General features: G+C 71.4%; 98 protein-coding genes, 1 tRNA gene and 3 pseudogenes (2 of these 102 cut by a window edge). 65 read left to right on the forward strand and 37 right to left on the reverse strand.

The annotated features are described in order from the left end of the window. The 15 genes and pseudogenes from AC5WRT_RS09425 to AC5WRT_RS09495 form a co-directional block, all read left to right on the forward strand. Positions 1-1,717 carry the 3' portion of a peptidoglycan D,D-transpeptidase FtsI family protein gene (locus AC5WRT_RS09425; RefSeq protein WP_496092500.1) on the forward strand. Its footprint begins 251 nt before the window's first position, so 1,717 of the gene's 1,968 nt are visible here — the last part of the coding sequence; its start codon lies beyond the left edge, outside the window; it ends in the stop codon at positions 1,715-1,717. A 163-nt stretch (positions 1,718-1,880) separates the two neighbouring features. Continuing rightward, complete coding sequence (locus tag AC5WRT_RS09430; protein ID WP_496092501.1) at positions 1,881-3,401, forward strand: UDP-N-acetylmuramoyl-L-alanyl-D-glutamate--2,6-diaminopimelate ligase; 1,521 nt, start codon at positions 1,881-1,883, stop codon at positions 3,399-3,401. Positions 3,402-3,429: 28 nt separating this feature from the next. Continuing rightward, positions 3,430-4,845 carry a UDP-N-acetylmuramoyl-tripeptide--D-alanyl-D-alanine ligase gene (locus tag AC5WRT_RS09435; RefSeq protein WP_496092502.1) on the forward strand — a complete coding sequence of 472 codons (1,416 nt, stop codon included), beginning with the start codon at positions 3,430-3,432 and terminating at the stop codon, positions 4,843-4,845. After that, positions 4,842-5,915: a phospho-N-acetylmuramoyl-pentapeptide-transferase gene (gene mraY / locus AC5WRT_RS09440; RefSeq protein WP_330340593.1), complete on the forward strand. Its 1,074-nt coding sequence runs from the start codon at positions 4,842-4,844 to the stop codon at positions 5,913-5,915. Before AC5WRT_RS09435 ends, mraY begins: the two co-directional genes overlap by 4 nt. Beyond that, entirely contained in the window at positions 5,897-7,339 is a 1,443-nt protein-coding gene (murD, locus tag AC5WRT_RS09445) for a UDP-N-acetylmuramoyl-L-alanine--D-glutamate ligase (protein ID WP_496092503.1), read from the forward strand. The genes mraY and murD overlap by 19 nt, the downstream gene beginning before the upstream one ends. An 85-nt stretch (positions 7,340-7,424) precedes the next feature. Continuing rightward, positions 7,425-8,786, forward strand: a complete 1,362-nt coding sequence (gene ftsW, locus AC5WRT_RS09450; RefSeq protein WP_496092504.1) for a putative lipid II flippase FtsW — start codon at positions 7,425-7,427, stop codon at positions 8,784-8,786. Positions 8,787-8,792: 6 nt separating this feature from the next. After that, entirely contained in the window at positions 8,793-9,884 is a 1,092-nt protein-coding gene (gene murG / locus AC5WRT_RS09455) for an undecaprenyldiphospho-muramoylpentapeptide beta-N-acetylglucosaminyltransferase (protein WP_496092505.1), read from the forward strand. An 80-nt stretch (positions 9,885-9,964) separates the two neighbouring features. After that, complete coding sequence (locus tag AC5WRT_RS09460) at positions 9,965-10,759, forward strand: cell division protein FtsQ/DivIB (RefSeq protein WP_496092506.1); 795 nt, start codon at positions 9,965-9,967, stop codon at positions 10,757-10,759. 280 nt (positions 10,760-11,039) lie between these two features. Next, the gene (gene ftsZ / locus AC5WRT_RS09465) at positions 11,040-12,251 is read left to right on the forward strand and encodes a cell division protein FtsZ (RefSeq protein ID WP_496092507.1); all 1,212 of its coding nucleotides are present in this window, start codon (positions 11,040-11,042) and stop codon (positions 12,249-12,251) included. Positions 12,252-12,268: 17 nt separating this feature from the next. Continuing rightward, a complete protein-coding gene (pgeF, locus tag AC5WRT_RS09470) occupies positions 12,269-12,976 on the forward strand; it encodes a peptidoglycan editing factor PgeF (RefSeq protein WP_496100116.1) in 708 nt (235 codons plus the stop codon). 6 nt (positions 12,977-12,982) lie between these two features. Then, positions 12,983-13,702, forward strand: coding sequence for a YggS family pyridoxal phosphate-dependent enzyme (locus tag AC5WRT_RS09475; protein ID WP_496092509.1), 720 nt, complete (start codon positions 12,983-12,985; stop codon positions 13,700-13,702). A gap of 128 nt (positions 13,703-13,830) precedes the next feature. Continuing rightward, positions 13,831-14,472 carry a cell division protein SepF gene (locus AC5WRT_RS09480; RefSeq protein ID WP_496092510.1) on the forward strand — a complete coding sequence of 214 codons (642 nt, stop codon included), beginning with the start codon at positions 13,831-13,833 and terminating at the stop codon, positions 14,470-14,472. Positions 14,473-14,532: 60 nt separating this feature from the next. Next, a complete protein-coding gene (locus AC5WRT_RS09485) occupies positions 14,533-14,820 on the forward strand; it encodes a YggT family protein (RefSeq protein WP_023551437.1) in 288 nt (95 codons plus the stop codon). A 55-nt stretch (positions 14,821-14,875) separates the two neighbouring features. Beyond that, positions 14,876-16,024: a DivIVA domain-containing protein gene (locus AC5WRT_RS09490; RefSeq protein WP_496092511.1), complete on the forward strand. Its 1,149-nt coding sequence runs from the start codon at positions 14,876-14,878 to the stop codon at positions 16,022-16,024. 449 nt (positions 16,025-16,473) lie between these two features. Next, a pseudogene (locus AC5WRT_RS09495) lies at positions 16,474-16,788 on the forward strand (transposase); the annotation flags it as partial. Between the two features lie 85 nt (positions 16,789-16,873). Here the strand turns inward: AC5WRT_RS09495 and ileS are convergent. Continuing rightward, complete coding sequence (gene ileS / locus AC5WRT_RS09500) at positions 16,874-20,017, reverse strand: isoleucine--tRNA ligase (protein WP_496092512.1); 3,144 nt, start codon at positions 20,015-20,017, stop codon at positions 16,874-16,876. Between the two features lie 603 nt (positions 20,018-20,620). On the opposite strand from ileS, the gene AC5WRT_RS09505 reads away from it, so the two are divergent. The 6 genes from AC5WRT_RS09505 to AC5WRT_RS09530 all read left to right on the forward strand — a co-directional run bounded on the left by AC5WRT_RS09505 (position 20,621) and on the right by AC5WRT_RS09530 (position 26,658). Beyond that, on the forward strand, positions 20,621-22,021 hold the full coding sequence (locus tag AC5WRT_RS09505) for a TraR/DksA family transcriptional regulator (protein WP_496100117.1): 1,401 nt from the start codon (positions 20,621-20,623) through the stop codon (positions 22,019-22,021). 59 nt (positions 22,022-22,080) lie between these two features. Further along, the gene (gene lspA, locus AC5WRT_RS09510) at positions 22,081-22,650 is read left to right on the forward strand and encodes a signal peptidase II (RefSeq protein ID WP_496092514.1); all 570 of its coding nucleotides are present in this window, start codon (positions 22,081-22,083) and stop codon (positions 22,648-22,650) included. A 73-nt stretch (positions 22,651-22,723) separates the two neighbouring features. Next, complete coding sequence (locus tag AC5WRT_RS09515; protein WP_496092515.1) at positions 22,724-23,668, forward strand: RluA family pseudouridine synthase; 945 nt, start codon at positions 22,724-22,726, stop codon at positions 23,666-23,668. Continuing rightward, positions 23,665-24,132, forward strand: coding sequence for a GNAT family N-acetyltransferase (locus AC5WRT_RS09520; protein ID WP_496100118.1), 468 nt, complete (start codon positions 23,665-23,667; stop codon positions 24,130-24,132). Before AC5WRT_RS09515 ends, AC5WRT_RS09520 begins: the two co-directional genes overlap by 4 nt. A gap of 96 nt (positions 24,133-24,228) precedes the next feature. After that, positions 24,229-25,815, forward strand: a complete 1,587-nt coding sequence (locus AC5WRT_RS09525) for a Na+/H+ antiporter (protein WP_496092517.1) — start codon at positions 24,229-24,231, stop codon at positions 25,813-25,815. Between the two features lie 102 nt (positions 25,816-25,917). Continuing rightward, on the forward strand, positions 25,918-26,658 hold the full coding sequence (locus tag AC5WRT_RS09530) for an SDR family NAD(P)-dependent oxidoreductase (RefSeq protein ID WP_496092518.1): 741 nt from the start codon (positions 25,918-25,920) through the stop codon (positions 26,656-26,658). Positions 26,659-26,671: 13 nt separating this feature from the next. Here AC5WRT_RS09530 and AC5WRT_RS09535 read toward each other — a convergent pair whose 3' ends face one another. Next, a complete protein-coding gene (locus AC5WRT_RS09535; protein ID WP_496100119.1) occupies positions 26,672-27,778 on the reverse strand; it encodes a mechanosensitive ion channel family protein in 1,107 nt (368 codons plus the stop codon). Between the two features lie 104 nt (positions 27,779-27,882). Here AC5WRT_RS09535 and AC5WRT_RS09540 point away from each other — a divergent pair, with 104 nt between their 5' ends. Next, complete coding sequence (locus tag AC5WRT_RS09540) at positions 27,883-28,461, forward strand: dienelactone hydrolase family protein (RefSeq protein ID WP_496092520.1); 579 nt, start codon at positions 27,883-27,885, stop codon at positions 28,459-28,461. A 21-nt stretch (positions 28,462-28,482) separates the two neighbouring features. Here the strand turns inward: AC5WRT_RS09540 and AC5WRT_RS09545 are convergent, their stop codons facing one another. The 4 genes from AC5WRT_RS09545 to AC5WRT_RS09560 form a co-directional block, all read right to left on the reverse strand. Continuing rightward, complete coding sequence (locus AC5WRT_RS09545; RefSeq protein ID WP_496092521.1) at positions 28,483-30,150, reverse strand: alkaline phosphatase D family protein; 1,668 nt, start codon at positions 30,148-30,150, stop codon at positions 28,483-28,485. A 132-nt stretch (positions 30,151-30,282) separates the two neighbouring features. Next, the gene (locus tag AC5WRT_RS09550; protein WP_496092522.1) at positions 30,283-31,095 is read right to left on the reverse strand and encodes a DsbA family protein; all 813 of its coding nucleotides are present in this window, start codon (positions 31,093-31,095) and stop codon (positions 30,283-30,285) included. A gap of 131 nt (positions 31,096-31,226) precedes the next feature. Next, positions 31,227-31,916, reverse strand: coding sequence for a hypothetical protein (locus tag AC5WRT_RS09555; protein ID WP_496092523.1), 690 nt, complete (start codon positions 31,914-31,916; stop codon positions 31,227-31,229). Between the two features lie 68 nt (positions 31,917-31,984). Further along, positions 31,985-33,310 carry a DUF2252 domain-containing protein gene (locus AC5WRT_RS09560; RefSeq protein ID WP_496092524.1) on the reverse strand — a complete coding sequence of 442 codons (1,326 nt, stop codon included), beginning with the start codon at positions 33,308-33,310 and terminating at the stop codon, positions 31,985-31,987. A gap of 210 nt (positions 33,311-33,520) precedes the next feature. On the opposite strand from AC5WRT_RS09560, the gene dnaE reads away from it, so the two are divergent. Beyond that, the gene (gene dnaE / locus AC5WRT_RS09565) at positions 33,521-37,060 is read left to right on the forward strand and encodes a DNA polymerase III subunit alpha (protein WP_496092525.1); all 3,540 of its coding nucleotides are present in this window, start codon (positions 33,521-33,523) and stop codon (positions 37,058-37,060) included. A gap of 80 nt (positions 37,061-37,140) precedes the next feature. On the opposite strand, the gene AC5WRT_RS09570 is transcribed toward dnaE, so the two are convergent. Continuing rightward, complete coding sequence (locus AC5WRT_RS09570) at positions 37,141-37,320, reverse strand: hypothetical protein (protein WP_330340615.1); 180 nt, start codon at positions 37,318-37,320, stop codon at positions 37,141-37,143. Positions 37,321-37,545: 225 nt separating this feature from the next. Between AC5WRT_RS09570 and AC5WRT_RS09575 the strand changes: the two genes are divergently transcribed. From AC5WRT_RS09575 to AC5WRT_RS09590, 4 genes are all read left to right on the forward strand, one after another. After that, positions 37,546-38,760, forward strand: coding sequence for an NYN domain-containing protein (locus AC5WRT_RS09575; RefSeq protein ID WP_496092526.1), 1,215 nt, complete (start codon positions 37,546-37,548; stop codon positions 38,758-38,760). Between the two features lie 163 nt (positions 38,761-38,923). Continuing rightward, positions 38,924-39,937 (forward strand): ABC transporter ATP-binding protein, encoded by a 1,014-nt coding sequence (locus tag AC5WRT_RS09580; RefSeq protein ID WP_496100120.1) that lies wholly within the window; start codon positions 38,924-38,926, stop codon positions 39,935-39,937. A 64-nt stretch (positions 39,938-40,001) separates the two neighbouring features. Further along, positions 40,002-40,823: an ABC transporter permease gene (locus AC5WRT_RS09585; protein ID WP_496092528.1), complete on the forward strand. Its 822-nt coding sequence runs from the start codon at positions 40,002-40,004 to the stop codon at positions 40,821-40,823. Positions 40,824-40,857: 34 nt separating this feature from the next. Then, the gene (locus AC5WRT_RS09590) at positions 40,858-41,508 is read left to right on the forward strand and encodes an AAA family ATPase (RefSeq protein WP_496092529.1); all 651 of its coding nucleotides are present in this window, start codon (positions 40,858-40,860) and stop codon (positions 41,506-41,508) included. Positions 41,509-41,719: 211 nt separating this feature from the next. Here AC5WRT_RS09590 and ybaK read toward each other — a convergent pair whose 3' ends face one another. The 4 genes from ybaK to AC5WRT_RS09610 form a co-directional block, all read right to left on the reverse strand. After that, positions 41,720-42,223, reverse strand: a complete 504-nt coding sequence (gene ybaK / locus AC5WRT_RS09595) for a Cys-tRNA(Pro) deacylase (protein WP_496092530.1) — start codon at positions 42,221-42,223, stop codon at positions 41,720-41,722. A 17-nt stretch (positions 42,224-42,240) separates the two neighbouring features. Further along, entirely contained in the window at positions 42,241-42,981 is a 741-nt protein-coding gene (locus AC5WRT_RS09600) for an LON peptidase substrate-binding domain-containing protein (protein ID WP_496092531.1), read from the reverse strand. Positions 42,982-42,992: 11 nt separating this feature from the next. Next, positions 42,993-44,051: a hypothetical protein gene (locus tag AC5WRT_RS09605; RefSeq protein ID WP_496092532.1), complete on the reverse strand. Its 1,059-nt coding sequence runs from the start codon at positions 44,049-44,051 to the stop codon at positions 42,993-42,995. Between the two features lie 143 nt (positions 44,052-44,194). Further along, positions 44,195-45,772 carry an oxidoreductase gene (locus tag AC5WRT_RS09610; RefSeq protein WP_496092533.1) on the reverse strand — a complete coding sequence of 526 codons (1,578 nt, stop codon included), beginning with the start codon at positions 45,770-45,772 and terminating at the stop codon, positions 44,195-44,197. Between the two features lie 174 nt (positions 45,773-45,946). Between AC5WRT_RS09610 and hisD the strand changes: the two genes are divergently transcribed. From hisD to hisF, 8 genes are read left to right on the forward strand one after another with little or no spacing between them, the layout of a single operon-like run. Continuing rightward, positions 45,947-47,272 (forward strand): histidinol dehydrogenase, encoded by a 1,326-nt coding sequence (gene hisD / locus AC5WRT_RS09615; protein ID WP_496092534.1) that lies wholly within the window; start codon positions 45,947-45,949, stop codon positions 47,270-47,272. Then, positions 47,269-48,369, forward strand: coding sequence for a histidinol-phosphate transaminase (locus AC5WRT_RS09620; RefSeq protein WP_496092535.1), 1,101 nt, complete (start codon positions 47,269-47,271; stop codon positions 48,367-48,369). The genes hisD and AC5WRT_RS09620 overlap by 4 nt, the downstream gene beginning before the upstream one ends. A gap of 3 nt (positions 48,370-48,372) precedes the next feature. Further along, complete coding sequence (hisB, locus tag AC5WRT_RS09625) at positions 48,373-48,966, forward strand: imidazoleglycerol-phosphate dehydratase HisB (protein ID WP_496092536.1); 594 nt, start codon at positions 48,373-48,375, stop codon at positions 48,964-48,966. A gap of 4 nt (positions 48,967-48,970) precedes the next feature. Then, positions 48,971-49,135 carry a hypothetical protein gene (locus AC5WRT_RS09630; protein WP_496092537.1) on the forward strand — a complete coding sequence of 55 codons (165 nt, stop codon included), beginning with the start codon at positions 48,971-48,973 and terminating at the stop codon, positions 49,133-49,135. Beyond that, complete coding sequence (gene hisH / locus AC5WRT_RS09635) at positions 49,126-49,770, forward strand: imidazole glycerol phosphate synthase subunit HisH (protein WP_496100121.1); 645 nt, start codon at positions 49,126-49,128, stop codon at positions 49,768-49,770. The genes AC5WRT_RS09630 and hisH overlap by 10 nt, the downstream gene beginning before the upstream one ends. A gap of 4 nt (positions 49,771-49,774) precedes the next feature. Then, on the forward strand, positions 49,775-50,497 hold the full coding sequence (gene priA, locus AC5WRT_RS09640; protein ID WP_496092539.1) for a bifunctional 1-(5-phosphoribosyl)-5-((5-phosphoribosylamino)methylideneamino)imidazole-4-carboxamide isomerase/phosphoribosylanthranilate isomerase PriA: 723 nt from the start codon (positions 49,775-49,777) through the stop codon (positions 50,495-50,497). A 16-nt stretch (positions 50,498-50,513) separates the two neighbouring features. Beyond that, positions 50,514-50,909 (forward strand): RidA family protein, encoded by a 396-nt coding sequence (locus AC5WRT_RS09645; RefSeq protein WP_496100122.1) that lies wholly within the window; start codon positions 50,514-50,516, stop codon positions 50,907-50,909. Between the two features lie 6 nt (positions 50,910-50,915). Further along, a complete protein-coding gene (hisF, locus tag AC5WRT_RS09650; RefSeq protein WP_496092541.1) occupies positions 50,916-51,671 on the forward strand; it encodes an imidazole glycerol phosphate synthase subunit HisF in 756 nt (251 codons plus the stop codon). A gap of 60 nt (positions 51,672-51,731) precedes the next feature. Here hisF and AC5WRT_RS09655 read toward each other — a convergent pair whose 3' ends face one another. Continuing rightward, entirely contained in the window at positions 51,732-52,367 is a 636-nt protein-coding gene (locus AC5WRT_RS09655) for a TIGR03085 family metal-binding protein (protein WP_496092542.1), read from the reverse strand. A 146-nt stretch (positions 52,368-52,513) separates the two neighbouring features. Here AC5WRT_RS09655 and hisI point away from each other — a divergent pair, with 146 nt between their 5' ends. The 11 genes from hisI (at position 52,514) to lgt (ending at position 61,474) form a co-directional block, all read left to right on the forward strand. Beyond that, entirely contained in the window at positions 52,514-52,975 is a 462-nt protein-coding gene (gene hisI, locus AC5WRT_RS09660) for a phosphoribosyl-AMP cyclohydrolase (RefSeq protein ID WP_496100123.1), read from the forward strand. 11 nt (positions 52,976-52,986) lie between these two features. Further along, the gene (locus tag AC5WRT_RS09665) at positions 52,987-54,483 is read left to right on the forward strand and encodes an anthranilate synthase component I (RefSeq protein ID WP_496092544.1); all 1,497 of its coding nucleotides are present in this window, start codon (positions 52,987-52,989) and stop codon (positions 54,481-54,483) included. A gap of 52 nt (positions 54,484-54,535) precedes the next feature. Next, the gene (locus AC5WRT_RS09670; RefSeq protein ID WP_496092545.1) at positions 54,536-55,174 is read left to right on the forward strand and encodes a TIGR02234 family membrane protein; all 639 of its coding nucleotides are present in this window, start codon (positions 54,536-54,538) and stop codon (positions 55,172-55,174) included. 171 nt (positions 55,175-55,345) lie between these two features. Then, a complete protein-coding gene (locus AC5WRT_RS09675) occupies positions 55,346-55,606 on the forward strand; it encodes an HGxxPAAW family protein (protein WP_496092546.1) in 261 nt (86 codons plus the stop codon). Between the two features lie 140 nt (positions 55,607-55,746). Continuing rightward, a complete protein-coding gene (locus AC5WRT_RS09680; protein WP_496092654.1) occupies positions 55,747-56,187 on the forward strand; it encodes a DUF2752 domain-containing protein in 441 nt (146 codons plus the stop codon). A gap of 133 nt (positions 56,188-56,320) precedes the next feature. After that, positions 56,321-57,130, forward strand: coding sequence for an indole-3-glycerol phosphate synthase TrpC (gene trpC, locus AC5WRT_RS09685; protein ID WP_496092547.1), 810 nt, complete (start codon positions 56,321-56,323; stop codon positions 57,128-57,130). 20 nt (positions 57,131-57,150) lie between these two features. Further along, positions 57,151-57,384 carry a tryptophan biosynthesis modulator TrpM gene (gene trpM / locus AC5WRT_RS09690; RefSeq protein ID WP_496092548.1) on the forward strand — a complete coding sequence of 78 codons (234 nt, stop codon included), beginning with the start codon at positions 57,151-57,153 and terminating at the stop codon, positions 57,382-57,384. Between the two features lie 67 nt (positions 57,385-57,451). Then, entirely contained in the window at positions 57,452-58,735 is a 1,284-nt protein-coding gene (gene trpB / locus AC5WRT_RS09695) for a tryptophan synthase subunit beta (RefSeq protein WP_496092549.1), read from the forward strand. Then, the gene (trpA, locus tag AC5WRT_RS09700; protein WP_496092550.1) at positions 58,732-59,550 is read left to right on the forward strand and encodes a tryptophan synthase subunit alpha; all 819 of its coding nucleotides are present in this window, start codon (positions 58,732-58,734) and stop codon (positions 59,548-59,550) included. The genes trpB and trpA overlap by 4 nt, the downstream gene beginning before the upstream one ends. Positions 59,551-59,661: 111 nt before the next feature. Then, positions 59,662-60,438, forward strand: coding sequence for a DsbA family protein (locus AC5WRT_RS09705; protein ID WP_496092551.1), 777 nt, complete (start codon positions 59,662-59,664; stop codon positions 60,436-60,438). 100 nt (positions 60,439-60,538) lie between these two features. Then, entirely contained in the window at positions 60,539-61,474 is a 936-nt protein-coding gene (lgt, locus tag AC5WRT_RS09710) for a prolipoprotein diacylglyceryl transferase (RefSeq protein ID WP_496092552.1), read from the forward strand. Positions 61,475-61,651: 177 nt separating this feature from the next. Here lgt and AC5WRT_RS09715 read toward each other — a convergent pair whose 3' ends face one another. From AC5WRT_RS09715 to AC5WRT_RS09745, 7 genes are read right to left on the reverse strand one after another with little or no spacing between them, the layout of a single operon-like run. Beyond that, positions 61,652-62,464, reverse strand: a complete 813-nt coding sequence (locus tag AC5WRT_RS09715; RefSeq protein WP_496092553.1) for an HpcH/HpaI aldolase/citrate lyase family protein — start codon at positions 62,462-62,464, stop codon at positions 61,652-61,654. After that, positions 62,461-63,657, reverse strand: coding sequence for a CaiB/BaiF CoA transferase family protein (locus AC5WRT_RS09720; protein ID WP_496092554.1), 1,197 nt, complete (start codon positions 63,655-63,657; stop codon positions 62,461-62,463). The genes AC5WRT_RS09715 and AC5WRT_RS09720 overlap by 4 nt, the downstream gene beginning before the upstream one ends. Next, positions 63,654-64,547: a ribokinase gene (rbsK, locus tag AC5WRT_RS09725; RefSeq protein ID WP_496092555.1), complete on the reverse strand. Its 894-nt coding sequence runs from the start codon at positions 64,545-64,547 to the stop codon at positions 63,654-63,656. The genes AC5WRT_RS09720 and rbsK overlap by 4 nt, the downstream gene beginning before the upstream one ends. Further along, a complete protein-coding gene (locus AC5WRT_RS09730) occupies positions 64,544-65,923 on the reverse strand; it encodes an ADP-ribosylglycohydrolase family protein (protein ID WP_496100124.1) in 1,380 nt (459 codons plus the stop codon). Before AC5WRT_RS09730 ends, rbsK begins: the two co-directional genes overlap by 4 nt. Beyond that, positions 65,911-67,113 (reverse strand): ADP-ribosylglycohydrolase family protein, encoded by a 1,203-nt coding sequence (locus AC5WRT_RS09735; protein WP_496092557.1) that lies wholly within the window; start codon positions 67,111-67,113, stop codon positions 65,911-65,913. Before AC5WRT_RS09735 ends, AC5WRT_RS09730 begins: the two co-directional genes overlap by 13 nt. A 7-nt stretch (positions 67,114-67,120) precedes the next feature. Next, complete coding sequence (locus tag AC5WRT_RS09740; RefSeq protein WP_496092558.1) at positions 67,121-68,239, reverse strand: ADP-ribosylglycohydrolase family protein; 1,119 nt, start codon at positions 68,237-68,239, stop codon at positions 67,121-67,123. Continuing rightward, positions 68,236-69,705, reverse strand: coding sequence for an ADP-ribosylglycohydrolase family protein (locus AC5WRT_RS09745; protein ID WP_496092559.1), 1,470 nt, complete (start codon positions 69,703-69,705; stop codon positions 68,236-68,238). Before AC5WRT_RS09745 ends, AC5WRT_RS09740 begins: the two co-directional genes overlap by 4 nt. A 278-nt stretch (positions 69,706-69,983) precedes the next feature. On the opposite strand from AC5WRT_RS09745, the gene AC5WRT_RS09750 reads away from it, so the two are divergent. From AC5WRT_RS09750 to AC5WRT_RS09760, 3 genes are all read left to right on the forward strand, one after another. Continuing rightward, positions 69,984-70,715, forward strand: a complete 732-nt coding sequence (locus tag AC5WRT_RS09750; RefSeq protein ID WP_496092560.1) for a VIT1/CCC1 transporter family protein — start codon at positions 69,984-69,986, stop codon at positions 70,713-70,715. A 478-nt stretch (positions 70,716-71,193) separates the two neighbouring features. Further along, a complete protein-coding gene (gene gltB, locus AC5WRT_RS09755; RefSeq protein ID WP_496092561.1) occupies positions 71,194-75,792 on the forward strand; it encodes a glutamate synthase large subunit in 4,599 nt (1,532 codons plus the stop codon). Then, a complete protein-coding gene (locus AC5WRT_RS09760; RefSeq protein WP_496092562.1) occupies positions 75,785-77,248 on the forward strand; it encodes a glutamate synthase subunit beta in 1,464 nt (487 codons plus the stop codon). Before gltB ends, AC5WRT_RS09760 begins: the two co-directional genes overlap by 8 nt. A 110-nt stretch (positions 77,249-77,358) precedes the next feature. Here the strand turns inward: AC5WRT_RS09760 and AC5WRT_RS09765 are convergent, their stop codons facing one another. Then, positions 77,359-78,036: a hypothetical protein gene (locus AC5WRT_RS09765; protein ID WP_496092563.1), complete on the reverse strand. Its 678-nt coding sequence runs from the start codon at positions 78,034-78,036 to the stop codon at positions 77,359-77,361. A gap of 119 nt (positions 78,037-78,155) precedes the next feature. On the opposite strand from AC5WRT_RS09765, the gene AC5WRT_RS09770 reads away from it, so the two are divergent. Beyond that, on the forward strand, positions 78,156-78,881 hold the full coding sequence (locus AC5WRT_RS09770; RefSeq protein ID WP_496100125.1) for a VWA domain-containing protein: 726 nt from the start codon (positions 78,156-78,158) through the stop codon (positions 78,879-78,881). Positions 78,882-78,904: 23 nt separating this feature from the next. Further along, positions 78,905-79,516, forward strand: coding sequence for a TetR/AcrR family transcriptional regulator (locus tag AC5WRT_RS09775; protein ID WP_496092565.1), 612 nt, complete (start codon positions 78,905-78,907; stop codon positions 79,514-79,516). A 199-nt stretch (positions 79,517-79,715) separates the two neighbouring features. On the opposite strand, the gene AC5WRT_RS09780 is transcribed toward AC5WRT_RS09775, so the two are convergent. Beyond that, positions 79,716-80,204, reverse strand: coding sequence for a MarR family winged helix-turn-helix transcriptional regulator (locus tag AC5WRT_RS09780; RefSeq protein ID WP_496092566.1), 489 nt, complete (start codon positions 80,202-80,204; stop codon positions 79,716-79,718). Between the two features lie 135 nt (positions 80,205-80,339). On the opposite strand from AC5WRT_RS09780, the gene AC5WRT_RS09785 reads away from it, so the two are divergent. Beyond that, complete coding sequence (locus AC5WRT_RS09785) at positions 80,340-80,489, forward strand: hypothetical protein (RefSeq protein WP_496092567.1); 150 nt, start codon at positions 80,340-80,342, stop codon at positions 80,487-80,489. Positions 80,490-80,532: 43 nt separating this feature from the next. Here the strand turns inward: AC5WRT_RS09785 and AC5WRT_RS09790 are convergent, their stop codons facing one another. Next, the gene (locus AC5WRT_RS09790; protein ID WP_496092568.1) at positions 80,533-81,414 is read right to left on the reverse strand and encodes a hypothetical protein; all 882 of its coding nucleotides are present in this window, start codon (positions 81,412-81,414) and stop codon (positions 80,533-80,535) included. 58 nt (positions 81,415-81,472) lie between these two features. Then, positions 81,473-81,652 carry a hypothetical protein gene (locus tag AC5WRT_RS09795; protein ID WP_496092569.1) on the reverse strand — a complete coding sequence of 60 codons (180 nt, stop codon included), beginning with the start codon at positions 81,650-81,652 and terminating at the stop codon, positions 81,473-81,475. A gap of 61 nt (positions 81,653-81,713) precedes the next feature. Here AC5WRT_RS09795 and AC5WRT_RS09800 point away from each other — a divergent pair. From AC5WRT_RS09800 to pyk, 6 genes and pseudogenes are all read left to right on the forward strand, one after another. Beyond that, positions 81,714-82,630, forward strand: a pseudogene (locus tag AC5WRT_RS09800) (helix-turn-helix domain-containing protein). Positions 82,631-82,635: 5 nt separating this feature from the next. Next, on the forward strand, positions 82,636-82,983 hold the full coding sequence (locus AC5WRT_RS09805; RefSeq protein WP_496092570.1) for a chorismate mutase: 348 nt from the start codon (positions 82,636-82,638) through the stop codon (positions 82,981-82,983). A gap of 189 nt (positions 82,984-83,172) precedes the next feature. Further along, complete coding sequence (pepN, locus tag AC5WRT_RS09810) at positions 83,173-85,689, forward strand: aminopeptidase N (protein ID WP_496092571.1); 2,517 nt, start codon at positions 83,173-83,175, stop codon at positions 85,687-85,689. A gap of 417 nt (positions 85,690-86,106) precedes the next feature. After that, positions 86,107-87,465 carry a pyridoxal phosphate-dependent decarboxylase family protein gene (locus AC5WRT_RS09815; protein WP_496092655.1) on the forward strand — a complete coding sequence of 453 codons (1,359 nt, stop codon included), beginning with the start codon at positions 86,107-86,109 and terminating at the stop codon, positions 87,463-87,465. Then, positions 87,462-88,874 (forward strand): lysine N(6)-hydroxylase/L-ornithine N(5)-oxygenase family protein, encoded by a 1,413-nt coding sequence (locus AC5WRT_RS09820; protein WP_496092572.1) that lies wholly within the window; start codon positions 87,462-87,464, stop codon positions 88,872-88,874. The genes AC5WRT_RS09815 and AC5WRT_RS09820 overlap by 4 nt, the downstream gene beginning before the upstream one ends. 359 nt (positions 88,875-89,233) lie before the next feature. Then, on the forward strand, positions 89,234-90,670 hold the full coding sequence (gene pyk / locus AC5WRT_RS09825; protein ID WP_496092573.1) for a pyruvate kinase: 1,437 nt from the start codon (positions 89,234-89,236) through the stop codon (positions 90,668-90,670). A gap of 3 nt (positions 90,671-90,673) precedes the next feature. Here pyk and AC5WRT_RS09830 read toward each other — a convergent pair. After that, positions 90,674-91,361: pseudogene (locus AC5WRT_RS09830) on the reverse strand (transcriptional regulator). 107 nt (positions 91,362-91,468) lie between these two features. Then, positions 91,469-91,543 (reverse strand) — tRNA-Leu (locus AC5WRT_RS09835). 101 nt (positions 91,544-91,644) lie between these two features. Here AC5WRT_RS09835 and AC5WRT_RS09840 point away from each other — a divergent pair. After that, positions 91,645-92,304 (forward strand): ANTAR domain-containing response regulator, encoded by a 660-nt coding sequence (locus tag AC5WRT_RS09840; RefSeq protein WP_496092574.1) that lies wholly within the window; start codon positions 91,645-91,647, stop codon positions 92,302-92,304. A 71-nt stretch (positions 92,305-92,375) separates the two neighbouring features. Here AC5WRT_RS09840 and AC5WRT_RS09845 read toward each other — a convergent pair whose 3' ends face one another. From AC5WRT_RS09845 to AC5WRT_RS09885, 9 genes are all read right to left on the reverse strand, one after another. Continuing rightward, positions 92,376-93,092, reverse strand: coding sequence for an ABC transporter ATP-binding protein (locus AC5WRT_RS09845; protein ID WP_496092575.1), 717 nt, complete (start codon positions 93,090-93,092; stop codon positions 92,376-92,378). After that, positions 93,089-94,036 (reverse strand): ABC transporter ATP-binding protein, encoded by a 948-nt coding sequence (locus AC5WRT_RS09850; RefSeq protein WP_496092576.1) that lies wholly within the window; start codon positions 94,034-94,036, stop codon positions 93,089-93,091. The genes AC5WRT_RS09845 and AC5WRT_RS09850 overlap by 4 nt, the downstream gene beginning before the upstream one ends. A gap of 5 nt (positions 94,037-94,041) precedes the next feature. Further along, on the reverse strand, positions 94,042-95,883 hold the full coding sequence (locus AC5WRT_RS09855; RefSeq protein WP_496092577.1) for a branched-chain amino acid ABC transporter permease: 1,842 nt from the start codon (positions 95,881-95,883) through the stop codon (positions 94,042-94,044). Between the two features lie 5 nt (positions 95,884-95,888). Next, positions 95,889-96,821 carry a branched-chain amino acid ABC transporter permease gene (locus tag AC5WRT_RS09860; protein ID WP_496092578.1) on the reverse strand — a complete coding sequence of 311 codons (933 nt, stop codon included), beginning with the start codon at positions 96,819-96,821 and terminating at the stop codon, positions 95,889-95,891. Positions 96,822-96,935: 114 nt separating this feature from the next. Then, entirely contained in the window at positions 96,936-98,174 is a 1,239-nt protein-coding gene (locus tag AC5WRT_RS09865) for a branched-chain amino acid ABC transporter substrate-binding protein (RefSeq protein ID WP_496092579.1), read from the reverse strand. Between the two features lie 272 nt (positions 98,175-98,446). Continuing rightward, a complete protein-coding gene (locus AC5WRT_RS09870) occupies positions 98,447-99,100 on the reverse strand; it encodes a Tat pathway signal sequence domain protein (RefSeq protein ID WP_496092580.1) in 654 nt (217 codons plus the stop codon). Continuing rightward, a complete protein-coding gene (locus tag AC5WRT_RS09875) occupies positions 99,097-99,504 on the reverse strand; it encodes a hypothetical protein (RefSeq protein WP_496100126.1) in 408 nt (135 codons plus the stop codon). Before AC5WRT_RS09875 ends, AC5WRT_RS09870 begins: the two co-directional genes overlap by 4 nt. A 125-nt stretch (positions 99,505-99,629) precedes the next feature. Next, complete coding sequence (locus AC5WRT_RS09880; protein WP_496092582.1) at positions 99,630-100,121, reverse strand: hotdog fold thioesterase; 492 nt, start codon at positions 100,119-100,121, stop codon at positions 99,630-99,632. Positions 100,122-100,169: 48 nt separating this feature from the next. After that, a complete protein-coding gene (locus AC5WRT_RS09885; protein ID WP_496092583.1) occupies positions 100,170-102,482 on the reverse strand; it encodes an FdhF/YdeP family oxidoreductase in 2,313 nt (770 codons plus the stop codon). 179 nt (positions 102,483-102,661) lie between these two features. Between AC5WRT_RS09885 and polA the strand changes: the two genes are divergently transcribed. Together polA and AC5WRT_RS09895 are read left to right on the forward strand one after the other, a co-directional pair. Next, a complete protein-coding gene (polA, locus tag AC5WRT_RS09890; protein ID WP_496092584.1) occupies positions 102,662-105,388 on the forward strand; it encodes a DNA polymerase I in 2,727 nt (908 codons plus the stop codon). 624 nt (positions 105,389-106,012) lie between these two features. Beyond that, positions 106,013-106,444, forward strand: coding sequence for a hypothetical protein (locus AC5WRT_RS09895; RefSeq protein ID WP_496092585.1), 432 nt, complete (start codon positions 106,013-106,015; stop codon positions 106,442-106,444). Here the strand turns inward: AC5WRT_RS09895 and AC5WRT_RS09900 are convergent. Then, on the reverse strand, positions 106,341-107,222 hold the full coding sequence (locus AC5WRT_RS09900) for a DUF4184 family protein (protein ID WP_496092586.1): 882 nt from the start codon (positions 107,220-107,222) through the stop codon (positions 106,341-106,343). The two genes, AC5WRT_RS09895 and AC5WRT_RS09900, sit on opposite strands and share 104 nt — an antisense overlap. Before the next feature lie 318 nt (positions 107,223-107,540). Between AC5WRT_RS09900 and AC5WRT_RS09905 the strand changes: the two genes are divergently transcribed. The 3 genes from AC5WRT_RS09905 to pgfA all read left to right on the forward strand — a co-directional run bounded on the left by AC5WRT_RS09905 (position 107,541) and on the right by pgfA (position 110,614). After that, a complete protein-coding gene (locus AC5WRT_RS09905) occupies positions 107,541-109,304 on the forward strand; it encodes a lytic transglycosylase domain-containing protein (RefSeq protein ID WP_496100127.1) in 1,764 nt (587 codons plus the stop codon). Positions 109,305-109,459: 155 nt separating this feature from the next. Continuing rightward, complete coding sequence (locus tag AC5WRT_RS09910; RefSeq protein ID WP_496092588.1) at positions 109,460-109,594, forward strand: SPW_0924 family protein; 135 nt, start codon at positions 109,460-109,462, stop codon at positions 109,592-109,594. A gap of 27 nt (positions 109,595-109,621) precedes the next feature. Next, the gene (pgfA, locus tag AC5WRT_RS09915; RefSeq protein ID WP_496092589.1) at positions 109,622-110,614 is read left to right on the forward strand and encodes a cell envelope lipid trafficking protein PgfA; all 993 of its coding nucleotides are present in this window, start codon (positions 109,622-109,624) and stop codon (positions 110,612-110,614) included. Here the strand turns inward: pgfA and hrpB are convergent. Together hrpB and AC5WRT_RS09925 are read right to left on the reverse strand one after the other, a co-directional pair. Further along, on the reverse strand, positions 110,604-113,129 hold the full coding sequence (gene hrpB, locus AC5WRT_RS09920; RefSeq protein ID WP_496100128.1) for an ATP-dependent helicase HrpB: 2,526 nt from the start codon (positions 113,127-113,129) through the stop codon (positions 110,604-110,606). The genes pgfA and hrpB overlap by 11 nt on opposite strands. Positions 113,130-113,195: 66 nt before the next feature. Beyond that, complete coding sequence (locus tag AC5WRT_RS09925) at positions 113,196-114,032, reverse strand: class I SAM-dependent methyltransferase (protein WP_496092656.1); 837 nt, start codon at positions 114,030-114,032, stop codon at positions 113,196-113,198. A gap of 372 nt (positions 114,033-114,404) precedes the next feature. On the opposite strand from AC5WRT_RS09925, the gene rpsA reads away from it, so the two are divergent. Continuing rightward, positions 114,405-115,343, forward strand: partial view of a 30S ribosomal protein S1 gene (rpsA, locus tag AC5WRT_RS09930; protein ID WP_496092591.1) — the 5' portion only. 552 nt of this gene lie beyond the right edge of the window; only the first 939 of its 1,491 coding nucleotides appear in the window; its start codon is at positions 114,405-114,407; its stop codon lies off the right edge, out of view.

Genomic DNA, 115,343 nt, shown 5'->3' on the forward strand with positions numbered 1-115,343 from the left:
CGCCGGTGCGTACGCCGCCCGGGCCGAGCAGAACCGGTATGTCGTGCACACGCTGGCCGCCGAGCGCGGCGGGATCACCGACCGCAACGGCGTCGCCCTCGCCATCAGCGAGGACGCGTACGACATCACGGCCGATCCGACGATGTTCAGCAGGAAACAGCTGAAGATCGACGACGGCCCCGAGCAGGCCGCCGCGCTGCTCTCGCCGATCCTCGGGCAGAGCCGGGCCGCCCTCGTGAGGAAGCTGCGGCCCAAGAACCCCCACTCCCGCTACGCCCGGCTCGCCACCCGGCAGACCCCGCAGGTCTGGCAGCAGATCAAGGACCTGAAGACCGCCCTCGCCGGCAGGGCCGAGACCGACAAGAACGCCGTCAACGTGCTCGCCGGCGTCTTCGCCGACCCCAGCAGCCAGCGCGTGTATCCGAACGGCGACCTCGCCGCCGGGATACTGGGCTGGGTCAACGCCGACGGCAAGGGCGGCGGCGGCATCGAGCAGGAACTGGACAAGCAGCTCTCGGGGAAGGACGGCAAGATCCGTTACGCCCAGTCGGGCGGCCGCGAGGTGCCGACCGCGGGCTCCAACGAGACGCCCGCCGTGCCCGGGTCCGACGTCGAGCTGACCATCGACCGCGACATCCAGTGGGCCGCGCAGAACGCCATCGCCGAGCAGGTGAAGAAGTCCAAGGCCGACCGCGGTTACGTCATCGTCCAGGACACCCGCACCGGCCAGGTCCTGGCCATGGCCGACGCGCCCGGCTTCGACCCCAACGACCTGTCGAAGGCCGACAGCGCCGCCCTCGGCAACGCGGCCCTCCAGGACGCCTACGAGCCCGGCTCCACCGCCAAGGTGATGTCCATGGCGGCCGTGCTGGAGGAGAACGCGGCGACGCCGCTCACCCATGTCGTCGTACCCAACCGGTTGCACCGCGGCGACCGGCTGTTCTCCGACGACGTCGACCACGGCACCTGGTACCTCACGCTGAACGGCGTCCTCGCCAAGTCGAGCAACATCGGCACCATCCTGGCCACCGGCCAGCTCGGCAGGACGCAGTCCGAGGCCGACAAGGTCCTCTACTCGTACCTGCGCAAGTTCGGCATCGGCAGCTACACCGGGCTCGGCTTCCCCGGCGAGACCCCGGGCATCCTCGCGCCGTACCAGAAGTGGTCCACCTCGCAGCAGTACACGATTCCCTTCGGCCAGGGTTTCTCCCTCAACGCGATGCAGGCCGCCTCCGTGTACTCGACCATCGCCAACGGGGGGGTGCGGATCCAGCCGACGCTGGTGCGTGCCACCAAGGGGCCCGACGGGCGCTTCATGCCCGCTCCCAAGCCCAAGGAGACGCGGGTGATCAGCGAGAAGACCGCCAAGGCCCTGGCGCAGATGCTGGAGTCCGTGGTGGACGACGAGCAGGGCACCGGCATCAAGGCGCGCATCCCCGGCTACAACGTCGCCGGCAAGACCGGCACGGCCAACCGCGTGGATCCGGCCACCGGACGGTACCGCGGCTACACGTCGTCGTTCGCCGGATTCGCGCCCGCCGACAACCCGCGGATCACCGTCTACTGCGCCATCCAGAACGCCACCTCGGGCAGCTACTTCGGCGGCCAGATCTGCGGCCCCATCTACAAGCAGGTGATGGAGTTCGCCCTCAAGACCCTCCAGGTGCCGCCGACCGGCGCGCCGGCCGCGGACCTGCCCGTCGACTACAAGCCCTGATCAGCACCGGAACACCAGGAACGAGTCCGTGACGACGATCACCCCGGAACCCGGGAACCAAGGCGCCCGCAGCCCCTCGCTTCGCTCCGGACGGGGTACGCCCGGTACGCTCACCGCCGTGCCACACGCTGATCAGTCCCAAAACACCCAGAAGGGCGCTTCCGTGACATATCCGGGACCGCCGCGACCGGTCGAGGTCTCCGCCACACCCCTCGCGGAACTGGCCGATCAGCTGGGTGCCGCCGCTTCGCAGGCCGCCGCCGAGGTCACGGGGATCACCCACGACTCGCGCGCCGTACGCCCCGGCGACCTGTACGCCGCCCTCCCGGGCGCGCGCCTGCACGGCGCCGACTTCGTCACCCAGGCCGCCGGGCTCGGCGCGGCCGCCGTGCTGACCGACCCGACGGGCGCCGAGCGCGCCGCCGCGACCGGACTGCCGGTCCTGGTCGTCGACGACCCGCGCGCGCGGATGGGCGAGCTGGCGGCGACCATCTACGGCCACCCGGGCCGTGACCTGCTCCAGATCGGTATCACCGGCACCTCCGGCAAGACCACCACCGCCTACCTCGTCGAGGGCGGCCTCAGGACCGCGAAGTCCACCGGTCTCGTCGGCACGGTCGAGATGCGCATCGGCGACGAGCGCATCAAGTCCGAGCGCACCACCCCCGAGGCCACCGACCTGCAGGCCCTGTTCGCCGTCATGCGCGAGCGCGGCGTCGAGGCGGTCGCCATGGAGGTCTCCAGCCACGCCCTGGTCCTCGGCCGGGTCGACGGCTGTGTCTTCGACATCGCCGTGTTCACCAACCTCAGCCCGGAACACATGGAGTTCCACTCCGACATGGAGGACTACTTCCGGGCCAAGGCGCAGCTGTTCACGTCGCAACGCAGCAAACTCGGTGTGGTCAACGCCGACGACGAGTACGGCCGCCGTCTGGTCCGGGAGGCCACCGTGCCGGTCGTCACCTTCTCCGCCGAGGGCCACCCCGACGCCGACTGGCGCGCCGAGCACGTCCAGGTCGGCCCCATGGACTCGACGTTCACCGTGCTCGGCCCGAACGGCGAGCGGATCCACGCCAAGTCGCCGCTGCCGGGCCCCTTCAACGTGGCGAACACCCTCGCCGCCGTCGTCGCCCTCGCCGCCGCCGGTCTGGACCCGCAGACCGCCGCCGACGGCATCGCCGCCGTCCCGGGCGTCCCCGGTCGGCTCGAGCGCGTCGACGCCGGGCAGCCCTACCTCGCGGTCGTCGACTACGCCCACAAGACCGACGCCGTCGAGTCCGTGCTCAAGGCGCTGCGCAAAGTCACCAAGGGCCGCCTGCACGTCGTCCTCGGCTGCGGCGGCGACCGCGACCGGACCAAGCGGGCCCCGATGGGCGCCGCCGTGGCGCGGCTCGCGGACACGGCCGTACTGACCTCCGACAACCCCCGCTCCGAGGACCCGCTCGCGATCCTCGCGACCATGCTCCAGGGCGCCGCCGCCGTGCCCGCGCACGAGCGCGGCGAGGTGCTCCTTTTCGAGGACCGGGCCGCCGCGATCGCCGCCGCCGTGGGGCGTGCCCGGGCCGGTGACACCGTCCTGGTCGCGGGCAAGGGCCACGAGCAGGGCCAGGACATCGCCGGCGTGGTCCGTCCCTTCGACGACCGCCAGGTGCTCCGCGAAGCCATCCAGAAGACCCAGGGATGAAAATCCCGAAGATCCAGGGGATGAACTTGTGATCGCCCTCTCCCTCGCCGAGATCGCAGCAGTCGTCGGCGGGCAGACGCACGACATACCGGATCCGTCCGTCCAGGTCACGGGACCGGTCGTCCGGGACTCACGCGAAGTGGTGCCCGGCAGCCTGTTCGCCGCCTTCGTCGGCGAACGCGTGGACGGCCACGACTTCGCCGCGCAGGTCGTCGAGGCCGGCGCGGTCGCCGTACTGGCGTCCCGCCCGGTCGGGGTGCCCGCGATCGTGGTCGAGGACGTGCAGACCGCGCTCGGCGCCCTCGCCCGGCACGTCGTACGCCGGCTCGGTGCGACGCTCGTCGGCCTGACCGGCTCGGCGGGCAAGACCAGCACCAAGGACCTGATCGCCCAGGTCCTGCGGCGCAAGGCGCCGACGGTGTTCACGCCCGGCTCGCTCAACAACGAGATCGGGCTGCCGCTGACCGCCCTGTCCGCCACCGAGGAGACCCGGTTCCTGGTCCTGGAGATGGGCGCCCGCGGGATCGGGCACATCCGCTACCTCACCGAGCTGACCCCGCCGAAGGTCGGTCTGGTACTGAACGTCGGCAGCGCCCACATCGGCGAGTTCGGCGGCCGGGAGCAGATCGCCCAGGCCAAGGGCGAGTTGGTGGAGGCGCTGCCCGCCGCGGACGAGGGCGGGACGGCGATCCTCAACGCCGACGACCCGCTGGTGCGGGCCATGGCCTCCCGTACCAAGGCGAAGGTGGTCCTTTTCGGAGAGTCGGCCGAAGCGGACGTACGTGCCGAGAACGTGCGACTCACGGACAGCGGACAACCCTCCTTCAGGCTCCACACACCCTCCGGTGCAAGTGATGTGACCATGCGCCTGTACGGTGAGCACCACGTGTCGAACGCGCTCGCCGCGGCCGCCGTCGCCCATGAGCTGGGCATGTCCGCGGAAGAGATCGCCACCGCGCTCTCCGAGGCGGGCTCCCTCTCCCGCTGGCGCATGGAGGTCACCGAGCGCCCGGACGGCGTGACCATCGTCAACGACGCCTACAACGCCAACCCCGAGTCCATGCGGGCCGCCCTTCGGGCGCTCGCGGCCATGGGCAAGGGGCGCCGCACGTGGGCGGTGCTCGGCAGGATGGCCGAGTTGGGGGACGAGGCGCTCGCCGAGCACGACGCCGTCGGACGGCTCGCCGTCCGGCTCAACGTCAGCAAGCTCGTCGCCGTCGGGGGGATTGAGGCCTCCTGGCTGCAACTGGGCGCATATAACGAGGGTTCGTGGGGTGAGGAGTCGGTGCACGTGTCCGACGCACAGGCGGCGATCGACCTGTTGCGCAGCGAGTTGCGCCCGGGGGACGTCGTGCTCGTGAAGGCGTCCCGTTCGGTGGGTCTGGAGAGCGTTGCCCAGGCGCTCGCCGAGACCGGTGCCGAGGGCGAGGTTGCCGCCCGATGATGAAGCAGATCCTGTTCTCAGGAGTCATTGGCCTCTTCCTGACGCTGATCGGCACCCCACTGCTGATCAAGCTTCTCGCCCGCAAGGGCTACGGCCAGTACATCCGTGACGACGGCCCGCGCGAGCACGCCAGCAAGCGCGGTACGCCGACCATGGGCGGTATCGCCTTCATCCTGGCGACCATCGCGGCGTACTTCCTGAGCAAGCTCATCACCGGTTACCCGCCCACCTACTCCGGGCTGCTGGTGCTCGGCCTGATGTTCGGCATGGGCCTGGTCGGCTTCCTCGACGACTACATCAAGATCGTCAAGCGGCGTTCGCTGGGCCTGCGGGCCAAGGCGAAGATGGCAGGACAGCTGATCGTCGGCATCGCCTTCGCGGTGCTGTCGCTGATGTTCTCCGACGCGCGCGGCAACACCCCGGCCTCCACCAAGCTGTCCTTCATCACCGACTTCGGCTGGTCGATCGGCCCGGTGCTGTTCGTGATCTGGGCGCTGTTCATGATCCTCGCGATGTCGAACGGCGTGAACCTCACCGACGGTCTGGACGGCCTGGCCACCGGCGCCTCCGTGCTGGTCTTCGGCGCCTACACGTTCATCGGTGTCTGGCAGTTCCAGGAGTCCTGCGCCAACGCGCAGACCCTGACCAACCCGGCCGCCTGCTACGAGGTGCGCGACCCGCTCGACCTCGCCGTGATCGCCTCCGCGCTGATGGGCGCCTGCCTGGGCTTCCTGTGGTGGAACACCTCGCCGGCGAAGATCTTCATGGGCGACACCGGCTCGCTCGCCCTCGGCGGTGTCCTCACCGGCCTGGCCATCCTCTCCCGCACGGAGCTGCTGCTGGCCATCATGGGCGGCCTGTTCGTCCTCATCACCATGTCGGTCGTCATCCAGGTCGGCTCGTTCCGCCTCACCGGCAAGCGTGTCTTCCGGATGGCACCGCTCCAGCACCACTTCGAACTCAAGGGCTGGTCCGAAGTCCTGGTGGTGGTCCGATTCTGGATCATCCAGGGCATCTGTGTCATTGTCGGACTGGGCCTCTTCTACGCAGGATGGGCAGCGGACAAGTGACCACCGGCTCGGAGCTCTTCGACTTCCAGGGCAAGCACGTCACCGTCGCCGGGCTCGGCGTCTCCGGCGTGCCGGCGGCCAGGGTGCTGCACGCGCGGGGGGCGGTCGTCACGGTCGTCAACGACGGCGCCGACGCACGCGCGCGTGAACAGGCCGCGGAGCTGGAGGCGCTCGGCGTCACCGTGCGCCTCGGCGACGGCGCGACCCTGCCGGAGGGCACCGAGCTGATCGTCACCGCGCCCGGCTGGAAGCCCGACAAGCCGCTGTTCCGGGCGGCCGAGGATGCGGGTGTGCCCGTCTGGGGCGATGTGGAGCTGGCCTGGCGGCTGAGGGGCCCGGACGCGGCCCCGTGGCTCGCCGTCACGGGCACCAACGGCAAGACCACGACCGTCCAGATGCTCGCGTCGATCCTGAAGGCCGCGGGGCTGCGCACCGCCGCCGTCGGCAACATCGGCGTCTCCCTGCTGGACGCGGTCCTCGGCGAGGAGGAGTACGACGTCCTCGCCGTGGAGCTGTCCAGCTACCAGCTGCACTGGGCGCCCTCGCTGCGCGCCCACTCGGCGGCCGTCCTCAACCTCGCCCCGGACCACCTCGACTGGCACGGCTCCATGGAGGCGTACGCGCGCGACAAGGGTCGTATCTACGAAGGCAATCGGGTCGCCTGCGTCTACAACACGGCCGACAAGCGCACCGTGGAGCTGGTGCGGGAGGCCGACGTCGAGGAGGGCTGCCGCGCCGTCGGCTTCACCCTCGGCACGCCCGCGCCCTCCCAACTCGGCGTCGTGGACGGCATCCTGGTCGACCGCGCCTTCGTGGAGAACCGGCAGAAGCACGCCCAGGAGCTGGCCGAGGTCTCCGACGTCGACCCGCCGGCCCCGCACAACATCGCCAACGCCCTTGCCGCGGCGGCCCTCGCGCGTGCCTTCGGGGTGCCCGCCAAGGCCGTACGCGAGGGCCTGCGGGCCTTCCGTCCGGACGCGCACCGCATCGCGCACGTCACCGACCTCGACGGGGTGGCGTACGTGGACGACTCCAAGGCGACCAACACGCATGCCGCGGAAGCCTCGTTGGCGGCATATGAGCAGATCGTATGGATTGCGGGCGGTCTGGCGAAGGGTGCGACCTTCGACGAGTTGGTCGCCAAGTCGGCGAAGCGACTTCGCGGTGCCGTCCTGATCGGCGCCGACCGTGCCCTGATCCGCGACGCCCTCGCGCGACACGCGCCGGAAGTACCCGTGGTCGACCTCGACCGGACCGACACTGGGGCGATGCTCCAGGCGGTGACGGAAGCGAAGCGGCTCGCACAGCCCGGCGACACGGTGCTGCTGGCCCCGGCCTGCGCCTCCATGGACATGTTCACCAACTACAACCAGCGCGGTGACGCGTTCGCGGCGGCGGTCCGCGAACTCGAAGCGGGCGCCTGACCGCGGGTCTCGGCCACACAGGGTGCTTCGGGACCCTCGGAGGAACGGGAGACTCGGATGTGGCTGAGGTCGGGAGGAGCCGGTGATGTCCGGTAGCCGTACAGGTCGTCCTCCGGTCGGGCGGGCCGTCAAGCGGCCCCCCGCGCCGCGCCTTCCCCGCGAGAACCCCGTACAACGTTTCTGCACCCGCGCCCGCAAAGCCTGGGACCGGCCGCTGACCGCCTACTACCTGATCGTCGGCGGCACCCTGCTGATCACCGTGCTGGGTCTGGTGATGGTCTACTCGGCCTCCCAGATCACCGCGCTGCAGCTCTCGCTGCCCGGGTCGTACTTCTTCCGCAAGCAGTTCCTCGCCGCGCTCATCGGCGGCGTCCTGCTGCTCGCGGCCTGCCGCATGCCGGTGAAGCTGCACCGGGCGCTCGCCTATCCGATCCTCGCCGCCGCCGTCTTCCTGATGGTCCTGGTGCAGATCCCCGGTATAGGGATGGCGGTCAACGGCAACCAGAACTGGATCTCCCTCGGCGGCTCGTTCCAGATCCAGCCCAGCGAGTTCGGCAAGCTGGCCCTGGTGCTGTGGGGCGCGGACCTGATCGCCCGCAAGCAGGAGAAGAAGCTGCTGAGCCAGTGGAAGCACATGCTGGTACCCCTGGTCCCGGTCGCCTTCCTGCTGCTCGGACTGATCATGCTCGGCGGCGACATGGGTACGACCATCATCCTGACGGCGATCCTCTTCGGACTGCTCTGGCTCGCGGGGGCGCCGACCCGGCTGTTCTCCGGGGTGCTGAGCGTCGCCGGGCTGCTCGCCGGGCTCGCCATCTGGTCCAGCCCGCACCGGCTCAACCGGCTCAGCTGCATCGCCGCCACCGACCCCGGTCCGAACGACATGTGCTGGCAGGGCGCGCACGGCATCTACGCCCTCGCCTCCGGCGGACTCTTCGGCTCCGGTCTCGGGGCAAGTGTGGAAAAATGGGGTCAACTCCCGGAGGCGCACACCGACTTCATCTTCGCCGTCACCGGTGAGGAACTGGGCCTGGCGGGGACGCTGTCGGTGCTCGCCCTGTTCGCGGCTCTAGGCTATGCGGGTATCCGCGTGGCCGGACGCACGGAGGACCCCTTCGTGAGGTACGCCGCGGGAGGCGTGACCACCTGGATCACCGCCCAGGCGGTGATCAACATCGGTGCGGTGCTCGGTCTGCTGCCGATCGCCGGTGTGCCCCTCCCGCTGTTCTCCTACGGAGGGTCCGCCCTGCTGCCGACCATGTTCGCCATCGGGCTGCTGATCGCCTTCGCGCGCGACGAGCCCGCTGCGCGGGCGGCGCTTGCGATGCGGCAACCTCGCTTTGGTAGAAAGCGGAGGACTGGGGGCTCCGGGTCCGGTCGGAGTCCCCGGAGATGGAACACGATGCGACGGCGCGCCTCGGCGGCGCGTCCGTCCGGAGAGCGGTGAATTTCGGTGCATGTCGTACTCGCCGGTGGGGGGACCGCCGGCCACATCGAGCCCGCGCTCGCCCTCGCGGACGCCCTGCGCAGGCAGGACCCGACCGTGGGGATCACGGCCCTGGGCACGGAGCGCGGCCTGGAGACCCGGCTCGTCCCCGAGCGCGGCTACGAACTGGCGCTGATCCCGGCGGTGCCGCTGCCCCGCAAGCCGACCCCCGAGCTGATCACCGTCCCGGGCCGGCTGCGCGGCACCATCAAGGCCGCCGAGCAGATCCTGGAGCGCACCAAGGCGGACGTCGTGGTCGGTTTCGGCGGTTATGTCGCCCTGCCCGGCTACCTGGCGGCCAAGCGCCTCGGTGTGCCCATCGTGATCCACGAGGCCAACGCCCGTCCCGGCCTGGCCAACAAGATCGGCTCGCGGTACGCGGCCCGGGTCGCCGTCTCCACGCCGGACAGCAAACTGCGCGACGCCCGCTACATCGGCATTCCGCTGCGCCGCTCCATCGCCACCCTGGACCGCGCCGCCGCGCGCCCGGAGGCCCGGCACCGCTTCGGCCTCGACCCGAACCTTCCCACGCTGCTCGTGTCCGGCGGCTCCCAGGGCGCCCGGCGCCTGAACGAGGTGACGCAGGCGGTCGCCCCCTGGCTCCAGCAGGCCGGCATCCAGATCCTGCACGCGGTCGGCCCGAAGAACGAACTGCCGCAGGTGCAGCAGATGCCGGGAATGCCCCCCTACATCCCGGTAAGTTACCTGGATCGGATGGACCTCGCCTACGCCGCGGCCGACATGATGCTCTGCCGCGCGGGCGCGATGACCGTCGCCGAACTCTCCGCCGTCGGGCTCCCGGCCGCCTACGTCCCGCTGCCCATCGGCAACGGCGAACAGCGGCTCAACGCCCAGCCGGTCGTGAAGGCCGGCGGCGGACTCCTCGTCGACGACGCGGACCTCACGCCCGAGTGGGTGCAGCAGAACGTCCTGCCCGTGCTCGCCGATCCGCACCGGCTGTACGAGATGTCCCGCGCGGCAAGCGAGTTCGGCCGCCGGGACGCCGACGAGCTGCTCGTCGGCATGGTGTACGAGGCGATCGCCTCGCGCCACCACTAGCATCGGCGAGTGAGCCGAAGGGGCTCTCGGCACCGGCTTGGGCGCCCCGGAGGTGAACCGAGCCAAGAAAGGGAGCGCGCGTGGCCGGACCGACGACCGCCGAGCGCGGTGAACGCCAGCAGGAGTCGTCCGGCCCGCCGCTCGTCCGCGGGCTGAGGCGGCTGCGCCTTCGTACGATCGTCGTTCTGGCCGTAGTTGGTGTCCTGCTCGGCGCCGGTGGCGTCTGGGTGCTGTACGGCTCCTCCTGGGTGCGCGTCGAGCACGTCTCGGTGTCCGGCACGCGCGTGCTGACCCCTGCCGAGGTACGGGACGCGGCAGCCGTACCGGTCGGGGCGCCGATGATCTCCGTCGACACCGACGGCATCGAGGCCCGGCTCCGCCGGAAATTGCCCCGGATCGACACCGTTGACGTGGTCCGCGCCTGGCCGCACGGAATCGGTCTGAAGGTGACCGAGCGCAGTGCGGTGCTGCTGGTCCGCAAAGGGCGGGACTTCATCGAAGTCGACCGCGAAGGTGTTCGGTTCGCCATGGTTTCGCGGGCGCTGAACGGTGTGCCCCTGCTGGAACTGTCCGCTTCCCGCACGGGCTCGGGTGCCGCGAGCCTCCGCCGCTTCGGCACCGGCAGGCTGGTGCGCGAGGCCGTCCAGGTCGCGGCCGACCTGCCGGACGCGGTGGCGGGGGACACCCGGACCGTCCAAGTCCGTTCCTACGACGACATCTCGCTGGAGTTGGCCGCCGGGCGGACGGTCGCCTGGGGCAGCGCCGAGAACGGCCACGCCAAAGCACGGACCCTCACAGCTCTCATGAAAGCAGCTCCCGCCGCACGGCACTTCGATGTCAGCGTCCCCACCGCCCCTGCCACTTCGCGGAGTTGACGCACATCAGCGCAGGCCAGCACCCTGGTTGGGCACTGCTACGCCTGATCACATAGGGTGAAAAGAAAAACGGGAGGTTCGGCGTGTTCGTTGAACGGGCGCCACTTGTCGACTTAGTGTCCTGTTCAGAAGACTCCAGGGAACAGACACACTGGTAACCCTAAACTTCAGGGTTAGGGTTCGGGTCGGCGCTACGGACCGTCCCATTCGGCATCCGTCGTCCCGGCGCGGGGCAACCGCACGGCGACGACAACGTAATTCGAGGCGAGAGGCCTTCGACGTGGCAGCACCGCAGAACTACCTCGCAGTCATCAAGGTCATCGGTGTCGGCGGCGGTGGTGTCAATGCCATCAACCGGATGATCGAGGTCGGTCTCAAGGGCGTCGAGTTCATCGCCATCAACACCGACGCACAGGCGCTGTTGATGAGCGACGCCGACGTCAAGCTGGACGTGGGCCGCGAACTCACCCGCGGACTCGGCGCCGGAGCCAACCCGGCCGTCGGCCGCAAGGCCGCCGAGGACCACCGCGAGGAGATCGAGGAGGTCCTCAAGGGGGCCGACATGGTCTTCGTGACGGCCGGTGAAGGCGGCGGCACCGGCACCGGCGGCGCACCCGTCGTGGCCAACATCGCGCGCTCGCTCGGCGCCCTCACCATCGGCGTGGTCACGCGCCCGTTCACCTTCGAGGGGCGGCGCCGCGCGAACCAGGCGGAGGACGGCATCGCCGAACTGCGCGAAGAGGTCGACACCCTCATCGTCATCCCCAACGACCGGCTGCTGTCCATCTCGGACCGCCAGGTCTCGGTCCTGGACGCCTTCAAGTCCGCCGACCAGGTCCTGCTCTCCGGTGTCCAGGGCATCACCGACCTCATCACCACGCCGGGCCTGATCAACCTCGACTTCGCCGACGTGAAGTCGGTCATGTCCGAGGCGGGTTCGGCCCTCATGGGCATCGGCTCGGCCCGCGGCGACGACCGTGCGGTGGCCGCCGCCGAGATGGCGATCTCCTCGCCGCTGCTGGAGGCCTCCATCGACGGCGCCCGCGGTGTGCTGCTCTCCATCTCCGGCGGCTCCGACCTCGGCCTGTTCGAGATCAACGAGGCCGCCCAGCTGGTCAGCGAGGCCGCCCACCCCGAGGCCAACATCATCTTCGGCGCGGTCATCGACGACGCCCTCGGCGACGAGGTGCGGGTCACCGTGATCGCGGCGGGCTTCGACGGCGGCCAGCCTCCGGCCCGCCGGGACAATGTCCTCGGCTCGGCCTCGACGTCCACGGGCTCCCGCCGCGAGGAGTCCGCCCCGGTACGGCAGCCCGAGCCCAGCCGCCCCTCCTTCGGTTCGCTCGGCAGTGTCAAGCCCAGGGAGGAGCCGGAGCCGGTGACCGAGCCGGCGGCCGACATCCCGGTGCCCCCGCCGGTCACCCCGGCGCCGCGGACCCCCTACGCGGACAGCGCGGCCGAGGAGCTGGACGTCCCGGACTTCCTCAAGTGATAAGACGGCGCGAGAGCGTGAGCGGCGCGCACTTCGCCTTCACCGACCGGTGGGGCGGGGTGAGCGCCGCTCCGTATGAGGAGCTGAACCTCGGCGGCGCGGTCGGCGACGGCCCGGAGGCCGTACGGGCCAACCGGGTCATCGCGGCCGAGTCGCTCGGTGTCGACCCGGACCGGGTCGTGTGGATGAACCAGGTGCACGGCGCCGACGTGGCCGTGGTGGACGAGCCCTGGGGCGAGCACCCGGTGCCCGAGGTCGACGCGATCGTCACTCCCCGCCGCGGGCTCGTCCTCGCCGTCCTCACCGCCGACTGCGTGCCGGTGCTGCTGGCCGATCCGGTGGCCGGGGTCGCCGCGGCGGCGCACGCGGGCCGGCCCGGCATGGTCAAGGGCGTCGTCCCGGCCGCCGTACGGGCGATGGTCGACCTCGGCGCCGAGCCGGGCCGGATCGTCGCCCGCACCGGACCGGCCGTGTGCGGGCGGTGCTACGAGGTGCCCGAGGAGATGCGCGCCGAGGTGGCGGCCGTCGAGCCGGCGGCGCACGCCGAGACCAGCTGGGGCACGCCGGCGGTCGATGTGAGCGCCGGCGTGCACGCGCAGCTCGACCGGCTCGGGGTGTGCGACCGGGCGCAGTCGCCGGAGTGCACGCTGGAGTCGGACGATCACTTCTCGTACCGCCGTGACCGCACCACCGGGCGGCTCGCGGGCTACGTCTGGCTGGACTGATGGGGCATGACGGACCGTAAGACCGAACTCGCCGCAAATCTGGCGAAAGTGGAGGGGCGCATCACCGCCGCGTGTGTGGCGGCCGGACGCAAGCGGGAGGAGGTGACCCTGATCGTGGTCACCAAGACCTACCCGGCGAGCGATGTGCGGATCCTGGCCGGACTCGGTGTGCGCCATGTCGCCGAGAACCGCGACCAGGACGCGGCGCCGAAGGCTGCCGCATGTGCGGATCTGCCCCTTAAATGGCATTTTGTGGGTCAGTTGCAGACCAACAAGGTGCGTTCTGTGGTCGGTTACGCCGATGTCGTGCAGTCCCTCGACCGCGCCAAGCTCGTCACCGCCCTGTCGAAGGAGGCCGTACGGGCAGGCCGTGAGATCGGCTGCCTGATCCAGGTCGCGCTGGACGCGGAGGAGAGCGGCCGTGGGGAGCGCGGAGGCGTGGCCCCGGACGGAATCGAAGAGTTGGCCGACCTCGTCGCACGGGCGCCGGGGCTGCGACTCGACGGGCTGATGACCGTCGCTCCGCTGGCCGGACGGTACGCGGGGCGCGAACGAGCGGCGTTTGAACGGCTCATGGATTTGTCGACCGACCTGCGCCGAGCCCATCCGGCTGCAACCATGGTGTCGGCAGGGATGAGTGCGGACCTCGAACAGGCCGTGGCTGCCGGGGCGACACATGTGCGCGTCGGCACTGCGGTACTCGGAGTCCGCCCCAGGCTCGGGTAACGTCGCCAAGAAGTCGGACCACAGCAGAAAATATGGTCAGTGCCTGTGAAGGCGGGCGCAACGACCTCGTGGATCGCGGGCACTTGGCAGTCGTCAGCCGATCCACCACAGAGCGGAGGACTCAGAGCATGGCCGGCGCGATGCGCAAGATGGCGGTCTACCTCGGCCTCGTGGAGGACGATGGGTACGACGGCCGCGGATTCGACCCCGACGACGACTTCGAGCCCGAGTTGGACCCGGAGCCGGAACGGGACCATCGACGGCACGAGTCGTCACATCAGTCACATAACGCACATCAGCCCCAAAGGGACGAAGAGGTGCGAATCGTGCAACCGCCCGCGCCGCGCGAGCCGGTGGCCCGTTCGACTTCGCTCGCCGCTGAATCCGGGCGTCCGGCGCGGATCGCGCCCGTGGCATCCATCACACAAGAACGCCAGTCCCTCGAGAAGAACGCACCGGTGATCATGCCCAAGGTCGTGTCCGAGCGAGAGCCTTACCGGATCACCACGCTTCACCCCCGGACCTACAACGAGGCCCGTACCATCGGGGAACACTTCCGTGAGGGCACCCCGGTGATCATGAATCTGACTGAGATGGATGACACAGACGCGAAGCGACTTGTCGACTTTGCGGCCGGTTTGGTGTTTGGTCTTCACGGCAGCATCGAGCGGGTGACGCAGAAGGTGTTCCTGTTGTCTCCTGCTAACGTCGATGTCACGGCGGAGGACAAGGCCCGCATCGCAGAGGGCGGGTTCTTCAACCAGAGCTGAGACGCAGGCAACCGGATCAGGTTCGGAAGAGCACGGACAGGGGAGAGGGAAGCGCAGGCCATGAGCGTGTTCATCACGGTGGTCCACACCGCGCTGCTGGTGTTCCTCGTCGTGCTCATCTTCCGGCTCGTGATGGACTACGTGTTCCAGTTCGCCCGCTCGTGGCAACCCGGCAAGGCGATGGTGGTCGTACTGGAGGCCACCTACACTGTCACCGATCCACCGCTGAAGCTTCTGCGGCGGTTCATCCCGCCGCTGCGTCTCGGGGGCGTGGCGCTCGACCTGTCCTTCTTCGTACTGATGATCATCGTCTACATCCTCCTCTCCATCACGGGGAGCTTCATGTGATGAGGGTGGACGATACGGTCTTGCCGACTGCCGATGACTACGTTGAGGTGAAGAGATGCCGTTGACCCCCGAGGACGTGCGGAACAAGCAGTTCACGACCGTCCGCCTCCGAGAAGGCTATGACGAGGACGAGGTCGATGCCTTCCTCGACGAGGTCGAAGCCGAACTGACCCGTCTGCTCCGCGAGAACGAGGACCTGCGTGCCAAGCTGGCCGCGGCGACCCGTGCGGCGGCCCAGAACCAGCAGAACATGCGCAAGGGCCCGCCGGAGCAGGACCAGCAGCACCCCCAGCATCCCCAGCACCCGCAGCACCCGCAGCAGCAGGGCATGCGAGGTCCCGGCGCTCCGGTGCCCGCCGGGATATCGGGCCCGCCGCAGCAGCAGATGGGCGGCCCCATGGGGGGCCCGCCCCAGCTGCCGAGCGGTGCCCCGCAGCTGCCCGCCGGTCCCGGCGGTCAGGGCGGCCCGCAGGGTCCCGGCCCGATGGGTCAGGGTCCGATGGGTCAGGGTCCGATGGGTCAGGGCCCGATGGGCGGCCAGCCGCCCATGCAGCAGCCGATGGGCGGCCCCATGGGTGGTCCCATGGGCATGCCCGGTCAGGGCCCCGGCGGCGACAGCGCCGCCCGTGTCCTCTCGCTGGCCCAGCAGACCGCCGACCAGGCGATCGCCGAGGCCCGCTCCGAGGCCAACAAGATCGTCGGTGAGGCCCGCAGCCGCGCCGAGGGTCTGGAGCGTGACGCCCGTGCCAAGGCCGACGCCCTGGAGCGGGACGCGCAGGAGAAGCACCGCGTCGCGATGGGCTCCCTGGAGTCCGCCCGCGCCACGCTGGAGCGCAAGGTCGAGGACCTGCGCGGCTTCGAGCGCGAGTACCGCACGCGCCTGAAGTCGTACCTCGAGTCCCAGCTGCGCCAGTTGGAGACCCAGGCCGACGACTCCCTGGCCCCGCCGCGGACTCCGGGGACCGCGTCGCTGCCGCCGTCCCCGGCGCCCTCCATGGCCCCGGCCGGCGCGAGCGCCCCGTCCTACGGCGGTAACCAGACGATGGGCGGCAACCCCGGTCCGTCCCCGTCCTACGGCGGTCAGCAGCAGATGACCCCGGCCATGACCCAGCCCATGGCCCCGGTTCGCCCGCAGGGCCCGTCCCCGATGGGACAGGCACCCTCGCCGATGCGCGGGTTCCTGATCGACGAGGACGACAACTGAGCATCGGGCACTAGTACGACAACGGCGTCGGCAGCGCTCAACAGGGCGGGCCCCCGGACTTCGGTCCCGGGAGCCCGCCCTGTTTTACGCGGGTTGAGAGGCAAGTGCCGGACGGGACCATGAAGAGGGCCCGGCTCCTTCACGGGATGCTGTTGGTTCGTTCGGGCCTGCGTGTGACGTCGGCCTTCGAGACCCGGTTGTGGTCTTGAAGGCCGACGTTGTCGTATGGGGCGGGTGCGGATGTCGATGCAGCCGAAGGGGTCTGGAGAGGTCCCGTCGGAGACGGTGCGGGTGGCGCGGGCTGCGTTCCCGAAAGGGAGTCTGGCGGTTCGGGTGCGGGACGAGCCGGGGCCGTTGTTCAGCGACGGGCAGTTCGCTGGCCTGTTCCCGGCGCGGGGGAAGCCTGCCTGGTCACCGGGGCGACTGGTGCTGGTGCTGGTGTTGCAAACTCGCCCAACGGAATCCAGCGCGAACTCAACCTGCGGCCCCGCGAGGAATACCACGCTCCCCAACAGGCCCGTGCCCTCCAGGCCACAGACGGCTGGAAGGCCCGCTACAGGATCCGGGCTGGCGTCGAAGGCACCATCTCCCAGGCAGTCCAAGCCTGCGACTTGCGCAGAACACGCTACCGAGGCCTCGCCAGGACCCGCCTCCAGCACCAGCTCACCGGCGCCGCCGTCAACCTCGTCCGTATCAACGCCCGGCTCACCAACACGCCCCGAGCCCGCACCCGAACCAGCCCCCTTACAGCACTTCGCCCCGCCGTACAACGACGGGGCGAAGCAACCAGGCCCGAATCAACCAACAGCAGCCTTCACGGAGTCCGGGCCCTCTCGGCTCGCCGGGTGCTTACGCCTTCCGCAGGCGGAACGCCAGCGACAGACCCTCGTCGGTGAACGGCTCGCCGAAGGTGTCGTCGGCCTCACCCTGGGCGAAGTCGGTCGACAGGACCTCCTCGGCGATCAGCGCGCTGTGCTCGGCCAGCGCCGCGACCACCGTCGGGTCGGTGGAGGTCCAGCGCAGAGCGATCCGGTCGGCCACGTCCAGCCCGCTGTTCTTCCGGGCCTCCTGGATCAGCCGGATCGCGTCCCGGGCCAGGCCCGCCTGCCGCAGCTCCTCCGTGATCTCCAGGTCCAGGGCGACCGTGGCACCCGAGTCGGAGGCCACCGACCAGCCCTCGCGCGGGGTCTCGGTGATGATCACCTCGTCCGGGGCGAGGGCGACCGTCTCGCCGTCGACCGTCACGGAGGCCGTGCCCTCGCGCAGCGCCAGGGACAGCGCCGCCGCGTCCGCGTCCGCGATCGCCTTCGCCACGTCCTGCACCCGCTTGCCGAACCGCTTGCCCAGCGCCCGGAAGTTGGCCTTGGCGGTGGTGTCCACCAGCGAGCCGCCGACCTCGGACAGCGACGCCAGCGAGGACACGTTCAGCTCCTCGGTGATCTGGGTGTGCAACTCGGGGTCCAGGGAATCGAAGCCGGCCGCCGCGATCAGCGCGCGGGACAGCGGCTGACGCGTCTTGACACCCGACTCCGCGCGCGTGGCGCGGCCCAGCTCCACCAGCCGACGGACCAGGACCATCTGCTTCGACAGCTCCGGGTCGATCGCGGACAGGTCGGCCTCAGGCCAGACGGCCAGGTGCACCGACTCCGGCGCGCCCGGGGTCACCGGCACGACCAGGTCCTGCCACACCCGCTCGGTGATGAACGGGGTGATCGGCGCCATCAGCCTGGTGACCGTCTCCAGCACCTCGTGCAGCGTGCGCAGCGCGGCCTTGTCGCCCTGCCAGAAACGGCGGCGCGAGCGGCGGACGTACCAGTTGGACAGGTCGTCGACGAACGCGGACAGCAGCTTGCCGGCGCGCTGGGTGTCGTACGCCTCCAGGGACTGCGTCACCTGGTCGGTCAGCGCGTGCAGCTCGGACAGCAGCCAGCGGTCCAGCAGCGGGCGCTCGGCCGGGGCCGGGTCCGCGGTGCTGGGCGCCCACTGGGACGTACGCGCGTACAGCGCCTGGAAGGCGACCGTGTTCCAGTACGTCAGCAGCGTTTTGCGGACGACCTCCTGGATGGTGCCGTGGCCGACCCGACGGGCCGCCCAGGGGGAACCGCCGGCCGCCATGAACCAGCGCACCGCGTCCGCGCCGTGCTGGTCCATGAGCGGGATCGGCTGCAGGATGTTGCCGAGGTGCTTGGACATCTTGCGGCCGTCCTCGGCCAGGATGTGGCCCAGGCAGACGACGTTCTCGTACGACGACTTGTCGAAGACGAGGGTGCCGACGGCCATCAGCGTGTAGAACCAGCCCCGGGTCTGGTCGATGGCCTCGGAGATGAACTGCGCCGGGTACCGGCTCTCGAACAGCTCCTTGTTCTTGTACGGGTAGCCCCACTGCGCGAACGGCATCGAACCCGAGTCGTACCAGGCGTCGATGACCTCCGGAACGCGCGTGGCCGTCTGTCCGCAGCCCTCGTGCGGGCAGGCGAAGGTGACCTCGTCGATGTACGGGCGGTGCGGGTCCAGGTCCGACTGGTCGCTGCCGGACAGCTCGGTCAGCTCCGCGCGGGAGCCGACGCACGTGAGGTGGCCCTCCTCGCAGCGCCAGATCGGCAGCGGGGTGCCCCAGTAGCGGTTGCGGGACAGCGCCCAGTCGATGTTGTTGTTCAGCCAGTCGCCGTACCGGCCGTGCTTGACCGTGTCGGGAAACCAGTTGGTCTTCTCGTTCTCCTGGATGAGGCGGTCCTTGATCGCCGTCGTGCGGATGTACCAGGAGGGCTGCGCGTAGTAGAGCAGCGCGGTGTGGCAGCGCCAGCAGTGCGGGTAGCTGTGCTCGTACGGCAGGTGCTTGAAGAGGAGGCCGCGCTGCTTCAGGTCCTCGGTGAGCTTTTCGTCCGCCTTCTTGAAGAAGACGCCGCCGACCAGTGGTACGTCCTCCTCGAAGGTGCCGTCCGGGCGGACCGGATTGACCACCGGCAGACCGTAGGAACGGCAGACCTTGAGGTCGTCCTCACCGAAGGCGGGGGACTGGTGGACCAGACCCGTACCGTCCTCGGTCGTCACGTACTCGGCGTTCACCACGAAGTGCGCCGGCTCCGGGAACTCCACGAGCTCGAACGGACGTCGGTACGTCCAGCGCTCCATCTCCGCGCCGGTGAAGGTCTGGCCCGTGCTCTCCCAGCCCTCGCCGAGCGCCTTGGCGAGCAGCGGCTCGGCGACGACGAGCTTCTCCTCGCCGTCGGTCGCGACGACATAGGTCACCTCGGGGTGCGCGGCGACGGCCGTGTTGGACACCAGGGTCCAGGGGGTCGTCGTCCACACCAGGAGCGCGGCCTCGCCGGCGAGCGGACCGGAGGTGAGCGGGAAGCGGACGTACACGGACGGGTCGACGACCGTCTCGTAGCCCTGCGCCAGCTCGTGGTCCGACAGGCCGGTGCCGCAGCGCGGGCACCAGGGGGCGACGCGGTGGTCCTGGACGAGGAGCCCCTTGCCGAAGATCTCCTTCAGCGACCACCAGACCGACTCCACGTACTCGGGGTCCATGGTCCAGTAGGCGTCGTCCAGGTCGACCCAGTAGCCCATGCGGGTCGTCAGCTCGGCGAAGGCGTCGGTGTGCCGGGTCACGGACTCGCGGCACCTGGCGTTGAACTCGGCGATGCCGTAGGCCTCGATGTCCTGCTTGCCGGAGAAGCCCAGCTCCTTCTCGACCGCGAGCTCGACGGGCAGGCCGTGGCAGTCCCAGCCGGCCTTGCGGGCCACGTGGTAGCCGCGCATGGTGCGGAAGCGGGGGAAGACGTCCTTGAAGACGCGCGCCTCGATGTGGTGGGCGCCGGGCATGCCGTTGGCGGTGGGCGGCCCTTCGTAGAACACCCATTCAGGGCGGCTGTCGGACTGCTCCAGGCTCTTGGCGAAGATCTTCTGGTCGTGCCAGAAGTCGAGCACGGCGTGCTCAAGAGCGGGCAGGTCGACCTGTGCGGGCACCTGGCGGTACGTCGGCGCTGTCATCTGCGAGCATCCTCCAACGGACTTGCTGCCTTCCGTCGGAGGGACGAGAGCCTTCGATCCTGCCTACGCCGTGTGCGGCGCGCTCCCGCGGTACCACCCTCCTTGGCCCTCCGCCGCGCGTACGCGCCGGTGAGCCCCCTCATTGGGGTCGCGAAGCCGGTTCTACTCGCCCTCGCCCAGTGGCTCCGGCTTTCTTCCGGCGGCTCCGGGGTGATCTTCACGTCGCGCTCGCCCCCGGGCTCACACCGTCCCCGGGTCGCTCTGGGCCGCGTACGCCGCTACTCGTCCCCATCCACGCTTTTCGCTCCGCCCAGTGTACGGCGCCGAGCGGACAGCGGCTGACCGGTTTCCACGCGGTGCGGCCGAGGGCTCCACGGCGGCCCGGGATGACCCGAACGGCCAGGGGGCGGGCGCCCGGATCCGGGGAGGCCGGGCACGGCGGATTACCCGGCGGGGAGCTGGGCACAACCGATGCAGGCCCGCTGCGCCGGGGGTGCGGGCGGGCGAATCAGGCGGTGTGCCCCGTTGCCGCGGGACTCAAGTCGATTTATCGTCCCAGCACGATTCGCGAACATGATCACAATATGTGAAGGGGTCGCGGCCATGGTGGCGAAAAAGACCGCCGTACAGCAGCCGGCGACCGGCCGACGCCGGGACGCGGCCGCCTCCGGCGCCGCGGCCGCCTCGGGCGGCGAGGCCAGGCGAGCGGCCGGGAAGAAGAGGCTGACCGGCGGCGGGAACGCGGAGCCGGCCGGGAGGAGGACGGCGCTGAGAGACCCGGCACCGAAGGAGCCGGCCGCCCGGAGGACGGCGGGCAGCGGGGCCGCGGCCGGTGCCGGGGCCACGGCCGGGAAGAGGACGGCCCCCGGGAAGTCCGCCGCCAAGACGTCGGCGGCCAGGGCATCCGCAGCGAAGAGGTCCGCTGCCGGGGGCACGGTCGCTGAGAAGACCGTGGCCAGGAAAGCCGCGCCCGAGAAGGCCTCGGCCGGAAAGGCCGCCGCCGGTCAGGGCACCGCCGAGGCGGCGGCTGCCCAGAGGGCGGCAGCGAGGGTTACGGCCGCCAAGAAGACCGCCGTCAAGGAGACAGCCGCCGAGAAGTCCGCCGCCAAGCGGACCCCGGCCAAGGAGACCTCGCCCGGGACCTCGGGAGGGAGGGCCGCGGCGGGGAAATCCGCTGCCAGGACGGCGGCCGGTGAGAAAGCCTCGGCGTCCGGCAAGAGGACGGCGGCCAGGACCGCGTCGGCCGGGAAGGCGGGAACCCGCGACGCGGCGACGGAGGCGGCTCCTCCCGAGAAGGCGGCTCCGTCCGAGAAGGCGGCTCCGTCCAGGAAGGCGGCGGCCGAGAAGACCGGCGGCAGGAAACCGGTGGCGAAGGGAGCGGTGGACGAGACGGCCGTGGAGAAGCCGGCGGCCGGGAAGGCCGGCGGCGGGAAGGCGGCCGCACCGGGCGTCTCCCCGGAGGCGGCCGACACGAGCAGGGCCAAGACAGCGGGCGCGGCGCGGGCCGCCAAGCAGACGGGAGCCACGACAGTGGTTGCGAAGAAGACTCCTGGCACGGCCACGGCGGAAACCGCCGTTCCCAAGGCGCGGGACGCCGCGGTGGAGCCCGGCGAGCTGGCGGTGCGCCCCGGCGAGGATCCCTGGACGGCAAAGGAGGTCGCCGAGGCCCGTGCCGAACTGCTGTCCGAGGCGGAGCGGCTGCAGGAGGAGATCAGCTCCTCCGAGGCGTCTCTCGCGGGGCTGATGCGGGACTCCGGGGACGGCGCGGGCGACGACCAGGCCGACATCGGCGCCAAGAACATCACGCGCGAGCACGAGATGGCGCTGGCCGCGGGCGCGCGCGACATGCTGATCCAGACCGGGCGCGCCCTGGACCGGCTGGACGCGGGCACCTACGGCCTGTGCGAGAGCTGCGGCAACCCCATCGGCAAGGCCCGGATGCAGGCCTTCCCCCGGGCCACCCTGTGCGTCGAGTGCAAGCAGAAGCAGGAACGCCGCTCCTGAATGAGCGCGGCCGTGTCGTAGTCTCGTCCTCAGTCAGGCACCTAGGTTGAGGGACTCACGTGGCAGAGGCGGAGCGCATCATCGGTACGCCGGACACCCCGGACGGCAGCGGCGAGCAGGCCCCGGCTCAGGAGCGGGGGCGTCGCGGGCGCCGGATCGCCCTGCTGTTCGCGGTGGCCGCGTTCGCGTACGCCCTCGACCTGACCAGCAAGTTGCTCGTGGTCGCCAAGCTGGAGGGCCACGAGCCGATCAAGCTCGTCGGGGACTGGCTTGAGCTGAGCGCCACCCGCAACCCGGGGGCGGCCTTCGGCTTCGGCCAGGCCTTCACGGTCATCTTCACCCTGATCGCCGCGGCCGTGATCGTGGTGATCATCCGACTGGCCCGCAAGCTGTACAGCTATCCCTGGGCCATCGCCCTCGGCCTGCTGCTCGGCGGCGCGCTCGGCAACCTCACCGACCGGATCTTCCGGTCGCCCGGCGTCTTCGAGGGCAAGGTCGTCGACTTCATCGCGCCCAAGGGCTTCGCGGTGTTCAACCTGGCCGACTCGGCGATCGTGTGCGGCGGCATCCTGATCGTGCTGCTGTCCTTCCGGGGCCTCGACCCGGACGGCACGCTCCACAGGGACTGAGGCCGGCGCCGTCCGCGGCGGGTTTTCCACAGGCTCGTGCGGGCCGGTTCCACCCGTCCGGCATACTCGACGGGTGAGCACGATTCCCGAGATCCGTACCCTGCCCGTGCCCGACGGTCTGGAGGGCGAGCGCGTCGACGCCGCCATCTCCCGCATGTTCGGCTTCTCCCGCACCAAGGCGGCGGAGCTGGCCGCGGCCGGCAAGGTCCAGGTCGACGGCACGGTGGTCGGCAAGTCCGAGCGGGTGCGCGGCGGCGCCTGGCTGGAGGTCGAGATGCCTCAGGCGCCCGCGCCGGTGCAGATCGTCGCCGAGCCGGTCGAGGGCATGGAGATCGTGCACGACGACGAGGACGTGGTCGTGATCGTCAAGCCGGTCGGCGTGGCCGCTCACCCCTCGCCGGGCTGGAGCGGCCCCACCGTCATCGGCGGCCTCGCCGCCGCCGGATACCGGATCTCCACCTCCGGCGCCGCCGAGCGCCAGGGCATCGTGCACCGCCTCGACGTGGGCACCTCGGGCCTGATGGTGGTCGCCAAGTCGGAGCGGGCCTACACCTCGCTCAAGCGCCAGTTCAAGGAGCGCACGGTCGACAAGCGCTACCACACGCTGGTCCAGGGCCACCCGGACCCCACGAGCGGCACGATCGACGCGCCGATCGGCCGTCACCCGAACCACGACTACAAGTGGGCGGTCACGGCCGACGGCAAGCCCTCGGTGACGCACTACGACCTCATCGAGGCGTTCCGCGCGGCCTCGCTGCTGGACGTGAAGCTGGAGACCGGCCGGACCCACCAGATCCGCGTCCACATGGCCGCCCACCGTCACCCCTGTGTCGGCGACCTCACCTACGGCGCCGATCCGACGCTCGCCAAGCGGCTGCGCCTGACCCGCCAGTGGCTGCACGCCGTGCGCCTCGGCTTCGAACACCCCGCCGACGGCCAGTGGGTGGAGTTCGAGAGCGAGTATCCCGCGGACCTCCAGAAGGCCCTCGACCAGGTGCGGGAGGAGACGTACGCATGAACGTGCCGTACACGGTCCGGGTCGCCGAGGACGCCGTCGACCGCGAGGCCTGCTTCGCGGTCCGCAAGGAGGTCTTCGTCCGCGAGCAGGGCGTCGCCGAGGACATCGAGTACGACGCCTACGACGCGGTCGCCGTGCATGTGCTGGCGGTCCGCGAGGACGGTGTGCCGCTGGGCACCGGGCGGCTGCTGCACGGCGAGACCGCGACGGCGAAGACCGGCGGGGATCCCTCGGTGGGCTCCCTGGGGCGGCTCGCCGTCGCCGGCGAGGCCCGCGGACTCGGCGTCGGCGCGGCCCTGGTGCGGGCCATCGAGGACGCGGCACGCGCGCGTGGCCTCACCACGGTCGACCTGCACGCGCAGACCCCCGCGCTGGGCTTCTACGAGCGCCTCGGCTACACGGCGTACGGTCCGGAGTTCCCGGACGCCGGCATCCCGCACCGGGCGATGCGCCGCGCCGTGTAGACCTCGCGCCGCGCCCGGCGTAGGCAGGTGTCAGTGTTGCCGCCGGGCGGACGGCAGGCTTGAAGTCCATGTGATCGTCGACCCCGGAGCCCGTCCGTGGATCAGTTGGCTCTGCTGTTCGTCCTGCTGCTCGGGGCCCTGGTGAGCGTCCCGGTGGGGGACCGGTCGGGGGTGCCGGCGCCGGTGCTGATGACCCTGTTCGGCGGGGTCCTCGCGGTGGCGGACTTCGTGCCCGACGTGAACATCCCGCCGGAACTGATCCTGCCGAGTCTGCTTCCGCCCCTGCTCTACGCCGCCGTACGGCGCACCTCCTGGCGGCAGTTCGCGGCCAACGTCCGCCCCATCCTCCTGCTGGCCGTGGCCCTGGTCTTCGTGACGACGGTGTGTGTGGCGGTCGTCGCCCACGCGATCGTGCCGGGACTGCCGATCGCCGCCGCCGTCGCGCTGGGCGCGCTGGTCGCCCCGCCCGACCCGGTCGCCGCGACCAGCGTCGCCGGACAACTGGGGCTGCCGCGCCGCCTGGTGTCCATCCTGGAGGGCGAGGGGCTCTTCAACGACGTCACCGCCATCGTGCTGTACCACGTGGCGATCGCCGCGGTGCTCAGCGGGTCGTTCTCGGCCTGGCGGGCCGGCCTGGACTTCGTGCTGTCCGCCGTCGTCGCGCTGGTCGTGGGCCTGGTGCTCGGCTGGGGTGCGAACAGGCTCATGGACCTGCTGGGCGATCCGACCCTGCAGATCGGCATGACCCTACTGGTGCCGTACGCCTCGTACGTGCTCGCGGAGAAGCTGCACGGCTCCGGGGTGCTCGCCGTGCTCACCACGGCGTTGTTCCTCGCCGAGTACGCCACCGACGCCGACGACGTGATGACGCGGCTGGCCGGGCACACCTTCTGGGACATCATCGACACCCTGGTCACCGGGGTGGCCTTCGGACTCATCGGTCTCGAACTGCACAACGCCGTCCGCACGGCCCAGGGCCGCTGGGGAGAGCTGCTCGGCTGGGCCGGCACCGTCGTGGGCGTGGTGATCGTCGTACGGCTGGTGTGGCTGCTGCCCGCGACCTGGCTGACCAAGCGGCTGCACGCGCGGCGGGACTACGACGAGGAGATCCCGGTGAGCTGGCGCGAGACCGTCGTGATGTGGTGGTCCGGGATGCGCGGGGTGGCCTCGGTGGCGCTGGCGCTGGCCGTGCCGCTGAAGACCGACGTCGGCGCCCCGTTCCCCGCCCGCGACGAGATCGTCTTCATCGCCTTCGGGGTCATCATCGTCACGCTGGTCCTGCAGGGGCTCACGCTGCCGTCCCTCGTCAGGTGGCTCGGGGTGCGGGCCGACTCCGAGCGGGAGAAGGAGTTCGAGAAGGAGCTCGCGGTGCGGGCCGCGAAGGCGGCCAAGCACAGGCTGCGGGAGATCGAGCAGGTGGAGGATCTGCCCGAGGAGCTGTCCGAGCAGATGCTGCGGCGCGCCTTCGACATCGGGATCCGGATCAGCCCCGACATGGGGGAGGAGGAGCGGCGGGAGGCGCATCACCAGCGGGCCGAGCGGCTGAGGCACATCCGGAACATCCAGAACGAGATGCTGAGCGCGGCACGGCACGAAGTGCTCTCGGCACGCAGCGAGCCGGGCGCGGATCCCGAGATCGTGGACCGGGTGCTCAGGCACCTCGACGTGCGCAGCCTGCGGTGATCACCGAAGGCCCGTAGCCCCTGTGGATGAACGGTCATACAAACATGGCGGCCCTGTGGATGAAACCGGGCACGTCCGGCGCCCGGCTCCTACTCTCGGATCATGACTCGCAACATCGTGATCAGTGGTGGCGGCACGGGCATCGGGCTGGCGACGGCGCAGACGTTCGCGGCGGACGGCGACCGGGTGCTGCTGCTCGGGCGGCGAGCGGAGGTGCTGGAGAAGGCCGCGGTGCCCGGGGCGCTGACCCACGCCGCCGATCTGACCGTGCCCGACCAGGTGCGCCGAGTGGCCCGGTTCGTGGCCCAGGAGCTGGGCACCGTCGACGTTCTCGTGCACGCGGCCGGTGGCGCCGGGAACCGGGAGCACCCCGCCGCGAGCGACGACCCCCTGGACGGGGTGGCCCACCGCTGGACCGTCAACTTCCGGCAGAACGTGCTGACGGCAGCGCTCCTCACGGAAGCGCTCAAGGACCGGCTCGCCGCGCCGGGCGGCCGGGTCCTCTTCATCAGTTCCATCGCCGCCTACCGCGGCTCCGGCAGCGGTGCCTACGCGGCGGCCAAGGCCGCGCTGCATCCCTACGCGCACGATCTGGCCCGGCAACTGGGGCCGCGCGGCGTCACCGTGAACGTGGTCGCGCCGGGGTTCGTCGAGGACACCGAGTTCTTCGGGGACTCCATGGACGCGGAGCGGCGGGCGCGTCTCATCGGGGAGACGCTGACCGGCCGCGCCGGGATACCGGGCGACGTGGCCGCGACCCTGCACTGGCTGGCCTCGCCCGGCGCCGCGCATGTCACCTCGCAGATCGTCCAGGTCAACGGCGGGGCCGAGCGCGGTCACTGAGACGCGGCGCCGGTCAGCCCCGGCCGGTGCGCGGCAGGTCGTGGCCCTTGCGCAGTGACGTGCCGTCGGGCGACGGGCGTCGCTGCGGCGGGAGCACCGCGTCGGAGTGGTTGACGCGGGGGAGCGCGTACGGGTGCTCCGCGGTCAGCCAGGCGATCATCTGCTCGCGGACCGTGACCCGGACCGTCCAGATGTCGTCGGAGTCCTTCGCGGTCATCAGGGCGCGCACCTGGACGGTGTTCGGCGTGCTGTCGGTCACCACCAGGCCGTAGGCGCGGCCGTCCCAGGCGGGGCTCTCGCGCAGGATGTCCCGCAGCTTGGCGCGCATCGCCTCGACGGGCGCGCTGTGGTCGAGGTGCCAGAAGACGGTGCCGGTCATCTGCGGGGTGCCCCGCGACCAGTTCTCGAAGGGTTTGGAGGTGAAGTAGGACACCGGCATCGTGATCCGGCGTTCGTCCCAGGTCCGTACCGTCAGAAAGGTCAGGGTGATCTCCTCGACCGTGCCCCACTCACCGTCCACGACGACCGTGTCGCCGATGCGCACCATGTCCCCGAAGGCGATCTGCAGGCCGGCGAACATGTTCGCGAGGGTCGACTGGGCGGCCACACCGGCGATGGCGGCGACGATGCCCGCGGAGGCCAGCAGCGAGGCGCCGGCGGCGCGCATCGCCGGGAACGTCAGCAGCATGGCGGCGACGGCGACGACGATGACGATCGCGGACACGACCCGCATGATCAGCTCCACCTGTGTGCGCACCCTGCGCACCCGGGCCGCATCCCGGTGCGCCCGGGCGTAGCGACTGTAGGTGGTCTCGACGATCGCCGCGGCGATGCGGATCATCAGCCAGGCGGCAGAGCCGATCAGCACCAGGGTCAGGGCCCGCCCGATGCCCACCTGGTGCTGCTCCAGCAGTTTCGCCTGGTCGTAGGAGCCGCGGAGCAGGGCGGCGCACAGCACGAGCTGATAGGGGATGCGGCCGCGGCGCAGCAGTTCCCACAGGGGTGAGTCGTGGTCGCGTTCGTCGGCCTTGCGCAGCAGCCGGTCGGTGGCCCAGCCGACGGCCAGGGTGAGCAGCACCGAGCCACCGATCACGATCACAGGGCGGACGAGATTCTCCATGCCACCGCTCCTAACCGGTGCCCGGCGGCGATGAACATGTGAGTTCCGCGCGTTCCCGGGTACGGCGGCTCCGGCACCGCGGCACCGGCTGGCACGATTGCCTCATGAACATCATGCTTTTTCACTCGACGTACGGCCTCAGGCCCGCGGTGCGCGACGCCGCGGACCGGCTGCGCAGGGCGGGCCACGAGGTGTGGACGCCGGACCTCTTCGAGGGGCGCACGTTCGACACCGTCGAGGAGGGCATGGAGTTCAAGGAGTCGATCGGCAAGGAGGAGCTGCTGAAGCGGGCCGTGCTGGCGGCGGCGCCGTACTCGGACCGCGGTCTGGTGTACGCGGGGTTCTCGCTCGGCGCGTCCATCGCCCAGACCCTCGCGCTCGGTGACGACAAGGCGCGCGGGCTGCTGCTTGTGCACGGCACCTCGGACATCGCGCCGAACGCCCATGCGGAAGGGCTGCCGGTGCAGCTGCACGTGGCCGAGCCCGACCCGTTCGAGACGGACGACTGGTTGACCGCCTGGTATCTGCAGATGGGCCGGGCCGGAGCCGATGTGGAGGTCTACCGGTACGCCGGGGCCGGGCACCTCTACACCGACCCCGGCCTTCCGGACTACGACCGCGAGGCCGCCGAGGCCACCTGGCGGGTGGCGCTCGGCTTCCTCGACGGCTTGCGAGCCGGGTAGCCGAAGACCGAGCGGGACCTGCTACACCGGGTCGTAGGTCCGCTCGACCTTCTGCGTGCCGCTGCGGGTGCGGTAGGAGCGGACCCACTGCGCTGTCGCGTCCCGGTCGGTGCGGTCGGACAGGACGTAGTAGTCCATCTGCGCGTGGTCGGCGGTGATGTCCAGCACGCCGTAGCCGTGCCGGTCGGTGTCCACCCAGTGCACGTGCCGGTTGGCGGCCTCGATGAGCGGCGCGGCGACGGCGCAGACCGTGCCCTCGGGGACCTTGACGATGTCGTCGAGGTTGTCGGAGGTGACCGAGGTGATCACGAACTCGGTGGCCGCCGACGGCGACAGCGGATAGGTGCCGGCGTCCACCGGCACGTCATTGGCCCAGGACATGTGGATGTCACCGGTCAGGAAGACGGTGTTGCCGATGCCGTTGGAGCGCAGATGGTCGAGGAGTTCGCGGCGGTCGTGGGTGTAGCCGTCCCACTGGTCGGTGTTGACGCCGATGCCGTCCTGTGGCAGGTCCAGCAGCCTGGCGAGCGGCTTGAGCAGGTCGGCGGTGAGGGAACCGATGACGAACGGTGCGATCATCACCGAGTTGCCGACCAGCCGCCACTTCGTGTCCGAGGCCTTCAACCCGGCCTTCAGCCAGTCCAGTTGGGCCCGGCCCGTGATCGTCCGGTGGGGGTCGTCCACCGAGCCGCTGCCCGCGGAGGCCTGCTGGGAGCGGAAGGAGCGCAGGTCCAGCAGGGACAGGTCGGCGAGCTTGCCGAAGCGCAACCGTCGGTAGGTGGTCCCCTCGATCGCGGGGCGGACGGGCATCCACTCGAAGTAGGCCTGCTTGGCGGCGGCCTTGCGGGCGGTCCAGGTGCCCTCGGCGCCCTCGGTGTGGTTGACCGCGCCGCCCGACCAGGCGTTGTCGGCGAACTCGTGGTCGTCCCAGATCGCGATGACCGGTGCCTTCAGGTGCAGGGCCTGCAGGTCTGGGTCGGTCTTGTACGTGGCGTGCCGGATCCGGTAGTCGGCGAGCGTGATGATCTCGTTGGCCGGCGTGTGGGGGCGGACGACCGTGCCGCGCGCCGCGTACTCGCCGGACTTGTACTCGTAGATGTAGTCGCCGAGGTGGAGCCAGGCGTCCAGGTCGCCGCGGGCCGCGAGGTGACGGTAGGCGGCGAAGTAGCCGGCCTCCCAGTTGGCGCAGGTGACCACGCCGAAGCGCAGGGAGGGCACGTTCGCGTCCGCCGCGGGCGCGGTGCGGGTGCGGGCGACCGGGGAGTCGGTGCCGCCGGCCGAGAAGCGGAACCAGTAGTCGGTCGCCGGGGCGAGACCTCGGACGTCGGCCTTCACGGTGTGGTCACGGGCCGCGGTCGCGGTGACCGAACCCTTGGCGACGATGCCGGTGAACGCCTTGTCCCTGGCGACGACCCAGCTCACCTCGGTGTCCGGGCCGAGCCCGGAGCCGGGTACGGCCTCGGGGGTCGGGGTCACCCGGGTCCACAGCAGGACCCCGTCGGGCAGTGGGTCGCCGGAGGCGACACCGTGCAGGAAGGCGGGGGCCTGATCGGCGGCGCGCGCCGGAAGGGAGGCGGCGAGCGGGCCGGCCAGAACAGCGGTCGCCGCCGCGGCCTTGACGACCGTACGGCGGCGGGGTGAGAGGGTGCGGCCTTCGGAGGCCGGAAGTGATCTGTATCGACTGGTCACGACCGATCAGGTTACTGATCGGTACGCACGCGAGCGGGCGAACTCCCGAAGTTCGCCCGCTCTTCACGCGACGGTCGGTTTCCGGCGGGCCGTCGGCCCGTGACGGCGGCCCTCAGCCCATGGAGGCGGTCATCAGCCCTTGAGGGCCGCGTCGACGGCCGTGTCGAACTCGGCCACGGTCATCGGCGGGTTCTTGCCGTCGGCGCCCGTCAGCGTCTTGCCGTCCATCTTCAGGGTCGGGGTGCCCTGGATGCCGTCCTTGTCGAAGATCTTGGACTCCTCCAGCGCCCACCGGTCGTAGGTGCCGTCCTTGACCGCCTTCTGGAACGCCGCGTTGCCCTTCAGCGCGGGCACCGTGTCGGCGATCTTGATCAGGTAGGCGTCGTCCTTGAACTTGTCGTCGTTCTCGTCGGGGTGCCACTTCGTCGAGTACATCGCGGCCTTGTACTCGAGGAATGCCTCGGGGCTGACGTTGAGTGCGGCTCCCAGGGCGCTCAGGCCGTTCTTGGAACCCACACCGGGCAGGTTCTTGTCGAGGAAGGTGGCACCGACGTACCGCAGCTTGAACTTGCCGTCGTCGACGTCCTTCTTCACGGTCGCGCCGACCGTCTGCTCGAACTGCGCGCAGATCGGGCAGCGCGGGTCCTCGTAGATGGTGAGGGTCTTCTTGGCGGTGCTCTTGCCTATGAGGACGGTCGTGCCGTCCGCGCCGGTGGTGTTGGCCGGCTTCACGAGCGGCTCGGTCTTCGCGGCGTCCCACCCGGTGGGCTTGTTCGCCTGGACGACGGCGTAGCCGATGCCGCCGGCCGCGGCCAGGACGGCCACCACCGAGGCGGCCACGATGATCTGCCGCTTGGCCTTGTCGCGCTTGGCCTGCCGCTCGCGCTCCTGGCGCAGCCGCTCCCGGGCCGCCGTCTTCGCCGTCTGGCTGTTCCGCTTGCTCATGTTGGTGATCTCCGTGTGGGACGCGCACATGCCGTACGCGGGATACGTGTGGGGGACTGGGTGTGCTCGGTACCGCCGTCCGGGCCGTCCGTACGGGCGCCGCGGAGCCGGTGTCGATCGGGCGGCGCCGCTCAGCGGACGGCGAGGGCGGGGGAGCACGGCGGTCCACGCCGTCCCAGGGAGTGCACGAGAAGCCGGTCGCGGGCGGCGACCCGGCGTGGGGCCGGGCGCGGCAGCCGGCGCACCGTGGCGGGCCGCACAGCGACCGAGGCCGCCGCGAGCAGCAGCGGCCGGAAGGTGGTGGCGGCGACCGCGCGCAGCAGCTGCACCAGCGCCCGCTCGCCCCGGCGCAGCCAGGCGGCGGCGAGCAGGCCCACGCCGACGTGCGCGGCCAGCAGCAGCCAGGCGGCCGCCGGAGTGGCGTGCGCGAGCAGCGCCTCGGGGCGCCCCTGCGCCCCGGTCATCCGGGCGAGCGGGGAGCCGACGGCACCGCCCTGGCACAGCACGTTGAAACCGAAGGCGTGCAGCGGGCCGGCGACCGGGCCGCCGGCCCGGCCGTAACAGGTCTGCTGCCCCGTGGTGAAGACGGTGTCGGCGGCCAGCTCCAGCGGGACCAGCAGGGCCGCGATCCGGCCGAAGCGGCGCTCGCGGCCCGCCAGCGCGTACGCGGTGACGAACACCCCGGCACAGACCGCCAGCACCGTCGCCACCGGCAGCGGGGCCCGGGACAGCAGGACGTGCGACGCGGTGCTGAGCGTTACGACGACAGCCGTGAACAGCGCCGCGCGCACGGCTCTGAGCTGGGTCCCGGATATGTCCATGGTGAGAGAAGAGTGTGTCACGTACGCGGTTAAAGGACCCTTAAAGGGTGCCTGTGGGTCCGCGAAGCCTACAGCCCCGGAATCCGGCCGTTGCGGAAGAGGTCGACGAAGATCTGGTGGTCGGCACGCGCGCGTGCGCCGTAGGCGTGCGCGAAGTCCACCAGGAGGGGCGCGAAGCCCTCCTCGTCGGCCGCGAGGGCCGCGTCGATGGCCCGCTCGGTGGAGAACGGCACCAGGGACTCGCCGGAGGTGTCGTCCGCCGCCGCGTGCATCGTGGCCGTCGCCCGGCCCAGGTCGGCGACGACCTGCGCGATCTCCTCGGGGTCGTCGATGTCGTCCCAGTCCAGGTCGACCGCGTACGGCGAGACCTCGGCCACCAGCTGGCCCGCCCCGTCCAGCTCGGTCCAGCCCAGCCACGGGTCGGCGTGCGCCTGGAGGGCACGCTGGGAGATCACCGTGCGGTGGCCCTCGTGCTGGAAGTAGCCGGCGACGGCCGGATCCGCGATGTGCCGGGAGACGGCCGGGGTCTGGGCCTGCTTGATGTAGATGACGACGTCGTTCTCGAGGGCGTCGCTGTGCCCCTCCAGGAGGATGTTGTACGACGGCAGGCCCGCCGAGCCGATGCCGATGCCGCGGCGGCCGACGACGTCCTTCACGCGGTAGGAGTCCGGGCGGGTCAGCGAGGAGTCCGGCAGCGTCTCCAGGTAGCCGTCGAAGGCGGCCAGCACCTTGTAGCGGGTCGCCGCGTCCAGCTCGATGGAGCCGCCGCCCGGCGCGAAGCGGCGCTCGAAGTCGCGGATCTCCGTCATCGAGTCCAGCAGCTCGAAACGGGTCAGCGAGCGGGCGGCGCGCAGGGCGCCCAGCAGCGGGCCCTCGGCGGTGTCCAGGGTGAACGGCGGCACCTCGTCGCTCTTCGCGCCCGTGGCCAGGGCGTGGATGCGCTCGCGGTAGGCGCCGGCGTAGGTCCGCACCAGCTCGGTGATCTGCTCGTCACTGAGCGCCTTCGCGTACCCGATGAGCGCGACCGACGCCGAGAAGCGCTTCAGGTCCCAGGTGAACGGGCCGACGTAGGCCTCGTCGAAGTCGTTGACGTTGAAGACCAGGCGGCCGTTGGAGTCCATGTACGTGCCGAAGTTCTCCGCGTGCAGATCGCCGTGGATCCACACGCGCGAGGTGCGGTCGTCCAGAAAGGGACCACCGCGCTTGTCGGCGTCGAGGTCGTGGTAGAAGAGGCACGCCGTGCCCCGGTAGAACGCGAACGCCGAGGCCGCCATCTTCCGGAACTTCACCCGGAACGCGGCCGGGTCGGCGGCCAGGAGCCGGCCGAAGGCGGTGTCGAAGACGGCGAGGATCTCCTCGCCGCGCTGCTCGTCGTTGAGCCGGTGGACCGACATCGCTGGGTGCCTCCTGGTGCTGTGCCTGAATGACCTGTACGACAGCGTTTCTGTCGTCTCCAACGGGCGACGCCACGCGGGAGTGCCCGGTTCCCGGATGAAGGTACGCGGGGAAGCCCGCCGAGTGTCAGTGCCCCGGCATAGACTTCGACGCCGACCCCAGAACTGTCCGCCAGCCCGTCGCCGAATGTTTCCCCCGGAGGCTCAACCGTGTCGAAGCCGCCCTTCACGCACCTGCACGTCCACACCCAGTACTCGCTGCTGGACGGTGCCGCGCGGCTGAAGGACATGTTCAACGCGTGCAACGAGATGGGGATGACGCACATCGCCATGTCCGACCACGGCAACCTCCACGGGGCGTACGACTTCTTCCACTCCGCGAAGAAGGCCGGAATCACGCCGATCATCGGGATCGAGGCGTACGTCGCCCCCGAGTCCCGGCGCAACAAGCGCAAGATCCTCTGGGGCCAGCCGCACCAGAAGCGGGACGACATCTCCGGTTCCGGTGGTTACACCCACAAGACCATGTGGGCGGTGAACAGGACGGGCCTGCACAACCTCTTCCGTCTCTCCTCCGACGCCTACGCCGAGGGCTGGCTGCAGAAGTGGCCCCGGATGGACAAGGAGACCATCGCCCAGTGGTCCGAGGGCATCGTCGCCTCCACCGGCTGTCCCTCGGGCGAGGTGCAGACCCGGCTGCGCCTCGGCCACTTCGACGAGGCCCTGAAGGCCGCCGCCGACTACCAGGACATCTTCGGCAAGGACCGGTACTTCCTGGAGCTGATGGACCATGGCATCGAGATCGAGCGCCGGGTCCGCGACGGCCTGCTGGAGATCGGCAGGAAACTCGGCATCCCCCCGCTGGTCACCAACGACTCGCACTACACGTACGCGCACGAGGCGACCGCGCACGACGCCCTGCTGTGCATCCAGACCGGCAAGAACCTCTCCGACCCGGACCGCTTCAAGTTCGACGGCACCGGCTACTACCTGAAGTCGACGGAGGAGATGTACGCCATCGACTCCTCGGACGCCTGGCAGGAGGGCTGCGCCAACACGCTCCTCGTCGCCGAGATGGTCGACACCACCGGCATGTTCGAGAAGCGCGACCTCATGCCCAAGTTCGACATCCCCGAGGGCTACACCGAGGTCACCTGGTTCCAGGAGGAGGTCCGCCGCGGCATGGAGCGCCGCTTCCCGGGCGGCATCCCCGAGGACCGCCAGAAGCAGGCCGAGTACGAGATGGACGTCATCATCCAGATGGGGTTCCCGGGCTACTTCCTCGTGGTCGCCGACTTCATCATGTGGGCCAAGAAGAACGGCATCGCGGTCGGCCCCGGCCGAGGCTCCGCCGCAGGTTCGATCGTCGCCTACGCCCTCGGGATCACCGACCTCGACCCCATCCCGCACGGCCTGATCTTCGAGCGGTTCCTCAACCCCGAGCGCATCTCGATGCCCGATGTCGACATCGACTTCGACGAGCGCAGGCGCGTCGAGGTGATCCGGTACGTGACCGAGAAGTACGGCGCCGACAAGGTCGCCATGATCGGCACCTACGGCACCATCAAGGCCAAGAACGCCATCAAGGACTCCGCGCGCGTGCTGGGTTACCCGTACGCGATGGGCGACCGCATCACCAAGGCCATGCCCGCCGACGTCCTCGGCAAGGGCATCCCGCTGTCCGGCATCACCGACCCCGGCCACCCCCGCTACTCGGAGGCCGGCGAGGTCCGCTCGATGTACGAGAACGAGCCGGACGTCAAGAAGGTCATCGACACCGCGCGCGGCGTCGAGGGCCTGGTCCGGCAGATGGGCGTGCACGCGGCCGGCGTGATCATGTCCAGCGAGACCATCACCGAGCACGTCCCGGTCTGGGTCAGGCACACCGACGGTGTGACGATCACGCAGTGGGACTACCCGAGCTGTGAGTCGCTCGGCCTGCTGAAGATGGACTTCCTGGGCCTGCGCAACCTCACGATCATGGACGACGCGGTCAAGATGGTGAAGGCCAACAAGGGCCTCGACATCGACCTGCTGTCCCTGCCGCTCGACGACCCCAAGACCTTCGAGTTGCTCCAGCGCGGCGACACCCTCGGCGTCTTCCAGTTCGACGGCGGCCCGATGCGCTCGCTGCTGCGCCTGATGAAGCCGGACAACTTCGAAGACATCTCCGCCGTGTCGGCCTTGTACCGCCCGGGCCCGATGGGCATGAACTCCCACACGAACTACGCGCTCCGCAAGAACGGGCAGCAGGAGATCACGCCGATCCACCCCGAGCTGGAGGAGCCGCTCAAGGAGGTCCTGGACGTCACCTACGGCCTGATCGTCTACCAGGAGCAGGTGCAGAAGGCCGCCCAGATCATCGCGGGCTACTCGCTTGGCGAGGCCGACATCCTCCGCCGCGTGATGGGCAAGAAGAAGCCAGAGGAACTGGCGAAGAACTTCACCATCTTCCAGGCCGGCGCCCGCAGGAACGGCTACAGCGACGAAGCCATCCAGGCCCTGTGGGACGTGCTGGTTCCCTTCGCCGGCTACGCGTTCAACAAGGCGCACTCCGCCGCGTACGGCCTGGTGTCGTACTGGACGGCGTACCTGAAGGCGAACCACCCCGCCGAGTACATGGCCGCGCTCCTCACCTCGGTCAAGGACGACAAGGACAAGTCGGCGGTCTACCTCAACGAGTGCCGCCGCATGGGCATCCGGGTGCTCCCGCCGAACGTCAACGAGTCCGAGGCGAACTTCGCGGCCCAGGGCGACGACGTGATCCTCTTCGGCCTCTCCGCCGTCCGCAACGTCGGCACCAACGTCGTCGAGTCGATCATCAAGTGCCGCAAGGCGAAAGGGAAGTACGCCTCCTTCCCCGACTACCTCGACAAGGTCGAGGCGGTGGTCTGCAACAAGCGCACCACCGAATCGCTGATCAAGGCGGGCGCCTTCGACACCATGGGTCACACCCGCAAGGGGCTCATGGCGCAGTACGAGCCGATGATCGACAACGTGGTCGCGGTCAAACGCAAGGAGGCCGAGGGGCAGTTCGACCTCTTCGGCGGCATGGGCGAGGACACCGGCAGCGAGCCCGGCTTCGGACTGGACGTGGAGTTCTCCCCCGACGAGTGGGACAAGACGTATCTGCTCGCCCAGGAGCGGGAGATGCTCGGTCTGTACGTCTCCGACCACCCGCTCTTCGGTCTGGAGCACGTGCTGTCCGACAAGGCCGACGCGGGCATCGCCCAGCTCACCGGCGGCGAGCACGCGGACGGCGCGGTCGTCACCATCGGCGGCATCATCTCCGGCCTGCAGCGCAAGATGACCAAGCAGGGCAACGCCTGGGCCATCGCCACGGTCGAGGACCTCGCCGGCTCCATCGAGTGCATGTTCTTCCCGGCGACCTACCAGCTGGTGTCCACCCAACTCGTCGAGGACGCGGTGGTGTTCGTCAAGGGACGCCTCGACAAGCGCGAGGACGTGCCCCGGCTCGTCGCCATGGAGCTGATGGTCCCGGACCTCTCCAACGCGGGCACCAACGCCCCCGTGATCCTCACCATCCCGGCCGTGAAGGTCACTCCGCCCATGGTCAGCCGCCTCGGCGAGATCCTCAGTCACCACAAGGGCGACAGCGAGGTCCGCATCAAGCTCCAGGGCCCGCGCAAGACCACCGTGCTGCGCCTGGACCGGCACCGGGTCAAGCCCGATCCCGCGCTCTTCGGCGACTTGAAGGTGCTGCTCGGCCCGTCCTGCCTGGCCGGCTGACCCTTCAGCACGCGAGCACGCACGAAGGGGCGCACCCGCACAGGGTGCGCCCCTCCTGTGTGCCTGGGCTTCAACTGCCCTTAGTTGTGGCCGAAGCTCTTCCGCTTCTTACCAGCAGCATCCGCGGGGCTGCTCGCGACGCCCGCCATCGGGGACTCGTGCTCCTCCGCCGACGGACGCTGTGCGCGCTCCTGCGTGTGCTCGCTGTGCTGAGCGCGGTTCTGCGGGCCAGCCTGCTTGCGGTTCTTGTTCTTGGCCATGGTGATCTGCCTCCTGTGGGGGATCTAGGGGCCAGGGCCGGGACCAGATTCACATACGCTGACATCAAGCGCATGTCGGATAATTACCGTGTGTGACAGGGCAGGTGGGCGAGCGGGTCCCGCAAACGCCACGCCGAAGATCGAGTTCGGGCCGTTAAGCCCCGCACGGTCGGGCAGACTCGAAGGAAGTCCGAAGCAAAACCTGCCGGGAAGAGGGTGAGTCGCGTGGACCGCTGCATCGTCCTGGTGGACGCCGGGTACTTGCTGGGAGCCGCCGCCAGCCTCCTCGCCGGTGAGCCGTCCAGGTCCCGGATCACCGTCGACCACACCGCACTGATCCAGGCGTTGCGGGTACGCGCCGAGTCGGAGACCGAGCGTCCGCTGCTGCGCATCTACTGGTTCGACGGCGCCCCCGACCGGGTCCCCCAACCGGAGCATCGCCGCCTGCGCGTGATGCCCCGGGTCACCGTCCGGCTGGGTGCCCTCACCCGCAGCGACGGACGGTGGGCCCAGAAGGGCGTGGACGCCGCCATGCACGCGGAGCTGACCGAGCTGGCCCGCAACCGTGCCTGCTCCGACATCGTCCTCGTCACGGGCGACGGCGATCTGCTGCCCGGCATGATGGCCGCCAAGGAGCACGGTGTCGCCGTCCACCTGTGGGCCGTACAGGCAGCCGACGGCGACTACAACCAGTCCGAGGACCTGGTAGCCGAGGCCGACGAGCGGCGCGTGCTGGACCGGGCCTGGATCACCCAGGCCGTCCGCGCCAAGGAACTGACCGGCGTCTGCGCTCCTCCGCCGGCGCCCCGGCCCGAGATCGCCGCGATCCTGTCCGCGCCGCTGCCGGAGTCGGCCCTCGCCGCGGCGGCCGAGCGGCCGGCCGGCCAGGGCGCGCCCCAGCCGGCCGCTGCGACGGAGAACGGCACCCACGAGCGGGCCACGGCCCCCAAGGGCGTCCCCACCCCCAAGGACCTCGCGGCCCTGCGCGCTCCCGGCGGCCAGCCCGCCCAGCACCCGGCGACCGCGACCCTGCGCTGGTCCTCCGACAAGGGCTGGGTCGACCGGCCGGGCGTGGTCGCCGAGCCTCCCGACGTCGCATCGATGCCGACGCTGGCCCAGCTCACCACCGCCGAGCAGCGGTGGGCCGACCGGGAGGAGGACATCACCGCCGTCGGCGGCGACCCGTACGAGGTGGGACAGGTCTTCGCCCGCCGCTGGATCTCCCGGCTCGGCGACCAGAGCCATCTGCAGAAGCTGTCGCAGATGTACCCGCGCATCCCGCACCGCATCGACGGGGAGCTGCTGCGGTACGCCGCCCGGTTCGGGCTGCTCGCCCACAAGGACGACCAGATCGACGAGCACGACCGCTACGCCATTCGGGCGGGGTTCTGGCGGGAGATCGACGTGCCGGCGGCAGCGGAGAGCACGACGGGGGAATGACCCGGGGCCGGCGGGCACGACGGAGAGGGCCAGCAGAGCGGCCGGCCGCTGAGTGCCGTCGCTGCGGGAATTCCTGCACGGCGATTTCCGGACGGCGGTGGAGCGCCCCTGGAAACAGCCCCAAAGACGAGTAAAGGGCTCCGACCCCGTACCCTCGTCCCTTGTGAGTACGCGCGCGGCACAGGCACTTCGGCAGGACGAGGTCGTCCGTGTGCGCGGACTCGGCAAGACCTATCCGGCCGTGAAGGGCCGGCGGGGCACGCCCGGCACCCCCGCGGTGCGGGCCACCGACGGGATCGAGCTGGACGTGCGGCGCGGGGAGGTCTTCGGACTGCTCGGGCCGAACGGCGCCGGCAAGTCCACCCTCGTACGGCAGCTCACCGGGCTGCTGCGGCCGGACACCGGCAGAATCGAGATCCTCGGGCACGACATCGTCCGGCACCCCGAGCGGGCCGCGCGCCTGCTCGCCTACCTGGGCCAGGAGTCGTCCGCCCTGGACGAGCTGACCGTCTCCCTCGCCGCCGAGACCACCGGGCGCCTGCGCGGCCTGCACGTGGCGCGGGCGCGGGCAGAGCGGGACGCCGTACTGGAGGAGCTGGGGCTCACCGCGATCGCCGGGCGGGCGCTGAAGAAGCTGTCCGGTGGGCAGCGGCGGCTGGCCTGCTTCGCCGCCGCCCTGGTCGGGGAACGGCCGCTGCTCGTGCTGGACGAGCCGACCACCGGCATGGACCCCGTGGCCCGGCGCGCGGTCTGGGCGGCCGTGGACCGGCGGCGCGCGGAGCGCGGTACGACCGTGCTGCTGGTCACCCACAACGTCATCGAGGCGGAGACCGTGCTGGACCGGGTCGCCGTCATCGACCAGGGCCGGGTCATCGCCTGCGACACACCCGCCGGGCTGAAGGAACAGGTGGCCGGCGAGGTGAGGGTCGAGCTGGTGTGGCGGGAGCGAGCACCGCTGGAGGTGCCCGAGGTGGCCGTGCTGCGGGAGCGCGCGGTGGAGTCCGGCCGGCGCTGGACGCTGCGGCTCGCGCCCGAGGAGGCGCGTGCCGCCGTCGCCACCGTGACCGGTGGAGCCGCCTTCGCCGCTCTGGACGACTTCACACTGGCCACGCCCAGCCTGGAGGATGTCTACCTGGCGCTGGGCGGAGCGGCCCGGCAGGGACTGGTGAAGGCGTGAGCGCGCGGACAGCCGCATCCGTATGGGTGAGGGCGACCGCCGTACGGAAAGGGAGCAGCTCGTCGTGAGTGTCGTACCCGCGCAGGTGCTGCCGGGCAGCGGCCGGGTCGTGCCGGAGACGGCGCGGGGCGCGGCCGAACTCGGGCCTGCCGCGCGGCTGTGGCCGTCGCTGGCGGCCGTCTACCGGGCGCAGCTGTCCCGGGCCCGCGTGGCGCGGATCCCGCTGCTGTTCGTGGCCACCTTCCAGTCCGTCGGCATCGCCGTGATGATGCGGGGCGTCGTCGACAGCACCGGGGAGGCCCGGTCCGTGGTGGCCGGGTCGTCGGTGCTGGTCGTCGCGTACGTGGCGCTGAACCTGCTGGCGCAGTACTTCGGGCAGCTGCGGGCGAGCGGCGGGCTCGACCACTACGCCACGCTGCCGGTGCCGCCTGCCGCGGTGGTACTGGGCGCGGCGGCGGCGTACGCCTCCTTCACCGTGCCGGGGACCCTGGTGACGGCCGTCTTCGGATGCGTGCTGTTCGGTCTGCCGCTGGGCAATCTGTGGATCCTGCTGGCCGTGATCCCGCTCGCCGGGGCCGCGCTGTCCGGACTGGGGGCCGCCTGCGGGCTGCTCGCCCCACGGCCCGAACTGGCCACGCTGCTCGGCCAGCTGGGCATGTCGGCGGCGCTGCTGCTGGGGGTGCTCCCGGCCGACCGGATGCCGCAGATCGTACGGCTGGCGCGCGATCTGCTGCCGTCCACGTACGGCGTGGAGGCCTATGCCCGGACCTTCGCGGCCCGTCCGGACTGGGCTGTCGTCCTTGTCGATCTGGGGGTGTGCGCGGGTGTCGGAGTCGTCTCGCTGGCCGTGGCGACGTGGGCGTACCGCAGGGCCGCCGTCCGGTGACGCGGCGCACAGCTCGACCTGGCACGATGTCAGAGTGACCGCACCGTTGACTCCGCCCACGCCGCCGCACAACCAGTCCCCGGACGACGTCCGGGCGACGCCGCCGCCTGCCGGTGCCCCCGGGGGCGAGTACGAACAGGACGGCCCCGGTATGAAGACCGAACTGCGGGAGGCCGCCGTGATCACGGCGGCCGTGGCGCTGGGCGGGGCGCTGCTCGGGCTGCTGTGGTGGTGGCTCGCGCCGCACGTGCCGCTGGTCGGCGACCAGGCCGGCGAGAGCTGGGTCGTCTATCTCAAGGACAGCGAGGGCGAGCAGGCGGCGGGGGTGGACGGCACCTTCACCCTGCTGGGGCTGGGCTTCGGGCTCGTCAGCGCGGTGCTGGTCTTTCTGCTGCGGCGGCGCGGGGGAGTGCCGCTCGTCGTCGCGCTGGGGCTCGGCGGGCTGCTCGGGTCACTGCTGGCGTGGCGGCTCGGTGTCTGGCTCGGGCCCTCGACCGACGTGCTCGCGCATGCCAAGCACGTGGGCAAGGGCGTCACCTTCCCGGCGCCGCTGAAGCTCTCGGCCAAGGGTGTGCTGCTGGCGTGGCCGCTGGGCGCGCTGCTCGTGCACCTCGGACTCACGGCGCTGTTCGGGCCCCGGGATCCCGAGCCGACGTATCCGCAGGAGGCCCAGGGGGTTTCGTGATCGGCCCGGGTCCGCGGCGCCCGGCACGGCACCTCGCCGCGTCGTCGGACCACCCGGGGACGCCCGGTACGCGAGTGATCCTCCGCCGCACCGCACCGGACGCCGCGGCCTGTCGGACCTGATCCACGAAACCCCCAGGTACGTCGTCGAACCCCCGTCGCCCGCCCCGAAGAGCGGGCGGGAGTTCGACGGCACGGCCTGTCCGGGCGTCTCAGCACCGTCCGATGGGTGCCAGCACCGCTCCCGTGAGCTTCGCCAGGTCCTGTGGGGCCAGTTCGACCTCCAGGCCCCGGCGTCCCGCCGAGACGCAGATCGTCCCGTGGGCCTCGGCGGAGTCGTCCAGGACCGTCGGCAGCCGCTTGCGCTGGGCGAGCGGGGAGATGCCGCCGCGGACGTAGCCGGTCGTGCGCTCGGCCAGCGCCGGGTCGGCCATCGTCGCCCGCTTGCCGCCCACCGCCGCCGCCAGGGCCTTGAGGTCGAGGGAGCCGGAGACCGGTACCACGGCCACGGTCAGGGCGCCGTCGACGTCCGCGACCAGGGTCTTGAAGACGCGGTCGGGGGAGACGCCCATCGCCTCCGCCGCCTCCTCGCCGTACGAGGGGTGGGAGGGGTCGTGGCCGTAGGAGTGGACCGTGAAGTCCACGCCGGCCGACGACAGGGCGACCGTCGCGGGGGTGCCCCCGGACTGCTGCTGCTTCTTCGGCTTCTTCGCCATCGGTGCGTGCGGGTCCCTCAGTTCAGACTGGTCGGCGTCCGCGTCAGCTCGAACGCGGGCAGTGACGGCAGACTACGGATGATGGCCGTCTCCGCGCGAAGGAGTTTCAGCTCGTCCCGCAGCCGGGAGGCGGTGTCGGGGGCTTGCAGCAGCCGCTGCTTCGTCGGAGTGTCGTGCACCATCGCCGCCGCCACCAGGTAGGACACCACGGACGGGTCGTCGGGCAGGTCCGCGCCCGTGGACAGCGAGCGTTCCCGCGCGCCCGCCAGCCGCTTCTGGTACTGGCGGAAGGAACGCAGCACCCCTTCGGCCAGCGCGCCCGCCTCGTCGCCCGGCTCCTCCGCCAGTTCCTCCAGCTCCGCCGTCAGGAACGGACCCGACGCGTCGACGGACAGCAGCCGCACCCGGGTCGTCCCCGTCGCCAGCACCTCGAACGTACCGTCGGCGCGCTCGCGGACGGTCGCCGCGTCCGCGACACAGCCCACCCCGTGAAAGGCCTTGAGCGGGTCGGGGCCGAAGCCCGCGGCCGGTCCCCGCTCGGGCTGTGCCGTGGTGTCCGGCATGCCGGGGGCGCTCGGTGCGACCTCGTGCCCGTCGCGGATGGCCACGACGGCGAACCGGCGCGGCTCGTCCTCCGGTGTCTTGAGCAACTCGCGCATCATCGCGCGATAGCGCTCCTCGAAGACGTTCAGCGGCAGCACGAGTCCCGGGAACAGCACGGTGTTCAGCGGGAAGAGCGGGAGACGGACGGTGGTCACGACGCCCCAGCCTAGTGGTCACCGGCGCGCGTGTGTCCGCCGCGCTCACCGAGCGGCGCCGACGGCGGGCTCACCAGGCCCGCCAGCTCCGCGGCCTCGGCCCGCCGCCCGGGCGTCAGCAGATGCTCGCGCAGCCGCAGGAAGTGCCCGAGCGGATCCTCGGAGAACCGCTCCCAGGGGAAGGACGTGGCGTACGGGCCGATGAGCCGCAGCTGGGCACGGGCGTCCTCCCAGCGGTCCAGGCGGATCAGTACGTACACGAGTTTGTTGCGGATCTGGGCGGGCCACGGGTCGGCCGCCGGGAAGCGGGCGGAGAGCGCGAGCGCCCGGTCGGCCGCGGCGTCCAGCCGGGCGCGCGGGATCCCGGTGCCGCCGTTGAGCAGGTAGCCCGAGGCCGCCCGGGCCGGAAGGCCCTGGACGAGCGAGTCGGCCGGGGCGTCCTGCGCGGCCCCGTCGGCGAAGTCGAAGCATTCGCGGTGGGAGCCGCGCCAGCTCGCGGCCAGATAGCGCAGCGCGGCCACATGGCAGCCGTAGTGGTGCGGGACACGGCGGACCGCCGCCTCCCACAGCTCCTCGAAGTACCGGTGCCCTGCGCGCGAGCCGCGCGCGTGGTCCAGGGCGATCCGCCAGGGCACCGGATCGCGGTCGTCGGCGCGGGCGGCGGCGGTGATCAGCGGACTCGCCTCGCGCAGCAGCTCGGCCCGGGCCGGCGAAGGCCAGGCGCGGTCCACTGCCAGCTGCGCCCCGACCAGCAGGACCCCGGGATCCTCCGGGGCGGCCGTGCGCCAGGCGTCGAACCACTCGGGGCGCAAGCGGGCGAAGGCGGCCAGATGCCGGACGTACCGGTCGCGGTTCTCCCACTCGGCACCGGCGCGGGTGGCGACGAGCAGCGCGGCGGCGACCGGGTACTCGCCCCGGCCGGCCGCGACCAGCGCGGGCGAGAGACGGTCGTCGGGCGCGTCGAGCACCACCTCGTCACCGGCGGGCGGCCGGCCGGACGGACGGGCGAAGCGTTTGGCCATCCGGGCGGGGCGGATGAACGCGGGGAGCGGAACCATGGTGCCGACCATTGAAAGTCCGCAGGTCGGCGGCGCGCCAGAGGCTTCCGCCAAGTCATGGAAAGTTGTACGGCGGACGGTCAAGGAACGGTAAAGGCGATGGTGCGACTCTTGTCCACGCCTGATGCCACTGCCCTGGGGCTCCGCTGCCGCCTTCAGCTCCGGCGCAACAGTCGTGTCGCCCCCGCCGCCACCGTCGTGGCCAGGATCCAGCCCAGCAGGATCATCACGGCCGCCAGCCACTGCCAGCCGCCGCGCAGCTGCCACTGGCCGACCTGGCCCAGGTCGATCACCGGCAGCAGCAGGTCCAGCGTGAACAGGGCCGGGCTCCAGTAGGGATGCGAGTCGTGGTTCGTCGGCGGATGACCGGCGTGCGCGAACGCCAGCGTGCCCGCCGCCCACAGCACCGCCATCCACACCGCCGCCCGGCCGGGACGGTAGCCGTAGGCGACCGTCCAGTCCTGGACGTACCCCCAGAACTTCCCGGCCAGCGGCAGCGTCTCGCGGCGCCGGCGCTGCTTGGCGAGCAGCACCTCCCGCGCGTCCTCGTCCTCGCCCGCCGCCCGCAGCACCGCCGCGAGGCGCTCGTAGGGCTCCGGGGCGTACTCGGCGGTGGCCGCCGCCAGCCAGTCCAGCCGGCCGGCGAGGGGGAACGGGCCGCGCGGCACGAGGTTCTCGTAGACGAAACCACCCATGTGCAGATTCCCGGGACCCGGCCAGCTCGCCGCCCGGTCCACCAGGTTCACGATCCGTGCGCCGGACAGCACCACCTTGCCCCGCTGCGGCCCGTCGCCCAGGAAGCGCAGCTCCGGGGCGTGCACCCGGCGCAGCGACAGCTCCTGGTCGTCGGTGAGGGTGAACCGGGCCCGCTCGAGGTCGACGGCGTCCCCGAACCGCCCGTCGTCCAGGCGCACCCCGCCCCGGCACTCGAAGCGCTGGATCCGCGTCCCGCGCGCCGGCGTCGTGCCGCTCAGCAGGGGACTGCCCACGCCGGCCGGGGTGAGGTACAGGGTGCGCTCGACGGTCAGCTGCGGGGCGTTCAGGGCGTAGCGGGAGTACGGGTTGTCCAGGCTCGCCCCGCGCAGGCTGAGCGACACGCCGACCTTGGCGCCGCGCAACCGCAGCTCGCCGTGCGACTGGAGCATCTCCGCCTGCAGGTCCTGGCCGACGGTCACGCCGTCACCGGATATCGACCGCCCGCTGCGGTCGCGGTACACCACCGCCTCGTTGAGCAGCAGATCGGTGCCTATGTGCGCGTCCGTCAGGCGGACCCCGTTCTGGAAGCGGCAGCGCGGCAGATGCAGATCGCCCTCGGTGTGCACCCGGGCCGCCTCCAGCCGGGGCACCGCACAGTCCACCAGGCGCAGCGTGGTGAACCGGGCCTCCGGCAGCAGCACCTCGTCGTCGAAGCGGCAGCCGCGCAGCTCGACGTACGGCCGTACCGTGCCGCCCGAGAGGTCCAGCGGGCCGGTGATCCGCACGCCGGTCAGCTTCAGCGAGGACACCCGGCCCGCGAGCGCCGGCGGGCCGTCCAGCATCAACCACGCCACGGTCCGCGCCCGGACGGTGCGCTCCGGACCCCACGGGTGCCCGCCGTGCGGATCGTCCACCACGGCGTCGCCGCAGCTCAGGTCGTACACACTGCCGTTGCGGAAGGCCTGCCACATGCCCGCCTCGGCCGCGGTCAGGTCGTCCGGCAGGTCTCCGGCGGCGAAGCCGGCCCCCTCGGTCACCTCTGTCCTCTCCCGATCCCCGTGTCGTCCCGTGCTGTCGTCCAGCCGTTCATGCCCGCTGAGTGACGTCCGGAACACCGTACGTGAAGGTGATCTTCCAAGTCGCGCCACGTTCTGTATCAGCCATTGATACGCGCCACCGGCCCGGGACGGCGGTCTGAGAGTATTGAGACTGTGATTTCCCGAATCGATCTGCGTGGCGACGCCCTTCCCGAGGGCCCCGCCCTGCGCGACCTGCTGCCCCGAGCCGACTTCGACGTTCAGGCCGCCCTGGAGAAGGTGCGTCCGATCTGCGAGGCCGTGCATCATCGCGGCGACGCGGCGCTGATCGACTTCGCCGAGAAGTTCGACGGAGTACGGCTGGAATCCGTCCGTGTCCCGGCCGAGGCGGTCACCGACGCCCTCGAGTCCCTCGACCCGGCCGTGCGTGCCGCGCTGGAGGAGTCCGTCCGCCGCGCCCGCCTGGTCCACCGCGAACAGCGCCGTACGACCCACACCACGCAGGTGGTGCCCGGCGGGTCCGTCACCGAGAAGTGGGTGCCGGTCGAGCGCGTCGGGCTGTACGCGCCGGGCGGCCGGTCCGTCTACCCCTCCTCCGTGATCATGAATGTCGTACCGGCCCAGGAGGCCGGGGTCGGATCCGTCGCGCTCGCCTCCCCGGCGCAGGCCGGGTTCGGCGGGCTGCCCCACCCGACGATCCTCGCCGCCTGCGCCCTGCTCGGCGTGGACGAGGTCTACGCCGCGGGCGGCGCCACCGCCGTCGCGATGTTCGCGTACGGCACCGAGTCCTGCCCGCCCGCGAACATGGTGACCGGCCCCGGCAACATCTGGGTCGCCGCCGCCAAGCGCTTCTTCACCGGCCGGATCGGCATCGACGCCGAGGCCGGCCCGACCGAGATCGCGATTCTGGCGGACTCCACCGCCGACCCGGTGCACGTCGCCTCCGACCTGATCAGCCAGGCCGAGCACGACCCGCTCGCGGCGGCCGTCCTCGTCACCGACTCCGTCGAACTGGCGGACGCGGTGGAGCAGGAGCTTCAGCCGCAGGTCGCGGCCACCAAGCACGTCGACGACCGGATCGTGCCCGCCCTCAAGGGCCGGCAGTCGGCGATCGTGCTGGTCGACGGCGTCGAGCAGGGCCTGCGCGTGGTCGACGCGTACGGCGCCGAGCACCTGGAGATCCAGACCGCCGACGCCGCCGCGGTGGCCGACCGGGTGAAGAACGCGGGCGCGATCTTCATCGGCCCCTGGGCCCCCGTCTCGCTCGGCGACTACGCGGCCGGGTCCAACCACGTCCTGCCCACCGGCGGCTGTGCCTGCCACTCCTCGGGCCTGTCCGTCCAGTCCTTCCTGCGCGGCATCCACATCGTGGACTACACCAAGGACGCGCTCGCCGAGGTCGCCCATCACGTGGTGACGCTGGCGGAGGCGGAGGACCTGCCGGCGCACGGCGCGGCGATCAAGGCGAGGTTCGGCTGGAAGGTACCCGAGAGCAAGTGACCCGCATCGACGATCTCCCCGTACGGGACGAGCTGCGCGGCAAGTCCCCTTACGGCGCGCCCCAGTTGGACGTCCCCGTACGGCTGAACACCAACGAGAACCCCTACCCGCTGCCCGAGCCGCTGGTCGAGCGGATCACGGAGCGGGTGCGGGAGGCCGCCCGCGACCTGAACCGCTACCCCGACCGGGACGCGGTCCGGTTGCGCACCGAGCTGGCCGAGTACCTGACGAAGACCGGCAAGCACCCGCTCGGCCTCGAGAACGTGTGGGCCGCCAACGGCTCCAACGAGGTCATCCAGCAGCTGCTGCAGACCTTCGGCGGGCCGGGCCGTACGGCGATCGGCTTCGAGCCGTCGTACTCGATGCACGCCCTCATCGCGCGCGGCACCGGCACCGGCTGGATCTCCGGCCCGCGGGGCGAGGACTTCACCATCGACCTGGCGGCGGCGGAGAAGGCGATCGCCGAGCACAGGCCGGACGTCGTCTTCATCACCACCCCCAACAACCCCACCGGCAACGCGGTCCCGCCGGAGACGGTCCTCGCGCTGTACGAGGCGGCGCAGGCGGCCAAGCCGTCGATGGTGATCGTGGACGAGGCGTACATCGAGTTCAGCCACGGCGGCTCGCTGCTGCCGCTGCTGCGGGGCCGCCCGCACCTGGTGATCTCTCGCACGATGTCCAAGGCGTTCGGCGCGGCGGGCCTGCGCCTCGGCTACCTCGCCGCCGACCCGGCGGTCGTGGACGCCGTGCAGCTCGTCCGGCTGCCCTACCACCTGTCGGCGATCACCCAGGCGACCGCCCTGGCCGCGCTGGAGCACACCGACACGCTGCTGGGGTACGTCGAGCAGCTGAAGGCGGAGCGGGACCGACTGGTCGCCGAGCTGCGCGCGATCGGCTACGAGGTCACCGAGTCCGACGCGAACTTCGTGCAGTTCGGCCGGTTCGCGGACGCCCACGAGGCCTGGCGGAAGATCCTCGACCGGGGCGTCCTGGTCCGGGACAACGGCGTACCGGGGTGGCTGCGGGTGTCCGCCGGAACCCCGCAGGAGAACGACGCGTTCCTCGACGCGGTACGGGAATTGAAGAAGGAGCTGTAGGGCATGAGCCGCGTTGGACGCGTGGAGCGCACCACCAAGGAGACCTCCGTCCTGGTCGAGATCGACCTCGACGGCACCGGCAGAACCGACATCGCCACCGGCGTCGGCTTCTACGACCACATGCTCGACCAGCTCGGCCGACACGGTCTGTTCGACCTGACCGTGAAGACCGACGGCGACCTGCACATCGACTCCCACCACACCATCGAGGACACCGCCCTGGCGCTCGGCGCCGCCTTCAAGCAGGCGCTCGGCGACAAGGTGGGGATCTACCGCTTCGGCAACTGCACGGTCCCGCTCGACGAGTCCCTCGCCCAGGTGACCGTCGACCTGTCCGGCCGCCCCTACCTCGTGCACGCCGAGCCCGAGAACATGGCGCCGATGATCGGTGAGTACGACACCACGATGACCCGGCACATCCTGGAGTCCTTCGTCGCCCAGGCACAGATCGCGCTGCATGTGCACGTGCCGTACGGGCGCAACGCGCACCACATCGTGGAGTGCCAGTTCAAGGCCCTCGCCCGGGCGCTGCGCTACGCCTCCGAGCGCGACCCGCGCGCGGCCGGCATCCTTCCCTCCACGAAGGGCGCGCTGTAAAGCCATGAACAGCCTCTCGTCCCTGCTGATCGTCGTCGGTCTGTTCCTGGTCGGCGGCATCGTCTCCTTCGTCAAGCAGAAGATGCCCACGAGCCTGATCGTGCTGCTCTCCATCGGCGCCGGCATGTGCCTCGTCGCGGGCGTCATGCGGCTGGGGGTGTGGAATTGACCGCCAAGAAGGTCGTGGTCTTCGACTACGGTTTCGGCAACGTCCGGTCCGCCGAGCGTGCCCTCGCGCGCGTGGGCGCCGACGTCGAGATCACGCGTGACTTCGACGCGGCGATGAACGCCGACGGGCTGCTGGTGCCGGGTGTCGGCGCCTTCGCCGCCTGCATGCAGGGCCTGCGGGCGGCCCGCGGCGACTGGGTCGTGGACCGGCGCCTGTCCGGCGGACGCCCCGTGATGGGCATCTGCGTCGGCATGCAGATCCTGTTCTCGCGGGGCATCGAGCACGGCGTCGAGGCCGAGGGCCTGGACGAGTGGCCCGGCACGGTCGAGCCGCTCCAGGCCGAGGTCGTGCCCCACATGGGCTGGAACACCGTCGACGCCCCCGCCGACTCGCGGCTGTTCGCCGGCCTCGACGCCGACGCCCGCTTCTACTTCGTGCACTCCTATGCCGTTCACGACTGGCAGATGGAGAGCCACAGCCCCCGTTTCGACGCCCCCAAGGTGACCTGGTCGACGCACGGCAAGCCGTTCGTGGCCGCCGTGGAGAACGGCGCCCTGTGGGCCACGCAGTTCCACCCCGAGAAGTCCGGCGACGCCGGCGCCCAGCTCCTCACCAACTGGATCGGAACCCTGTAGAGACATGGCCAAGCTCGAACTCCTCCCCGCCGTCGACGTCCGTGACGGCCAGGCCGTACGCCTCGTGCACGGCGAGTCCGGCACGGAGACGTCGTACGGTTCCCCGCTGGACGCTGCCCTCGCCTGGCAGCGCTCGGGCGCCGAGTGGCTGCACCTGGTCGACCTGGACGCGGCCTTCGGCACCGGCGACAACCGTGAGCTGATCGCCGAGGTCACCGGGGCCATGGACATCAAGGTGGAACTGTCCGGCGGCATCCGCGACGACGCGTCGCTGGCCGCCGCCCTGGCCACCGGCTGCACCCGCGTCAACCTGGGCACGGCCGCCCTGGAGAGCCCCGAGTGGGTCGCCAGGGTCATCGCCGAGCACGGTGGCAAGATCGCCGTCGGTCTGGACGTGCGCGGCACCACCCTGCGCGGCCGCGGCTGGACCCGCGACGGCGGCGATCTCTACGAGACTCTGGAGCGCCTCGACAAGGAGGGCTGCGCCCGCTACGTCGTCACCGACATCGCCAAGGACGGCACCCTCCAGGGCCCCAACCTGGAGCTGCTGAAGAACGTGTGCGCGGCCACCGACCGGCCGGTCGTGGCCTCCGGCGGCGTGTCGTCCCTGGACGACCTGCGCGCCATCGCCGGGCTGGTGCCCCTCGGTGTCGAGGGTGCCATCGTGGGGAAGGCCCTGTACGCGAAGGCGTTCACCCTGGAAGAGGCCTTGGAGGCCACATCTTGAAAAAGGACACAGTGTCATGACGTCGGAAGCCGTGCGGCGTGTGCAGAGCGGAAGTCCCTGGGAAGACAGCTTCGGTTTCGCACGCGCCGTCGCGGCGGGCGACCGGGTGCTGGTGGCGGGCACGACGTCCTTCCGGGGCGATGTGCTGTACGGCGAGGGTGACCCGTACGAACAGACCAAGGTGGCCTTCACCAGCGCCCTCGAGGCGATCGGCGAGTTCGGACTCGGCGTCGACTCCGTCATCCGTACGCGGACGTACCTGACCCATGTGCGGGACGTGGACGCCGTGGGCCGGGCGCACAAGGAGCTCTTCGACTCCGTGCGCCCGGTGTCGACCCTTCTGGTCGTGGAGGGGTTCGTCGATCCGCGGATCCTGGTCGAAGTGGAACTTGAAGCATTCAGAGGAGCCTGAGCAGTCATGACCCTGGCGGTCCGAGTCATCCCCTGCCTGGACGTGGACAACGGCCGGGTCGTCAAGGGCGTGAACTTCCAGAACCTGCGCGACGCGGGCGACCCCGTCGAGATGGCCAAGGTGTACGACGCCGAGGGCGCCGACGAACTGACGTTCCTGGACATCACCGCGTCCTCGGGCGATCGGGAGACGACGTACGACGTGGTGCGGCGCACCGCGGAGCAGGTGTTCATCCCGCTGACGGTCGGCGGCGGCGTCCGTACCACGGAGGACGTCGACAAACTGCTGCGTGCGGGCGCCGACAAGGTGGGCGTGAACACCGCCGCCATCGCCCGGCCCGACCTGATCCGCGAGATCGCCGAGCGCTTCGGCCGGCAGGTGCTGGTGCTGTCGGTGGACGCCCGCCGTACCCCGACCGGTTCCTTCGAGGTCACCACGCACGGCGGCCGGCGGGGCACCGGCATCGACGCGGTGGAGTGGGCGCACCGGGCGGCCGAACTGGGCGCCGGTGAGATCCTGCTGAACTCCATGGACGCCGACGGCACCAAGGACGGCTACGACCTGGAGATGATCGCCGCCGTCCGCAAGCACGTCACCGTCCCCGTCATCGCCTCGGGCGGCGCCGGCAAGCCGGCCGACTTCCCGCCGGCGATCGACGCCGGCGCGGACGCGGTGCTGGCGGCGTCGGTCTTCCACTTCGGTGACCTGCGGATCGGCCAGGTGAAGGAGACGCTGCGGGAGGCCGGGCACCTCGTGCGGTGACGTGGCGCCGAGCTTCGGCACGGGACCGAAAGGAAAGCGGCCCGGCCTCCGGCCGACGGGTCAGATGCCCAGCTGCTTGGACTCCTGCAGCTCGGCGATCGCGTCCGCGTCGCCCTGGACGTCCACCTTGGCCGCGTTCGGCCGGCCGAACGCGTACATCAGCAGCTCCGACGGCTCGCCCGTCACCGTCACCACCGGCGCGCCCCGGTGCGCCACTGCCGTCTGCCCGTCCGGGCGGCGCAGCACCAGACCGGTCGGCACGCCCCGGGCCACCAGCCGCGCCGTGCGCTCGAGCCGCGACCACAGGGCGTCCTGGAAGACCGGGTCCAGCTCGCGCGGCGTCCAGTCCGGCTGGGCGCGGCGGACGTCCTCGGTGTGGACGTAGAACTCGACGGTGTTGGCCGCCTCGTCGACCTGCTTGAGCTGGAAGGGTGAGAACCGCGGCGGGCCGGTACGGATCAGCTGGATCAGCTCCTCGTACGGCTTCGCGGTGTACTCGGCCATCACCTTCTCCAGGCGCGGCGCGAGCTGCTTGATCAGCGTGCCCCCGGCCGCGTCCGGGCGGCGCTCGCGCACGACGACGTGCGCGGCCAGGTCCCGGGTCCGCCAGCCCTCGCAGAGGGTCTCGGCCTCCGGACCGACGGTTTCCAAGAGGTCGGCGAGCAACAGCCGTTCACGCTTGGCGAAGGTCGACATGGGATCAGCCTACGACCAGCCGCCGAGTCCGCCCACCCGTCACCCGGCCGCCGCCCCGGCGAGCCTCCCCCGCAGGAGGCACCCCGCCGCGGCGCGGTGCCCATCCCCTGGACACGGCACGGGCACAGCCGCACCCGCGCGGCACAATGGCACCCATGACCAGTAGGACCGGGAATTCCGCCCGTCGCCCGACCACCGCAGCTCAGCGAGGCGCTTCGCGCCACAGTGTCCCCCCCGGCAGCCTCGACCAGGAGATCGCCGCCCGCCTCAAGCGCAGTGCCGACGGTCTCCTGCCCGCCATCGCCCAGCAGTACGACACCGGAGAGGTGCTCATGCTCGGCTGGATGGACGACGAGGCGTTGCACCGCACGCTGACCACCGGCCGCTGCACCTACTGGTCGCGCAGCCGCCAGGAGTACTGGGTCAAGGGCGACACCTCCGGCCACTTCCAGTGGGTGAAGTCCGTCGCGCTGGACTGCGACGCGGACACTGTGCTGGTCAAGGTCGACCAGGTGGGCGCCGCCTGCCACACCGGCGCGCGCACCTGTTTCGAGGAGGACGTGCTCCTCAAGGACGCCTCCGCCGGTCCCGCCGGCTCGGATCAGTAAGGTCAGCGGCCATGGACCTCGAGACCTTCCGCAAGCTCGCCACCGACCGGCGCGTCATCCCCGTCACGCGCAAGCTCCTCGCCGACGGCGACACCCCGGTCGCGCTCTACCGCAAGCTGGCCGCCGAACGCCCCGGCACCTTCCTGCTGGAGTCCGCGGAGAACGGCCGCTCCTGGTCCCGGTACTCCTTCGTCGGCGTCCGTTCCGCCGGGACCCTGACGGAGCGCGACGGAAAGGCCCACTGGCTCGGCACCCCGCCGGTCGGCGTGCCCGTGGACGGCGACCCGCTGAAGGCCCTGCGCGCCACCATCCAGGCCCTGCACACCCCGCGCCAGGACGGCCTGCCGCCCTTCACCGGCGGCATGGTCGGCTACCTGGGCTACGACATCGTCCGCCGCCTGGAGAAGATCGGCCCCGGCGAGCGCGACGACCTGCGGCTGCCCGAGCTGACCATGCTCCTGTCCAGCGACCTCGCCGTCATGGACCACTGGGAGGGCTCGGTCCTGCTGATCGCCAACGCGATCAACCACAACGACCTCGACACCGGTGTCGACGAGGCCTACGCCGACGCCGTCGCCCGGCTCGACGCCATGGAGGCCGACCTCACCCGCGCGGTCGCCCAGCCCCCGGCCGCGCTGCCGCCCTCCGAACTGCCCGGGTACACCGCGCTGTGGGGCGGCCCCGACTTCCAGCTGGCCGTCGAGGACATCAAGGAGCGCATCCGCGCCGGCGAGGCCTTCCAGGTCGTGCCCTCCCAGCGCTTCGAGACCCCGTGCACGGCGAGCGCCCTGGACGTCTACCGGGTGCTGCGGGCCACGAACCCGTCGCCGTACATGTACCTGTTCCGCTTCGACGGCTTCGACGTCGTCGGCTCGTCCCCCGAGGCCCTGGTGAAGGTCGAGGACGGGCGGGCCATGGTCCACCCCATCGCCGGCACCCGGCCCCGCGGCACCACCCCGCAGGAGGACCAGGCCCTCGCGGAGGAGCTGATGGCCGACCCCAAGGAGCGCGCCGAGCACCTGATGCTGGTGGACCTCGGCCGCAACGACCTGGGGCGGGTCTGCGAGCCCGGCTCGGTCGAGGTCGTCGACTTCATGTCGATCGAGCGCTACTCGCACGTGATGCACATCGTCTCGACCGTCACCGGCAAGGTCGCCGAGGGCCGCACCGCCTTCGACGTCCTCACCGCCTGCTTCCCGGCGGGCACCCTGTCCGGCGCCCCCAAGCCCCGCGCGATGCAGATCATCGACGAACTGGAGCCGTCCCGGCGCGGGCTGTACGGCGGCTGCGTCGGCTATCTGGACTTCGCGGGCGACTCCGACACGGCCATCGCCATCCGTACCGCCCTGCTGCGCGAGGGCACGGCGTACGTCCAGGCGGGCGCCGGCATCGTCGCCGACTCCGATCCGGTCGCCGAGGACCAGGAGTGCCGGAACAAGGCGGCGGCGGTACTCCGTGCGGTCCACACGGCCAACCGGCTCGGCAGGCAGGGCCCTTCTCGCCGGTAGGACGCCCGTCACACGAACCCCGGGTGACGGTTCGCCGGGGGTTCAGGCGATAGTGGACTACGTGACTGCTGTACCTCACCCCCGTACCGAAGCCGTCGGCCCCGCCCGGTCCGGCCGCCGGAGCCTCGCCGTGGCCCTCCTGTGCGGTGCGCTCGGCGCGGCCGTGGCGCTGCTCGCGACCCGGCAGCCCTGGGCGGAGGGCACCGCGACGGTGGCCGGCGGCACCTTCCCGCTGACCGCCAAGGGCAGCGACGTCACGGGCGTCCCGGCGGCCCTCGCGATAGTGGGCCTCGCCGCGCTCGTCGCCGTCTTCGCCGTCCGCAGGGTCGGCCGGCTCCTCGTCGCCGGGCTGCTCGCCCTGTCCGGCGCCGGCATCGTGGCCGCCGCCCTCGTGGCCGCCTCCGACAGCTCCGCGCTGGACGCGAAGGCGGCTCAGGCGAGCGGCGACGCCTCCGCCGCCGTCGCCGCGCTCACCCACACCGGCTGGCCCTACGTCGCGTCCGTCGGAGGCGCGCTCATCCTGGTGGCCGGCCTGCTGGCACTGCGCTTCGGCAACCGCTGGCCGGCGATGTCCGGCCGCTACGAGCGCGGCACCGACCGCCCGCGCCGCACCGTCCGTCCCGTCGACCCGGAGCGCCCCGAGGAACTCTGGAAGGCCCTGGACCGGGGCGAGGACCCCACCGGAACCTGACCCTCCCGCCCGGATGTGGCGAACCAGACGCCACCCCCGCGTCCGGCGCACGCGCGCGTACGGGACAATGGACGGCGAGCGTCCGGCTCGGACAGTGACGGACGGGCTCGGAGCCGTACGACACGTACGACGCTCCCCTGGGACACGAACACAGCAACGAGGAGCACAGACATGGCGGGCAGCAGCCACGGCCACGGTCACACCCCGGCCGCCTGGACCGGTGTCATCATTTCCTTCATCGGTTTCTGCGTCGCGGGCGCCTTCATGGTGATGGCCCAGCCGGTCGGTTTCTGGGCCGGCATGGTGCTCATCCTCGGCGGCGCGGTGGTCGGCGGCATCATGCGCGCCATGGGCCTCGGCCAGAACCCCAAGCCGCTCAAGGTCGTCGGCGCCCCCGCCGCGACCCGCGAGCCGGCCGGCGTGGAGAGCTGAGCGCGCCCACCGCTCCACCGAGGGGCGGCCCGGCACCCGGGAGAGGGTGCGGGCCGCCCCTCGTCGTGTCCCGGCCCGAGTACGCGCACCGGCGCGCGGGGCGCCGGATCGGGGGAGACAATGCTGTGGTGAACCCCGACATCCGCCCGGCCCCGTCCACGGTCGCGTTCACGGCCCCGCAAGCCACCGTGTGGCAGCGGCTCGCCGTCCCCGCGGGGATGCTCGCAGCCGTCGCCGGCGCCTTCGCGTACGTCGGGGCCGTCGACCCGAGCGAGCCGGGTCACTACCCCGTCTGCCCTCTGTACCGGCTCACCGGCCTGTACTGCCCGGGCTGCGGCGGACTGCGCAGTGCCCACGCCTTCGTGCACGGCGACCTGCTCGCCGCCCTGCGGGACAACGCGCTGGGTGTGGCCGCCTACCTGGGCTTCGCCGTGCTGTGGACCGTATGGGTGGTCCGCGCGGTCCGTGGCCTGCCGGTCCGGCTGGATCCGCGGCCGGCGCACATGTGGGCGATCGGCGTGCTGCTGCTGGTGTTCACGGTCGTCCGGAACCTGCCGTCCGGTGGCTGGTTGCATCCTTGATCATCAATGGAACGTCCAGGTGGTGGGACCGGCGTCCACCGGATGCGGGGGCTGGGCAGACCTCCGGATACCATCGCAGAGACCACGGGTTTCCCACCCCGAAGGAACCACCGTCTGAAAGGGGGCCGCTCGCGTGAGTGTGCTCGACGAGATCATCGACGGCGTCCGTGCCGACCTCGCGGAGCGGCAGGCACGCGTCAGCCTCGACGAGCTCAAGGAGCGCGCGGCCAAGGCCCCCGCCGCCAAGGACGGGGTGGCCGCGCTCAAGGGCGACGGCGTCAAGGTGATCTGTGAGGTCAAGCGCTCGAGCCCCTCCAAGGGCGCGCTGGCGGCGATCGCCGACCCGGCCGGACTCGCCGCGGACTACGAGGCGGGTGGCGCGGCCGTCATCTCCGTCCTCACCGAACAGCGCCGCTTCGGCGGCTCGCTGGCCGACCTGGAGGCCGTCCGCTCGCGCGTGGACATCCCGGTCCTGCGCAAGGACTTCATCGTCACGTCGTACCAGCTGTGGGAGGCCCGCGCGTACGGCGCCGACCTCGCGCTGCTGATCGTGGCCGCCCTGGACCAGCCGGCCCTCGAGTCGCTGATCGAGCGCGCGGTGTCGATCGGGCTGACCCCGCTCGTCGAGGTGCACGACGAGGACGAGGTCGAGCGGGCCGTGGACGCGGGCGCCAAGGTCATCGGCGTCAACGCGCGCAATCTGAAGACGCTGGAGGTCGACCGCGGCACGTTCGAACGGGTCGCGCCGGAGATCCCCGACCACCTCGTCAAGGTGGCCGAGTCCGGCGTCCGCGGCCCGCACGACCTGATCGCCTACGCCAACGCCGGCGCCGACGCGGTCCTGGTCGGCGAGTCCCTGGTCACCGGCCGCGACCCCAAGACCGCGGTCGCCGACCTGGTCGCCGCGGGCGAACACCCCGCGCTGCGGCACGGGCGTGGCTGACCACCGGTAGGCTGACCCCGATGACTCTCACCGTGACGACCGTGGACCGGCACGCGCGCCTGGCGCGCGGCTGCCGCCCGAGAGGCTGCCGCGCCCCGGCGAGGCGTGTCCACGGCCGTCGCGTGCGATACGTCATCGGTGACGAACCCGGGCAGGTGAACGGACGCCGATGGCAGCGCGCCCCACAGGGGCGCGGGGCTCTGTCCGCTGTGCGGCTGTCGCCGCGCGGGCGCGACCAGGCGCACACGGCCTGAGGCCGCCCGACCAGCTCCGCCCCCACGGCGCACAGTGTCTTTTACGCACTCACCGTGAGGTATTCGCATGCCCAGCGATTTCTTCTTCCCCGACCCCACCGGTCAGGTGCCCAGCGCCGAGGGCTATTTCGGCGCGTTCGGCGGCAAGTTCATCCCGGAGGCCCTCGTCGCCGCCGTGGACGAGGTCGCCGTCGAGTACGACAAGGCCAAGCAGGACCCCGAGTTCGCCCGAGAGCTCGACGACCTGCTGGTCAACTACACCGGCCGCCCGTCGGCGCTCACGGAGGTCCCCCGTTTCGCCGAACACGCCGGCGGCGCTCGCGTGTTCCTCAAGCGCGAGGACCTCAACCACACCGGCTCCCACAAGATCAACAACGTGCTCGGCCAGGCCCTGCTCACCAGGCGGATGGGCAAGACGCGCGTGATCGCGGAGACCGGTGCCGGACAGCACGGCGTCGCCACCGCCACCGCCTGCGCGCTGTTCGGCCTCGACTGCACCATCTACATGGGCGAGGTCGACACCAAGCGCCAGGCCCTGAACGTGGCCCGCATGCGCATGCTCGGCGCAGAGGTCGTCGCCGTGAAGTCCGGCAGCCGCACCCTGAAGGACGCCATCAACGAGGCGTTCCGCGACTGGGTCGCCAACGTCGACCACACCCACTACCTGTTCGGGACCGTCGCCGGGCCGCACCCCTTCCCGGCCATGGTCCGCGACTTCCACCGCGTGATCGGCGTGGAGGCCCGCCGCCAGCTCCTGGAGCGCGCCGGCCGGCTGCCCGACGCCGCGATCGCCTGCGTCGGCGGCGGCTCCAACGCCATCGGCCTCTTCCACGCCTTCATCCCCGACGAGGGCGTACGGCTCGTCGGCTGCGAGCCCGCCGGGCACGGCATCGAGACCGGTGAGCACGCGGCCACCCTGACCGCGGGCGAGCCGGGCATCCTGCACGGCTCCCGCTCCTACGTCCTGCAGGACGACGAGGGCCAGATCACCGAGCCGTACTCCATCTCGGCCGGTCTGGACTACCCCGGCATCGGCCCCGAGCACTCCTACCTCAAGGACACCGGGCGCGGGGAGTACCGCGCGATCACCGACGACGCGGCCATGCAGGCGCTGCGCCTGCTGTCCCGCACCGAGGGCATCATCCCGGCCATCGAGAGCGCCCACGCCCTCGCCGGCGCCCTGGAGGTCGGCAGGGAGCTGGGCAGCGACGGCCTGATCGTCGTCAACCTGTCCGGCCGCGGCGACAAGGACATGGACACCGCCGCCCGCTACTTCGGCCTCTACGACACCGACGCCGAGGTGGCCGCCGACGAAGCCCACGCCGCCGAGATCGAGGGGGACGCCAAGTGAGCGGGAACATCCGGCTGTTGACGGACACCCTCGCGGCCGCGAAGGCCGAGGGCCGGTCCGCGCTGATCGCCTACCTCCCGGCCGGGTTCCCGACCGTGGACGGCGGCATCGAGGCGATCAAGGCCGTCTTCGACGGCGGGGCCGACGTCGTGGAGGTCGGTCTGCCGCACAGCGACCCCGTCCTCGACGGCCCGGTCATCCAGACCGCCGACGACATCGCCCTGCGCGGCGGCGTCAAGATCGCCGACGTCATGCGCACGGTCCGCGAGGCCTACGACGCGACCGGCAGGCCGGTGCTGGTCATGACGTACTGGAACCCGATCGACCGCTACGGTGTCGAGCGGTTCACCGCCGAGCTGGCCGAGGCGGGCGGCGCGGGCTGCATCCTGCCCGACCTGCCCGTGCAGGAGTCGGCGCTGTGGCGGGAGCACGCCGAGAAGCACGGTCTGGCGACCGTCTTCGTCGTGGCGCCGAGCAGCAGGGACGAACGGCTCGCCCGGATCACCGCTGCGGGCAGCGGCTTCGTCTACGCGGCTTCGCTTATGGGCGTCACCGGCACCCGGGAATCCGTCGGCGCGCAGGCCCAGAACCTGGTCGAGCGCACCCGCGCCACCGGCACGGAGCTGCCCGTCTGTGTCGGCCTCGGCGTGTCCGACGCGTCCCAGGCCGCCGAGGTCGCCGGCTTCGCCGACGGCGTGATCGTCGGCTCGGCCTTCGTGAAGCGGATGCTGGACGCCCCCGACCACGCGGCCGGCGTCGAGGCGGTCCGCGAGCTGGCCGGGGAACTGGCCAAGGGCGTGCGCGGACAGGCGTAACCGCAGGTCACTTTCCCTATCAGAACACCCCTGTCAGAACACGCGGTCACTCGAACGGGTGGACCTGGGACCGGGGAGGCGCGTTGCGCCTCCCCGGTTCGTTCTGGGGGTGTGAGCGAGAAGAACCATGAGGGAAAGCGCGTGGCCCGGGAGCGGCTGGCGGTCGAGCGCGAGAAGCAGAAGGCAGCGGAGAAGCGTCGGCGCACGCTGATCGTGGGAGCGAGCGTCGTCTGCGTGCTGGGCCTCGCGGCGGTGATCGGAGTGGTCGCCGCGAACGCCGGCAAGAACAAGGGCGGCGAGAAGGCGGGCCCGGTCGTGGCGCCCTCGGGCGCCCAGGGCAAGGACAGTCTCGCGATCCCGGTCGGCAAGGACGGCGCGAAGTCCACGCTCACCGTCTGGGAGGACGTCCGCTGCCCGGCCTGCCAGGCCTTCGAGACCGCCTATCGCCCCACGCTCCACGAACTGGTCGACTCAGGCAAGCTCAGAATCGAATACCACCTGGTCCGGCTGATCGACGGCAATCTCGGCGGCACGGGCTCCCTGCGCGGGGCCAACGCCGCGGCCTGCGCCCAGGACGCCGGAAGGTTCCGCGACTACCACGACGTGCTGTACGCGAACCAGCCCAAGGAGTCCGACGACGCGTTCAGCAGCAACGACAAACTCATCGAGCTGGCCGGCAAGGTCGGCGGCCTGAACACGCCCGCCTTCCAGAAGTGCGTCAACGACGGCACCCACGACAGCTGGGTGAACAAGTCGCACAAGGCCTTCCAGGCCGGCGGCTTCACCGGTACGCCCGCCGTCCTGCTCAACGGCAAGAACATCTACCAGAACCAGACCATGACCCCGGCCAAGCTCAAGCAGATGGTGGAGGCGGCCGACCGCGGGTAAGGATCTTGTACCGGGGCCGGTTTTCACACGCTCCCGTTATGCACCCGTAGCCGGGCTGCTTGCCGTCACCATGGCCCGGCGCGGTAGCGTCGGAAGTGCCATGGAACTTGCCTACATTCCCAGCCCGTCGCGCGCGGTGCTCCACCTCGGCCCCATCCCGTTGCGCGCCTACGCCTTCTGCATCATCATCGGCGTCTTCGTCGCCGTCTGGCTCGGCAACAAGCGCTGGGTCGCCCGCGGCGGGCAGTCCGGCACGGTCGCCGACATCGCGGTCTGGGCCGTGCCGTTCGGCCTGGTCGGCGGCCGCCTGTACCACGTGATCACGGACTACGAGCTGTACTTCAGCCCGGGGCGTGACTGGGTGGACGCCTTCAAGGTGTGGCAGGGCGGCCTGGGCATCTGGGGCGCGATCGCGCTCGGCGCGCTCGGCGCATGGATCGCTGCGCGCCGCCGGGGCATCCCGATGCCGGCGTACGCGGACGCCGTCGCCCCCGGCATCGCGCTCGCGCAGGCCATCGGCCGCTGGGGCAACTGGTTCAACCAGGAACTGTACGGCCGTGAGACGCATGTCCCCTGGGCACTGCACATCACCTCCTCCGAGGGCGGCCGGGTGCCGGGCTACTACCACCCGACCTTCCTGTACGAGTCCCTGTGGTGCGTCGGTGTGGCCCTGCTGGTGATCTGGGCCGACCGCCGCTTCACGCTGGGGCACGGCCGGGCGTTCGCCCTGTACGTCGCCGCGTACTGTGTGGGCCGCGGCTGGATCGAGTACATGCGCGTGGACGACGCGCACCACATCCTGGGCCTCCGCCTGAACGACTGGACCGCGATGATCGTGTTCCTGCTGGCGGTGGCGTACATCGTGGTGTCGTCGAAGAAGCGGCCGGGCAGGGAAGCCGTGGTGGAACCCGGGGTGGCTTCCGAGGCGACCGGTGGGGCGCCGGATCCCGCCGAGGCCGAGGAGCAGGCCGAACCGGAGGCTGTGGAGACGGCGCAGGCGGCCGACGAGACCGAGTCGGCGACGAGGAAGAGCTGACGCTGTGGGACGACGCCGAGGGCGCCCGGAGCTTCCGGGCGCCCTCGGCATGCGTGGGCGACTGGTGGCGATGCGGTCGGCGCCGCCGGTCACGGCCGTCGTGGTGATCGCCGCTGCGGCGGAGCCGAGAAAGACCGCCTTGCGCCGCGCTTGCGCCGCCTTTCGCGGAGGCGAGGGTCACCTTCGGTGGGCCAGTGACAGGGTCCGCCGGGCCGTCGTCACCACCGCCGCATCGACGAAGCGGCCGTCCGGGAGGGCCTGGGCGCCCGGTTGCGCCGCCGCTGCCTTGAGGATCGTCTCGGCGTGCTCGATCTCCGCCGGGGTGGGCAGGTAGGCCCGCTCGATCACCGGGAGCTGGCGGGGATGGATCGCCGCGCGGCCCAGGAAACCGAGGGCCCGGCCGTGGGCGCAGGAGGCGGCGAGGCCGTCGAGGTCCCGGATGTGCGGGTGGACCGACTGCGGCGGCGGGGCGAGGCCGGCCGCACGGGACGCGACGACCACCCGCGAGCGCGGCCAGTCGAGGCCCGCGTCGGCCCGTACGCCGAGGTCGGCCCGGAGATCCGCCTCGCCCAGGGCGACGCCCCGAAGGGCGGGGTGCGCGGTGGCGATGGCGTAGGCGTGCTCGATGCCGAGGGCCGTCTCCAGCAGGGCGTACAGCGGCACCCCGGTGGTGGCGGCGACCCGCAGGATCTCGGCCGGGCCCGTCACATTCGGCAGCCGCAGGCCGGACAGGCCCGGCAGCCGCACCAGCGCGCCCAGGTCGGCGGCCGCCCAGGGACTGTCCAGGGCGTTGACGCGGACGTGCACCGGCACCGGCTGGGGCCCGCAGAGGCGCTCGGCCGTGGCGGCGCGGGCGTACTCCTTGCGGTCCGGGGCGACCGCGTCCTCCAGGTCGATCACCACCACGTCGGCGCCCGCGGCCAGCGCCTTGGCCACCACGGGCGGGCGGTCACCGGGGACGTAGAGCCAGGTGAGCGGGTGCGGCGTCACAGGGCGCCCTCCTCGCGCAGGGTGTGCAGCTCGGCCGGGGAGAGACCCACCTCGGTGAGGACCGCCTCGGTGTCGGCGCCGTGCGGGCGGCCTGCCCAGCGGATCGCTCCGGGCGTCGCGGAGAGCCGGAAGAGGACGTTCTGCATGCGCAGCGGGCCCAGTTCCGGGTCGTCGACGGTGGTGACCGTGTTCAGGGCCTGGTACTGCGGATCGGCCAGCACGTCCCGCACGTCCTGGACCGGGGCCACCGCCGCCTCCGCCTTCTCGAAGGCCGCGAGCACCTCGGCGCGGGTGCGGTCGGCGATCCACGAGCCGACCGCCTCGTCCAGTTCGTCGGCGTGGACGGCCCGGTCCGCGCCGGTGGCGAACCACGGCTGCTCGGCCAGCTCCGGACGGCCCACCAGCCGCATCACCCGCTCCGCGACCGACTGCGCGGAGGTGGATACGGCGACCCAGTGGCCGTCGCAGGTGCGGTAGGTGTTGCGCGGGGCGTTGTTCGCGGAACGGTTGCCGGTGCGCTCCTGGACGTGACCGAGCTGGTCGTACCAGGTGAGCTGCGGGCCGAGGACCGACAGGATCGGCTCGATGATCGCCATGTCGACGACCTGTCCGGCGCCGGTGCGCTCCCGCGCGGCCAGCGCGGTGAGGACGGCGCAGGCGGTCGCCAGGCCGGCGACGGAGTCCGCGAGCCCGAAGGGCGGCAGCGTGGGCGGTGCGTCCGGTTCACCGGTGATCGCGGCGAAACCGCTCAGAGCCTCGGCGAGGGTGCCGAACCCAGGCCGGTGCGCGTACGGGCCGAACTGGCCGAAGGCCGTCACCCGGGCGAGGACCAGCCGGGGATTGACGGCCGACAGTTCCTGCCAGCCCAGCGCCCACTTCTCCAGGGTCCCCGGGCGGAAGTTCTCGACCACCACGTCGGCGGTGGCGGCGAGCCGGAGCAGGACGGCCCGGCCGCCGCGCGTGGACAGGTCGAGGGTGATGGTCCGCTTGTTGCGGCCCAGCACCTTCCACCACAGGCCGACGCCGTGTTTGGCCGGGCCGTGCCCACGCGAGGGGTCGGGCCGGCGGGGATGCTCGACCTTGATCACATCGGCGCCGAAGTCGCCGAGCAGGGTGGCGGCGAGCGGGCCCGCGAACAGCGTCGCCAGGTCCAGTACCCGCACACCGGACAGCGGCGGGGTCGCCGTGCTCATGCGGTGCACAGGGCGTCGATCTCCGGGCGGTACGGCATCGACGCCGACGCCCCCGCCCGCTGGACGGAGATCGCCGCGGCGGCCGCGGCCCAGGAAAGTGCCTCCCGCACCGGCTTCTCCTCCGCCAGGGCCACCGCGAGCGCGCCGACGAAGGTGTCCCCGGCGCCCGTGGAGTCGACGGCCGTCACCCGCGGCGCGGGGACCACCAGCGGCTCGGTGCGCCGTGCCAGATACAGGCAGCCGGTGGCGCCCAGGGTGACGGCGACCTCCGGCACCAGCTCCAGCAGGTCGGCGGCGGCCTCGCGCGGGTCGGTGCGGCCGGTGAGGGTGACCGCCTCGTACTCGTTGGGCACCAACAGATCGGTCGCGGCGAGGAGTTCGGGGGGCAGCGGCTGTGCGGGGGACGGGGTGAGCACCGTACGGACCCCGTGCCGGCGAGCGGCCTGAGCTCCGAGGACGACGGCGCGCAGCGGGATCTCCAACTGGAGCAGCAGGGCGTCGGCGGAGGCGATCACACCCTCGTCACCGGGGGAGAGATGGTCGACGGTGCCGTTCGCGCCGGGGATGACCACGATCGAGTTGGCGCCCTCGTCGTCCACCACGATGTGCGCGGTGCCGGACGGGCCCTCGACCGTACGCAGGAAGTCGGTGTCCACACCGGAGTGTTCGAGGGTGTCGCGCAGCCGCAGGCCGAAGGCGTCGTTGCCGACCGCGCCGATCATCGAGACGGTGGCGCCGGCCCGGGCCGCGGCGATCGCCTGGTTGGCACCCTTGCCGCCGGGGATCGTGCGGAACTCGCGTCCCGTCACCGTCTCACCGCGCTGCGGTGCCTTGGCGACATAGGTGACGAGATCCATGTTGGTACTGCCGAGGACGACGATGTGGGTCATGGGCGGATCGCCTCCCAGTGGGCTGCCTGGCGGGTGAGGTGGGCGAGGGTGTCGAAGCCGGTGCCGTCGAAGTCGGCGACGGTGGTGGCGAGCCGGTTCTTCAGCGGGGCACGCCAGCGCTCCGGGAGGGCGGCGGGATCGCCCGCGAGCAGTCCGGCGACGCTTCCGGCCGTGGCGCCGGTCGAGTCCGTGTCCCAACCGCCCGCCACGGCACGGCAGACGGAGCCGGTGAAGTCTCCGTCGGCGTGGGTGAGGGCGGCGGCGAGCAGGGCGGTGTTGGGGATGGCGTGGACCCAGTGGTGGGTGGGGGAGTAGCGGGCGTGCAGCGCGTCCACGACCTCGTCGAAGTCCTCGTGGGCCGTGGCCAGCCGGACGGCGTGGTCGACCGCCCGCGCGAGCCGGGAGTGGGGTGGGACCACCGTACGGCCGGCGCGCAGGCAGGCGTGGACGTCCTGGTCGCCGGTGGCGGCCGAGGCGATGACGGCGGCGGTGAACATCGCCGCGTAGACGCCGTTGGCGGTGTGGGTGAGGACTGCGTCCCGGTGTGCCTGCTCCGCCGCGGCGGCCGGGTCGCCGGGGTTGGTCCAGCCGTGCACGTCGGCGCGGATCAGGGCGCCGATCCACTCGCGGAAGGGGTTGCGGTGGCGGGCGGTGTACGGGGGCTCGATGCCGCTGAGCAGGTTGCGGTAGGCGATGCGCTCGGCGGTGAAGGTGTGGCCGGGCGGCAGTTCCTCCAGCCAGAGCCGGGCGACGTCGGTGGTGGTGAACGTCCTTCCGTGGCGCCGGAGGAGCAGCAGATTGAGCAGGGGGTAGTCGAGGTCGTCGTCCGAAGGCATGCCGTCGATGTTCTCGGCGAGGGAGGTGCGGGCCGAGCGGCGGTTCCAGGGGTACCGGGCGAGGAGGTCCTCGGGGACGCCGCGTGCGGTGAAGTACGTGGTGAGGGGCCAGTTGCCGGTGGCACGGGCGAGGGCGCGGATGCCGTCGAGGGGGAGCTTTTCGACGGGTTTGCCGAGGAGACAGCCGATGGCCCGGCCCAGCCAGGCGGCTTCGAGGGCGGCCGGAGCGGGGGCCCGGCCGCCTGCTCCCGGCGGCGACGGCCAGTGCGCGCACAGAGATTTGATGCCGGCCAGGTCCGTCGGCTCGTCCTGCGACAAGGCGCTGGGGAGGTCGGTGAGCTCTTCCAGCAGGTCCTCCGCGAGCAGCCGCAGGTAGCGGGACACCCCGTGCGGGGACGCGCCCGCGCGGGGCGGTGCGTCCGGGCCGCCCGCCGCCCGCCATCTCGCCTCGACCCGTGACGGCTCGCGCCCGTCCAGGCGAGCCTGGCGGATCTCGTGGCCGAGCAGGTCCTCCGGCTGGACCCAGGTCAGTCGGAGCATGCGGTGCCTCCGAGGTCCGCGAACGCCCGCTCGTGCGCGCGCCGCCGCCGTACGTCCCGCCGGAAGATCTCCCGTGTGACCTCGGCGAGCGTGCGGGCCGGCTCCCACAGATCCAGCCGGCTGGCCTCCGCCACCGTCTTCGCCCAGTCCTCCGGGACCGGCGAGCCCAGGGCGCCGGCGAGCGCACCGGCCATCGTGGCGATCGAGTCGCAGTCGCGGCCGTAGTTGACCGCGCCGAGCACGGCGTCACGGTAGTCGCCGCCGGAGACCAGCAGCATGCCCAGCGCGATGGGCAGTTCCTCGATCGCGTGGAGACGGGAGGGGCGGCGGGCAGCCAGGGAGGGCGCGCGGTAGTCGGGGCCGACGGTGTCGTACGGGGCGACTGCCGCGCGCAGCGGCCGCAGCGCCGACTCGAAGTCCCCGTGTCTTACGGCGACTTCGCAGACCTTCTCGATCGCCTCGCGCGTGCCGTCCTTCGCCAGGGACAGGCAGGCGGTGACGACCGAGCCCGGGGTCGCGCCCGGTGCCATGGCGGCGGCGACGGCCGCGGCGAGGACACCGGCCGCCTCACGGCCGTACGACGACTGGTGCGCACCGGCGATGTCCAGCGCCTCGGCGTAGGCGGCGGCCGGGTCGGCCGCGTTGACCAGCCCGACGGGGGCCATGTACATCGCCGCGCCGCAGTTGACGATGTTGCCGACGCCGGCCTCCCGTGGGTCGGCGTGGCCGTGGGCGATCCGGGCCACGAGCCACTTCTCGGCGAGGAAGAGGCGGTGCAGCGGCAGGGTCTCGGTCTCCAGCTCCGGGATCCAGCGCGGGTTGGTCATCAGGTCCGGCACCAGGTGGTCGGCGACGGCGTACGCGTCGAGGTGGTCGCGGACGCGCGCGTACACCCGGATCAGGGCGTGGGTCATCAGGGTGTCGTCGGTGACGTGGCCGTCGCCCTTGTGGTACGGCGCGAGGGGGCGGGCGGTGCGCCAGGCGTCGCCGTGCCAGGGGCCGACGATGCCGTGGACGCGGCCGCCGTGGCGCTCGGTGATCTGGTCGGGGGAGTACCCCTCGAGGGGTCCGCCGAGGGCGTCGCCGACGGCGGCCCCGACGAGGGCGCCGGTGATCCGGTCGTCGAGGCCGACCGGGGAGGGTGGACCGCTTTCCTGCTCTTCGGTTTCTTTGGAGGCTTTGGGCGTCATGCCCGAATCATCCTCCCGGATGGGCCGGTTGTGCGGCTTCCAGGAGCCCGGCGAGTTCCACCAGGTCGGTGCCGGTGAGGCGGGGGAGGACGCAACCGGAGAGGGTGCGGCAGGCGTCCCGCCAGGTCTCGGGGATCGCCGCGCCGCCGCCGATGGCACCGGTGAGGGCGCCCGCGAGCGCCGGGGCGGAGTCGGCGACCCGGGACAGACAGGCGGCGGCGGGGACGGCCTCGCCGATGCGGCCGCCGGCCGCGGTGGCCAGGGCGAGGGCGACCGGGACGGTCTCGGCCGCGGCGATGCCGTAGCTGTAGACGTGATCGACGATCTGGTGCTCCAGGAGTGGCACGAGGGCGAAGGCGGACGCGCCGTCCTCGGCGAGGGCCAGCGCGTGGCGGGCGTTGCGGCGGATCTCCGTGCCGGCCGGAAGCTCGGCGAGCGCGGCGGCCACGCAGGTGTGCGGGCCGGTGCCGGTGAGGGCGAGCGAGAGGGCGGCCGCCATGGCGCGGGCGCCGTGCACGCCGTCGCCGTCCTGGGTGTAGCGGGCGTCGAACTCGGCGAGCGCGGCGGCGTGTTCGGGGTCGCCGGGGTGGGCGACGGCGAGGACGCAGGCGCGGACGCAGGCGGCGTCGTCGAAGTAGTGCGGGTTGTCGTGGCCGGTGGCGGGCGGCCGCAGCCCGGTGGCGAGGTTGCCGAGGCCGGCCCGGACGGAGATGCGGGCGCGCAGGGGGAGGGCGGCGGACTCGGCCTCGGGCGCGCGGTCCGCGGTGGCGGCGACCTCCGCGGCCACGGCGGTCCAGGTGAGGTCGATGGCGGCGCGGGTACGGCGCTCCCGACTGAGGTCACCGAGGACGTCGTCGGCGCCGGCCCGCAGCACCGCCTCCGCGGCGAAGGCCGCCCACTCGGCGTCGTCCGAGGGGCCGAGACGGAGCGGATCGGGGGGCTGGTTGAGCGCGATCGGCACCGGGAGGGTCGTGGTGGCGTTCCGCTCGGCGAAGGTGTCCAGCTCGCGGGTGAGACGCCGGGTCCACTCGGGCATGCGGGCGGCCCGGTGCCGCGCGGCCGGCCAGCCGGCGGCATCGCCCGCGGCGAGGCCGAGCAGGAGCCCTTCGATACGGCGCGCTGTCATGACTGCCCCTCGCCGTCCGGGTGCCCGGAGTTCCCCGCCCCAACCAGCGGACTGCGCCTCCTGCTTCGCCACCCGCCCCCGCGCGGCCCGGACTCGACCGGCTCGGAAACGGCGGTGAGGGGCGGGGGTGGCTCGGCCGGTTCGGAGGTGGTGGTGAGGGGTGGGGGTGGTCCGGCCGGGCCGTGGACGGGGTGCGGCTGGGCCGGCCGGGACGCGGTCGGCTCGGGGTCCGGCGGCCGGAGCGGGGCCGTGGGCACCGGGCACGGTGTGGCGGTGTCGTCCGGACGGGCCGCTGCCTGCGCCGGCGTCACCCCCGCGCCCACCGTCGGGCCGACCGTTGTCGCGCTCACCCTCGAGACATCGGCCCGCGCCCCGTCCGGCAGCGCTGCCCCACCGCCTTCCGGCCGGCCACCCGGCAGGACGGTCCCCGTCCCCTCCGGCAGTACCGTTCCCGCCCCCCGCTTCCTGCCCTCGACCGGTACCAGCAGTTCCGCCACGTCCAGGACGTGGCGGCCCGCCATGGACGGCAGACAGCGGCCGCGGACCGGGCCGATCGCCGCCGCCCACGCGGCCGGAATCGCGGCCGTCCCCTGGGCCGCTCCGGCGAGGGCGCCGGCCACCGCCGCCGTCGTATCGGCGTCGCGGCCCATGTTGACGGCCGTCAGCACCGCCTCCCTGAAGTCGCCGTCGGCCGCCGCGTACGCGCCGAAGGCGAGGGCGACCGCCTCGGGGGCCAGGTCGGTCCAGGGGTAGCCGCCGATGACGACGGTGGAGCGGAGCGCGCGTTCGCCGCGGTGGGACACGGCCACCGCGCGGCGCAGGGAGCGGGCCGTCCAGGAGTCCTCGGGGATCACCGCCAGCGCGGAGGCGATGACCACCGGGACCGGGGCGCCGGTCATCGCCGTGGCCACCCCTGCGGCGACTGCCTGACCGCCGTAGACGCCCTCGCCCTCGTGGCTGATGGAGCCGTCGATCGCCACCAGGCGGGCCGCTTCGGCGGGGCGGCCGGCCGCGAAGACGCCGAAGGGCGCCGCCCGCATCGCCAGGCCGTCGCTCCAGGCGTGCCGGTGCTGGGCCGAGACGGGGGCGGCCAGGCCGCGGCGCAGGTTCTCCAGCGTGCCGCGTTCGCTGAAGCCCGCGCCCCGGAAGGGGCCCTCGGCACGGTCGGCGATCCATTCGTGCCAGGCCGCCTCCACATGCTTCGCGGTCAGCGCCGAGCCGTGCCGGGCCAGCAGCAGACCGGAGAGGATCGCGTACTCGGTGTCGTCCGTGCCGCAGGGGCTGTCGGTCACGTACCCGGTGATCCGGCCCCAGCGAGCGCGGATCTCGGACGGCCTGAGGTTTTCCGCGGGTGCCCCCAGCGCGTCTCCGACCGCGAGACCGAGCAGCGCGCCGCGGGCCCTGTCCCGGAGCCCGGCGGCGTCGTCGGGCGCCGGGGCCGGGGGAGTGCGGACGATCGATGCCATGGGCGGCCTCCTTCGGCGGGGCCACGGAATCGGCGGGGCCACGAAGACGCTTTGCGGATGTGTGCCACGCACCGCCGCCGCACGAGCCTCCACCGGGCCCGCGTCACCCACTTGGCATCTGAGCAAGATCGCGCACGGATGAGCAAAGTCGGGTAAAGGTGCAGATTAGCCCAGCCTTTCCTTGCTGGCGGCGGAAAGTGAATGAGCGTAGGTTCTGGAGTGTCGAAAAGTAGAACTCGTCCAAAGTTAGCTTTGGCTTAGCTATCCCGGGGGCCCGCATGGCCGTCATAGAAACGCAGGCCGCGCTCCACGAGGCGCACCGCGACAACCACACGCATCGCGATGTCAACGGCGGCTGGCTGCGTCCGGCCGTCTTCGGTGCCATGGACGGTCTCGTCTCCAATCTCGCCCTGATGACCGGTGTGGCCGGCGGGTCCGTGAGCCAGCAGACCATTGTCATCACCGGGCTCGCCGGGCTCGCGGCCGGTGCCTTCTCGATGGCGGCCGGCGAGTACACCTCCGTCGCCTCCCAGCGTGAGCTGGTCGAGGCCGAGCTCGATGTCGAGCGCCGTGAGCTGCGCAAGCACCCGCAGGACGAGGAGGACGAACTCGCCGCACTGTACGTGTCCCGCGGAGTCGAACCCGAGCTGGCCCGGCAGGTCGCCCGGCAGCTGTCCAAGGACCCCGAGCAGGCCCTGGAGATCCACGCCCGCGAGGAACTGGGCATCGACCCGGGGGACCTGCCCTCGCCGCTGGTCGCCGCCGTGTCCTCCTTCGGCTCCTTCGCCCTCGGCGCCCTGCTGCCCGTGCTGCCGTACCTGCTCGGTGCGACCGTGCTCTGGCCCGCCGTGCTGCTGGCCCTCGCCGGGCTCTTCGGGTGCGGTGCCGTGGTGGCCAAGGTGACCGCGCGCACCTGGTGGTACAGCGGCCTCAGGCAGCTCGCGCTGGGCGGTGCCGCGGCCGGTGTGACGTACGCCCTGGGCAGCCTGTTCGGTACGGCCGTAGGATAGCTGTACCGGTACCTATGCGTTGGGCCGCATAGGTAGCCGTCAAAGTCCCGTTACTCGCGGGTTTCGACCGCGTGACCACCGGGCATGAGCCGTAAGCGCTGCGGGCAACGACGCCCGTCGCACCCTCGTGGGATGGGTGAAGACGCTCCTCCCGCCCCCATCGGGCCGCCGGACACCGATCCGACCGATCTCGTCCGTGCGGTCCCCCTCACACCCTCGCCGTCACCGCGCGGCATCCCCGGCCGCCACGCGCGGCACGCACCGCCCTCGCGCGGTCACCGCCGCCACCGCGGCACCTCTGCCACGGCCCCCGTGGTGTCCGCATGTTGGAACGGAGTATCCGGTTCCCGAGAACCGCTCCATCATGTAACCTGCACGAAATTTTGAGATCACGCCTCGTGCGCGGGGATCTCACGCAGAGGGCCAACGTCGTCCCTCGGCACCTGCCACATGCCTCATGACGACGACGGGAGAGCCGATGCGTACGCCGCGCCAGCCGTCCCAGCATTCCTCGAACGGCCAGAACTGGTCGTTCATGGATGCTCGCCCTGCTGCGCAGGGTATGTACGACCCCCGCAACGAACACGACGCCTGTGGCGTCGGTTTCGTCGCCACCCTCACCGGCGAGGCGTCCCACACCCTGGTCGAGCAGGCGCTCACCGTGCTGCGCAATCTGGAGCACCGCGGTGCCACCGGCTCCGAGCCGGACTCGGGTGACGGCGCCGGTCTGCTCTCCCAGGTGCCCGACGCCTTCTTCCGCGAGGTGGCCGGATTCGACCTGCCCGCCGCCGGCTCCTACGCCGTCGGTATCGCCTTCCTGCCCACAGAGGCGACCGAGGACGCCGTCTCGAAGATCGAGACGATCGCGGCCGAGGAGGAGCTGACCGTCCTCGGCTGGCGTGAGGTCCCCGTCGCGCCCGAGCTGCTCGGCGCCACCGCCCGCTCCACCATGCCGGCCTTCCGGCAGATCTTCGTCGCCGGGGGAGCCGCCGACGAGGGCATCGCGCTGGACCGCAAGGCGTTCGTGCTGCGCAAGCGCGCCGAGCGCGAGGTGGGCGTGTACTTCCCGTCGCTGTCCGCGCGCACCATCGTCTACAAGGGCATGCTGACCACCGGCCAGCTGGAGCCCTTCTTCCCGGACCTGTCCGACCGCCGCTTCGCCTCCGCGATCGCGCTCGTGCACTCCCGGTTCTCCACGAACACCTTCCCGTCGTGGCCGCTGGCGCACCCCTACCGCTTCGTCGCGCACAACGGTGAGATCAACACCGTCCAGGGCAACCGCAACTGGATGCGCGCCCGCGAGTCGCAGCTGGCCTCCGAGCTGTTCGGCCCGCAGGAGAAGCTGGACCGGATCTTCCCGGTCTGCACCCCGGACGCCTCCGACTCCGCCTCCTTCGACGAGGTGCTGGAGCTGCTGCACCTCGGCGGCCGCTCCCTGCCGCACTCCGTGCTGATGATGATCCCGGAGGCGTGGGAGAACCACGACTCCATGGACCCGGCCCGACGCGCCTTCTACGGCTTCCACTCCACGATGATGGAGCCCTGGGACGGCCCCGCCTGTGTCTGCTTCACCGACGGCACCCAGGTCGGCGCCGTGCTCGACCGCAACGGCCTGCGCCCCGGCCGCTACTGGGTCACCGACGACGGCCTGGTCGTCCTCGGCTCGGAGGTCGGCGTCCTCGACATCGACCCGGCCAAGGTCGTCCGCAAGGGCCGTCTGCAGCCCGGCCGCATGTTCCTCGTCGACACCGCCGAGCACCGCATCATCGAGGACGACGAGATCAAGGCGAGCCTCGCCGCCGAGAAGCCGTACGCCGAGTGGCTGGAGGCCGGTGAGATCGAGCTCTCCGACCTGCCCGAGCGCGAGCACATCGTCCACACCCACGCCTCGGTCACCCGCCGGCAGCAGACCTTCGGCTACACCGAGGAGGAGCTGCGCGTCATCCTCGCCCCGATGGCCCGCACCGGCGCGGAGCCGATCGGTTCCATGGGCACGGACTCGCCGATCGCGGCCCTGTCCGAGCGCCCGCGCCTCCTCTTCGACTACTTCACCCAGCTGTTCGCGCAGGTCACCAACCCGCCGCTGGACGCGATCCGCGAGGAGCTGGTCACCTCCCTGCGCTCGTCGCTGGGCCCGGAGGGCAATCTGCTGGAGCCGACGGCAGCCTCCTGCCGCTCGGTCACCCTGCCCTTCCCGGTGATCGACAACGACGAGCTGGCCAAGCTCATCCACATCAACGCCGACGGTGACATGCCCGGCTTCAAGGCCGCGACCCTCTCCGGCCTGTACCGGGTCAGCGGCGGCGGTGACGCCCTCGCCGCGCGTATCGAGGAGATCTGCGCCGAGGCCGACGCCGCCATCGAGAACGGCGCCCGCCTGATCGTCCTGTCCGACCGCCACTCGGACGCCGAGCACGCGCCGATCCCCTCGCTGCTGCTCACCGCGGCCGTCCACCACCACCTCATCCGCACCAAGCAGCGCACCCAGGTGGGCCTGCTGGTCGAGGCCGGCGACGTCCGCGAGGTCCACCACGTCGCCCTGCTGATCGGCTACGGCGCCGCCGCCGTCAACCCGTACCTGGCGATGGAGTCGGTGGAGGACCTGCTGCGCGCGGGCACCTTCATCGACGGCATCGAGCCGGAGAAGGCCATCAAGAACCTGATCTACGCCCTCGGCAAGGGCGTGCTGAAGGTCATGTCGAAGATGGGCATCTCCACCGTCGCCTCCTACCGCGGCGCCCAGGTCTTCGAGGCCGTCGGTCTGGACGAGGAGTTCGTCACCAAGTACTTCAGCGGTACGGCCACCAAGATCGGCGGCGTCGGCGTCGATGTCATCGCCCGGGAGGTCGCCGCCCGCCACGCCAAGGCGTACCCGGCCTCCGGCATCGCCCCGGCGCACCGCGCGCTGGAGATCGGCGGCGAGTACCAGTGGCGCCGCGAGGGCGAGCCGCACCTGTTCGACCCGGAGACGGTCTTCCGCCTGCAGCACTCCACGCGCTCGGGCCGCTACGACATCTTCAAGAAGTACACCTCGCGCGTGAACGAGCAGTCCGAGCGCCTGATGACGCTGCGCGGCCTGTTCGGCTTCAGGTCCGGCCGGGGGCCGATCCCGATCGAGGAGGTCGAGCCGGCCTCCGAGATCGTCAAGCGCTTCTCCACGGGCGCGATGTCGTACGGTTCCATCTCCAAGGAGGCGCACGAGACCCTCGCCATCGCCATGAACCAGCTGGGCGGCAAGTCCAACACCGGTGAGGGCGGCGAGGACCCGGAGCGCCTGTACGACCCCGCGCGCCGCTCGGCGATCAAGCAGGTTGCCTCGGGCCGCTTCGGCGTGACCTCGGAGTACCTGGTCAACGCGGACGACATCCAGATCAAGATGGCCCAGGGCGCCAAGCCCGGCGAGGGCGGCCAGCTGCCCGGCCACAAGGTGTACCCGTGGGTGGCGAAGACCCGGCACTCGACGCCGGGCGTGGGGCTCATCTCCCCGCCGCCGCACCACGACATCTACTCCATCGAGGACCTGGCCCAGCTGATCCACGACCTGAAGAACGCGAACCCGCAGGCGCGGATCCACGTGAAGCTGGTCTCCGAGGTGGGCGTCGGCACCGTCGCCGCGGGTGTCTCCAAGGCGCACGCGGACGTCGTCCTGATCTCCGGTCACGACGGCGGTACGGGTGCCTCCCCGCTGACGTCGCTGAAGCACGCCGGTGGCCCCTGGGAGCTGGGCCTCGCCGAGACCCAGCAGACCCTGCTGCTCAACGGCCTGCGCGACCGGATCGTCGTGCAGACCGACGGCCAGCTCAAGACCGGCCGTGACGTGGTCATCGCCGCGCTGCTCGGCGCCGAGGAGTTCGGTTTCGCGACCGCTCCGCTCGTCGTCTCCGGCTGTGTGATGATGCGCGTCTGCCACCTGGACACCTGCCCGGTCGGCATCGCCACCCAGAACCCGGTGCTGCGCGACCGCTTCGCCGGCAAGGCCGAGTACGTGGTGAACTTCTTCCGGTTCATCGCCGAGGAGGTCCGCGAGCTGCTGGCCGAGCTGGGCTTCCGCTCCATCGAGGAGGCCGTCGGCCACGCAGAGGTGCTGGACGTCGAGCGCGCGGTCGACCACTGGAAGGCGCAGGGCCTGGACCTGGAGCCGCTGTTCCACGTGCCGGAGCTGGCCGAGGGCGCGGTGCGCCACCAGGTAGTCGCACAGGACCACGGCCTGGAGAAGGCGCTGGACAACGAGCTGATCAAGCTCGCCGCCGACGCCCTTGCCGCGAACGACGCGACCGAGGCCCAGCCGGTGCGCGCCCAGGTCGCCATCCGCAACATCAACCGCACGGTCGGCACCATGCTCGGCCACGAGGTGACGAAGAAGTTCGGCGGCGCGGGCCTGCCCGACGACACCATCGACATCACGTTCACCGGCTCCGCAGGCCAGTCCTTCGGTGCGTTCCTGCCGCGCGGCATCACGCTGCGCCTGGAGGGCGACGCCAACGACTACGTCGGCAAGGGCCTCTCCGGCGGCCGGATCGTCGTCCGCCCGGACCGCGCGGCCGACCACCTCGCCGAGTACTCGGTCATCGCGGGCAACACCATCGGCTACGGCGCCACCCGCGGGGAGCTGTTCCTGCGCGGCCGCACCGGTGAGCGGTTCTGCGTCCGCAACTCCGGCGCGCTGGTCGTCTCCGAGGGCGTGGGCGACCACGGCTGCGAGTACATGACCGGCGGTCACGCGGTCGTCCTCGGCCCGACCGGCCGCAACTTCGCGGCGGGCATGTCCGGCGGTGTCGCCTACGTGATCGACCTCGACCGCGACAACGTCAACGCCGGCAACGTCGAGTCGGTCCGGGCGCTGGACGAGGCCGACAAGCAGTGGCTGCACGACGTGGTGCGCCGCCACGCCGAGGAGACCGGCTCGACGGTCGCCGGGAAGCTGCTCGCCGACTGGGACGCGGCCGCTGAGCGGTTCAGCAAGATCACCCCCAGCACCTACCAGGCAGTGCTCGCCGCCAAGGACGCCGCCGAGCGGGCCGGTCTCTCCGAGAACGAGACCCACGAGAAGATGATGGAGGCGGCGATCAATGGCTGACCCCAAGGGCTTCCTGAACCACGGCCGCGAGGTCGCCAAGACCCGTCCCGTCGCCGAGCGCGTCAAGGACTGGAGCGAGGTCTACGTCCCCGGTTCCCTGCTGCCGATCATCAGCAAGCAGGCCAGCCGGTGCATGGACTGCGGCATCCCGTTCTGCCACAACGGCTGTCCGCTGGGGAACCTGATCCCCGAGTGGAACGACTACGCCTACCGCGAGGACTGGACCGCGGCCCAGGAGCGCCTGCACGCGACCAACAACTTCCCGGAGTTCACCGGTCGCCTCTGCCCGGCCCCCTGCGAGTCGGCGTGCGTGCTCGGCATCAACCAGCCGCCGGTCACCATCAAGAACGTCGAGGTCTCGATCATCGACAAGGCGTGGGAGACGGGTGACGTCGTCCCGCAGATCCCGGAGCGCCTGTCCGGCAAGACGGTCGCGGTGATCGGCTCGGGCCCGGCTGGTCTCGCCGCGGCCCAGCAGCTGACCCGGGCAGGCCACACGGTCGCCGTCTACGAGCGTGCGGACCGCATCGGAGGCCTCCTGCGATACGGCATCCCCGAGTTCAAGATGGAGAAGCGGCACATCAACCGCCGTATCGAGCAGATGCGCGCGGAGGGCACCCGCTTCCGCACCGGCGTCGAGATCGGCCGCGACCTCAAGGCGACGGATCTGAAGAAGCGGTACGACGCCGTCGTGATCGCCGCCGGTGCCACCATGGCCCGTGATCTCCCCGTCCCCGGGCGGGAGCTGAAGGGCATCCACCAGGCGATGGAGTACCTGCCCCTGGCCAACAAGGTGCAGGAGGGCGACTACGTCACCTCGCCGATCTCGGCCGAGGGCAAGCACGTCGTCGTCATCGGCGGCGGCGACACCGGCGCGGACTGCGTGGGCACCGCCCACCGGCAGGGCGCGGCCTCCGTCACCCAGCTGGAGATCATGCCCCGCCCGGGCGAGGAGCGGAACCCGGTCAGCCAGCCCTGGCCGACCTTCCCGATCCTCTACAAGGTCACCTCGGCCCACGAGGAGGGCGGCGAGCGGATCTACTCCGCCTCCACCACCCACTTCGAGGGCGACGAGGACGGCAACGTCCAGTGGCTGCACCTGACCGAGGTGGAGGTCATCGACGGCAAGCTGACCCCGAAGCCGGACACCGAGCGCAAGATCCCGGCCCAGCTGGTCACCCTGGCCATGGGCTTCACCGGCACCGACCGGGAGAACGGCCTGGTGGAGCAGTTCGGCCTGGAGCTCGACGAACGCGGTAACATCGCCCGCGACGCCGACTTCCAGACCAACGTGCCGGGTGTGTTCGTCGCCGGTGACGCCGGTCGCGGCCAGTCCCTCATCGTCTGGGCGATCGCGGAGGGCCGCTCGGCCGCCCGCGGCGTCGACCGATTCCTGACCGGTGCCAGCGACCTGCCCGCCCCGATCCGCCCGACCGACCGCGCCCTGGCGGTCTGACGGCACCAACAGACGTCCCGTACAACGGCGTACGGAACACGGACGACGCCTGCCCGACTGTCCCCGACCGGACGCCTGGGCAGGCGTCGTCGCCTCTTCGGCGCAGGGCGTCACTCGTACCAGACGCCGGCGAGGGGCCCGCGCTCGGTGACGGCCGGCACCCCGGGCGGCAGGGCGGCCCGGGCCAGGTCGCCGCGGATGTGCTGGTACAGCGTGGGCGTGGGCAGCCCGGCGGTCCGGATCCAGCCCCGTCCGTGCACCTGCCCCGCCGCGATCAGCTCCTCCGTCTGCCCCACCGGAGCCAGGTCCTTGCGGTACAGCTGGCTGATGGTCCGGTCCTCGTCGGCGTAGGCGAAGCGCGCCGCGTAGGCGTACCGGTCGTCGTTCAGCCAGACGTACAGCACGACGGGTTTGTCCAGCACCGACCGGAACCACCGCGCCGACCGGTCGGCCAGCTCCTCGACGGTCCCGGTGGCCTCCAGGGCCCAGCTCGAGGGGCGGTCGGTCAGGGTGAAGAGCTGGTTGTGCAGGCGGTCGCCGCGGACCCGGTTCCCGTAGAAGTGCACGCCGACGTCGATCAGATGCAGCGGTGCCCCCGGATCGCCGAAGGACAGGTGGGCCACCAGCGAGTCCCACGCGTCCGTCCGCAGGAGTTCCCCACCGACGCCGGCCTCGGCCCAGCCGGCGGTGCGCTCGCGCAGGGCGGCCGCGAACGCCCGCTCCTGGTCGGTGAACTCGAACTCTTCGTCGTCTTCGGGCTCGATGACGAACCACGGCTGCTCGGACATGGCCGGAAGCGTACGGTCGGCTCACCGGGCCGGACATCTGGTTTTCCGGTGCCCCTTCGGGCTGTGCCGACGGGGGAGGTCGTCGATCACATAAGCTGCCCGGAAAACCGAGGGGAGCCATGGCCGCGATCAGTCTGCGCAAGGTGGAGGAGACCGCGCCCGCGCTCGTCGGCGCCTACCGGTCGGCCGGGGTGTCGCTCACGAAGCACGGTCTGGACGGACTGCGCGCGGCCGTCTATCTCGTGGTCGACCACTCGGGCTCGATGAGGCCGTACTACCAGGACGGCAGCGTGCAGGCGCTCGCCGACCGGGTGCTGGGCCTGTCCGCCCATCTGGACGACGACGGCCGGGTGCCGGTGGTGTTCTTCTCCACGGACGTCGACGCGGTGACCGAGATCGCCCTCGACAGCCACCAGGGCGCTGTCGACCGGATCGTGGCCGGGCTCAGGCACATGGGCAGGACGAGCTACCACGCGGCGATGGACGCCGTCATCGACCACTACCTGGACAGCGGCGCCGCCGACCCCGCCCTGGTCGTCTTCCAGACCGACGGCGGACCGCTCAACAGGCTCGCCGCCGAACGCTATCTGTGCAAGGCGGCCGAGCTCCCGTTGTTCTGGCAGTTCGTCGGCTTCGGTGACCCGGACAGCCGCCAGTTCGAGTTCCTGCGGAAGCTGGACGAACTGGCTGTGCCGGACCGGCGGATCGTGGACAACGCCGGTTTCTTCCATGTCGGCCGGGACCCGCGGCGCGTCTCCGACAGCGTCCTCTACGACCGGCTCGTCGGCGAGTTCCCGCGCTGGCTGGCCGCCGCACGCTCCGCGGGCGTCGTACGGATTCCCTAACGCCCGTTTGAAACAATGGTGCCGTGCCGACCAAGAACAAGTCCCAGGCGACCGCGGCGGCGGCCCGGCGCGGTGAACTCCTCGGTATCGCCGCCGAGGTGTTCGCCGAACACGGCTACAACGCCACCACGGTCCGCAGGATCGCCGACCACGCCGGGATGCTCGCGGGCAGCCTGTACTACCACTTCGACTCCAAGGAGTCGATGCTGGAGGAGATCCTGCGGACCTTCCTCGACGAGCTGTGGGAGGGCTACGACACCGTCCTCGCCTCCGGACTCGGGCCGCGCGAGACGCTGGAGGCGCTGGTCACGGAGTCCTTCCGGGAGATCGACCGGCATCGCGCCGCGGTCGCGATCTACCAGAAGGAGAGCCGGCAACTCGCCGCCCAGGAACGGTTCGCGTTCCTCGCCGAGTCGCAGCAGCGGTTCGAGAAGGCATGGCTCGGCACGCTGGAGCGCGGGGTCGCCGAGCACGTCTTCCGCACCGACCTGGACGTGCGCCTCACCTACCGGTTCGTGCGCGACACCGTGTGGGTCGCCGCCTCCTGGTACCGGCCCGGCGGCGGGCACGGCCCCGAGGAGATCGCCCGCCAGTACCTGTCGATGCTGCTGGACGGCATCGCCGTACGTGCCTAGCGCTCCGGCAGGCGACGTCTGCCCGTCAAGGAGCGGCGTCCGGTGCGTGCTGTCGGCGTGCCGAAGCCCTCGTACGGGACCTACTCGGCCTTCCGGTCGGTGCGGCGAGCGGGGGCACCTCCCACGCCCCCCAGACAGTGGGGGAGCGTGCCGGGCGTCGCGACGGGGCGAACGTCCCCTGTCGGGGCACTGGGACCCCCTACGGCCGGCCGGTCAGGCGGGCCGCGGCGGCGCGCTGACGCTCGCTCATCACGGACAGGAAGCGGACGACGGTCCGCAACTGGTCCGTGCTGAACTCCTCGCAGGCCTCGACGACGTCGCGCGCCCAGTCCTCGAAGAACCCGGCGAGTTCGGAGATCTTCCCCTCGTTCAGCTCGACCAGTACCCGGCGCTTGTCGGTCGGGTGCCGCACCCGGTGGACGAACCCCTTGGCCTCCAGCCGGTCGATCAGCCCCGTGACGGAGGCGGGGGCGAGCCCGGTCAGTCCGGCGAGGTCCTTCGCGGTGAGCGCGCCGTGCCGCTGGAGCAGGTCCAGGGTCTTCTCCTCCGTCGCGTTCAGTCCCTGCTTCGCCGCGACGGCCGAGTGGAACATGACCGTGACCCCGCTGTGGGTGCGGCCCACCGTCATCAGCTGCTTCAGCGTCTCCGCCCGAGCCGCGTCGTCCTGCTTCCCGTCTTCCTCGGCCATGTCCCCAGGCTAGCAAGAATTTCGTTCGGGCGAACTAACGACTTGGGGAGGCGGGGGTGCCGGTGCAACTCTTTCGTTAGCCCGAACGAAATAAATCCGGCGGGAAGCCGGATCGCCGGAGCAGGGGAGATCTCCATGTCCGCAACGCTCACCGAGCCCTCCGCGATCATCATCACGACGGCGGCGGCCCAGCGGCGCGGATGCGGTTGCGCCGTGGTGGCGGAGCTGTGCGCGGGGCTGTGCACGGCGCTCCCTCGACGGGGCTCGGCCGAACAGGTCGACTGACCCACCGGCCCGCCCCCGGCCGGAGCCCGATGGTGCCGTGCGGCTACGTGTCGCACTCCAGTACCGTCCGGCACAGCCCGCACCGCGCCCGTACCCTCCCCCTCACCGGCACCCGGATCCGCTGGTGACAGGTCGGGCACGGGAAGGACACCCGGAGGTGGCCCGCCGGATCGGGACTGAAGGCGTAGGGGGCCGTCGGCGGGACTCCGGACACATGCCGCCGGTCGTGGGCGTAGCGCCGCCGCCCCGCCCAGCCGGCCCCGGTCAGCGGCGGCTGCTGCCCGTCCCGGCGTGCCACGGCCATCCCCTTGCCGTACGCCTCGTACGCCTGCGGGCTGGTGAACCACACCGAGGGGTCCTCATGGAACAGCAGCGCCCGCTTGGCCAGCACGTACCCGAACTCCTCCGGGGTCAGATAGCCCAGCTTCTGCGAGGAGACCCCGTCCTCCCGGAAGGCGTCCAGCAGCAGCCAGCCCGCGCCCAGGTAGGTCGTCACGGTGTCCGTGAGGATCTCGTTCTCCGGCGTGCTGGGGAAGGAGAGGTCCAGCCGGTGCAGGTACACGTGCGCCACCTCGTGGGCCAGCGCCGCGCCGATGTCGCGGCGGTGGGTGCGGAAACGGTCGTTCAGCTCCACGAAGTACTCGGGTCCCGCCGCCAGTTCGACGTTCGCAGCGTGCGTCATCTCCCTGAAGCCGACGATCAGCCGCGCGTCCGGCAGCCTGAAGTGACGCACGATCTCACGGGCCACCCGCTGCGCGCCCAGATACAGGTCGTCGGTGTCGCAGAAGGCCACGTCGGCGGGGGCCACGCTGGACGCGAACGTCTGGACGGTGTCGTAGGACAGCCGCTTGTACAGCGCGGTGATGGCGGCCCGCACCGTCTCCAGGTGCGGGTAGCCGTGCTGGACCGGTCCGCCGTTCGCCACGTCCGCACCCCCAAAGACGCCGGAACCCCTCTCCACTGTAGGCGCGCGGGACGGTTGGTCACACGGGCAGCAGCCGGGGCGCGGCCCGGCGGGGGCCGGCCTCGTCGAACTCCGGCACCCACGAAGCGGTGCGGCGCGCCGGACAGCAGCCGCACCCGAGGCCGTCCACCAGGAAGTCGGGTTCCCCCACCGTGAACTCGTGCGCCCCGGCCTCACCTCTTTCGGCGATCAGCGCCATGGACGACGATCGGCACCGCTCGGACAGAAGTCCGCGGCCGCCGGCGCCGGGAGGAGCAGCGATGTACCGGACCTGGATGCGGTTCTTCGGCCCCGGACCCGCGCACCACCGGCTCGGCCTGGTCCGCCTCGGCGTCGGCCTCCAGCACGGGGTGCTGGCCACGGTCGGCCCGCGCACCCTCGACCACCACGTGGCCGTCGTGATCGGCTCCGGCCGCGGCTGGTACCGGGGCGCCGACGGCCGCCGTACGACGGTCACCGCGCCGCGCTGCTCTGGCTCACCCCCGGCGTGCCCCACCACTACGCGCCCGGCCCGGACAGCGGCTGGGACGAAGGTTTCGTGGACTTCGCCGGACCCGCCACCGCGACCTGCACGGACCTCGGCCACATCGAGCCGGACCGGCCCGTCGTGCCGCTCACCGGCGCCTCGGGGCCCCGCGCGGTGGTCGCCCGCATCGCCCGCGCCGCCCGCCGCGGCAACCCCCTGCTGGAGGTGGAGACCGGCGCCGCCGTGCACGAACTCCTCGTCGCCCTGCGCCGCGCCCGCGCCGACCTCGCCCCGGACGGCGACCAGGTGCTCCGGGCGCTCGCACGGGACGCCTGCACGCCCATGAGCGTCGCCGACCACGCGCGCGTGCACGGCATGACCCCCGCCGAGCTGCGCGGCGCCGTCCGCCGGGCCGCCGGGTGCAGCCCGAAGGACTACCTGCTCGCCGTCCGCGTCGGCCGCGCCAAGGAACTCCTCGCCACCACCGAGCTGCCCGTCGCCGCCGTCGCCCGCCGCGGTGGTTACGACGACCCCGCGTACTTCTCCCGGCTCTTCACCCGCCGGGTCGGCCTCGCCCCGGTCCGCTTCCGCGCCCAGCAGGGCCGCAGCGTGCCCGGCGGCTGGAGCGACCGCGTCCCCGCCCCGGACGATCCGCCGATGATCCACCCTCCGGACAGCCCGGGGGGCCGAACCGCGGAACCCATAGGGTGACCCGCATGACCACCAGCGACATCGGAACCGGTGACGTGGACCCCGAGGTCCGTCAGGAACTGGAGCGGCTGCGCGACAGCATCGACAACATCGACGCTGCCGTCGTCCACCTGCTCGCCGAGCGTTTCAAGGCCACCCAGCAGGTCGGCCGGCTCAAGGCGGTGCACCAGCTGCCGCCCGCCGACCCCGCCCGCGAGGCCCGCCAGATCGCCCGGCTGCGCCGGCTCGCGGAGAACGCCAAGCTCGACCCGGCCTTCGCCGAGAAGTTCCTGAACTTCATCATCGCGGAGGTGATCCGCCACCACGAGCGCATCGCCGAGGACACGGCCAACGGCCAGCAGCCGCAGGCCTGACCGGGAAGGGGGCGGCGGCGGTCGGGGGGCGTACGGGAACGGCGGGGGAGCGGGTGCGGACGTGAGGCGGGGGTGAGCGGGCGCGGGGCCGGAGCGAACCGGCGTGAGGCATCCGCGGCGAGCCGGACATAAGCCGTGAAACCGCCCTCCCTCTGTGCGCTGTCGGTGCGATCAGGCAGCATGGCCTGCATGTCCGTACTCACGCGCGACGAAGCGCAGCTCCGAGCACAGCTCCTCGACGTCCACCGCTACACGGTCGAACTGGACCTCACCACGGGGGACGAGACGTTCGACTCCCGCACGGTGATCCGGTTCACCGCGCGGTCCGCCGGGGACACGTTCGTGGAGCTGAAGCCCGCCGACTTGCGCGCCGCCACCCTCGACGGGCAGCCCCTCGACCCCGAGTCCCTGGACGACGGCCGGCTGGCCCTGAACAACCTCCCCGCGGGCGAGCACGAACTGAGTGTCGACGCGGCCATGTGCTACTCCCGCACCGGCGAGGGCATGCACCGCTTCACCGACCCCGCCGACGGCGAGACCTACGTCTACACCCAGATGTTCATGGACGACGTCCAGCGCGTCTTCGCCGCCTTCGACCAGCCCGACCTCAAGGCCGTCTTCGAAGTCGCCGTCAAGGCCCCCGACGGCTGGACCGTACTCGCCAACGGCATCACCGAACGGCGCCCCGACGGCCTCTGGCAGGCCGCGCCCACCCCGCGGATCTCCACCTACCTCGTCGCCGTCGCCGGCGGCCCCTGGCACTCGGTGCGCACCGAACACCGCGGGCTTCCCTTCGGCATCCACTGCCGCCGCTCCCTGGCGCCGTACCTGGACACCGACGCCGAGGAGATCCTCGACATCACACGCGCCTGCTTCGACCGCTACCACGAGAAGTTCGAGGAGCCCTACCCCTTCGACTCCTACGACCAGGCGTTCGTCCCGGAGTTCAACGCGGGCGCCATGGAGAACCCGGGCCTGGTCACCTTCCGCGACGACTTCGTCTACCGCTCCGCCGTCACCGACACCGAGCGGCAGACCCGCGCCATGGTCATCGCGCACGAGATGGCCCACATGTGGTTCGGCGACCTCGTCACCCTCAAGTGGTGGGACGACATCTGGCTGAACGAGTCCTTCGCCGAGTACATGGGCTACCAGACCACCGCCGAGGCCACCCGCTTCACCGGCCCCTGGACCGAGTTCGGCGTCACCCGCAAGGCCTGGGGCTACGACGCCGACCAGCGCCCCACGACCCACCCCGTCGCCCCCGAGAAGGTCGACGACACAGCCTCCGCGCTGCTCAACTTCGACGGCATCTCCTACGCCAAGGGCGCCTCCGCGCTGCGCCAACTCGCCGCCTGGCTCGGCGAGAAGGACTTCCTCGCCGGCATCAACACCCACTTCTCCCGGCACAGGTTCGGCAACGCCACCCTCGCCGACTTCATCGACTCCCTCGCCTCCGCCACCGACCGTGACGTACCCGCCTGGGCCGACAGCTGGTTGCGCACCACCGGCGTGGACAAGCTCACCCCCCACATCGCCTCCGCCGACGGCACCTGCGCCCTCACCGTCCAGCGTGCGGGCAGCCGCCCGCACCGCCTCACCGCCGGCCTGTACGACCACGACGTCGCCGACGAGGGCCGCCTCGTGCTGCGCGAACGCCTCGGCCTCGACGTCCCGCAGACCGCACCGCACCCCATCGGCAAGCGCCCCGCGCTGCTCCTGCTCAACGACGGCGACCTCACCTACGCCAAGCTCCGCTTCGACGACGACTCCTTCGAAACCCTGCGCACCAGCCTCTCCGGCCTGCCCGACCCCCTCACCCGCGCCGTCGTCTGGAACGCCCTGCGGGACGCCGTACGCGACGGCGAACTGCCCCCCGCCGCCTACCTTGACACGGCCCGCGCCCACCTCCCGCGCGAGACCGACCTCGCCCTGGTGCAAGGCGTCCTCGCCTTCGCCTCCGGCCACATCGCCGACCAGTACCTCGGCCCCGAGGATCGTCCGGCCGCCCTGTCCACCCTCACCGCTCTCTGCCGCGACCTGCTGCGCCGCACCGAGGACGGCGACCACCCCGGCCTGCGGCTCCTCGCCGTACGGCACTTGATCGGCGTGGCCGCCCACCCCGACACCATCGCCGCCTGGCTCGCCGACGGCACGGTCCCCGGCGGCCCGGAGCTCGACCCCGACCTGCGCTGGAGCATCCTCGGCCGGCTCGCGGTACTCGGCGCCACCGACGAGGCCGCCATCGCCGCCGAGCTGGAGCGCGACCCCAGCGCCACCGGCCAGGAGGGCGCCGCCCGCTGCCGCGCCGCCCTGCCCGACCCGGAGGCCAAGCGGGCCGCCTGGGAGGCGATGTTCGCCGGCGACGACCTGTCCAACTACCTCTTCTCGGCCACCGCGCAGGGCTTCTGGCAGCCCGAACAGGCCGAACTGGTGCGGCAGTACGTACCCCGCTTCTACCCGGACGCCGTTGCCGTCGCCGCCCGGCGCGGCCCGGCCATAGCCACCGCCGCCGCCCGCTGGGCCTTCCCCGCCCACGCCGTCGACGCCGAGAACCTGCGGTTCGGCGAGGCCTGCCTGCGCGACGCCGACCCGACCCCGGCCCTGCGCCGCACCCTCGCCGACCGCCTCGACGACCTGGCTCGCGCCCTGCGCGTACGCGGCGAGCAGCAGGAGGCGGCCGAACAGGAGGCGCGGGTGGAGTAGTCCGCAGACTCAGGGGCACGGCCGGTCCCCGCCGGCACGCGGCCGCCCGGACCGCCCTGCCCGGGCCCGAGCTGTCGACCAGGCGGTCCCCGGGGAGGCACCTCTTGCGGTCCGTCGTGACCGGCCACGCCGGCGGTGCCCTCGTCGACCGTCTCCGCCGTCCGGCCCGCGCGGGCGCCCCGATCCGACGACCCCATCGCCCGGGACGGGGAGCGGCTGACCGGCGCCCGCGCACCTGCGCCCCGTGGGCCCGCGCCGAGGACCTCGACGCCAAGAGCTGAGCACGCACTTCCGCCGTACCCACTTTCGGGTTTCGATCGTTGAGCATCAGGGACACACGGGGTTCTTCCCGTACCCCCTGGAAGCCCACGGGTCGGTCCACGAGCGGAGGGACAGGCGATGAGCGGTCAAGGACCTCTGCGCACCCCACCCCTCGCCTCGGGCCCGTACGGCCCCGCCGCCCTGCGCCCCCTCCTCGACACCGTCCTCGACGCCCTCACCGCGGGCGCCCGCTCGCGCGGCGGCCCACTGCCCGGCGGCGGACCCCAGGCCGTCGCCGCCCGCGTCACCGACGCCCTCGCGGACGTCCTGCCGGACCACGGCGACCCCGACGCCCTGCGCACCCTCGTGCACGCCCTCGCCGAAGGCGCCGCCGACCCCGCCGACCCGCTGTGCGCCGCCCACCTGCACTGCCCGCCGCTCGCCGTGGCCACCGCCGCCGACCTCGCAGTCAGCGTCCTCAACCCCTCCCTGGACTCCTGGGACCAGGCCCCCGCCGCCTCCGCCCTCGAAACCGCCGTCACCCGCGCTCTCGCCCGCACCACCGGACTCGCCGACGCCCTCGTCACCACCGGCGGCACCGAATCCAACCAACTCGCCCTGCTCCTCGCCCGCGAGGCCCACGGCGGCAGCGTGCGGCTCGTGTACGCGGCCAACGCCCACCACTCGCTGCCCCGCGCCGCCTGGCTGCTCGGCCTGCCCGAGCCCGTGGTCGTCCCCGCGCCCGGCGGCACTCTCGACCTCGCCGCCCTCGACCACGCCCTCATCACGCTCCCCGGACCCCTGCTCGTCGCCGCCACCGCCGGCACCACCGACGCCGGCCTCATCGACCCGCTCCCCGAGATCGCCGGCCTGTGCACCGCCCACGGCGCCCGTCTGCACATCGACGCCGCCTACGGCGGCAGCCTCCTCTTCAGCGACCGACACCACGAAAAGCTCCAAGGACTGCAGGCCGCCCACACCGTCACTCTCGACCTGCACAAGCTCGGCTGGCAGCCCGTCGCCGCAGGTCTGCTCGCCGTCGCCCACCCCACCGAACTCGCCGCACTCCACCACCGCGCCGCCTACCTCAACGCCGACGACGACACCGACGCCGGACTCCCCGACCTGCTCGGCCGCTCCCTGCGCACCACCCGCCGCCCCGACATCCTCAAGGTCGCCGTCACCCTCAAGACTCTCGGCCGCACCGGACTCGGCGCCCTGGTCGACCACGTCTGCGCCCGTGCCGACGAGTTCGCCGCGCTCCTCGTCGCCCACCCCGGCTTCGAACTCTACGACCGGCCCGTGATCAGCACCGTCCTGTTCCGGCCCGCCGGCGCCACCGACGACACCGTCGCCGCCGTACGCCGCAGGCTCCTGCACGAGGGCCGCGCCGTCCTCGGACGCGCCCGGCTCGACGGACGCCTCTGGCTCAAGGCCACCCTCCTCAACCCCCACACCGGGCCGGACGACCTGGCCCAACTCCTGAAACTCGTCACAGAAGGCACCCCCGCATGAGCACCCCCCCACGACACGGGGCCACCTCCCCCCGGGACCTCGTCGGCATCGGCATCGGCCCGTGCAACCTCTCCCTCGCCGCCCTCGCCCACCCGCTCGCCGAACTCGACGCCGTCTTCTACGAACAGCGCCCCGGCTTCGACTGGCACCCCGGCCTGCTCATCGACGGCGCCACCATCCAAGTGCCCTTCCTCGCCGACCTGGTGACCCTCGCCGACCCCACCAGCCCCTGGAGCTTCCTCAACTACCTCAGGAACCGCGAACGCCTCTTCCCCTTCTACTTCGCCGAGCACTTCCACATCCAGCGCGCCGAGTACGACGCCTACTGCCGCTGGGTCGCGCAGAACCTGCCCGGACTGCGGTTCGGCCACCAGGTCGACGCCATCCGCTGGAACCGCGAACGAGACGTCTTCGAAGTCGACTTCACCCAGCTCGACCCCGAAGGCGAGGCCGAAGCACTGGGCCGCACCTACACCCGCAACGTCGTCCTCGGCGTCGGCAGCGAGCCCTACGTACCCGGCCCGCTCAAACCCCTGGTGGACACCTCGGGCGTACCCGTCGTCCACGCCGCCGACTACCTCGACCACCGCACCGAGATCCTGGCCGCCGAGCACGTCACCGTCGTCGGCTCCGGACAGTCCGGCGCCGAGGTCTTCCTCGACCTGCTCCGCCACCGCCCCGCCGGCCGGGAGCGACTCCACTGGATCGGCCGCACCGAAGCATTCGCGCCGATGGAATACTCCAAACTCGGCCTCGAACACTTCACCCCCGACTACACCCGCTACTTCCACGCCCTCGCCGAACCCGTACGCGACCGGCTCGTCGCCGCCCAGTGGCAACTGCACAAGGGCATCGACGCCGACACCCTCGCCGCCATCCACGACGAGCTGTACCGGCGCACCCTGCACGGTGGCTGGCCCGACGCCGTTCTCACCCCCGGCGTCCGCGTCCGCACCGCCGGCCGTGTCGCCAACGCCGGGATCGAACTCCATCTGGAACACCTCCAGCAGGACAGCCGCTCCCGGCTCACCACCGACGCCGTCGTCCTCGCCACCGGCTACCGCGAACGCCCCCTGGACCGCATCCTCGCCGGACTCGACCCCTACCTGCGCCGCGACGCGAGCGGACGCCTGCGCATCGAGGAGGACTTCCGGCTCGTCCTCGACCCGTCCGTGACCGGCTCCGTCCACGTCCAGAACGCCGAACTGCACACCCACGGCGTCGGCGCACCCGACCTCGGCCTCGCCGCCTGGCGCAGTGCCACCATCCTCAACTCCCTCACCGGGAAAGAGCCCTACCCCCAGCCCTCCCGAACGGCATTCACCACCTTCGGCACCCAGGGAGACCGGCACCGCGTACCACCCACCCGGCAGGTACGGCACCTCACCCCCCTCGTCGACGGAACATGACCGGACGTGCCGCAACCGACCGCCCACCTGATCGAGGCGGCCGGAGTCGGCGACCGGGCCTGCCGGCATCCTGAGGCCGGCAGGCCCAGTCGGGCGCCGTCCGGGTGCCGACCGGCCGGAGTCGTACCGGCTACTGCCGGGACACTCACGGCACAGCCACGCGTACGCCCCCGTCCGCCACCGCCGGCACTTCGCGGACCAGAGAAAAAAAGGAGTGGCAGGCTTCGCACGCGTGGAATTCGCTCATCGGAGCGAGCGCTCGCACAATTCAACACTTGTCAACAACCCTTTACCCAACGGTTGTTGAGTGGTCATGTGCGACCGATTCTCTACCCATGGGTAAGCCCTAGGCTCGATCCATGCGCCGAGCAAAGATCGTCTGCACTCTGGGCCCCGCCACCGACACGTACGACCAGATCAAGGCACTGGTCGACGCCGGAATGGACGTCGCCCGCTTCAATCTCAGCCACGGCAACCACCCCGAACACGAGGAACGCTACCGGCGAGTCCGCAAAGCCGCCGACGAAACCGGCCGCAGCGTCGGAATTCTCGCCGACCTTCAAGGACCGAAGATCCGCCTCGGCCGTTTCGCCGACGGACCGGTACTCCTTGAACGCGGCGACACGTTCACCATCACCGTCGAGGAGGGCATCGAGGGCGACCGCCACCGGTGCGGCACCACCTTCGCCGGCCTCGCCGCCGACCTCACCCCCGGTGAACGCATCCTCGTCGACGACGGCAAGGTCAGCCTCGACGTCACCGCCGTCGACGGCCCCCGCGTCCACACCCTCGTCATCGAGGGCGGCATGATCTCCGACCACAAGGGCCTCAACCTCCCCGGCGTCGCCGTCTCCGTCCCCGCCCTCTCCAAGAAGGACGAGGACGACCTGCGCTGGGCCCTGCGCACCGGCTTCGACGCCATCGCCCTCTCCTTCGTCCGCAGCGGCGACGACGCCAAGGACGTACAGCGGATCATGGCCGAGGAGGGCCGCCGCCTGCCCGTGATCGCCAAGATCGAGAAGCCGCAGGCCGTGGAGAACCTCGACGGCATCGTCGCCGCCTTCGACGGACTCATGATCGCGCGCGGCGACCTCGGCGTGGAAATGCCCCTCGAACAGGTGCCGATCGTGCAGAAGCGGGCGATCAAACTCGCCAAGCGCAACGCCAGGCCGGTCATCGTCGCCACCCAGATGCTCGACTCGATGGTCGACAACGCCCGCCCCACCCGCGCCGAAGCCTCCGACGTCGCCAACGCCGTCCTCGACGGCACCGACGCGGTCATGCTCTCCGGCGAGACCAGCGTAGGGAAATACCCCGTCGAGACCGTACGCACCATGGCCAAGATCGTCGAAGCGGCCGAGGAGGACATGCTCGCCAAGGGCCTGCCCCCACTCACCGAACGCAACAAACCCCGCACCCAGGGGGGCGCCGTCGCCCGCGCGGCCGCAGAAATGGGCGACTTCCTCGGTGCCAAGTTCCTCGTCGCCTTCACCCAGTCCGGCGATACTGCCCGCCGCCTCTCCCGCTACCGCTCCCCGATCCCCCTCCTCGCCTTCACCTCCGAACCGGCCACCCGCTCCCAGCTCAGCCTCACCTGGGGCGCCGAGACCTTCCTCGGCCCGCACGTCGACTCCACCGACGCCATGGTCGACCAGGTGGACGAGCTGCTGCTGAGGTACGGCCGCTGCGAGAAGGGCGACACCGTGGTCATCACGGCCGGCTCCCCGCCCGGCGTCTCCGGCTCGACCAACATGGTCCGCGTCCACCACATCGGCGAGGACGACAGTCCGAGGTAGTTTTCAGTGCGTGGGGCCGACGTGGGCGTCCATGAGGGCGACGGAGGCCTTCTTGGCGACGGAGACGATGACGGCGGCGCGGCTCTGGTTCAGCGTCTTCCACTCGACGTCGACCTTGTCGAGGGTGTCGGTGAAGAGACGGACGTTGTCGCTCGAGGTGTGGGTGAAGAAGTAACGCGGGTGTTCGTACCGCTTGCGCTCACCGGCGACCACGCGGGTCGTCCAGTTGGTGACGCGGCATCCGTCGGAGTGGATCGGGCCGCGGGCGAACTCCCAGGGCGAGCGTCGACGACGGCCTGCTGCCAGGGTTCCGGGACGATCAGACGCTCGTGCTCCTTGCCGGGGCAGGGCCGGTGTGCGCTGTGGCTGACCACGGAGGTGCAGCCGACAGCCGCAGGCGATGCGGAGGCAATAGCCCGGGCTCGGGGCGGGGTTGATGCACCCGTCGCCCAGTAGAGCGGAAGGTAGCCGTACGACGTCCTGTCCACGGGCGGTTCCGCCGCGGGTCCGCACAGTGAGCAGGTGGTACGGCGCATCCGGGGCAGAGGTGCGAGTCGCGTCTTCCAGGAGCGGATGGCGGCCCGGGACACGCCGGTTTCTTTGCTCACGGAGTTCAGGCTGCGCCGGAGTTCAGGCCGCGCCCCTGAGCAATCAGTGCGAGGGCTCGCTTGCGTGGTCTGAGGTCGCGCAGGCTGGACACCGTGCGAGAGCGATCGCGGCGACACACAGCGAAAAGCGGCAGATCACGCGAACGTGGTCCGCCACCTGAGCGTGATAACCTTGGAATCCAAGGAAAAGTGCCCCGGGTGGGACTCGAACCCACACTGTATGGTGTTTGAGACCATCGTCTGCTGCCAATTGGACTACCGGGGCCTGGGAATCGAAGGTTGCCCCCGACTCCCTGCTCCCTACCTTACCGCAGCTGGGTAGGCTCTTGTCAGCAGTACCGCCCTGCCCTGGACCAAGGAGCCTCAGTGACCGCGCCCGAGTCGCCCCAGCCCGTAGACGCGCCCGACGACGACAAGTCGCACGTGCCTCCGCTGACGACCCGTGTCGTCATCGCCGAGGACGAGGCCCTGATCCGACTCGACCTCAAGGAGATGCTGGAGGAGGAGGGGTACACCGTCGTCGGCGAGGCCGGGGACGGTGAGCAGGCCGTGGCGCTGGCCCGCGAGCACCGCCCGGATCTGGTGATCATGGACGTGAAGATGCCGAAGCTCGACGGCATCTCCGCGGCGGAGAAGATCGCCGAGGAGTCCATCGCGCCGGTGCTGATGCTCACGGCCTTCTCGCAGCGTGACCTTGTCGAGCGTGCCCGGGACGCCGGGGCGATGGCGTATCTGGTGAAGCCGTTCAGCAAGAGTGATGTCGTTCCGGCGATCGAGATGGCCGTTTCACGGTTCACGGAGCTGAGGCAGCTGGAGAAGGAGGTCGCGGACCTCACGCAGCGGCTGGAGACACGGAAGCTGGTGGATCGTGCGAAGTCGATCCTGCAGACGGAGTACGGTCTGACGGAGCCGGCCGCGTTCCGGTGGATCCAGAAGACGTCGATGGATCGCCGTATGTCGATGCAGCAGGTGGCGGAGGCCGTGATCGCGGACAACGAGGAGAAGAGAGCGGCCAAGAACGGCTGAGCGGCGCTTTTCGTGCGATGCGGCCCGCGCCCCGGAGACGGGTGCGGGCCGCATCGACGTGTTCGGACGGTTCAGTCCTCGCCCAGGTAGGCCTTGCGGACGGATTCGTCGTGGAGCAGGTCCTGGCCGGTGCCGGACAGGACGATGTTGCCGACCTCCATGACGTGGCCCTCGTCGGCGAGGGACAGTGCCGCCTGCGCGTTCTGTTCGACGAGGAGGATGGTGGTCCCCTGTGCCTTGAGTTCGGCGATGGTCGACATGATCTTCTGCATCATGATCGGTGACAGGCCCATGGAGGGCTCGTCGAGCATGAGCAGTTTGGGCTGGGACATCAGGGCACGGCCCATGGCGAGCATTTGCTGTTCGCCGCCGGAGAGGGTGCCTGCGGCTTGCTTGCGGCGTTCTCCGAGGATGGGGAAGAGGTCGTAGGCGCGCTGGATGTCCTTTTCGATGCCGGGTTTGTCGTTGCGCAGGAAGGCGCCGAGGCGGAGGTTGTCCTCGATGGTCATGCGCGGGAAGATGTGCCGCCCTTCGGGGGAGTGGGCGAGGCCCAGGGAGACGACTTGGTGGGCGGGGACCTTTTTCAGCGACTTGCCGTTGAAGCGGATCTGGCCGCCGACCGGTTTGAGCAGGCCGGAGAGGGTGCGCAGGGTGGTGGTCTTGCCGGCGCCGTTGGTGCCGATGAGGGTGACGACCTGGCCGGCTTCGACCTTGAAGGAGATTCCCTTGACGGCTTCGATCTTGCCGTAGGCGACCCTGAGGTCCTCCACTTCGAGCAGTGCGGTCATCGGTCGTTCTCCTTGCCGGGCGCGGCGTCGGTGGTGTTCGCGGCGTCTCCTCGGGCCGGTTCGGCTGCCGTGGGTGCGGCGCCGGCCTCGGCCGCTTCGACCTCGGCGGCTTCTTCGTCGCCGGGGGCGTTTTCGAAGGGTTCGCCGAGGTAGGCCGCGATGACGCGTTCGTCGCCCTGGACGGTGGCACTGTCGCCCTCGACGAGTTTCTCGCCTTGTACGAGGACGGCGACGCGGTCGCAGAGGTTGAAGATGAAGCGCATGTCGTGCTCGATGACGAGGACGGCGATGCCTTTGTCGCGGATGGCGAAGACGAGTTCCTCGGTGGCGCGGGTCTCCTGCGGGTTCATGCCGGCGGTGGGTTCGTCGAGGAGGAGCAGGCCGGGTTCGCTGGCGAGGGCGCGGGCGATCTCGAGTTTGCGCTGTTCGCCGTAGGGGAGGTTGCGTGCGAGGTGTTCGGCCTTGTGTTGCAGGCCGACGAACTCCAGGAGTTCCATGGCGCGTTCGCGGGAGGCCCGCTCGGCGCGGTGGAATCCGGGACCGCGCAGCAGGGCGGACCAGAGGCCTTCTCTGGTGCGGGTGTGCCGGCCGACGAGGACGTTCTCCAGGACGGTCATGTTGGCGAACAGGCGGATGTTCTGGAAGGTGCGGGCGATGCCGGCGGCGGTGACCTTGAAGGATTTGGGTGGCAGGACCTGGCCCTTGTAGCGGACTTCCCCTTCGGTGGGCACGTAGAGGCCGGTGAGGCAGTTGAAGAAGGTGGTCTTGCCCGCGCCGTTGGGGCCGATGAGGCCGACGATCTCTCCGCTGTTGACGGTGAGGTCGACGTTGCGTACGGCGGTGAGGCCGCCGAAGCGCATGGTGACGCCGCGGGCGTCGAGGACGGTCTGGCCGGGGGCGGGGGCGCCGGGGGTGGCGTCCTTGGTGGTGGTGTCGGTGGTCATGGTGGTCAGGCCCCTGCCTTGGTGAGGACGGCGGGCGCTTCGGTGTCTTCGTGGAACTCGAGTTGGCGGCGCCGGTTGGGGATGAGGCCTTCGGGCCGGAAGCGCATCAGGAGTACGAGCGCGACGCCGAAGGCGAAGAGCTGGTAGTCGCCCAGGAACTGGAGCTTGGCCGGGATGAGGTAGAGCAGGGCCGCGCCGACCAGTGGTCCGGCGATGGTGCCCATGCCGCCGAGGACGACGGCGGCGAGCAGGAAGGCCGAGTTGGGTGGGACGACGTGGGCGAACTGGTACTGCTCGGGGGTCACGGTGTAGGTGACGTGGGCCTGGACGGAGCCGGCGAGACCGGCGAGGCAGGCGCCGAGTGCGAAGGCGATGAGTTTGACTCGGAAGCCGTTGATGCCCATGGCGAGCGCGGCGGTCTCGTCCTCGCGGATGGCGATCCAGGCGCGGCCGATGCGGGAATCGCTGCTGCGCCGGAACACCACGACCACGATGAGGGTGATGAACAGCATGAGCAGGAAGTAGTTCGCGAAGCGGCCGATGGTGGCGCCGAGGAACTGGTGTTGCTGGCCGAAGTCGAAGCCGAGGATCTTCAGGTTGGGGATGGAGGAGATGCCGTTGGAGCCGTTGGTGACGTCGGGGCCGGAGGTGCCGTCCATGTTGAGGACGGTGATGCGGAAGATCTCACCGAAGCCGAGGGTCACGATGGCGAGGTAGTCGCCGCGCAGGCGGAGGGTGGGGGCACCGATGAGGACGCCGAAGACCATGGCGACGGCGCCGCCGAGCAGGGCCGAGGCCCAGAAGGGCCATTCGACGTGCAGGGGGGAGGAGGGGGAGCCGGAGACCAGGGCGGCGGTGTAGGCGCCGACGCCGAGGAAGGCGACGTAGCCGAGGTCGAGGAGGCCGGCGAGGCCGACGACGATGTTCAGGCCGAGGGCGACGGTGGCGAAGATCAGGATGTAGACGCCGATGGTCGCGTACTGGTCGTCGGACTGCGTGAGGGGGAAGGCGGCCGCGGCGACGAAGGCGCCGGCCATGGTGATGGTGCGGTGCCGCGCGGTGATGGCCGAGAGGCGGGCGACGAGTCCGGCCTTGGCGAGGGTGGTGAAGCCGAGGCCGGCGGTGATGAGGAAGCCGATGAACAGTTCGTCGTAGGAGGTGTCGATGCCGTAGGAGAAGACGATGAGGCCGATGGCCATGGCCGCGGCGATGATGATGATCTCGGCCCAGGTGGGGAGTGTGCGGCCGGGGCGGGGGGTCTCGGCGGCGAAGGAGGCCTTGAGGGTGTTCCACTTCTGCCGGGTGTTGTGCTTGAACAGTTCCCAGCCGGTGTCGTCGGGGTCGGCGAGGTCGGGTTCCGGCCGTTCGAAGGGGAGGGCGAGTGCGCCGATGAGGGCGGCGAGGGTGGCGGCGGCGACGATGAAGCCGCCGGGTTCGAGGTTCACCAGTCCGCCGAGTTCGGTGCTGATGGCGATGACGGTGTACCAGGCGGTGGCGAAGGTGCCGAGTGCGGCCATTTTGAGGGCGGCGTCGGCGTTGCCGGGGGTGAGCCATCCGAGGCCCTTGATGCCGTAGGAGGCGAGGCCGAGGAGGCTGGTGAGGAGGCCGCCGATGAGGACGAGGACCTGGAGACCGCCGGGGTAGCCGTAGACGGTGAGGTCGCCGGGGAAGTCCGTGGTCCAGGTCCAGGACAGGAAGGTGGAGGCGATCGCGAGGGCGCCGCCGCCGGTGGCGAGGGCCCGGCCGAGGGGGGCCGGCAGACCGATGAGGCCGGAGCCGTCGGCCGCGGGTGCGGTGGTGGTCTGCGGGGTCTCGGGGGAGCCGGATGCGGTGGTCTGTGTGGTCATCGCGATCACGCCCTGTCCGCGACGCGCTCGCCGAGCAGGCCCTGTGGCCTGAACAGGAGCACGAGGATGAGGAGTACGAAGGCCCAGACGTCTGCCCAGGACTGGCTGCCGAACTTGTCCATGCCGGGGATGTCCGCTATGTAGGCGGTGGAGAGGGCCTCGGCGACGCCGAGGACGAGTCCGCCGAGCATGGCGCCGTAGATGTTGCCGATGCCGCCGAGGACGGCGGCGGTGAAGGCTTTCAGGCCGAGGATGAAGCCCATGCGGAAGTCGATCTGGCCGTATTTCAGCCCGTAGGCGACGCCGCCGACGGCGGCGAAGGCGGCGCCGACGGCGAAGGCGATGACGATGATGCGGTCGGTGTTGACGCCCATGAGTTTCGCGGTGTCCGGGTCCTGGGCGGTGGCCTGCATGCCGCGGCCGGTGCGGGTGCGCATCACGAAGTAGGCGAGGACGGCCATGCTGATGGGGGCGGCGGCGACCAGGAAGATGTCACCTGTCTGAATGGTGACGTTGCCGATGTTGAAGGGGCCGCCCGGGATGTTCGGGAAGGTGCGGGCGGACTTGGCCTGGGGGTACCAGGCCCACACGGCCTGCTGGAGTGCCAGGGAGAGGCCGATGGCGGTGATGAGGGGCGCGAGGCGTGGGGCGGTGCGCAGGGGGCGGTAGGCGAACCGCTCCGCTCCGACGGCGACGGTGACGGCGACGAGGATGGCGCCGATCAGCATCAGCGGCAGGGCCACCCACATGGAGGTGCCGTCGGGAAGGATGTACGCGTAGACCGTGAGCGCGCCGAAGGCGCCGGTCATGAAGATCTCGCCGTGGGCGAAGTTGATGAGCTGGACGATGCCGTAGACCATTGTGTAGCCGATGGCGACCAGCCCGTACATGGATCCTAGTAGCAGGCCGTTGACCAGCTGCTGCGGCAGCTCGTTCACCGCATGTCCTCCGGGACGTTCGGGAAGTTCGACGGATGGGGCCGGATGCGAGTCCGCGCGGGGCGCCAGTGGAACAGCGCCCCGCGCGGCTCTCGGCAGGTGCGGGTGTGGGGATCAGCCGCCGTTGTAGGTGCCGGACTCCACGGCCTTCCAGGCTCCGTTCGTCACGGAGTAGACGGTGAGCTGCTTGTTGGTGGCGTCACCGTACTGGTCGAAGGAGACCTTGCCGGTCACGCCGTCGAAGGAGACGTTCTGGACGGCGGCGGTGACCTTGGCGCGGGCGTCGGAGGGCAGCTTGCCGCCGTTGTCGTCGACGACCTTCTTGACGGCCTCGATGATCGCCCAGGCGGAGTCGTAGGAGTAACCGCCGTAGGCTGCGTACTCCTCCTTGTAGCCGGCCGCCTTGTAGTTGGCGACGAAGTCCTTGGCGGAGGGCAGGGTCTCGACGGGGGCACCGACGGAGGTGGCCATGTCGCCGGTGGCGGCGCTGCCGGCGAGCTTGATGAAGTCGTCGGCGTAGATGCCGTCACCGCCGACGAGCGGGATGTTGGCGCCGGCGGACTTGATCTGCTTGCTCAGCGGGCCGGCCTGCGGGTATTCGCCGCCGTAGTAGACGACCTGGGCGCCGGAGTTCTTGACCTTGGTGGCGACCGCGGAGAAGTCCTTGGTGTCCGGGTTGATGTGCTCGGTGCCGACGACCTTGCCGCCGAGCTTCGTGAACTCCTCGGTGAAGGTGGCGGCGAGGCCGGCGCCGTAGGTCTTCTTGTCGTCGATGACGAAGACCTTGGTCTTCTTGGCCTTGTTGTAGACGTACTGCGCGGCGAAGGGGCCCTGGATGGCGTCGGTGGTCGCGGTGCGGAAGTACGACTTGTACGGGCGGGACTTGGTCTTCTGCCAGTCGGCGCCCTGGGTCAGGGCCGGGTTGGTGTTGGCGGGCGAGACCTCGACCAGCTTGGCGTCGTCGAAGACCTTCTGCATCGACTGGGCGACGGAGGAGTTCAGCGGGCCGACGACGCCGAGGACGCTGTTGTCGGAGACGAAGGCGGAGGCGTTCTGCTGGCCCGAGGAGGGCTGCGCCTGGTCGTCCTTGGCCTCGATCTTGAAGGTGACGCCCTTGACGTAGTTCTTCTTGTTGGCCTGGTTGACGGCCAGGTCCACGGAGTTCTTGATGCCCAGGCCGAGCGCGGACAGGTCGCCGGTCAGCGGGGCGTCGACGCCGATGGTGACGGTGGTGCCACCGCCCTTTCCGGAGTCGGAGCCCTTGTCGCCGCTGTCGCGCGAGCCGCAGGCGGTGAGGGTGAGTGCTCCCGCCGCCAGCGCGGCGGTGATGGCGATGAGCGAACGTTGACGCACGATCAGTCCTTTCCCCTGAACGACCGCTTCCCCGTGGAAGCGGTCGAGCCGCGCGCCGGGCCCGAAGTGACAAGCCCGAGGGGCAATTCGGGGGCGCGGTGACTGGCCGTGACTCTAAGCGTGTGTGGGGAACGTGGAGGAGAGTCTGACCAATGCTGTGACTCTCTTGTTATGACACGACGTAATGCAGAGCGGTACGGCGTGGGGGGTAGGGCGGAATTCCGGCCGATTCGCCCCGTCCGCAATGTGAGAACCCGCAGGACTCACCATGATCAATTCAGGTGTCTCACGGGTTTTGGTGATGACGTCGTTCTGTTGTCGCAGGCGGCTTTCAGGGCCTGGGAGAGGTGCCGGGCGTAGCGCGTGCCGAGGATGTAGCTGTGAATCTGCATTGCGCGCGTATTACGCAGAGTTACGTCCAGGAAAGGGAGTCCGGCGTCCATGGGGACTTTTCCGCATTGCGTCACGTGCATGGTTATGGTGATCTTGCGGTCCGAACCCGTCCTTGTCCGGAACGGCGTCGGCGGGTCCGTCACCAGCGAAAGTCCCGCGTACGGCTGGGTCACCCGGGTCACGGTGACCGGTGGCCCGGAGTCCACGCTCAGTAGCACCGCGAAGCTGAAGCTGCGGGGCGGGGCGTCGGCCGGGGTGGGGCGGCCGCTGGCGTACTCCACCTCGACCACCTGGGCGGGGTACGGCGCCGGGGGCGCGGGCTGCGGCTGGGGCCGGGTGGCGTAGAAGTAGCCGCCGCCGGCCAGGAGGACGGCCGTCGCGGTGAACGCCAGCGTGGCGCGCCGGTGCCGGGTGTAACGGGTCATCAGGAAGGCGCGGATGCGCGCCGCCGGGCGGGCGGTCGGGGTCGGGGGCCGCCAAGTGTCCCACGCGTGCGTGCCCTCGCCGGGCTCCAGGGGGCCGATGCCGTTCATTGCCAGGGGCCTCCGGTCGGGGTTCCGTGCCGATAGCGCTCCGTGCAGGCGGCATGCGCCTGACGACCGATCAACTCGGCTGCGGCAGCGCCCCCTTGGCGCCGTTCGGCGACGCGCGCGGCGTCGACGACCTCCCGCAGGATCGCGTACTGCCCGTTGGACAGCCCCATCGACTGGTAGTCACCGTAGGTGTCGCTGTCGAGCACGTCATGGGCCCAGTGCGCCACGAGACGGGTGCACAGGGCGGCGGGGGAGATGGGGGAGCGGGTCGTGGCCGGGGTGGGAGCGGTGGGGTGTGCGGAGGTGGTGGACCGGTCGCAGGCGGTCGCGCAGAGCAGTGCCGGCAGCGCCAGCCCGAGCACCAGGAGCCTCACCCCCGGCCGGGGGTCCCCTCGCCGTCCCATGAGCAGAAACTAAGGGGAGGGACGGCGGGGGGCAACGGGCCGGTGCGAGCGGGCCGGCCGAGGGCGGGGCCGTCGTGGTCGGCCGGCGGTGCGTGCCCCGGTCGAAGCTCGCGGGCCCGGGCTGGTCAGGCGCCGGCGGGCGGGAGTTGGGCCGCGTCCGCGGGGCGGGCGTCGCGCAGCAGACAGGTCAGCCGGGCGGTGCACACGCGACGGCCCTCCTCGTCCGTGATCACGATCTCGTACGTCGCCGTGGACCGTCCCCGGTGCACCGGCGTCGCCACGCCCGTCACCAGGCCCGAGCGGACCCCCCGGTGGTGCGTGCAGTTCAGGTCCACGCCGACCGCGATCTTCGAGCTGCCGCCGTGCAGCATGGATCCGACCGACCCCAGGGTCTCCGCAAGCACCGCGGAGGCGCCGCCGTGCAGCAGGCCGTACGGCTGGGTGTTGCCCTCCACCGGCATGGTCCCGACGACCTTCTCCGCCGAGGCCTCAAGGATCTGCACACCCATCCGCGTGCCGAGGTGTCCGGCCGAGAACAGGGCGGGCAGGTCGACTCCGAGCGCCGCGTACTCGTCGATGACCTCCTGCGGGAAATGAACTTGCTGCTGCTCACCCATGGGCCCGGCTCCGTTCCTCGTGCGCCTGTCTGCTCACTGAGCAAACGCTCAGTCGGTCGTCGATTGTTCCAGACGGCCGCCCGCGGTGGCGGTGTGACCTTCGAGACGTACGATCACGGACTTGCTGGCCGGAGTGTTGCTGGTGTCGGCGGTGGCGTCGAGCGGGACCAGGACGTTCGTCTCGGGGTAGTACGCCGCCGCGCACCCCCGGGTCGTCGGATAGTGCACGACCCGGAAACCGGGCGCCCGCCGCTCCACACCGTCCTTCCACTCGCTCACCAGGTCGACGTACGCGCCCTCGGCGAACCCGAGCGCCCGCGCGTCCTCGGGGTGCACGAGCACCACCCGCCGGCCGCCGGTGATGCCCCGGTAACGGTCGTCCAGGCCGTAGATCGTGGTGTTGTACTGGTCGTGCGAACGCAGGGTCTGCAACAGCAGCCGGCCCTCGGGCAGTTCGGGGTACTCCACCGGCGCCGCCGTGAAGTTCGCCTTACCGGTGGCGGTCGGGAAACGGCGCTCGTCGCGTGGCGCGTGCGGCAGCGCGAAGCCGCCCGGCCGGGCCACGCGCGCGTTGAAGTCCTCGAAACCGGGGACCACACGCGCGATGCGGTCACGGATCGTTGCGTAGTCCTTCTCGAACTCCTCCCACGGCACGACGCTGCGCTCGCCGAGCACGCGGCGCGCGAGACCGCAGACGATGGCCGGCTCGGACCTCAGATGCGCGCTCGCGGGCGCGAGCCGTCCGCGCGAGGCGTGCACCATGCCCATCGAGTCCTCGACGGTCACGAACTGCTCACCGCCGGTCTGCAGGTCCCGCTCGGTGCGGCCCAGGGTGGGCAGGATCAGGGCACGCGCGCCCGTGACGACGTGCGACCGGTTGAGCTTCGTCGACACGTGCACGGTCAGCCGCGCGCGCCGCATCGCGGCCTCGGTGACCTCGGTGTCGGGGGAGGCGGACACGAAGTTGCCTCCCATGGCGAAGAACACCTTCGCCCCGCCGTCGCGCAGCGCGCGAATCGCCCGTACGACGTCGAAGCCGTGCTCACGCGGCGGCGTGAACCCGAACTCCTTCTCCAGCGCGTCCAGGAAGGCGGGCGCGGGCCGCTCGAAGATCCCCATCGTGCGGTCGCCCTGGACGTTGCTGTGCCCGCGCACCGGGCACACGCCCGCGCCCGGGCGGCCGATGTTGCCGCGCAGCAGCAGGAAGTTGACCACCTCGCGGATGGTCGGCACGGAGTGCTTGTGCTGGGTGAGGCCCATCGCCCAGCAGACGACGGTCCGCTCCGAGGCGAGCGCCATGCCGAGGGCCTGCTCGATCTCCGCGCGCGTGAGGCCGGTGGCCCTGAGCGTCTCGTCCCAGTCGGCGGCACGCGCGACCTCGGCGAACTCCTCGAATCCGTGGGTGTACGCGCGGACGAACTCCTCGTCCACCGCGCCCTCGGTCTCGAGGATCAGCTTGTTGAGGAGGCGGAAGAGGGCCTGGTCGCCGCCGATGCGGATCTGCAGGAACAGATCGGTGAGAGCGGCGCCCTTCAGCAGGCCCTGCGGGGTCTGCGGGTTCTTGAACCGCTCCAGGCCCGCCTCGGGCAGCGGATTCACGCTGATGATCTTCGCGCCGTTCGCCTTGGCCCTCTCCAGCGCGGAGAGCATGCGCGGATGGTTCGTCCCCGGGTTCTGCCCGGCCACGATGATCAGGTCGGCCTTGTACAGGTCCTCCAGCAGGACGCTGCCCTTGCCGATGCCGATGGTCTCGCCGAGCGCCGAGCCGGACGACTCATGGCACATGTTGGAGCAGTCCGGCAGGTTGTTCGTGCCCAGCTCGCGCGCGAACAGCTGGTACAGGAACGCGGCCTCGTTGCTGGTGCGGCCCGAGGTGTAGAAGACGGCCTCGTCGGGGGAGGAGAGGGCGGCGATCTCCTCGGCGACGATGTCGAAGGCACGCTCCCAGCCGACCGGCTCGTAGTGCGTGCCGCCCTCGGGCAGATACATGGGGTGGGTGAGCCGGCCCTGCTGCCCCAGCCAGTACCCGCTCCTGGTCGCCAGGTCGGCGACGGAGTGCGCGGCGAAGAACTCCGGGGTCACCCGGCGCAGGGTGGCCTCCTCGGCGACCGCCTTCGCGCCGTTCTCGCAGAACTCCGCCCGGTGCCGGTGGTCCGGCTCCGGCCAGGCACAGCCCGGGCAGTCGAACCCGTCCTTCTGGTTCACCCGCAGCAGCGTCAGCGCCGTGCGCCGCACACCCATCTGCTGCTGGGCGATGCGCAGCGTGTGACCGATCGCGGGCAGCCCCGCCGCCGCGTGCTTCGGCTCCACGACCTGCGGCGCGTCCTGAACCGGATCACCCTTGGGCGGCTTCGTCGCCATCGCACGCTCCCCTTCGACTGCGTGTGACAAGTACGACGCCGATCCTGCCACGTGGGACCGACGGCCGTGCCCGGCGGGCACACGAGAACCCGGCACGCCGTGTTACGGAGGGAAACCCCGCGCAGCCCCGCTCCCGGCCCCGGACCGCACTGTCAGTGCGGCGTGGCAGGATCGGGGGCGTGGCAGAGACAGCATCGAAGCAGACCGACAAGACCGCCGGCGGCACCCGTCCCCGGCTGATGCTCATGGACGGGCACTCACTGGCCTACCGCGCGTTCTTCGCGCTGCCCGCGGAGAACTTCACGACCGCGACCGGCCAGCCGACGAACGCGATCTACGGCTTCGCGTCGATGCTGGCCAACACCCTGCGGGACGAGGAGCCCACACACTTCGCCGTGGCCTTCGACGTCTCGCGCAGGACCTGGCGCTCGGAGCGGTTCACCGAGTACAAGGCGAACCGCTCCAAGACCCCGGACGAGTTCAAGGGCCAGGTCGAGCTGATCGGCGAGCTGCTCGACGCGATGCACGCCCCCCGCTTCGCCGTCGAGGGGTACGAGGCGGACGACGTCATCGCCACCCTCGCCACCCGGGCCGAGGCCGAGGGCTTCGAGGTGCTGATCGTCACCGGCGACCGCGACTCCTTCCAGCTGGTCACCGACCACATCACGGTGCTCTACCCGACGAAGGGCGTCTCGGAGCTGACCCGGTTCACCCCGGAGAAGGTTTTCGAGAAGTACGGCTTGACGCCCGCGCAGTACCCGGACTTCGCGGCGCTGCGCGGCGACCCGTCCGACAACCTCCCCGGCATCCCCGGCGTGGGCGAGAAGACCGCGGCGAAGTGGATCAACCAGTTCGGCTCGTTCGCGGAGCTGGTCGAGCGGGTCGACGAGGTCAAGGGCAAGGCCGGGCAGAACCTCCGCGACCACCTGGAGTCGGTCAAGCTCAACCGCGTCCTCACCGAACTGGAGCGCCAGGTCGAGCTGCCGAAGTCGGTCGCCGACCTGGAGCGGGCCGCGTACGACCGCAAGGCCGTCGCGGTGGTGCTGGACACCCTCGAGATCCGCAATCCGTCCCTGCGCGAGCGTCTCTTCGCCGTCGACCCGGGCTCCGAGGAGGTGGAGGCCACGCCGCTCGCCACCGACGGCGTGGAGCTGGACGGCAAGATCCTGCGCACCGGCGAGCTGGCGGCCTGGCTCGCCGAGCACGGCGCCGAGACGCTCGGCGTCGCCACCGTCGACGCCTGGGCGCTGGGCGCCGGCTCGGTCGCCGAGGTCGCCCTGGCCGCGGCCGGGGGAGCGGCCGCCTGGTTCGATCCGGCCGAGCTGGACGAGGCCGACGAGAACGCGTTCGCGGCCTGGCTGGCCGACTCCGCCCGCCCCAAGGTGTTCCACAACGCCAAGGGCGCCATGCGGGTCCTCGCCGAGCACGGCTGGTCCGTCGAGGGGGTGACGATGGACACCGCGCTCGCCGCCTACCTGGTCAAGCCGGGCCGCCGTTCCTTCGACCTTGACGCGCTCTCCCTTGAGTACCTGCACCGCGAGCTGGCGCCCGCCGCCGCTGCCGACGGCCAGCTGGCCTTCGGTGCCGACGACGGCGCCGAGGCGGAGGCCCTGATGATCCAGGCCCGCGCGGTCCTCGACCTCGGCGCGGCCTTCGAGGTCCGCCTGGAGGAGGTCGGCGCGGCGGATCTGCTCCGCGACATGGAGCTGCCCACCTCCGCGCTGCTCGCCCGCATGGAGCGGCACGGCATCGCGGCCGACCGCGCGCACCTCGAGGCGATGGAGCAGACGTTCGCGGGCGCGGTGCAGCAGGCCGTGAAGGAGGCGCACGCGGCCGCCGGCCACGAGTTCAACCTGGGCTCGCCCAAGCAGCTCCAGGAGGTCCTCTTCGGTGAGCTGGCGCTGCCGAAGACCAAGAAGACCAAGACCGGCTACACCACCGACGCCGACGCCCTGGCCTGGCTCGCCACCCAGACCGACAACGAACTGCCGGTGATCATGCTCCGCCACCGTGAGCAGGCGAAGCTGCGAGTGACGGTCGAGGGCCTGATCAAGACCATCGCGGGCGACGGCCGTATCCACACCACGTTCAACCAGACGGTGGCCGCGACCGGCCGCCTGTCCTCCACGGACCCGAACCTGCAGAACATCCCGGTCCGCACGGACGAGGGCCGGGCGATCCGGCGCGGGTTCGTGGTCGGCGACGGCTTCGAGTCCCTGATGACCGCCGACTACAGCCAGATCGAACTGCGGGTGATGGCCCACCTCTCGGAGGACGAGGGCCTGATCCGGGCGTTCACCTCCGGCGAGGACCTGCACACCACGGCCGCGTCCCAGGTCTTCGGTGTCGGGCCGGCCGCAGTGGACGCGGAGATGCGCCGCAAGATCAAGGCCATGTCGTACGGCCTGGCCTACGGCCTGTCCGCCTTCGGCCTGTCCCAGCAGCTGAACATCGAGGCGGCTGAGGCACGCGCCCTGATGGACGCGTACTTCGAGCGCTTCGGCGGCGTCCGGGACTACCTGCGCCGCGCGGTCGAGGAAGCACGCGCGACGGGCTACACGGCGACGCTCTTCGGCCGCCGCCGGTACCTGCCGGACCTCAACAGCGACAACCGCCAGCGCCGCGAGGCGGCCGAGCGCATGGCCCTCAACGCGCCCATCCAGGGCACGGCGGCGGACATCGTCAAGATCGCCATGCTCAAGGTGGACAGCGCGCTGCGGGCGGCGGACCTGAAGTCCCGCATGCTCCTCCAGGTCCACGACGAAATCGTCCTGGAGATCGCCCCCGGCGAGCGCGCCGCCGCCGAGCAGATCGTCCGCCGGGAAATGTCCAGCGCCGTCCGGCTCCGAGCCCCCCTGGACGTCTCGGTCGGCGTGGGCCGGGACTGGGAGTCGGCAGCCCACTAGGGCGTGTTTCGAAAGTAGCGTCGTCCGCCCGGAGGGCGGGGTCCGCGGCGTCTGGTGCGGTGCATCGCAAGGCGGAGGGTCGTCCTCGTACCGGGCGTACGGGGACGATCCCGACAACGCGGCGAGGTGCCGTGCCAGACGCCGCGGACCAGACGGGACTTTCGAAACACGCCTTAGGTGTACTCGGTCAGGACTTTGGTGACAGTCGGCTGATCGGGGCCGGCCTGCGAGCGCGGTGTGTCGGCGTCCGGGCCCTGCCGTCGAACTCCCGTCGTCCGCCCGAAGGGTGGGCGGGAGTTCGACGGGCCCAGAACGCGGCACCCCTCCGTCACTTACGCACCCCTTCCAGCCACGACCAGCGACGACACGCACCGTTTCCCCGCCGGTCCCGGCAGTGAGGATCCCGCCGCGACGGCGTCCAGCCTCCGCGATGCATCCCGGCGGCGCCGATCCCACCGATCACCCCCCGGATCCGGCCGACCCGCCACCCGGTCCCCCACCCCGGATCAGCACAGAACCCCCGCGCCCTCCCTCGGCAAATCGGCCGGACCCCCGGAGGGAACCGTCACTCACGTGGCCCCCGCCAAAACGCCCCTCCACCCACCACCGCGCAAAACTGCGGGCATGGGTATACGCATGCTTCACCGCCGGACGCCCGAGGCAGACATTCGGGCCTGGGCGGACACCGCCTCGGCGCAGGCCATGGTCGCCTCGCCGGTCCCGGCCCTCGCGGCCGACGCAAGCACCGCCCGCATCCCCGCCGAGCTCACCGCGACCGTCCGCAGGGCCGCCTCGGACCTGCGGCACAGGCTCACCGGCCTGACCACGCACGCGGACCGCGCCCCCGACTGGCGCCAGTGGGGCGACCTCGCCCGCGGCTACCTCGCCCTCGCGCTCGCCGCGCTCCCGAGACCGCGCCGCCGGCACACCCTCACGGTCTTCGTCGCGTCTCTCACCGAGCGGCCGGCCGCCCCCGCCCCGCACCGGCCACCCCACCGGGACCAGCGGGAACACGGAGATCGTCGGGACCGTCCGGACCCCGGCGCCACGCCCTGACCCCGCCGGCGTACAGCGCCAGCCCCAGGACCAGCCCGGCGCCCGCCCCGAAGCACAAGGTGGGGATCAGTTCCCACGGCCGCTCCGGCGCCCCCGTGGGCGCCCACCAGCGCGCCGCCCGCTGCACCGCCGCGGCCACCGCACACCCGCCGATCACCGCGCAGGCCCACCACCGGTCCCGCGAGGACAGCACCGGCACCCCCACCGGCTCCCCGCCCGGCGCACGCCGTAGCGCCCGCGCGGCGAACACCGCGATCGCCACCGCGCCCGCCGCGGACGAGCCGTACTGCAGCCAGGTGAACAGCGGCATGCCCGCCACCCGGTCCCGCCCGACGGCCGGAATCAGCCGCGTCCCCCACCGCCCCTGATGGGTGAAGGCGTCCCACACCACATGGGTCAGCGCGCCCAGCACCGCGGAGACGTACCACCGCAGCACCGTGGCGGCGCCCGCACGCGCGCGTGGCGCACCGCAGCGCAGCAGCACGGCCGGACGCCCCTGCCGGCCCCTGGGCAGCAGCGCGAGCAGCGGCTCGCGGACCAGCAGCCACAGGCCCACCAACGCCCAGGAGATGGGCACGTCGATCGTGCAGACCCCGCCGAGGGCGTGCGTGACCGCGCCGAGTTCCATCCCGCCCGGAAGGACGTTCGCCGCATAGAACGGCATGTCGGGCGCGAAGGATCCCGCGACGAGCACCGCCGGCACCAGTGGGCCGCGTCCGGTGCCGTCCCGGCGGACCGCGGGCAGGACGGCCGCGGCATGGCTGAGCGTGAACGGCAACGGGGCCCCCGGGAGCGGTCGTCGGCCGCGGTGTGCGAACCGGTGATCAGGCCGGTCCAGTATGCGGGCTCGCTCGCCCGGACCCGTCTGCGGCAGCGCGAGTTGACCATCCGGTGAGAACGGGCTTGAACGGGTCCCGACAGGCAGCAAGTTGTCGTAGGGTCACCTGCGGTGCCGTGCCGGACGCATGGCCGAAACTCACGTCACACCGCGAAAAGGACGCCACAGGGGGCAACCGGAACACCGAGGCAACCGTCACACCACAGCGAGACACACAGACGGAGACGGGCGCACGGCGTCCACGGGAGGGTTCACTCGATGGCGGCGCATTTCGGAAGGCGGCTGCGCAAGGGGGCGGCGACCACCGCCGTGGCCGCGGCGGCGGTCGCGGCTCTGTCGGCGTCCCAGGCTCCGGGAATGCCCGGCGAGGACCACGGCAGACAGGCGACGGCCGGTGCCTCCGCACCCGTGCCCGACGCGACCTCCGACGGCAACGCCACCGGCAACTCGCCGTACTACACGGACCTGCCGCCGCTCAACAGCCCCGAGCCCAGCCCCTCGCCGAGCGCGACCGGCACCCCGGTCGCCCAGGGCGACGCCGAGGCCGGCATCCCGGCGACGGTCCTCGACGCCTACAAGAAGGCCGAGGCCGCACTGCGTTCCTCCAAGCCCGGCTGCAACCTGCCCTGGCAGCTGCTCGCCGCGATCGGCAAGGTCGAGTCGGGCCAGGCCGAGGGCGGCCGGGTCGATGCGGACGGCACCACGATCGGCAGGATCCTGGGCCCGGCGCTCGACGGCAACGGCTTCGCACTGATCAAGGACACCGACCACGGCCTCTACGACGGCAACACCGCGTACGACCAGGCCGTCGGCCCCATGCAGTTCATCCCGTCGACCTGGGCCTGGGCCGGCCGTGACGGCAACGGCGACGGCAAGAAGGACCCCAACAACGTCTACGACGCCGCCCTCGCCGCGGGCCACTACCTGTGCCGCAACGGCTGGGACCTCTCCCGCGAGGACGACCTGCACAGCGCGATCCTCAGCTACAACGACTCGCAGGACTACCTGAACACCGTCCTGTCGTGGCTGGAGTACTACCGCAAGGGCACCCACTCCGTGCCCGACGGCACCGGCAGCGTGCCCACCCACCGCAGCGACGACGGCTCCCCGCGCGCCAAGTCCCCGAAGCACACGAAACCGCCGAAGACCAAGCCGGCCCCGAAGCCGGATCCCAAGCCCAGCAACCCCGGGAACGGCAGCCCCCGCCCGACGCCGCCGAAGCCGCCCGCCCCGCCGACGACCCCGCCGACCACCACCGACACCGTGGACCACCTGGTGGACGCGGACACGGCCGAGCTCACCGCGATGGCCGGGCACGCCTTCGACCAGCGGATCGGCACCCGCGCCGAGACCAAGGCCGGCAAGTCCGTCGCCAAGGTCAGGATCCGGTTCACCATCTCCGGGGACACCGACGCCACCTTCGCCGGCGGCGAGACCGTGGCCACGGTCGCCACCGACGCCCAGGGTGTCGCCCTCGCACCGGCGCTCCAGGCGGGCGAGAAGACCGGCGACTTCAAGGTCACCGCCGCCCTTGTGGGCCGCTCGGTCAAGGCCGTCGGCTACACGGCCACGGTCACCCCGCGCGCCGCCGACGCCCTGGCCCGCACCAGCGACGCCCCGCTGACCTGCACCCCGGGCGGCGAGTTCGCCGACCAGGTCCAGGTGAAGGCGACGTACAAGGGCGCCGTCGCCGACAAGGTCGCGGCCACCGCCACCCTGATCAAGTCCGACACGGACGCGACCGAGAACGACAAGGGCCCGTACTTCAAGGACGCCGACGGCAAGCCCGTACGCACGCTCACCGGCCTCCAGACGGACGCCGAGGGCCTGCTGACCCTGCCCGAGCTGTACGCGGACGACACCACCGGCACCTTCCTGCTCCGCATCACCACGACCGGGGGAGCGACGCTGACCGTGGAGTTGCAGGTCGCCGCCGCGGACCCCACGACGAGCCCGTCCCCGTCCCCGTCCCCGTCCCCGTCCCCGTCCCCGTCCCCGTCCCCGAGCCCCTCCGCCTCCTGACAGCGCACAACCGGCAGGGCGCCCTCCACCGCATCGGGGGGTGCCCTGCTTCGTGCGTGCACCGCTGTTCTCATCTCACCAGCCCGTTGCTACGGTGCCGACCTGACGACCCATCAGGAACTCGAGAGGGCACGACCGTCCGCCCGGAGGCCCGTATGCGCGCCCTGATCGCCGCCGCGACCGGTCTCGCCCTCGCGTTCGCCCTGGTCCTGGCGATCACCGCCATGGGCGCGCCGACGGGCCGGACTTCCCCGAAGCCGCTGCTGACGACCGTGCCCTCGCATCCGTAGCCGCGCCCGTCCGCGAGGAGGCCTTCCATGCGCCGCACGGCAAGCCTGGTCCTGCTCGCCTGTGCCGTCTTCTGCGCGGCGCTGTCCCCGCTGATGCGCTGGTACGCCTTCCCACGCCTGGCCAGGATCCCCGCGAACCAGTACCAGACCATGGTGCTGGAGGCCAAGGGGGCCACCCTCCTCGACTACGGCACCATGCGCGCGAAGAAGGTCTCCGAGGTCACCATCGTGCAGACCCTCAAGGGCGACGTGGCGGCCGCGAAGAGGATCGGGAGGACGGCGGGCCGGCCGGTCGTCGTCTGGGACGGCCTGTCCTACGTCCAGGGCCCCGACGGCAAGATGGTCTCCGAGGTGCCCGAGCGGTACATCTTCGACGCCCACAGCCAGGACCCCGTGCACGCCACCGGCGAGACGGTCGACGGCGACCCGGTCACCCGGCAGGGCATCGAGTTCAAATGGCCCTTCCTGACCCAGAAACGCGACTACGAGTACTTCGACGCCCAGACCCGCACCACCCGTCCCATCCACTACAGGGGCACGCGGACCTTCCGCGGTCTGACGGTGTACTTCTTCGAACAGACCATCCCCTGGACCAAGGTCCCCATGCCGAAGACCATGCCCGTGCGGGGCATCACCCCCGAGTCGGTCGCCAGGACAGGAACGACCCGCTGGTACAGCACGGTCCGCAGGTTCTGGGTGGAGCCGGTCACCGGCGCGCCCGTCTACGGCGAGGAACTCCACAGGGAGGAACTGCGCGGCGGCACCCTGCTCGGCGGCCGGGACAGGGTCACGGCGTTCGCCGGGGACGTGAGGATGCGCGAGGACTACATCCGGCACACGGTCGCCCTGGTCAGGCACAACCGCACCCTGGTCCTGACGCTCACCTCGTACGTCCCCTGCGGCTCGCTGACCGTGGGAGCCCTGCTCCTGGCCCTCTCCCTCGGACTGGAGGCCCGCGCCCGCCGTCCCCGGGACCCGGCCGCCGCGGAACCGGCCGAACCCGAACCGGTCAGCGCCTGAGCCGCGCGTTGGTGTGCCGGGTCGGCTCCGCCGTCGTCGGGTCCTCGGGCCACGGATGCTTCGGGTACCGGCCGCGCAGTTCGGCCCGTACGGCCTGGTAGCCGTCCTTCCAGAAGGAGGCGAGGTCGGCCGTGACGGCGGCGGGCCGCCCGGCGGGGGAGAGCAGATGCACGAGCAGCGGTACGCCCGCCACCGTCGGAGTCCGGTCCAGCCCGAACATCTCCTGCAGTTTGACGGCGAGCACCGGCCGCTGGGGATCCCGGTAGTCGATCCGGACTCCGGAGCCACTCGGTACGGTGATCCGCTCGGGCGCCAGTTCGTCCAGCCGTCCGGCTTCCCCGCTCGCCCAGGGCAGCAGCCGCGCGAGCGCCTGCCCGGCGTCGATCCGCCCGAGATCCGCCCGCCGGCGGCACCTGCTCAGCTCCGGCTCCAGCCACACCTCCACGCCGGCGTGCAGCGCGTCGTCGGACACGTCCGGCCAGGGCTCACCGAGGTGAGCGTGCAAGAACGCGAGCCGCTGCCGCAGCACCTGCGCCTCCGCCGGCCGGCGCAGCAGCCCGAGCCCCTCCTGCCGCAGCCCTTCCAGCAGGGCCCCGCGTACGAGCGACGGGTCGGTGTGACTCAGCGGCTGTACGGCCAGCTCGATGGCGCCGAGCCGTTCGACGTGCCGGGCCGCGACGTCCCCGCCGGCCCAGTGCACCTCGTCCCGCTCCTCTCGCAGCGCCCCGGCGGCGGCCCGCGCCACGTCCTCGGTCACCGCGGCCCCGGACAGAACACGGGCGTGCCCCTTCCCGGCCGGCCGATCGGCGGCGGCGACGACGATCCAGGGAGCACCCCGCAGGGCGGAACCCTCGGACAGCTCGGCCCGGGTCCCGGAGGCCATGAGATACGACCCACCGTCCAGCCTGGCGACCCGCTCAGGAAAGGCGAGCGCGGCAACGAGCGCAGTGAGCCTGTCCTCACCGGTGCCGGGTCCGGCCCCGACGGCGCCTTCCGACCGGAGGTCACGAGCGGGGGCGTGGGAAAGCTCCGCCGTCGCCGCCCGCAGCCGCCGTACCTCCGCAGCCCACCGCGCACCGTAGGCGTCACCCCCACGCCGCGCACGGCGCAACGCACCCGCGAGATCGTCCCCGTAGTCCCGTGGCACCTCTTCCGAGAGCAGGGCGACGACCTCCGCACCCTCGCCGGCGGTGTCCAGCAGCGCCCGCCCGAGCCGGGGGTGCACCCCCAGCCGAGCCAGCCGCACACCTGCCGAAGTCGCCCGGCCGGCGGAGTCCACCGCCCCCACCGCCGCCAGAGCGGAGCGCGCCGCCGCCATCGCCCCGCCCGGCGGGGGATCGAGCAGCGCCAGCCCGGAGGCGTCCGGATCGCCCCAGCAGGCTGCCTGCAGGGCGAAGGCGGTGAGGTCGGCCACCTTGATCTCCGGGGCCGGAAAGGCCGGCAGGCGGACGTCCTCGGCCTCCGTCCAGCACCGGTACACACAGCCCGGCGCCTCACGCCCGGCCCGCCCCGCCCGCTGGCGCCCGGCCGCCCGCGACGCCCGTACCGTCGTCAGCCCGCTCAGCCCCCGCGCGTGGTCCACCCGCGGTTCCCGCGCCAGCCCGGAGTCCACCACCACGCGCACCCCGGGCACGGTCAGCGAGGACTCCGCAACCGAGGTCGCCAGCACCACCCGGCGCCGGTCCCCGGGGGCCAGCACCGCGTCCTGCACGGCGGCCGGGGCCCGCCCGTGCACCTGGAGCACATCGACACCGTCCAGTTCGCCGAGCTGCCCGGCCACCCGCGCGATCTCTCCCACTCCGGGCAGGAAGCACAGCACGTCCCCGCCCCGCTCGGCCAACGCCCGCCGCACCACCGACGCCACGTGCGTCAGCAGCGCCGGATCGACACGCATCCCGTGCGGTGGCCGTACCGGACGCGTCGGAGGCGCCCACACCACCTCCACCGGATGCGCGACGCCTGCCGCCTCGACCACCGGCGCCCCGCCCAGCAGCCGCGCCCAACCCCCGGCATCGGTCGTCGCCGACGCGGCCACCAGCCGCAGCTCGGGCCGCAGGGTCTGCCGTACGTCCCACAGGAACGCGGCCGCCGTGTCGGCGTCCAGGCGACGCTCATGGCACTCGTCGAGGACGACGACGTCGACGCCCGGCAGCTCCTGGTCCCGCTGCAGCCGCTGCAGCAGCACACCGGTCGTCACGACCTCCACGCGCGTGTGCCGCCCCACGACACGCTCGCCGCGCACCGTGAAGCCGACGCCGTCGCCCGGCTTCTCGCCCAGCAGCCACGCCATCCGCCGGGCCGCCGCCCGCGCCGCGATCCGGCGCGGCTCGGCCACCACGACCCGCCGCGCGGGCCCGCCGCCGGTCAGCCCCGCCAGCACGAGCGGCACCAGCGTCGTCTTGCCGGTGCCGGGCGGCGCCACCAGCACGGCGGTGCCGCCGGCGTCCAGGGCGTCGGTCAGGGCGGGCAGGGCGCGGCGCACGGGCAGCGCGTCCAGGGCGTCGTAACGGATCACGCCCCCAGTGTCGTACGAGGGCGGAGCGTCGTTGACGCACGCATGCGCGTGCACAGAGGCAGGGTGTCAGTCGCGCTCGCACACGAAGATCGCCGTCCCCGGGATCAGAGTGCCCCGCAGCGGGGACCAGCCGCCCCACTCCGCGGTGTTCCAGGCCGGCCACTCCGGCTCCACCAGATCCACCAGCCGGAAGCCGGACGCCACGATGTCCCGGACGCGGTCGCCGAGCGTCCTGTGGTGCTCGACGTAGACCGCGCGGCCCTGCTCGTCCTGCTCCACGTAGGGCGTGCGGTCGAAGTAGGAGGCGGACACCGACAGGCCCTCGGGACCCGGCTCGTCCGGGAACGCCCAGCGGATCGGATGCGTCACCGAGAAGACGAACCGGCCGCCCTGCCGCAGTACCCGGCGCACCTCGCGCAGCACCAGCCGTGGATCGGCGACGAAGGGCAGCGCCCCGTACGCCGAGCAGGCCAGGTCGAAGGAGCCGTCCGCGAAGGGCAGCGCACCGGCGTCCGCACAGACCAGCGGAAACGATCCGCCGATCCGCAGGGCGTGCTGGAGCTGACGGTGCGAGAGATCCAGCGCAACCGGGCGGGCGCCCTGGGCGGCCAGCCAGCGCGCGCACTGCGCCGCGCCCGCGCCGATCTCCAGGACCTCCTTGCCCTTCAGGTCCTCCAGCGGTCCGAGCAGCCGCGCCTCCACCTCGTCCAGGCCCTCCGGGCCCCACACGAAGCGGTCGTCGCCGAGGAACGTGCCGTGCTCGACCTGGTACTCGTCCGCGTTGCGGTCCCACCAGCCCCGGTTGGCCCGTGCGCTCTCCGTGACACCGGCGTCACGGCGTGTCGCCTCCGGCTCGGACGTCTCGGCTCCTTCGGGCTCGTACGCTTCCGGCTCTTGGATGATCGGCTCCCTCGTCGTACTCTTCCGTGCAACCCGCCAGGGTCCGTCACGGAGGCGGTCCCCCCGGCCTGCCTGGCCTCCAGGGACGTTTCTTCTGCCGGTTATGGGGTCATCTGCCCCCGGTGTGCGCCTTCGCGCATTGACCCTGTCCGGCTGCCCCCGTATGCTACAAGTTGCGCTGCGAGCCTGCGCACCTCAGACGTAGCAGGCTGCGCTCGCATCTGTTGTATGTCCCCTCGGTTGTCGAGGCGCCACCGGGCACCCGGTGTCCGCAAGGTGGCGCTTCCTTGGCTGTCCGGCTTCTGCAGAGCGAAACGGGCTCCCGGCGTAAGCAGTACCTACGACTTCAATGTCCGTACCGGAGCCCTTTCCCACATGACGAGCAGCACCGAGACCACCGCCACCACCCCGCAGGTAGCGGTCAACGACATCGGTAACGAGGAAGCCTTCCTCGCAGCGATCGACGAGACGATCAAGTACTTCAACGACGGCGACATCGTCGACGGCGTCATCGTGAAGGTCGACCGGGACGAGGTCCTGCTCGACATCGGTTACAAGACCGAAGGTGTCATCCCGAGCCGCGAGCTCTCGATCAAGCACGACGTCGACCCGAACGAGGTCGTGGCCGTCGGCGACGAGATCGAGGCTCTTGTCCTTCAGAAGGAGGACAAGGAAGGCCGCCTGATCCTCTCGAAGAAGCGCGCCCAGTACGAGCGTGCCTGGGGCACCATCGAGAAGATCAAGGAAGAGGACGGCATCGTCACCGGTACCGTCATCGAGGTCGTCAAGGGTGGTCTCATCCTCGACATCGGCCTCCGCGGCTTCCTCCCGGCCTCCCTGGTCGAGATGCGCCGCGTCCGCGATCTCCAGCCGTACGTCGGCAAGGAGCTCGAGGCCAAGATCATCGAGCTGGACAAGAACCGCAACAACGTGGTCCTGTCCCGCCGTGCCTGGCTCGAGCAGACCCAGTCCGAGGTCCGCCAGACGTTCCTCACGACCCTGCAGAAGGGTCAGGTCCGCTCCGGCGTCGTCTCCTCGATCGTCAACTTCGGTGCCTTCGTGGACCTGGGTGGCGTCGACGGCCTGGTCCACGTCTCCGAGCTGTCCTGGAAGCACATCGACCACCCGTCCGAGGTCGTCGAGGTCGGCCAGGAGGTCACCGTCGAGGTCCTCGACGTCGACATGGACCGCGAGCGCGTCTCCCTGTCGCTGAAGGCGACCCAGGAAGACCCGTGGCAGCAGTTCGCCCGCACCCACCAGATCGGCCAGGTCGTGCCCGGCAAGGTCACGAAGCTGGTGCCGTTCGGTGCGTTC

This window comes from Streptomyces sp. NTD91, assembly GCF_059510455.1.

Coding starts and splice junctions, on each gene's coding strand:
- AC5WRT_RS09905 (WP_496100127.1), top strand. CDS start 107,541: ATGGCGGCGCATTTCGGAAGGCGGCTGCGCAAGGGGGCGGCGACCACC.
- AC5WRT_RS09675 (WP_496092546.1), top strand. CDS start 55,346: ATGGCGGGCAGCAGCCACGGCCACGGTCACACCCCGGCCGCCTGGACC.
- AC5WRT_RS09730 (WP_496100124.1), bottom strand. CDS start 65,923: ATGCTCCGACTGACCTGGGTCCAGCCGGAGGACCTGCTCGGCCACGAG.
- gltB (WP_496092561.1), top strand. CDS start 71,194: ATGCGTACGCCGCGCCAGCCGTCCCAGCATTCCTCGAACGGCCAGAAC.
- rbsK (WP_496092555.1), bottom strand. CDS start 64,547: ATGACCCACATCGTCGTCCTCGGCAGTACCAACATGGATCTCGTCACC.
- AC5WRT_RS09845 (WP_496092575.1), bottom strand. CDS start 93,092: ATGACCGCACTGCTCGAAGTGGAGGACCTCAGGGTCGCCTACGGCAAG.
- AC5WRT_RS09530 (WP_496092518.1), top strand. CDS start 25,918: ATGACTCGCAACATCGTGATCAGTGGTGGCGGCACGGGCATCGGGCTG.
- AC5WRT_RS09490 (WP_496092511.1), top strand. CDS start 14,876: ATGCCGTTGACCCCCGAGGACGTGCGGAACAAGCAGTTCACGACCGTC.
- AC5WRT_RS09795 (WP_496092569.1), bottom strand. CDS start 81,652: ATGGCGCTGATCGCCGAAAGAGGTGAGGCCGGGGCGCACGAGTTCACG.
- AC5WRT_RS09570 (WP_330340615.1), bottom strand. CDS start 37,320: ATGGCCAAGAACAAGAACCGCAAGCAGGCTGGCCCGCAGAACCGCGCT.
- trpB (WP_496092549.1), top strand. CDS start 57,452: ATGCCCAGCGATTTCTTCTTCCCCGACCCCACCGGTCAGGTGCCCAGC.
- AC5WRT_RS09780 (WP_496092566.1), bottom strand. CDS start 80,204: ATGGCCGAGGAAGACGGGAAGCAGGACGACGCGGCTCGGGCGGAGACG.
- AC5WRT_RS09805 (WP_496092570.1), top strand. CDS start 82,636: ATGACCACCAGCGACATCGGAACCGGTGACGTGGACCCCGAGGTCCGT.
- AC5WRT_RS09735 (WP_496092557.1), bottom strand. CDS start 67,113: ATGACGCCCAAAGCCTCCAAAGAAACCGAAGAGCAGGAAAGCGGTCCA.
- hisF (WP_496092541.1), top strand. CDS start 50,916: ATGACCCTGGCGGTCCGAGTCATCCCCTGCCTGGACGTGGACAACGGC.
- AC5WRT_RS09910 (WP_496092588.1), top strand. CDS start 109,460: ATGCGCGCCCTGATCGCCGCCGCGACCGGTCTCGCCCTCGCGTTCGCC.
- AC5WRT_RS09770 (WP_496100125.1), top strand. CDS start 78,156: ATGGCCGCGATCAGTCTGCGCAAGGTGGAGGAGACCGCGCCCGCGCTC.
- AC5WRT_RS09785 (WP_496092567.1), top strand. CDS start 80,340: ATGTCCGCAACGCTCACCGAGCCCTCCGCGATCATCATCACGACGGCG.
- AC5WRT_RS09560 (WP_496092524.1), bottom strand. CDS start 33,310: ATGTCGGTCCACCGGCTCAACGACGAGCAGCGCGGCGAGGAGATCCTC.
- AC5WRT_RS09760 (WP_496092562.1), top strand. CDS start 75,785: ATGGCTGACCCCAAGGGCTTCCTGAACCACGGCCGCGAGGTCGCCAAG.
- murD (WP_496092503.1), top strand. CDS start 5,897: ATGGGCAGCGGACAAGTGACCACCGGCTCGGAGCTCTTCGACTTCCAG.
- AC5WRT_RS09855 (WP_496092577.1), bottom strand. CDS start 95,883: ATGACCACACAGACCACCGCATCCGGCTCCCCCGAGACCCCGCAGACC.
- ftsW (WP_496092504.1), top strand. CDS start 7,425: ATGTCCGGTAGCCGTACAGGTCGTCCTCCGGTCGGGCGGGCCGTCAAG.
- AC5WRT_RS09895 (WP_496092585.1), top strand. CDS start 106,013: ATGGGTATACGCATGCTTCACCGCCGGACGCCCGAGGCAGACATTCGG.
- trpM (WP_496092548.1), top strand. CDS start 57,151: ATGACTCTCACCGTGACGACCGTGGACCGGCACGCGCGCCTGGCGCGC.
- AC5WRT_RS09475 (WP_496092509.1), top strand. CDS start 12,983: ATGACGGACCGTAAGACCGAACTCGCCGCAAATCTGGCGAAAGTGGAG.
- ileS (WP_496092512.1), bottom strand. CDS start 20,017: ATGACAGCGCCGACGTACCGCCAGGTGCCCGCACAGGTCGACCTGCCC.
- pyk (WP_496092573.1), top strand. CDS start 89,234: ATGCGCCGAGCAAAGATCGTCTGCACTCTGGGCCCCGCCACCGACACG.
- AC5WRT_RS09605 (WP_496092532.1), bottom strand. CDS start 44,051: ATGGTCGGCACCATGGTTCCGCTCCCCGCGTTCATCCGCCCCGCCCGG.
- AC5WRT_RS09880 (WP_496092582.1), bottom strand. CDS start 100,121: ATGGGTGAGCAGCAGCAAGTTCATTTCCCGCAGGAGGTCATCGACGAG.
- AC5WRT_RS09630 (WP_496092537.1), top strand. CDS start 48,971: ATGAACAGCCTCTCGTCCCTGCTGATCGTCGTCGGTCTGTTCCTGGTC.
- hisB (WP_496092536.1), top strand. CDS start 48,373: ATGAGCCGCGTTGGACGCGTGGAGCGCACCACCAAGGAGACCTCCGTC.
- AC5WRT_RS09655 (WP_496092542.1), bottom strand. CDS start 52,367: ATGTCGACCTTCGCCAAGCGTGAACGGCTGTTGCTCGCCGACCTCTTG.
- lgt (WP_496092552.1), top strand. CDS start 60,539: ATGGAACTTGCCTACATTCCCAGCCCGTCGCGCGCGGTGCTCCACCTC.
- AC5WRT_RS09520 (WP_496100118.1), top strand. CDS start 23,665: ATGAACGTGCCGTACACGGTCCGGGTCGCCGAGGACGCCGTCGACCGC.
- AC5WRT_RS09850 (WP_496092576.1), bottom strand. CDS start 94,036: ATGACCACCGACACCACCACCAAGGACGCCACCCCCGGCGCCCCCGCC.
- AC5WRT_RS09540 (WP_496092520.1), top strand. CDS start 27,883: ATGAACATCATGCTTTTTCACTCGACGTACGGCCTCAGGCCCGCGGTG.
- AC5WRT_RS09485 (WP_023551437.1), top strand. CDS start 14,533: ATGAGCGTGTTCATCACGGTGGTCCACACCGCGCTGCTGGTGTTCCTC.
- AC5WRT_RS09535 (WP_496100119.1), bottom strand. CDS start 27,778: ATGGAGAATCTCGTCCGCCCTGTGATCGTGATCGGTGGCTCGGTGCTG.
- AC5WRT_RS09720 (WP_496092554.1), bottom strand. CDS start 63,657: ATGAGCACGGCGACCCCGCCGCTGTCCGGTGTGCGGGTACTGGACCTG.
- AC5WRT_RS09555 (WP_496092523.1), bottom strand. CDS start 31,916: ATGGACATATCCGGGACCCAGCTCAGAGCCGTGCGCGCGGCGCTGTTC.
- priA (WP_496092539.1), top strand. CDS start 49,775: ATGGCCAAGCTCGAACTCCTCCCCGCCGTCGACGTCCGTGACGGCCAG.
- AC5WRT_RS09550 (WP_496092522.1), bottom strand. CDS start 31,095: ATGAGCAAGCGGAACAGCCAGACGGCGAAGACGGCGGCCCGGGAGCGG.
- pgfA (WP_496092589.1), top strand. CDS start 109,622: ATGCGCCGCACGGCAAGCCTGGTCCTGCTCGCCTGTGCCGTCTTCTGC.
- pepN (WP_496092571.1), top strand. CDS start 83,173: ATGTCCGTACTCACGCGCGACGAAGCGCAGCTCCGAGCACAGCTCCTC.
- mraY (WP_330340593.1), top strand. CDS start 4,842: ATGATGAAGCAGATCCTGTTCTCAGGAGTCATTGGCCTCTTCCTGACG.
- AC5WRT_RS09480 (WP_496092510.1), top strand. CDS start 13,831: ATGGCCGGCGCGATGCGCAAGATGGCGGTCTACCTCGGCCTCGTGGAG.
- AC5WRT_RS09765 (WP_496092563.1), bottom strand. CDS start 78,036: ATGTCCGAGCAGCCGTGGTTCGTCATCGAGCCCGAAGACGACGAAGAG.
- AC5WRT_RS09750 (WP_496092560.1), top strand. CDS start 69,984: ATGGCCGTCATAGAAACGCAGGCCGCGCTCCACGAGGCGCACCGCGAC.
- ybaK (WP_496092530.1), bottom strand. CDS start 42,223: ATGGCGAAGAAGCCGAAGAAGCAGCAGCAGTCCGGGGGCACCCCCGCG.
- AC5WRT_RS09505 (WP_496100117.1), top strand. CDS start 20,621: ATGGTGGCGAAAAAGACCGCCGTACAGCAGCCGGCGACCGGCCGACGC.
- AC5WRT_RS09875 (WP_496100126.1), bottom strand. CDS start 99,504: ATGGGACGGCGAGGGGACCCCCGGCCGGGGGTGAGGCTCCTGGTGCTC.
- AC5WRT_RS09745 (WP_496092559.1), bottom strand. CDS start 69,705: ATGGCATCGATCGTCCGCACTCCCCCGGCCCCGGCGCCCGACGACGCC.
- AC5WRT_RS09870 (WP_496092580.1), bottom strand. CDS start 99,100: ATGAACGGCATCGGCCCCCTGGAGCCCGGCGAGGGCACGCACGCGTGG.
- hisI (WP_496100123.1), top strand. CDS start 52,514: ATGGCACCCATGACCAGTAGGACCGGGAATTCCGCCCGTCGCCCGACC.
- AC5WRT_RS09665 (WP_496092544.1), top strand. CDS start 52,987: ATGGACCTCGAGACCTTCCGCAAGCTCGCCACCGACCGGCGCGTCATC.
- AC5WRT_RS09645 (WP_496100122.1), top strand. CDS start 50,514: ATGACGTCGGAAGCCGTGCGGCGTGTGCAGAGCGGAAGTCCCTGGGAA.
- AC5WRT_RS09885 (WP_496092583.1), bottom strand. CDS start 102,482: ATGGCGACGAAGCCGCCCAAGGGTGATCCGGTTCAGGACGCGCCGCAG.
- AC5WRT_RS09820 (WP_496092572.1), top strand. CDS start 87,462: ATGAGCACCCCCCCACGACACGGGGCCACCTCCCCCCGGGACCTCGTC.
- AC5WRT_RS09740 (WP_496092558.1), bottom strand. CDS start 68,239: ATGACAGCGCGCCGTATCGAAGGGCTCCTGCTCGGCCTCGCCGCGGGC.